107 protein-coding genes and 1 tRNA gene (2 of these 108 running past the window's edge) are annotated in these 110,625 nt (G+C 71.1%); 58 read left to right on the top strand and 50 right to left on the bottom strand.

Going from position 1 to position 110,625, the window contains the following annotated elements; genetic code table 11:
• The 3 genes in view from ABD169_RS15340 to ABD169_RS15330 are tightly spaced (at most 12 nt apart) and all read right to left on the bottom strand, a layout consistent with a single transcriptional unit that may run on beyond the window.
• On the bottom strand, positions 1–923 hold the 5' portion of the coding sequence (locus ABD169_RS15340; protein ID WP_344033491.1) for an ABC transporter substrate-binding protein. It extends 121 nt beyond the left edge of the window; the window shows 923 of its 1,044 coding nt (coding positions 1–923); the start codon lies at positions 921–923; the stop codon falls past the left edge of the window.
• Positions 924–935: 12 nt separating this feature from the next.
• Positions 936–1,736 (bottom strand): ABC transporter ATP-binding protein, encoded by an 801-nt coding sequence (locus ABD169_RS15335; protein WP_344033490.1) that lies wholly within the window; start codon positions 1,734–1,736, stop codon positions 936–938.
• Positions 1,733–2,803: a FecCD family ABC transporter permease gene (locus ABD169_RS15330; protein ID WP_344033489.1), complete on the bottom strand. Its 1,071-nt coding sequence runs from the start codon at positions 2,801–2,803 to the stop codon at positions 1,733–1,735. The genes ABD169_RS15335 and ABD169_RS15330 overlap by 4 nt, the downstream gene beginning before the upstream one ends.
• A 106-nt stretch (positions 2,804–2,909) precedes the next feature.
• Here ABD169_RS15330 and ABD169_RS15325 point away from each other — a divergent pair, with 106 nt between their 5' ends.
• Together ABD169_RS15325 and ABD169_RS15320 are read left to right on the top strand one after the other, a co-directional pair.
• Entirely contained in the window at positions 2,910–4,577 is a 1,668-nt protein-coding gene (locus ABD169_RS15325; protein ID WP_344033488.1) for an ABC transporter ATP-binding protein/permease, read from the top strand.
• The gene (locus ABD169_RS15320) at positions 4,574–6,301 is read left to right on the top strand and encodes an ATP-binding cassette domain-containing protein (protein WP_344033487.1); all 1,728 of its coding nucleotides are present in this window, start codon (positions 4,574–4,576) and stop codon (positions 6,299–6,301) included. The genes ABD169_RS15325 and ABD169_RS15320 overlap by 4 nt, the downstream gene beginning before the upstream one ends.
• Here ABD169_RS15320 and ABD169_RS15315 read toward each other — a convergent pair.
• Both ABD169_RS15315 and ABD169_RS15310 read right to left on the bottom strand, forming a co-directional pair.
• Complete coding sequence (locus ABD169_RS15315) at positions 6,298–6,969, bottom strand: putative antibiotic biosynthesis monooxygenase (RefSeq protein ID WP_344033486.1); 672 nt, start codon at positions 6,967–6,969, stop codon at positions 6,298–6,300. The two genes, ABD169_RS15320 and ABD169_RS15315, sit on opposite strands and share 4 nt — an antisense overlap.
• A gap of 125 nt (positions 6,970–7,094) precedes the next feature.
• Positions 7,095–7,859: an LPXTG cell wall anchor domain-containing protein gene (locus ABD169_RS15310; protein ID WP_344033485.1), complete on the bottom strand. Its 765-nt coding sequence runs from the start codon at positions 7,857–7,859 to the stop codon at positions 7,095–7,097.
• 450 nt (positions 7,860–8,309) lie between these two features.
• Here ABD169_RS15310 and ABD169_RS15305 point away from each other — a divergent pair, with 450 nt between their 5' ends.
• Positions 8,310–8,780, top strand: a complete 471-nt coding sequence (locus ABD169_RS15305) for a site-specific integrase (protein ID WP_425560981.1) — start codon at positions 8,310–8,312, stop codon at positions 8,778–8,780.
• Positions 8,781–9,645: 865 nt separating this feature from the next.
• Here ABD169_RS15305 and ABD169_RS15300 read toward each other — a convergent pair.
• Positions 9,646–9,721, bottom strand: a tRNA-Lys gene (locus tag ABD169_RS15300).
• A 102-nt stretch (positions 9,722–9,823) separates the two neighbouring features.
• Here ABD169_RS15300 and ABD169_RS15295 point away from each other — a divergent pair.
• The 3 genes from ABD169_RS15295 to ABD169_RS15285 all read left to right on the top strand — a co-directional run bounded on the left by ABD169_RS15295 (position 9,824) and on the right by ABD169_RS15285 (position 11,518).
• Entirely contained in the window at positions 9,824–10,285 is a 462-nt protein-coding gene (locus ABD169_RS15295; RefSeq protein ID WP_344033484.1) for a hypothetical protein, read from the top strand.
• A 134-nt stretch (positions 10,286–10,419) separates the two neighbouring features.
• Entirely contained in the window at positions 10,420–10,770 is a 351-nt protein-coding gene (locus ABD169_RS15290; RefSeq protein WP_344033483.1) for a hypothetical protein, read from the top strand.
• Positions 10,771–10,840: 70 nt separating this feature from the next.
• Positions 10,841–11,518, top strand: coding sequence for a DUF998 domain-containing protein (locus tag ABD169_RS15285; protein WP_344033482.1), 678 nt, complete (start codon positions 10,841–10,843; stop codon positions 11,516–11,518).
• Here ABD169_RS15285 and ABD169_RS15280 read toward each other — a convergent pair.
• On the bottom strand, positions 11,467–12,015 hold the full coding sequence (locus tag ABD169_RS15280; RefSeq protein ID WP_046456283.1) for a TetR/AcrR family transcriptional regulator: 549 nt from the start codon (positions 12,013–12,015) through the stop codon (positions 11,467–11,469). The two genes, ABD169_RS15285 and ABD169_RS15280, sit on opposite strands and share 52 nt — an antisense overlap.
• 52 nt (positions 12,016–12,067) lie before the next feature.
• On the opposite strand from ABD169_RS15280, the gene ABD169_RS15275 reads away from it, so the two are divergent.
• On the top strand, positions 12,068–12,544 hold the full coding sequence (locus tag ABD169_RS15275) for a DUF4188 domain-containing protein (protein ID WP_046456284.1): 477 nt from the start codon (positions 12,068–12,070) through the stop codon (positions 12,542–12,544).
• Between the two features lie 2 nt (positions 12,545–12,546).
• Here ABD169_RS15275 and ABD169_RS15270 read toward each other — a convergent pair whose 3' ends face one another.
• From ABD169_RS15270 to fdxA, 4 genes are all read right to left on the bottom strand, one after another.
• Positions 12,547–13,146: a superoxide dismutase gene (locus ABD169_RS15270; RefSeq protein ID WP_046456285.1), complete on the bottom strand. Its 600-nt coding sequence runs from the start codon at positions 13,144–13,146 to the stop codon at positions 12,547–12,549.
• Between the two features lie 68 nt (positions 13,147–13,214).
• Complete coding sequence (locus ABD169_RS15265; RefSeq protein ID WP_344033481.1) at positions 13,215–13,721, bottom strand: flavin reductase family protein; 507 nt, start codon at positions 13,719–13,721, stop codon at positions 13,215–13,217.
• Positions 13,718–15,169, bottom strand: a complete 1,452-nt coding sequence (locus ABD169_RS15260) for an FAD-dependent oxidoreductase (protein ID WP_344033480.1) — start codon at positions 15,167–15,169, stop codon at positions 13,718–13,720. Before ABD169_RS15260 ends, ABD169_RS15265 begins: the two co-directional genes overlap by 4 nt.
• Complete coding sequence (fdxA, locus tag ABD169_RS15255; protein ID WP_344033479.1) at positions 15,166–15,492, bottom strand: ferredoxin; 327 nt, start codon at positions 15,490–15,492, stop codon at positions 15,166–15,168. Before fdxA ends, ABD169_RS15260 begins: the two co-directional genes overlap by 4 nt.
• A 97-nt stretch (positions 15,493–15,589) precedes the next feature.
• Here fdxA and soxR point away from each other — a divergent pair, with 97 nt between their 5' ends.
• From soxR to ABD169_RS15240, 3 genes are all read left to right on the top strand, one after another.
• Complete coding sequence (gene soxR, locus ABD169_RS15250; RefSeq protein WP_046456289.1) at positions 15,590–16,048, top strand: redox-sensitive transcriptional activator SoxR; 459 nt, start codon at positions 15,590–15,592, stop codon at positions 16,046–16,048.
• Positions 16,049–16,074: 26 nt separating this feature from the next.
• A complete protein-coding gene (locus ABD169_RS15245) occupies positions 16,075–17,112 on the top strand; it encodes an NAD(P)/FAD-dependent oxidoreductase (protein ID WP_344033477.1) in 1,038 nt (345 codons plus the stop codon).
• A gap of 103 nt (positions 17,113–17,215) precedes the next feature.
• Positions 17,216–18,607 (top strand): thrombospondin type 3 repeat-containing protein, encoded by a 1,392-nt coding sequence (locus ABD169_RS15240; protein ID WP_344033476.1) that lies wholly within the window; start codon positions 17,216–17,218, stop codon positions 18,605–18,607.
• Here ABD169_RS15240 and ABD169_RS15235 read toward each other — a convergent pair.
• The 8 genes from ABD169_RS15235 to ABD169_RS15200 are packed head-to-tail and all read right to left on the bottom strand — an operon-like array spanning position 18,595 to position 27,826.
• Entirely contained in the window at positions 18,595–19,884 is a 1,290-nt protein-coding gene (locus ABD169_RS15235; RefSeq protein WP_344033475.1) for a YibE/F family protein, read from the bottom strand. The genes ABD169_RS15240 and ABD169_RS15235 overlap by 13 nt on opposite strands.
• A 46-nt stretch (positions 19,885–19,930) precedes the next feature.
• Positions 19,931–20,635: a response regulator gene (locus ABD169_RS15230; RefSeq protein WP_046456293.1), complete on the bottom strand. Its 705-nt coding sequence runs from the start codon at positions 20,633–20,635 to the stop codon at positions 19,931–19,933.
• Positions 20,632–23,133: a DUF4118 domain-containing protein gene (locus ABD169_RS15225; RefSeq protein WP_344033474.1), complete on the bottom strand. Its 2,502-nt coding sequence runs from the start codon at positions 23,131–23,133 to the stop codon at positions 20,632–20,634. The genes ABD169_RS15230 and ABD169_RS15225 overlap by 4 nt, the downstream gene beginning before the upstream one ends.
• Positions 23,134–23,137: 4 nt before the next feature.
• Positions 23,138–23,752: a potassium-transporting ATPase subunit KdpC gene (gene kdpC / locus ABD169_RS15220; protein ID WP_344033473.1), complete on the bottom strand. Its 615-nt coding sequence runs from the start codon at positions 23,750–23,752 to the stop codon at positions 23,138–23,140.
• A 30-nt stretch (positions 23,753–23,782) separates the two neighbouring features.
• Positions 23,783–25,930: a potassium-transporting ATPase subunit KdpB gene (kdpB, locus tag ABD169_RS15215; RefSeq protein ID WP_344033472.1), complete on the bottom strand. Its 2,148-nt coding sequence runs from the start codon at positions 25,928–25,930 to the stop codon at positions 23,783–23,785.
• 2 nt (positions 25,931–25,932) lie between these two features.
• Positions 25,933–27,606, bottom strand: a complete 1,674-nt coding sequence (gene kdpA, locus ABD169_RS15210; RefSeq protein WP_344033471.1) for a potassium-transporting ATPase subunit KdpA — start codon at positions 27,604–27,606, stop codon at positions 25,933–25,935.
• Positions 27,606–27,692, bottom strand: a complete 87-nt coding sequence (locus ABD169_RS15205; protein WP_046456298.1) for a potassium-transporting ATPase subunit F — start codon at positions 27,690–27,692, stop codon at positions 27,606–27,608. The genes kdpA and ABD169_RS15205 overlap by 1 nt, the downstream gene beginning before the upstream one ends.
• Positions 27,692–27,826, bottom strand: a complete 135-nt coding sequence (locus ABD169_RS15200; protein WP_255350871.1) for a hypothetical protein — start codon at positions 27,824–27,826, stop codon at positions 27,692–27,694. Before ABD169_RS15200 ends, ABD169_RS15205 begins: the two co-directional genes overlap by 1 nt.
• A gap of 188 nt (positions 27,827–28,014) precedes the next feature.
• On the opposite strand from ABD169_RS15200, the gene ABD169_RS15195 reads away from it, so the two are divergent.
• Both ABD169_RS15195 and ABD169_RS15190 read left to right on the top strand, forming a co-directional pair.
• Positions 28,015–28,668, top strand: coding sequence for a hypothetical protein (locus ABD169_RS15195; protein ID WP_344033470.1), 654 nt, complete (start codon positions 28,015–28,017; stop codon positions 28,666–28,668).
• 122 nt (positions 28,669–28,790) lie between these two features.
• The gene (locus tag ABD169_RS15190) at positions 28,791–29,420 is read left to right on the top strand and encodes a hypothetical protein (RefSeq protein WP_046456300.1); all 630 of its coding nucleotides are present in this window, start codon (positions 28,791–28,793) and stop codon (positions 29,418–29,420) included.
• A gap of 568 nt (positions 29,421–29,988) precedes the next feature.
• Here the strand turns inward: ABD169_RS15190 and pstB are convergent.
• The 4 genes from pstB to pstS all read right to left on the bottom strand — a co-directional run bounded on the left by pstB (position 29,989) and on the right by pstS (position 34,004).
• Entirely contained in the window at positions 29,989–30,768 is a 780-nt protein-coding gene (gene pstB / locus ABD169_RS15185) for a phosphate ABC transporter ATP-binding protein PstB (protein ID WP_046454024.1), read from the bottom strand.
• Positions 30,769–30,801: 33 nt separating this feature from the next.
• Entirely contained in the window at positions 30,802–31,884 is a 1,083-nt protein-coding gene (pstA, locus tag ABD169_RS15180) for a phosphate ABC transporter permease PstA (protein ID WP_344033469.1), read from the bottom strand.
• On the bottom strand, positions 31,884–32,822 hold the full coding sequence (gene pstC, locus ABD169_RS15175; RefSeq protein ID WP_344033468.1) for a phosphate ABC transporter permease subunit PstC: 939 nt from the start codon (positions 32,820–32,822) through the stop codon (positions 31,884–31,886). Before pstC ends, pstA begins: the two co-directional genes overlap by 1 nt.
• A gap of 78 nt (positions 32,823–32,900) precedes the next feature.
• Positions 32,901–34,004, bottom strand: a complete 1,104-nt coding sequence (pstS, locus tag ABD169_RS15170) for a phosphate ABC transporter substrate-binding protein PstS (RefSeq protein WP_344033467.1) — start codon at positions 34,002–34,004, stop codon at positions 32,901–32,903.
• Positions 34,005–34,478: 474 nt separating this feature from the next.
• Here pstS and ABD169_RS15165 point away from each other — a divergent pair, with 474 nt between their 5' ends.
• Positions 34,479–34,973, top strand: coding sequence for an FBP domain-containing protein (locus ABD169_RS15165; RefSeq protein ID WP_344033466.1), 495 nt, complete (start codon positions 34,479–34,481; stop codon positions 34,971–34,973).
• 25 nt (positions 34,974–34,998) lie between these two features.
• Here the strand turns inward: ABD169_RS15165 and ABD169_RS15160 are convergent, their stop codons facing one another.
• The 5 genes from ABD169_RS15160 to ABD169_RS15140 all read right to left on the bottom strand — a co-directional run bounded on the left by ABD169_RS15160 (position 34,999) and on the right by ABD169_RS15140 (position 40,802).
• Positions 34,999–35,955 carry a diacylglycerol/lipid kinase family protein gene (locus ABD169_RS15160; RefSeq protein ID WP_344033465.1) on the bottom strand — a complete coding sequence of 319 codons (957 nt, stop codon included), beginning with the start codon at positions 35,953–35,955 and terminating at the stop codon, positions 34,999–35,001.
• An 85-nt stretch (positions 35,956–36,040) separates the two neighbouring features.
• The gene (locus ABD169_RS15155) at positions 36,041–37,006 is read right to left on the bottom strand and encodes an NUDIX hydrolase (RefSeq protein WP_046454018.1); all 966 of its coding nucleotides are present in this window, start codon (positions 37,004–37,006) and stop codon (positions 36,041–36,043) included.
• Positions 37,003–39,144 carry an RNA degradosome polyphosphate kinase gene (locus ABD169_RS15150; protein WP_344033464.1) on the bottom strand — a complete coding sequence of 714 codons (2,142 nt, stop codon included), beginning with the start codon at positions 39,142–39,144 and terminating at the stop codon, positions 37,003–37,005. The genes ABD169_RS15155 and ABD169_RS15150 overlap by 4 nt, the downstream gene beginning before the upstream one ends.
• A gap of 42 nt (positions 39,145–39,186) precedes the next feature.
• The gene (mshD, locus tag ABD169_RS15145) at positions 39,187–40,128 is read right to left on the bottom strand and encodes a mycothiol synthase (RefSeq protein ID WP_344033463.1); all 942 of its coding nucleotides are present in this window, start codon (positions 40,126–40,128) and stop codon (positions 39,187–39,189) included.
• Positions 40,125–40,802, bottom strand: a complete 678-nt coding sequence (locus ABD169_RS15140; protein ID WP_046454015.1) for a winged helix-turn-helix domain-containing protein — start codon at positions 40,800–40,802, stop codon at positions 40,125–40,127. Before ABD169_RS15140 ends, mshD begins: the two co-directional genes overlap by 4 nt.
• 72 nt (positions 40,803–40,874) lie before the next feature.
• Between ABD169_RS15140 and ABD169_RS15135 the strand changes: the two genes are divergently transcribed.
• From ABD169_RS15135 to ABD169_RS15125, 3 genes are all read left to right on the top strand, one after another.
• Positions 40,875–41,156: a hypothetical protein gene (locus ABD169_RS15135; RefSeq protein ID WP_231580762.1), complete on the top strand. Its 282-nt coding sequence runs from the start codon at positions 40,875–40,877 to the stop codon at positions 41,154–41,156.
• A gap of 143 nt (positions 41,157–41,299) precedes the next feature.
• The gene (gene ygfZ, locus ABD169_RS15130) at positions 41,300–42,409 is read left to right on the top strand and encodes a CAF17-like 4Fe-4S cluster assembly/insertion protein YgfZ (protein ID WP_344033462.1); all 1,110 of its coding nucleotides are present in this window, start codon (positions 41,300–41,302) and stop codon (positions 42,407–42,409) included.
• A 31-nt stretch (positions 42,410–42,440) separates the two neighbouring features.
• Positions 42,441–43,181: a phosphoglyceromutase gene (locus ABD169_RS15125; RefSeq protein ID WP_046454012.1), complete on the top strand. Its 741-nt coding sequence runs from the start codon at positions 42,441–42,443 to the stop codon at positions 43,179–43,181.
• Positions 43,182–43,273: 92 nt separating this feature from the next.
• On the opposite strand, the gene ispF is transcribed toward ABD169_RS15125, so the two are convergent.
• The 3 genes from ispF to ABD169_RS15110 form a co-directional block, all read right to left on the bottom strand.
• Positions 43,274–43,741, bottom strand: a complete 468-nt coding sequence (gene ispF, locus ABD169_RS15120; protein WP_046454011.1) for a 2-C-methyl-D-erythritol 2,4-cyclodiphosphate synthase — start codon at positions 43,739–43,741, stop codon at positions 43,274–43,276.
• Positions 43,738–44,571, bottom strand: a complete 834-nt coding sequence (ispD, locus tag ABD169_RS15115) for a 2-C-methyl-D-erythritol 4-phosphate cytidylyltransferase (RefSeq protein ID WP_344033461.1) — start codon at positions 44,569–44,571, stop codon at positions 43,738–43,740. Before ispD ends, ispF begins: the two co-directional genes overlap by 4 nt.
• Positions 44,572–44,672: 101 nt before the next feature.
• Positions 44,673–45,158, bottom strand: coding sequence for a CarD family transcriptional regulator (locus ABD169_RS15110; RefSeq protein ID WP_046454009.1), 486 nt, complete (start codon positions 45,156–45,158; stop codon positions 44,673–44,675).
• Positions 45,159–45,317: 159 nt separating this feature from the next.
• On the opposite strand from ABD169_RS15110, the gene ABD169_RS15105 reads away from it, so the two are divergent.
• Positions 45,318–45,878: a DNA modification methylase gene (locus ABD169_RS15105; RefSeq protein ID WP_344033460.1), complete on the top strand. Its 561-nt coding sequence runs from the start codon at positions 45,318–45,320 to the stop codon at positions 45,876–45,878.
• A gap of 79 nt (positions 45,879–45,957) precedes the next feature.
• Here the strand turns inward: ABD169_RS15105 and ABD169_RS15100 are convergent, their stop codons facing one another.
• Positions 45,958–46,650, bottom strand: a complete 693-nt coding sequence (locus tag ABD169_RS15100; protein WP_046453870.1) for a response regulator transcription factor — start codon at positions 46,648–46,650, stop codon at positions 45,958–45,960.
• A complete protein-coding gene (locus ABD169_RS15095) occupies positions 46,647–47,873 on the bottom strand; it encodes a sensor histidine kinase (RefSeq protein WP_344033459.1) in 1,227 nt (408 codons plus the stop codon). The genes ABD169_RS15100 and ABD169_RS15095 overlap by 4 nt, the downstream gene beginning before the upstream one ends.
• A 158-nt stretch (positions 47,874–48,031) precedes the next feature.
• On the opposite strand from ABD169_RS15095, the gene phoU reads away from it, so the two are divergent.
• The 3 genes from phoU to rlmB are packed head-to-tail and all read left to right on the top strand — an operon-like array spanning position 48,032 to position 51,166.
• Positions 48,032–48,673, top strand: a complete 642-nt coding sequence (phoU, locus tag ABD169_RS15090) for a phosphate signaling complex protein PhoU (RefSeq protein WP_046453868.1) — start codon at positions 48,032–48,034, stop codon at positions 48,671–48,673.
• Between the two features lie 55 nt (positions 48,674–48,728).
• On the top strand, positions 48,729–50,159 hold the full coding sequence (gene cysS / locus ABD169_RS15085; RefSeq protein ID WP_344033458.1) for a cysteine--tRNA ligase: 1,431 nt from the start codon (positions 48,729–48,731) through the stop codon (positions 50,157–50,159).
• Positions 50,156–51,166 (top strand): 23S rRNA (guanosine(2251)-2'-O)-methyltransferase RlmB, encoded by a 1,011-nt coding sequence (rlmB, locus tag ABD169_RS15080; protein ID WP_344033457.1) that lies wholly within the window; start codon positions 50,156–50,158, stop codon positions 51,164–51,166. Before cysS ends, rlmB begins: the two co-directional genes overlap by 4 nt.
• Before the next feature lie 11 nt (positions 51,167–51,177).
• Here the strand turns inward: rlmB and ABD169_RS15075 are convergent, their stop codons facing one another.
• A complete protein-coding gene (locus tag ABD169_RS15075) occupies positions 51,178–51,639 on the bottom strand; it encodes an Rv3235 family protein (protein WP_344033456.1) in 462 nt (153 codons plus the stop codon).
• A 231-nt stretch (positions 51,640–51,870) separates the two neighbouring features.
• Here ABD169_RS15075 and ABD169_RS15070 point away from each other — a divergent pair, with 231 nt between their 5' ends.
• Complete coding sequence (locus tag ABD169_RS15070; protein ID WP_344033455.1) at positions 51,871–53,388, top strand: sensor histidine kinase; 1,518 nt, start codon at positions 51,871–51,873, stop codon at positions 53,386–53,388.
• Positions 53,389–53,457: 69 nt separating this feature from the next.
• Here the strand turns inward: ABD169_RS15070 and ABD169_RS15065 are convergent, their stop codons facing one another.
• Both ABD169_RS15065 and ABD169_RS15060 read right to left on the bottom strand, forming a co-directional pair.
• Positions 53,458–53,955: a hypothetical protein gene (locus tag ABD169_RS15065; RefSeq protein ID WP_344033454.1), complete on the bottom strand. Its 498-nt coding sequence runs from the start codon at positions 53,953–53,955 to the stop codon at positions 53,458–53,460.
• Positions 53,952–55,490 (bottom strand): PspC domain-containing protein, encoded by a 1,539-nt coding sequence (locus ABD169_RS15060; RefSeq protein ID WP_344033453.1) that lies wholly within the window; start codon positions 55,488–55,490, stop codon positions 53,952–53,954. The genes ABD169_RS15065 and ABD169_RS15060 overlap by 4 nt, the downstream gene beginning before the upstream one ends.
• 114 nt (positions 55,491–55,604) lie before the next feature.
• Between ABD169_RS15060 and ABD169_RS15055 the strand changes: the two genes are divergently transcribed.
• Positions 55,605–56,978: an ATP-binding protein gene (locus tag ABD169_RS15055; RefSeq protein WP_344033452.1), complete on the top strand. Its 1,374-nt coding sequence runs from the start codon at positions 55,605–55,607 to the stop codon at positions 56,976–56,978.
• Entirely contained in the window at positions 56,978–57,640 is a 663-nt protein-coding gene (locus ABD169_RS15050) for a LuxR C-terminal-related transcriptional regulator (protein WP_046453782.1), read from the top strand. The genes ABD169_RS15055 and ABD169_RS15050 overlap by 1 nt, the downstream gene beginning before the upstream one ends.
• Before the next feature lie 18 nt (positions 57,641–57,658).
• Here ABD169_RS15050 and ABD169_RS15045 read toward each other — a convergent pair whose 3' ends face one another.
• Positions 57,659–59,299, bottom strand: a complete 1,641-nt coding sequence (locus tag ABD169_RS15045) for a phospholipid carrier-dependent glycosyltransferase (RefSeq protein ID WP_344033451.1) — start codon at positions 59,297–59,299, stop codon at positions 57,659–57,661.
• Positions 59,300–59,353: 54 nt separating this feature from the next.
• Here ABD169_RS15045 and ABD169_RS15040 point away from each other — a divergent pair, with 54 nt between their 5' ends.
• The 4 genes from ABD169_RS15040 (at position 59,354) to infB (ending at position 65,559) form a co-directional block, all read left to right on the top strand.
• Positions 59,354–61,120: a proline--tRNA ligase gene (locus ABD169_RS15040; protein ID WP_344033450.1), complete on the top strand. Its 1,767-nt coding sequence runs from the start codon at positions 59,354–59,356 to the stop codon at positions 61,118–61,120.
• Between the two features lie 126 nt (positions 61,121–61,246).
• Positions 61,247–62,242 carry a transcription termination factor NusA gene (nusA, locus tag ABD169_RS15035; protein ID WP_046453787.1) on the top strand — a complete coding sequence of 332 codons (996 nt, stop codon included), beginning with the start codon at positions 61,247–61,249 and terminating at the stop codon, positions 62,240–62,242.
• A 267-nt stretch (positions 62,243–62,509) separates the two neighbouring features.
• A complete protein-coding gene (locus ABD169_RS15030; RefSeq protein WP_084820823.1) occupies positions 62,510–62,767 on the top strand; it encodes a YlxR family protein in 258 nt (85 codons plus the stop codon).
• Between the two features lie 74 nt (positions 62,768–62,841).
• Positions 62,842–65,559: a translation initiation factor IF-2 gene (gene infB / locus ABD169_RS15025; protein WP_344033448.1), complete on the top strand. Its 2,718-nt coding sequence runs from the start codon at positions 62,842–62,844 to the stop codon at positions 65,557–65,559.
• A gap of 67 nt (positions 65,560–65,626) precedes the next feature.
• On the opposite strand, the gene ABD169_RS15020 is transcribed toward infB, so the two are convergent.
• Entirely contained in the window at positions 65,627–66,229 is a 603-nt protein-coding gene (locus tag ABD169_RS15020; protein WP_344033447.1) for a DUF805 domain-containing protein, read from the bottom strand.
• Positions 66,230–66,275: 46 nt separating this feature from the next.
• Here ABD169_RS15020 and rbfA point away from each other — a divergent pair, with 46 nt between their 5' ends.
• Positions 66,276–66,845 (top strand): 30S ribosome-binding factor RbfA, encoded by a 570-nt coding sequence (gene rbfA / locus ABD169_RS15015; RefSeq protein WP_344033446.1) that lies wholly within the window; start codon positions 66,276–66,278, stop codon positions 66,843–66,845.
• A 7-nt stretch (positions 66,846–66,852) separates the two neighbouring features.
• Here the strand turns inward: rbfA and ABD169_RS15010 are convergent, their stop codons facing one another.
• Positions 66,853–67,290: a VOC family protein gene (locus tag ABD169_RS15010; RefSeq protein ID WP_344033445.1), complete on the bottom strand. Its 438-nt coding sequence runs from the start codon at positions 67,288–67,290 to the stop codon at positions 66,853–66,855.
• A 127-nt stretch (positions 67,291–67,417) separates the two neighbouring features.
• Positions 67,418–68,356 carry an HhH-GPD family protein gene (locus ABD169_RS15005; RefSeq protein WP_425560980.1) on the bottom strand — a complete coding sequence of 313 codons (939 nt, stop codon included), beginning with the start codon at positions 68,354–68,356 and terminating at the stop codon, positions 67,418–67,420.
• Positions 68,357–68,552: 196 nt separating this feature from the next.
• Here ABD169_RS15005 and ABD169_RS15000 point away from each other — a divergent pair, with 196 nt between their 5' ends.
• On the top strand, positions 68,553–71,165 hold the full coding sequence (locus ABD169_RS15000) for a hypothetical protein (RefSeq protein WP_344033444.1): 2,613 nt from the start codon (positions 68,553–68,555) through the stop codon (positions 71,163–71,165).
• 114 nt (positions 71,166–71,279) lie between these two features.
• On the opposite strand, the gene ABD169_RS14995 is transcribed toward ABD169_RS15000, so the two are convergent.
• The gene (locus tag ABD169_RS14995; protein WP_336653382.1) at positions 71,280–71,747 is read right to left on the bottom strand and encodes a DUF2871 domain-containing protein; all 468 of its coding nucleotides are present in this window, start codon (positions 71,745–71,747) and stop codon (positions 71,280–71,282) included.
• 112 nt (positions 71,748–71,859) lie between these two features.
• Between ABD169_RS14995 and ABD169_RS14990 the strand changes: the two genes are divergently transcribed.
• From ABD169_RS14990 to ABD169_RS14960, 7 genes are all read left to right on the top strand, one after another.
• Entirely contained in the window at positions 71,860–72,843 is a 984-nt protein-coding gene (locus ABD169_RS14990) for an alpha/beta fold hydrolase (RefSeq protein WP_344033443.1), read from the top strand.
• Between the two features lie 47 nt (positions 72,844–72,890).
• On the top strand, positions 72,891–73,862 hold the full coding sequence (gene truB, locus ABD169_RS14985) for a tRNA pseudouridine(55) synthase TruB (RefSeq protein ID WP_344033442.1): 972 nt from the start codon (positions 72,891–72,893) through the stop codon (positions 73,860–73,862).
• Entirely contained in the window at positions 73,859–74,215 is a 357-nt protein-coding gene (locus tag ABD169_RS14980; RefSeq protein WP_344033441.1) for a hypothetical protein, read from the top strand. Before truB ends, ABD169_RS14980 begins: the two co-directional genes overlap by 4 nt.
• Positions 74,216–74,260: 45 nt before the next feature.
• Positions 74,261–74,722: a hypothetical protein gene (locus tag ABD169_RS14975; protein ID WP_336653378.1), complete on the top strand. Its 462-nt coding sequence runs from the start codon at positions 74,261–74,263 to the stop codon at positions 74,720–74,722.
• Positions 74,709–75,662, top strand: a complete 954-nt coding sequence (locus ABD169_RS14970) for a bifunctional riboflavin kinase/FAD synthetase (RefSeq protein WP_336653377.1) — start codon at positions 74,709–74,711, stop codon at positions 75,660–75,662. The genes ABD169_RS14975 and ABD169_RS14970 overlap by 14 nt, the downstream gene beginning before the upstream one ends.
• A gap of 128 nt (positions 75,663–75,790) precedes the next feature.
• Positions 75,791–77,908 carry a DEAD/DEAH box helicase gene (locus ABD169_RS14965; protein WP_344033440.1) on the top strand — a complete coding sequence of 706 codons (2,118 nt, stop codon included), beginning with the start codon at positions 75,791–75,793 and terminating at the stop codon, positions 77,906–77,908.
• A 116-nt stretch (positions 77,909–78,024) separates the two neighbouring features.
• Entirely contained in the window at positions 78,025–79,050 is a 1,026-nt protein-coding gene (locus ABD169_RS14960; protein WP_336653375.1) for an ATP-dependent 6-phosphofructokinase, read from the top strand.
• 59 nt (positions 79,051–79,109) lie between these two features.
• Here the strand turns inward: ABD169_RS14960 and ABD169_RS14955 are convergent, their stop codons facing one another.
• Positions 79,110–79,385, bottom strand: a complete 276-nt coding sequence (locus ABD169_RS14955) for a mycoredoxin (protein ID WP_046455613.1) — start codon at positions 79,383–79,385, stop codon at positions 79,110–79,112.
• A gap of 283 nt (positions 79,386–79,668) precedes the next feature.
• Here ABD169_RS14955 and ABD169_RS14950 point away from each other — a divergent pair, with 283 nt between their 5' ends.
• Genes ABD169_RS14950 through ABD169_RS14940 form a run of 3 tightly spaced genes read left to right on the top strand, consistent with a single transcriptional unit; the run spans position 79,669 to position 82,784 of the window.
• On the top strand, positions 79,669–81,036 hold the full coding sequence (locus ABD169_RS14950) for an inorganic phosphate transporter (RefSeq protein WP_344033439.1): 1,368 nt from the start codon (positions 79,669–79,671) through the stop codon (positions 81,034–81,036).
• On the top strand, positions 81,033–81,329 hold the full coding sequence (locus ABD169_RS14945; protein ID WP_037441855.1) for a hypothetical protein: 297 nt from the start codon (positions 81,033–81,035) through the stop codon (positions 81,327–81,329). The genes ABD169_RS14950 and ABD169_RS14945 overlap by 4 nt, the downstream gene beginning before the upstream one ends.
• 48 nt (positions 81,330–81,377) lie before the next feature.
• Positions 81,378–82,784 carry an aldehyde dehydrogenase family protein gene (locus tag ABD169_RS14940; protein WP_344033438.1) on the top strand — a complete coding sequence of 469 codons (1,407 nt, stop codon included), beginning with the start codon at positions 81,378–81,380 and terminating at the stop codon, positions 82,782–82,784.
• A 10-nt stretch (positions 82,785–82,794) separates the two neighbouring features.
• On the opposite strand, the gene ABD169_RS14935 is transcribed toward ABD169_RS14940, so the two are convergent.
• Positions 82,795–83,991: a winged helix-turn-helix domain-containing protein gene (locus tag ABD169_RS14935; protein ID WP_344033437.1), complete on the bottom strand. Its 1,197-nt coding sequence runs from the start codon at positions 83,989–83,991 to the stop codon at positions 82,795–82,797.
• 59 nt (positions 83,992–84,050) lie between these two features.
• On the opposite strand from ABD169_RS14935, the gene ABD169_RS14930 reads away from it, so the two are divergent.
• Positions 84,051–85,265 (top strand): AI-2E family transporter, encoded by a 1,215-nt coding sequence (locus ABD169_RS14930; RefSeq protein WP_425560979.1) that lies wholly within the window; start codon positions 84,051–84,053, stop codon positions 85,263–85,265.
• On the top strand, positions 85,262–86,506 hold the full coding sequence (ilvA, locus tag ABD169_RS14925) for a threonine ammonia-lyase (RefSeq protein ID WP_046455608.1): 1,245 nt from the start codon (positions 85,262–85,264) through the stop codon (positions 86,504–86,506). The genes ABD169_RS14930 and ilvA overlap by 4 nt, the downstream gene beginning before the upstream one ends.
• A 216-nt stretch (positions 86,507–86,722) precedes the next feature.
• Here the strand turns inward: ilvA and ABD169_RS14920 are convergent, their stop codons facing one another.
• Both ABD169_RS14920 and ABD169_RS14915 read right to left on the bottom strand, forming a co-directional pair.
• Positions 86,723–87,811: a hypothetical protein gene (locus ABD169_RS14920; protein ID WP_344033435.1), complete on the bottom strand. Its 1,089-nt coding sequence runs from the start codon at positions 87,809–87,811 to the stop codon at positions 86,723–86,725.
• Positions 87,812–88,427: 616 nt separating this feature from the next.
• A complete protein-coding gene (locus tag ABD169_RS14915; RefSeq protein WP_344033434.1) occupies positions 88,428–89,030 on the bottom strand; it encodes a TetR/AcrR family transcriptional regulator in 603 nt (200 codons plus the stop codon).
• A 179-nt stretch (positions 89,031–89,209) separates the two neighbouring features.
• Between ABD169_RS14915 and ABD169_RS14910 the strand changes: the two genes are divergently transcribed.
• The 9 genes from ABD169_RS14910 (at position 89,210) to ABD169_RS14870 (ending at position 99,108) form a co-directional block, all read left to right on the top strand.
• A complete protein-coding gene (locus tag ABD169_RS14910) occupies positions 89,210–90,931 on the top strand; it encodes an amidohydrolase (RefSeq protein WP_344033433.1) in 1,722 nt (573 codons plus the stop codon).
• Between the two features lie 28 nt (positions 90,932–90,959).
• Complete coding sequence (locus tag ABD169_RS14905) at positions 90,960–92,372, top strand: APC family permease (protein ID WP_344033432.1); 1,413 nt, start codon at positions 90,960–90,962, stop codon at positions 92,370–92,372.
• A 98-nt stretch (positions 92,373–92,470) separates the two neighbouring features.
• On the top strand, positions 92,471–93,142 hold the full coding sequence (locus ABD169_RS14900) for a response regulator transcription factor (protein ID WP_344033431.1): 672 nt from the start codon (positions 92,471–92,473) through the stop codon (positions 93,140–93,142).
• Positions 93,143–93,145: 3 nt separating this feature from the next.
• A complete protein-coding gene (locus ABD169_RS14895) occupies positions 93,146–94,519 on the top strand; it encodes a sensor histidine kinase (RefSeq protein ID WP_344033430.1) in 1,374 nt (457 codons plus the stop codon).
• Positions 94,519–95,487 (top strand): TAXI family TRAP transporter solute-binding subunit, encoded by a 969-nt coding sequence (locus ABD169_RS14890; RefSeq protein ID WP_344033429.1) that lies wholly within the window; start codon positions 94,519–94,521, stop codon positions 95,485–95,487. Before ABD169_RS14895 ends, ABD169_RS14890 begins: the two co-directional genes overlap by 1 nt.
• 235 nt (positions 95,488–95,722) lie before the next feature.
• Complete coding sequence (locus ABD169_RS14885; RefSeq protein ID WP_046455602.1) at positions 95,723–96,469, top strand: amino acid ABC transporter ATP-binding protein; 747 nt, start codon at positions 95,723–95,725, stop codon at positions 96,467–96,469.
• A 90-nt stretch (positions 96,470–96,559) separates the two neighbouring features.
• A complete protein-coding gene (locus ABD169_RS14880) occupies positions 96,560–97,465 on the top strand; it encodes a glutamate ABC transporter substrate-binding protein (RefSeq protein ID WP_344033428.1) in 906 nt (301 codons plus the stop codon).
• Between the two features lie 69 nt (positions 97,466–97,534).
• Positions 97,535–98,191: an amino acid ABC transporter permease gene (locus tag ABD169_RS14875; RefSeq protein WP_344033427.1), complete on the top strand. Its 657-nt coding sequence runs from the start codon at positions 97,535–97,537 to the stop codon at positions 98,189–98,191.
• The gene (locus tag ABD169_RS14870; RefSeq protein WP_344033426.1) at positions 98,188–99,108 is read left to right on the top strand and encodes an amino acid ABC transporter permease; all 921 of its coding nucleotides are present in this window, start codon (positions 98,188–98,190) and stop codon (positions 99,106–99,108) included. The genes ABD169_RS14875 and ABD169_RS14870 overlap by 4 nt, the downstream gene beginning before the upstream one ends.
• Positions 99,109–99,180: 72 nt before the next feature.
• Here the strand turns inward: ABD169_RS14870 and greA are convergent, their stop codons facing one another.
• Positions 99,181–99,669, bottom strand: coding sequence for a transcription elongation factor GreA (gene greA / locus ABD169_RS14865; protein ID WP_046455598.1), 489 nt, complete (start codon positions 99,667–99,669; stop codon positions 99,181–99,183).
• 139 nt (positions 99,670–99,808) lie between these two features.
• Positions 99,809–100,225 carry a DUF4307 domain-containing protein gene (locus ABD169_RS14860; RefSeq protein WP_046455597.1) on the bottom strand — a complete coding sequence of 139 codons (417 nt, stop codon included), beginning with the start codon at positions 100,223–100,225 and terminating at the stop codon, positions 99,809–99,811.
• 85 nt (positions 100,226–100,310) lie between these two features.
• Between ABD169_RS14860 and mca the strand changes: the two genes are divergently transcribed.
• From mca to recQ, 3 genes are read left to right on the top strand one after another with little or no spacing between them, the layout of a single operon-like run.
• Complete coding sequence (gene mca, locus ABD169_RS14855) at positions 100,311–101,180, top strand: mycothiol conjugate amidase Mca (RefSeq protein WP_084821100.1); 870 nt, start codon at positions 100,311–100,313, stop codon at positions 101,178–101,180.
• The gene (locus ABD169_RS14850) at positions 101,177–101,515 is read left to right on the top strand and encodes a hypothetical protein (RefSeq protein ID WP_344033425.1); all 339 of its coding nucleotides are present in this window, start codon (positions 101,177–101,179) and stop codon (positions 101,513–101,515) included. The genes mca and ABD169_RS14850 overlap by 4 nt, the downstream gene beginning before the upstream one ends.
• Positions 101,512–103,338 carry a DNA helicase RecQ gene (gene recQ / locus ABD169_RS14845; protein WP_425560982.1) on the top strand — a complete coding sequence of 609 codons (1,827 nt, stop codon included), beginning with the start codon at positions 101,512–101,514 and terminating at the stop codon, positions 103,336–103,338. The genes ABD169_RS14850 and recQ overlap by 4 nt, the downstream gene beginning before the upstream one ends.
• A gap of 21 nt (positions 103,339–103,359) precedes the next feature.
• Here the strand turns inward: recQ and ABD169_RS14840 are convergent, their stop codons facing one another.
• The gene (locus tag ABD169_RS14840) at positions 103,360–104,022 is read right to left on the bottom strand and encodes a TetR/AcrR family transcriptional regulator (protein ID WP_344033423.1); all 663 of its coding nucleotides are present in this window, start codon (positions 104,020–104,022) and stop codon (positions 103,360–103,362) included.
• A gap of 115 nt (positions 104,023–104,137) precedes the next feature.
• Between ABD169_RS14840 and ABD169_RS14835 the strand changes: the two genes are divergently transcribed.
• Positions 104,138–105,586 carry an MFS transporter gene (locus tag ABD169_RS14835; protein WP_344033422.1) on the top strand — a complete coding sequence of 483 codons (1,449 nt, stop codon included), beginning with the start codon at positions 104,138–104,140 and terminating at the stop codon, positions 105,584–105,586.
• Positions 105,587–105,592: 6 nt separating this feature from the next.
• On the opposite strand, the gene trhA is transcribed toward ABD169_RS14835, so the two are convergent.
• Positions 105,593–106,342, bottom strand: coding sequence for a PAQR family membrane homeostasis protein TrhA (gene trhA / locus ABD169_RS14830; RefSeq protein WP_084821098.1), 750 nt, complete (start codon positions 106,340–106,342; stop codon positions 105,593–105,595).
• Between the two features lie 83 nt (positions 106,343–106,425).
• Between trhA and ABD169_RS14825 the strand changes: the two genes are divergently transcribed.
• From ABD169_RS14825 to ABD169_RS14810, 4 genes are all read left to right on the top strand, one after another.
• Positions 106,426–107,211 (top strand): isoprenyl transferase, encoded by a 786-nt coding sequence (locus tag ABD169_RS14825; protein WP_046455594.1) that lies wholly within the window; start codon positions 106,426–106,428, stop codon positions 107,209–107,211.
• Between the two features lie 91 nt (positions 107,212–107,302).
• On the top strand, positions 107,303–108,082 hold the full coding sequence (locus tag ABD169_RS14820) for an SDR family NAD(P)-dependent oxidoreductase (RefSeq protein ID WP_344033421.1): 780 nt from the start codon (positions 107,303–107,305) through the stop codon (positions 108,080–108,082).
• A 32-nt stretch (positions 108,083–108,114) separates the two neighbouring features.
• Positions 108,115–109,434: an amidohydrolase gene (locus ABD169_RS14815; RefSeq protein WP_344033420.1), complete on the top strand. Its 1,320-nt coding sequence runs from the start codon at positions 108,115–108,117 to the stop codon at positions 109,432–109,434.
• Between the two features lie 88 nt (positions 109,435–109,522).
• Positions 109,523–110,281, top strand: a complete 759-nt coding sequence (locus tag ABD169_RS14810) for a nucleoside phosphorylase (protein ID WP_084821097.1) — start codon at positions 109,523–109,525, stop codon at positions 110,279–110,281.
• A gap of 63 nt (positions 110,282–110,344) precedes the next feature.
• Here the strand turns inward: ABD169_RS14810 and ABD169_RS14805 are convergent, their stop codons facing one another.
• Positions 110,345–110,625, bottom strand: the final stretch of a protein-coding gene (locus ABD169_RS14805) for a sensor histidine kinase (protein WP_344033419.1). 1,540 nt of this gene lie beyond the right edge of the window; the window shows 281 of its 1,821 coding nt (coding positions 1,541–1,821); its start codon lies beyond the right edge, outside the window; its stop codon occupies positions 110,345–110,347.

Raw genomic sequence — 110,625 nt, 5'->3', positions numbered from 1 at the left:
ACCGCGGGCATGTCGGGGAAGGTCTTCCGTAGGTACTCCCGCGTCGCGCGTTCGTGCGCGTCGTCCGTCACCGCGAACACGAGCGCCTCCGGGCGTTTGGCCGCGAGCGCCTCCGGGGTGATCTGCGCGGCGAAGAAGTCGGCGAACGCCGGATCCTTCGGGTCGTAGAGATTCTCGGCCCCGGCGAGGCGCATGATGTCGTGCTCGACGCCGGCCCCGATCGCGGACAGCGAGGTTCCGTCGACGAAGACCTGGGCGGCCTTCGGCTTCCGTTCGCCATCGATGGTCCGCTGCACCTCGGCGAGATCCTGCTTCGCCCGGTCGGTGAGTCGGGCCGCCTCGTCCTCCGCCTGGAAGATCCGCCCCAGGTTCTGCAGGTCGACGAAGAGGTCGTCGACCGTGCCGGTCATGCGCCGGTCGAAGCAGCCGCCGGTGGCCACGTAGGCCGTGGCGCCCGCCGAAGCCAGCTGATCGATGCTGGCGAAGCCCTTCTCCGCGGTGAACTCGTAGGTGGTGGGCGAGTAGACGAAGTCCGGCGATACGGCGAGCAGATCCTCCCGGCTGGGCGGGGACGCTTCTCCGATCACGGGGATATCCGTCGCGAGCTTCGCGACGTCGTCGGGCAGCGCCAGCGAGGTGGTCTGGGCCTGGCCGACCATCCGATCCGCGACGCCGAGGCGGAGCAGCAGCTCGGTCTGCGACGGGTGGAGGCCGACCACGGCCTTCGGGGTGCTCGGCACGGTGAGGTCCCGGCCGCAGTTCTCGAGCACGATGGGGCCCGTGTTCGTCCGGGCCTGCGGCTTGTCGCTCGCCACGGCGGTGCCGCAGCCGACGAGTGCGAGCGCGAGCGCCGATGCCGAGACCGCGAGCGGGATCCGGGATCGTGCCACTCGTGATCGCGGGGTGGTGGTGCGCTGGTGCATGGTTCTCCTTGGTTATTCGTGCGCGGGAGCGCGGGTGGGCGCGGGTTCGGCGACCGGCCGGAACCTCAGGAAGCGGTGGCCGGAGGCGTCCTCCGTCGACGGGCGCGGATCGACCCCGAACACTTCTCGGACGAGCGGGGCGCACAGGATCTCGGACGGGGGCCCGAACGCGCGCAGCCTGCCCTCGTGGAGCACGGCGACGTCGTCGCAGAAGTCGGCGGCGAGCGCGAGGTCGTGCAGCGCTGCGACGACGGTGATGCCGAGTCCGCCGACGAGGCGCATGATCTCGAGCTGATGAGTGATGTCGAGGTGGTTGGTTGGTTCGTCGAGCACGAGGATCCGCCCGTCCTGCGCGAGCGCGCGAGCGAGCATCGCCCGCTGGCGTTGACCGCCGGACAGCTGCCGGAGCAGCCGCTCCGCGTGCTCCTGAAGGCCGACCGTTCGCAGGGCGCGGTCGACGGCGAGGCGGTCGACCGCCCGGTCGGGGGCGAACGCGGCCTGGTGCGGTGCCCGACCGACCATCACGGTCTCGCGCACGGTCAGGTCGAACTCGGACGGCGCGTCCTGGAGCATGACGGCGACCGTCCTCGCGAGCTGCCGGGGCGGGATCCTCACGACGTCGGCGCCGTCGATGGTGACGCGGCCCCGCGTGGGCCGGCGGGCGCCGAAGACGGTGCGCAGCAGCGTCGACTTCCCGCTGCCGTTCGGTCCGATCAGCGCGGTGACCCGGCCGGGCCGGATCCGCAGGTCGACGCCCGTCAGGACGGGGCGTCCGCCGAGGTCGACGCGGAGGCCGTGGAATTCGATGCTCATCGGTCGAACCCCGCTCGTTCGCCGCCGCGGCGCATCAGCCACAGGAAGAAGGGGGCGCCGACGAAGGCCGTGAGGACCCCGAGGGGGATCTCGGTCGGCACGGCGACGGTACGGGCGAGCAGGTCAGCGACCATCAGGAACAGTGCTCCGGCGAGCACGGTCACCGGCAGCATCCTGCGGTGGTCGGAACCGACGAGCATGCGCGCGGCATGGGGGACGACGAGCCCGACGAAGCCGATGCCGCCGCTCACCGCGACCACCACTCCGGTGAGCAGGGAGGCGATGACGAGCAGGAGCGCCCGGAGCCGGGTGGTGCGCACCCCGACGGCCAGCGCGGATTCGTCGCCCGAAAGCAGCGCGTTCATCGGTCGGGCGAGCGCCAGTGCCGCTGCGCAGGAGACCAGGAGGGCGACGGCGGGGATCGGCAACGACGACATGGTCGCGGCCGAGACGCTGCCGAGGAGGAAGAACATGATGCTCACGACGTTCTGCGCGTCCGTCGTGAGCGTGAGGTAGCTCGTGACGGCGCTGAGGAGGGACCCGAGCGCGACGCCGGCGAGGATCATCCGGGTGGGGGAGAGCTCGCCCCGACGGCGGGCGAGGAACACCACGAGGATCCCGGCCAGCATCGCGCCGAGGAAGGCGGCGCCGCTGAGCCCGAGCCCCGCGGCCGCGGCGCTTCCGCCGACGATGACGAGCACGGCGCCGACGCTCGCCCCGGAGGAGACGCCGAGGATGTAGGGCTCTGCGAGCGGGTTACGGACCACGACCTGCATGATCGCGCCGGCGAGTGCGAGGCCTGCTCCCGAGATGCCCGCGAGCAGGGCGCGGGGCAACCGGAACTGCCAGACCGCCTGATCCTGAAGCGGGGTCAGCGACCCGTCGGTCATCCACGGCATCCCCGGGATCAGGTGCCCGATCACGAGCCGTGCAGCGTCGGCGAGCCCGACCCGCACCATGCCGGTCGAACCCGAGACCACGAGGACGACGAGGATCCCGCAGGCGAGTGCGCTCAGCAGTGCGACCCGGCGGAACGCGCCGGTCCGGCGGAGTGATGAATGAGGCATGGCGGCGAGTCTAGTAGATATTGAGAATCGTTTTCATTTACGGTGTGATCGGTCGCCCGAATCCGCGTGCGATCGGCCTGCCCGCCCGCTCGAAGGAGTCCGACCGATGATGCTGGTCCCCGTTCTCTGGCGCGAGGCCCTGAGGTTCCCTCTGCCGTTCCTCCTGGCCGCGGCGCTCCAGCTCGCCGTCCTCGCCACGCACGTGCTGCAGGCGTTCGCCATCGCGTGGGCCCTGTCCGGATTCCTCCGTGGCGACGCCTCGCAACTGGTCGCCGGCGCCGTCGCGATCCTCCTCGGCGCCGCGCTCCGGATCCTGCTCGCGCGGGGCCAGGCGGCCGCGGCCGCCCGCCTCGGGGGGTGCGTCCGGAGCTCGCTGCGCCGCCGGGCGCTGATCGCGGTGCTGCGACCCGAACGGCTGCACGACGCGGCAGCGGGCGACGGTGCCGCTGCTGCCGCGATCGTCGACGGGGTGGAAGGGACTGACGCGTACGTGTCGAAGTACATTCCGGCGACCGTGCAGCTCGTGGTCGGCACCCCGATCGTGCTCCTGGTCCTCTGCTCCATCTCTCCGCTCGCGGCCGGATGTGTCGCCCTCGGAGTCCTCCTCGCGGTGCTCGGCCCGCTCGCGTGGAAGCGCGTGCTGGCGCGGCGAGGCGATGGGCAGTGGGGCGAATACGAAGCGCTGAGCGACGAGGTGCTCCACTCGCTGCGGGGCATGTCGACGCTCCGCCTGCTGGGCGACGTCGGTCGGACGCGCGAGCGCATCGCACGCCGGTCGGACGCGCTCCGGCGCACGACGGAACGAACCATGCGGGCGTCCCTCGCGGGCACGGCCGTGACCGACTTCGCGGTGCAGGGTGGGCTCGTCGCCGCCGCGTTCGTCGCCGTGGGCAGCGCGACCTCCGGCATCCCGGTACCGTTCAGGGTCTACGCCGTGCTCATGCTCTCGTCCGAAGCATTCCGACCGATCCGCGATCTGTCCCGGCACTGGCACGCCGGGTTCCTCGGCCTGACCGCCGTGCCCAGCCTGTGCGAGCTGGGCGCTTTCGGGCCCGGGCGCCCGGAGGTCGATCCGGATCCGGTGTTCCGCGTTCCCGAGACGTTGCCCGGTGGACCCCTGCGCGGAGCGGTCCTCCGGCTCGAACGCGTGTCGTACCGCTACCCCGCTGCGGATCAGGAGGTGCTGCAGGACGTGGACCTCGTCGTCGAAGGCGGCAGGCTGCACGCCATCGTCGGGCCCTCTGGCACCGGCAAGTCGACGCTGTTCGACCTGGTGCTCGGGTTCCTGACCCCCGATTCGGGTCGGATCGAACTCGACGGTCGCCCGCTCGCACCGGGCGATACCGCGGTGCTCTCCCAGCGCCCCGTGCTCTTCGCGGGCACGCTGCGCGAGAACCTCGACCCGCACGGCCGCGCATCGCAGGATGCGCTCGTCGACGCCTGCTCGCGTGCCGGGATCCTGTCCGAGATCAGCGCCCTGCCCGACGGATTCGAATCCGAAGTGACCGAGGCCGGCACGAGCCTCTCCGGCGGACAGCGCCAGCGGATCGCGCTCGCCCGGGCGCTGCTCTCCGATCGCCCCGTCCTGCTCGTCGACGAACCCACGAGCGCCCTCGATCCGGCGAGTGCGGAGACCGTGATGCGGTCGCTGCACGACGCCGCCCGGGAACGGATCGTGCTCATGACCACCCACCGGATCGAGACGCTCCACGGAATCTCGGACATCCATCTCGTCGAAGCCGGCCGGATCCGGTCGCAGGGAGGCGCCGCATGAAGACGTCGGAGGCCGTGCGCGCGTACACCCGGCTCCTGGTGGCGCTGCGATCCGAACGGGCCGGCATGATCCGGGGGTTCGCCACCGGCGCCGCGAGCGCCATCGGGCTCGCGGCGCTTTCGGCGCTCATCGCCGGAGGTGTCGGCGGCGCGCTGGTGACGCGCACCTGGCCGCCGGCCTGGTGGACCGTCGCGATCATCGTGCTGGTGCTCGTCCGCGCGTTCCTCACCTGGCACGAGATGGACGTCTCCCACGCCCTCGCGTATCGCGTGCTGGCCCGCCTCCGGGCGGCCCTGTTCGACTCCTCCGCGCGCAGCACACCGGCCCGCCGTCGGGAGCACTCGGCGCGGGGAGCCGCGGCCGTGCTGGGCGACATCGAGAAGCTCGAGTTCTTCTACGCGCACACCGTCGCGCAACTCGCGACCTCGGCGCTGGTGTTCGCGCTCTCCGCGATCGCGTCGGCGGTGCTGCTGCCCGCGGCGGCACTGGTCGTGCTGGTCGGTGGGGCGCTCGTGCTCGGATCGACCCTGCTCGGTGCGCGGGCGGCGCGTCGCCTCGGCTCCCGCGAGCAGCGGGAGCGGGAGCAACTGACGACGGGCATCGTCGACGCGCTGGGAGCGCTGCGGGAGGTGCTCGCGGCCGGGCTGGAACCCCGGGTGATCGCCGGAGCCCAGGCGACGACCCGGCGGTCGGCGCGGACCGCGGCCCGAACGGAGATGCTCGCGCAGACCGTCTCCGGGGTCCGCGAGCTCGTCGTCGCGATCGTCATCATCGGGGTGGTCCTCGCCGGAGCCGCGGCCGCGGGTCTCCTCGGCGGCGACCCGGTCTCGGCCGGGACGGCGGCGACCCTCCCCGCGCTGATCGCGATCGCAGTCGCCGGAGTCGCCGCGCTGAGCGATGCCACGGCGACCATCGGACAGCTCGGGCCCCTGGCCGCGAGCGCGCAGAACGTCGCCGCGGGATTCGACCGGCCGCGGGTCATCGGGTGGACGCGCGACGGAGAACCGCTTCCCGACGGCCCGCTCGGGATCCGGTTCAGCGCGGTGGGGTTCTCCTACGACGAGCGGACCGCCGCGATCTCCGACTGGTCCGCGACGGTCCGACCCGGCGCCCACGTCGGCCTCGCGGGCGCGTCCGGAGCCGGGAAGAGCACGCTGCTCGCCCTGGCCGGTCGTCTTTGGGATCCGGACTCGGGAGCGATCGAGCTCGTGGACGAGGCCGGGCGCGGGTATCCGCTCGATGCGATCGCCGACACGGAGCTCCGCGCCGCCGTCGGGTTCGTCGAGCAGGACGGGCACCTCTTCCCGGGGACGCTCCGCGACAATCTGCTCCGCGGGGCGGGCGCGGGCGGATGCAGCGACGCGGACCTGCGCAGCTCCCTCGCCGAGGTCGGCGCCGACGGATGGATCACGCTGGACGACGAGCTCGGCGAGCAGGGCGTCCGGCTATCCGGAGGGCAGCACGCCAGACTGCGGTTGGCGCGCGCCCTGCTCCGGCGCCCGCGGGTGCTGATCGTCGACGAGATCACCGCCAGCCTCGATCCCGATTCGGAGCGCGTGATCTCCGACGCCATCGCCCGGTTCCCCGGAACGGTGCTGGCCGCCTCCCACCGGGCGGAGACCCTGGAGCGGTTCGACGAGGTGCTCCGCCTCGATCCGACCCGCGTCGCCCGTGTCGCCCGCTCGGGCGAACCTGCGGGCGATCCTGAGGGCGATTCCGCCTAGCCTCGCTCGCGGCCGCGGGTCGATCCCGCACCGCCCAGGGAATCGAGCGCATCCTGCAGGATCCGTTCGCTCCTCGCAGCCGAGGGATCGCGCCTCAGCCAGGGCCGGAGGACGCGGGTCACCGCGGGCATCACGAGGAAGGTCATGAGGGGGACCAGCGAGGACACCAGGAGGAGGGAGCGCACGGCGATCGGCAGCTGCCCCCACCACGGCAGCTGCGTCGCGATGGAGGTCACCCCGATGTTCAGGGGGAGCATGCCGCACCAGATCGCCGTCGCCTGCTTCCAACGGGGCGGTGCCGAAGACGGAGCCGTCGCTCGCGGACGGCGCCGCTTCGAGCCGCGACCGGGCGCAGTCTGAGTCTCCGCGAACCACCCCTCCAGCCCGGTGCGCCGCTGCACATCCGCCACGCGGGCGAGGGGAGCCCCGTCCCGCGTCCACCCGTGCCACTGCTCGGAATGGTTCCACCGCTCGAGCGAGCGGCGGTCGGTGAAGGCGTACACCGTGTAGAGAACATTTTCGCGGGAGGCGTCGCGCAGCACCCCGCCTCCGAGATACCCGTCGAAGCCGCGGGCGAGCAGGAGGCCCTGATCCAGCCAGGCGAGGACCTCATCCACGCGCGTATCGACCGTTTCTCTGCGCACTGTGACGGTGACCGGAAGGCTCATGCGCACCAGTTGATCAGAGCAACGTTCGGGGGCGGTTTCGCGACGGTTTCGGGGAGGTTTCGATCTGGGCGGGCTCGGGTCCGCCCCGGCCCGAAGAGGCGCCCGTCGCAGAGCGCGTCTCCGTGTCAGGCGCCGACGAGCTCTGCGCTCCGGGTGTTGTTCGTCGCATCGACATCGCCCGGCAGATCCAAGATAGTGGAGGTGATGCTTCCGCTGTAGCTGGGATCGATGTCTGCGGCAATCGTCGCGGGGGTGTCGCCGGGCTTGAGCGCCTGGGTGGTCCGACAGGTCACCACGAGGGTCTCCGTGAAGGCTCCCCCCGTGTTCAGCGTCGTGGGCAGCGGCGACGGATCGCAGGTGAGACGGGGGTCCACCGTCCAGGTCGCGGTTCCCACGCCGCCCCCGTACACGTTGTTCTTGATCGTGAACTCGACGACCGACCCCGCAGGCACGGCGGCGGTCGAAGCAGCGCTCGGGCCGAATGATCCGGTGTAGGTGATCGACTGCACGCCGAGGTCGTCAACCGAATTGGTCAGGTCTGCCGTCACCTCGCCGTCGATGACGGTCGGCTTGGGCGTCGGAGTCGGCTCTGGGGTGGGCTGGGGCGTCGGAGTGGGGGTGGGCGTCGGCCCCGGTGTCGGCGCGGGCGTCGGTGCTGCTGTCTGAACCTTTGCCGGGGGACAGGGGGAAGCCGCAACCGCCGGCTGGGTGGCCAGGCCCGTCAAGGTCGCCGCGCCGACCAGAATCGCGGTCAGTGCGAGAGCTCCCTGAACGGCGCGCGGTGCCCGTCTGCGCAACACCAGTGCCGTGCCGAGCACGAGGGCTGCAGCCCCCGCGATCAGAAGAAAGAGATTCGGTTCGCTCCCCGTCTCCGCCAGTACACAGTCCATACGACACGCTCCTCCAGGAACAGATTTTCAAGAGAAAGAGTTGGTCGCATGCTGACGAGCATCATGCGACCCGCCGCAGGCAGCGGCAACCAGCAGAAGTACTCGTCGGAGCGACCTCTGGCAGGACCGACTTGTCGCACCGGGCGGTGGGTTCGTCCATTCTCCCCAGATGGATGACCCCGTCGCGCCTTGCGTTCGAGAGCAAGGAGCGCCTCATTATTTCATTCATCCTGGTCGACGGTGTCGCGCCGATCGCAACTCGACTTCGGCAGGGCGTTCATCGAACCGCGTGACGCGTTGGTCGATCGAATCGGCATCGCCGATGCAGCAGAAGACCCCCGCCGAAGCGGGGGTCTCTGGCCCTGGTGAGGAGTGGGCCCGGCGGGGCTCGAACCCGCGACCCGCGGATAAAAGGTCGGAGACGTAGGGCTGGCAGATAGGCGTGTTTTCGTGAGACAGACCGCGCAGCGAGTCAAGGGCCAGGGATGGGTGTTCGGCACTCCGAAGTCCGCCCGATCCACCCGCGAGGTTCCACTCCTAGACTTCAGTCTCCTCGCAGACCTCCAATCCCATTTGACGAGGCACCCCAAGCGGCACGACCCAGAGGCCCTGTTCTGGCCGGGACGTGCACCAGGGTCACGTGAGCCCGACTACGACCGAGTCCTCGACGGCTCCAGGTTCCTCCGCAACCACTTCGACCCCGCGGTGAAGCGGGCCGGGCTCCCCAAGATGCGGGTCCACGACCTCCGGCACACCGCGGCGAGTATCTGGCTCGCGGCAGGAATCACGCCCTACGAAGTGAGCCGCTGGATGGGGCACGCCAGCGTGACAACAACCGACAGCATCTACGGACACCTGTACCCGACCGACTACAACGAGCACTCGAAGAGGTTCCAGCTCTACAAAGCGCGGTCGGTCTAACAGAGACTGGGGTGGACGCCAACCATTGATGTCAGAGGTTGCTTCGTGGGCCAGATACAGCTCGAGACACGAGATCGCGGACGGGTTCCAGGAACGACACAGCGTTCGGCTTTGCATCAGAGTTGCAGGGTGTCTAGGAAGGGCCGGGCTTTGGCTGCAGGGCTCTTGGGGCGGGCCGCAGTAGGGCAGGTAGCGCGCCATACACAACTGCCAACATGGTGAGAAGCACTCCCGCGCCGAGCGGCAAGCCCAGTCCTAGGGGCTGGTCGAGGGCAGTCGCGGCCGCACTGATCCACACCGCAGCTGGCACCGCACTGAGACTTCCGCCCAAGGCGATGACCCATCTCGATGCGGCTACGCCGGGCCCAGGTATGAAGTAGCCGACAATAGCGACCAACACGCCTGTTCCCGAGATGAGTAGACAGCCATTCAGAAGAGCTTCTGTCGAAGTAGTCGAATCAGAAAGTCCACCGGCTCCCCAGTGGCTGGGAAGGGCACTGGGGAGCCGGGGTAGCCACACGGGCGCAATCCACAGCAACGCGCAGGCGGGGGCGAGGAAGGCTCCGAGACTCAGAGCCGTCCGTACTCTACGCGTCATGAGCAAGAACGCCAGCGACGGTCGAGGAAAGGCCAGAGATCCTCATGCCTTCACTCTAGTAAGACGAGCGTCGGGGTCGCCGTTCTCTGCCCTCCCAGAGCGATTTGCGGGCTGGCGTGTGAAGCGCAGGGCTTTGGTTATTGAGGGTCAGACTGAGTATCTGACTGCCGTGAGGATTGGAGCGTAATTCGAGCGCCCCGGGATGGGTTTTGGAGGGGATTGCAAGGCCCCAGCGCTGCGCTTGACGCGCTGGGGTCTTGCAATCATTGGTGGGCCCGGCGGGGCTCGAACCCGCGACCCGCGGATTAAAAGTCCGATGCTCTGCCAACTGAGCTACAGGCCCGGAACCAACTTACCCGGTCGGGGCCGCCGAGTCATATCGGGTGAGGGAGCGGCGGGACGCGGGTGATGCGGCCCTTCCCGGTCCACCCCTACACTCGGCAGCATGACCGACTCCATCGCCGTTCTGTCGCCCTGGGGTGACCTCATCCGCGCGTCGACGACGCTCACCACCGGCGAGGTGCTGCTGCACGACTGGGTCACCTCGATGCCGGATCCGAGCTCCGCGGATGGCGGATCGGGTGCGCCCGAGATCATGGTGCGCGCGACGGAGCCGGGGGCGGTCGCCGCGCTGGTTCCGCGGATCGCCGCGTTGCTGGGGCGCCCGGAGACCGTGCGGCGGGCGACGGACGCCGTCGCGACCGAGTTCAGCGAGGAGGTTCCCACCGCGGAGGAGCTCGCCGAGGCCGCCGAGGACCTCGTGCTGCAGACCGTCGAGGCGTGGCCGGACGGCGACGTGGTGCTGCACCTCGAGGATTCCTGCGAGGAGCACTTCGCCCCGGGCTACTGGCCGGCGGTCCGGTTCGACTCCGCCGACGCGATCGTGGAGGTCACGGTCGAGGCGTGACGGGCCCTCGGCGCGCCAGCGGCGGGGAGGCAGCCTCGAGATGTCATTTCCAGACCCCTGTCGGCATATGATCGACTGGCGCCCGACGCTCGCGGCGCACCCCCCCCCCATCATCGAACGAATTGGTATCCGCTATGTCGTATCCGCAGCAGCCCGTCGATCCGAGCCAGCCCCAGGCCCAGCAGCCGGCCCAGGCGCCGCTCCCGCAGCAGCCCTACCAGCCGCCGCAGGCTCCCCAGAAGAAGGCCATCACGGCGATGCGCCAGGGCGTCATCTCGATCATCACGGGCGGCGTCTCGCTCTTCCTCTTCCCGGCGATCCTCGGCACGATCGGCTTCATCGTCGGCATCTCGGCCATCGTGCTCTCGATCAAGGAGATGAACGCGGGGGCGAAGAATCCGGCGCCGCTGATCCTCGGGATCCTCGGCACCATCATGGGCGGGTTCGGAGTCGGAGCGGCGCTCCTGCTCCAGTTCGCCCGATAGGGCTCGCGGTGCCGGTGATCCGGTACTCGGGGCCGATCCGCGAGATCGGATTCGCCCCTAGCGTCGAAGGGTGACCGTGCAGATCCCGTCGACCCGAACGACCCGAGCGCGCCGAGCGCTGACCGCCGCCGCCGCGCTCGCCCTCGCCGCTGCGCTGGCGATCATCTGGGCGGGGCGGCTCCTCATCGAGCGACCCGTCTACGTCAGCGAGCTGGGGGCGGAGGAGCCGACCGCCCGGTGGTTCAAGTACGCCCTGCTGCTGATCGTGTTCGGGGGTCTGGTCGTCGCCTGGTCGGCGAGGGGCGTCCGCCTGCGGCGATGGGACGCGATGCTCCTGCGGCCGGCGGCGCTACTCGCGATATCCTCCGCCTGCTTCTTCGTCGCCTCCCAGGAGCCCTGCACTTCCGGGTGCCCGATCCCGTTCGCGGACGAGATCCGCTGGCAGGATCTCGTGCACACGTCCTCGGCGGTGGTCGCCTTCGGGGCTGCGGCGCTGGCGATGCTCGCCGTCGCGGGCAGCGACGCGGACCGGTCCCTGCGACACGGATCGCTGGCGGCCGCCGGCTCGGTGGCGGTGATCGCCGCGACCGGGGGGATCTTCTCGCTGCTGCGGTTCCGCACCGACATCGGCGGCCTTCTCGAGTTCGTCGCGACCTCGATCGGGGTGCTCTGGCTGCTGTGGTTCGGGCTGCGGGTTCAGTCGCGTTCCGGCCACAGGCGCTCGACCGCGTCGAGCACGTCGGCGTAGACGGCGTCGGGGTCCACTGCGGGCGGAGCGACGCAGGCGAACTCGAGGCTGACCGCTCCGTGCACGTGCGCCCACACCGTGAGGGCGGCGGCGAGCGGGTCCTCGGCTCCGCGCGCGGCGAGGGCGGCGATCAGCGGATCGAGCGCGTCCATCGCGCCCTCGCCCTCGTAGGAGGCGAGTGCGCCGCCGAACATTAGGCGGTAGAGCGAAGGGTGCTCGTGCGCCCAGGCGCGGTAGGCCAGGCCGAGCGCGTGCAGGCCGCCGGGTTCGGCCGCCCGCTGCGCGGACGCGAACGACGCGAAGCCGTCGGCGATGACCGCGCCCAGCAGCTCGTCCTTGCCGCCGAAGAGCGCGTACACCGCCGAGGTCGATGTGCCCGCGGTTCGCGCGACCTCGCGCAGCGAGACGCGATCCGGGCCGTCGGCGGCGACCGAATCGGCGGTGGCGGCCAGCAGTCGTGCGCGCGTGGCCTCGTCGTAACTGGTGGGTCTGGACATGGTCCGATCCTAGCGTTACATTGTTATATAACACCGTTACGGAGGGTCGATCATGAGCAACGCAGTCTTTCCCGGGCGCTACACCGCGGTCGTCGACGGCGAGACCGTCACCGTGTTCCTCATCGGCATGCGGGCCAACCGCTGGTGGCGGATCGGGCGGGTGCTGCGGGTCGCCCGCCGCATGCCGCCGATGCTGAGCCACCTGTCGACGCATCCCGACGCCGGGCTGCTCGGGTTCCAGCAGTGGCTCGGCCGCACCACGATCCTGGTGTCGTACTGGCGCAGCCCCGAGCACCTCCAGCGCTTCGCCGCCGATCGTGACGCGCCGCACCTGCAGCCCTGGCGGGACTTCCAGAAGAACTTCAGCGGCAGCGGCGACGTCGGCGTCTGGCACGAGACCTACCAGGTGCCGGCGCGCGACAGCGAGACCGTCTACAGCGACATGCCGCTCTTCGGGCTCGCCGCCGCGACCGCGCACGCCCCGGTCGGGCCGGGGACGAGTACGGCGCGGCAGCGGCTGGGGCGCTGAGACTACCCCTGCACCGCGGCGAAGCGGCGCTGCACGTCCTCCCAGTTGACGATGTTCCAGAACGCGTTCACGTAGTCGGCCCGCACGTTCGCGTAGTCGAGGTAGTAGGCGTGCTCCCAGACGTCGAGCTGCAGCAGCGGCGTGACGCCCATGGGGGCGTTGCCCTGCTGGTCGAAGAGCTGGAAGATCACCGGCCGCTTGCCGAGCTCGTCCCACGCGAGCACCGACCAGCCGGATCCCTGCACGCCGAGCGCGGTCGCCGTGAAATGGGCACGGAACCGCTCGATCGATCCGAAGTGCTCGCCGAGCGCCTCGGCGAGGGCGCCCTCGGGGTCGCCGCCGCCGTTCGGCGACAGGTTCTCCCAGAAGATGCTGTGGTTGAGGTGCCCGCCGAGGTTGAACGCGAGGTCCTTCTCGAGCTTGTTGACGTTCGCCAGGTCGCCGCTCTCGCGGGCGTCGGCGAGCTGCGCGAGCGCGGTGTTCGCGCCGGTCACGTAGGCCTGGTGGTGCTTGGAGTGGTGCAGTTCCATGATCCGCGCCGAGATGTGCGGCTCGAGGGCGCTGTAGTCGTAGGGCAGGTCGGGGAGGGTGTATTCGGGCATTGCGATTCCTTTTCTGTCGACCGCGACGGGTGGCCGCGGTGGGTCGGGGTGCGCGTCGGACGCGCGGGTCAGAGCTCCGATCCGGCGTTCCGGAAGGTGCGATCGAGGTAGATCATCGGCTCGGTCGTCGGTACCGGATCCCCGGTGAGGATCTCGACCACCTCCGCGACGACGAGCATCGAGGAACCGACCGGGACCTGCTGGAAGCTGCGGCTGCGGAGCGCGACCCGGGCGCTCCCGAGGTGGGGTTCGCCGGTGTCGAGCGTGCGCCAGCCCTGCGCGGCGGTGAAGCGCTCGCCGCCGGTCACCGCGAACTCCCGGGCGAGCGGCGCGTGCCGGGCGTCGAGGAGGTGGACCAGGAACGACTCCGCCGAGAGGATCCGCCCGGCGCTGCCGGTGGTGCGCGTGACCGAGAAGACGAGGGCCGCGGGATCGACGGCGACGGAGGCGACGCTGGAGGCGGTGAGCCCGACCGGCCCGTCCGGGGTCGCCGCGGTGATGAGGGCGATACCGGCCGGATGCTCGCGGAAGGCGGCCTTGAAGTCGGTCGCGAGGTCGGTTGCGGTGCGGGTCATCGGGCGTTCTCCAGTGCTGCTGCGGGGTCGGGGGTCGAGGGGGTCTCGTCGGGAGTCGGGCCGGACGCCGCCGCGCAACGGAGCAGCTCGGTCCGGTCGGCGATCTTGGTGCGCTCGCGTTCGCGGATCGCGCCCAGGGTCCGTTCGGCGGCGTCGACCCGCAGCCATCCCGCCCAATCGACTCGGGTGTCGACGCGCGAGAGGAGCGCCTCGCGTTCGGCCGCGAGCACACCTCCGACGCCGGGCACGGAGCGGGAACCGTCGGATTCGAGATCGGCGAACAGGCTCGCGACGGTCTCCGCGGCGTCCGACTTGGTCGATCCGATGAGGCCGACCGGCCCGCGGCGGATCCAGCCGGTGGCGTACAGCCCGGGGATCGGTGCGCCGCTCGGGTCCAGCACGCGTCCGTCGGCCTCGGGAATCCGCCCGAGTGCCTCGTCGAACGGCACGCCGGGGACGGGCGAGGAACGGTAGCCGATGGTGCGGTAGACCGCCCCGACCTCGTGACGGACGGTCTCGCCCGTGCCGGAGTACCGCCCGAGCGCATCGGGACGGGTGCGCTCCACCTCGACGGCGGTGACGCGATCCGGGCCAATGAGCCGCGCGGGCTGCTGCCCGAAGTGCAGGTGCACCCGCCGCGAGGCGGTGCGGTCGGCGGGATCGATCGCGGCCCACTCCCGCAGCGTCTCGACGATCAGGCGCCGCTGCGTGAACTGCGCGATCATGCGCTCGGTGTGCTCGTCGGGTCCGACCTCGGCGGGATCCACGATCACGTCGACGTCGTGCCGGGTGCCGAGCTCGCGCAGCTCCAGCGGCGAGAACCGCACGTCGGCGGGGCCGCGCCGGATCAGCAGGTGCAGATCGCGGAGCGGGTTCTGCGCGAAGGCGGTCTCGACGTGGTCGGGGATGTCGGTGTGCGCCAGGTGCTCGGCATGGGTGATGAGCATGCGGGCGACATCGAGCGCCACGTTGCCGGCACCGATCACCGCGACCGACTCGGCGTCGAGCGGCCACTCGGGCGCCGCGTCGGGATGGCCGTCGTACCAGGCGACGAAGTCGGCGCCGCCGAAGGATCCGGGCAGTTCGGCGCCGGGGATCCCGAGATCGGCGTCGCGGTCGGCGCCGGTGGCGAGCACGACCGCGTCGTACGCCTCGCGGAGCTCGTCGATCGTGAGGTCCGTGCCGATCTCGACGTTGCCGTGCAGCCGGATGCCGGGATGCTCGAGCACGCGATGCAGCGCGTCCTGGATCTTCTTGATCCGGGGATGGTCGGGCGAGACCCCGTAGCGCACGAGGCCGTAGGGGGCGGGGAGCTTCTCGAACAGGTCGATGCGCGCCCCGGGGTCGCGGGCGAGGATCAGGTCGGCGGCGTAGACGCCGGCCGGGCCGGCGCCGACGATGGCGACCGCGACGCCCCGTGCCGCCGGATCGGGGGAGATGCTCGTCATGCCAGGGCCTCCTGCGGGGGCAACGCGGCCACGATCGGGTGATCGCCCGGGATGGGGCCGGTGCGGGTCGCGCCGCCCGGTGCGCCGATCTCGTCGAAGAACTCGACGTTGGCCCGGTAGTAGTCGGCCCAGACCTCGGGCAGGTCGTCCTCGTAGTAGATCGCCTCGACGGGACAGACGGGCTCGCAGGCGCCGCAGTCGACGCACTCGTCGGGGTGGATGTACAGCATCCGGTCCCCCTCGTAGATGCAGTCGACGGGGCACTCGTCGACGCAGGCGCGGTCCTTGAGGTCCACGCACGGCAGCGCGATCACGTAGGTCACGCGCACCTCCTTCGTTCGGCATCGGGTCCCGGAACCGGCCCCGCTCCGGTAGGCTAAAACCTCAAGTCGGCTTGAGGTCAAATCGAAGGAGTGGGCGATGGTCGCGGAGCGCATGCACAGTCCCGAGGAACTGCTGAGCGTCGGCGAGATGAGCCGGCGCACCGGCGTGCCGGTCTCCTCTCTGCACTACTACGAGGGGCTCGGTCTGATCGCCTCGCAGCGCACCGCGGGCAACCAGCGCCGGTATCCGCGCCACATGCTGCGCCGCGTCGCGCTCATCTCGGTGGCGAAGCGGCTCGGGATCCCGCTCGACGACGTGCGCGACGCCTTCGCGGACGTGCCGCTCTCGACCATGCCGAGCCACGAGGACTGGCAGCGGGCCTCGCGCCAGTGGAAGAAGACGCTCGAGCAGCGTCGACGAGGGATCGAGCGGCTCGAACAGGAGCTGACCGGCTGCATCGGTTGCGGCTGCCTGTCGATGAAGGCCTGCAATCTGCTGAACCCCGACGACGAGCTCGGCGAGACCGGCACCGGCGCGCGACGGGTTCCGGTGTAGGTCGAGCCGCCGATACGATCGGGGGCATGGCACCGGAGCGGAGACGACAGTCGCGACCGATCATCGTCGTCGGAGCCGGGATCGTGGGCGCCGCGATCGCGAGCCACCTGGCCCGCGAGGACCGCCCCGTCGTCGTGCTCGACGGTGCTCGACCGGGCAGCGGCGCGACCCGCGACTCGTTCGCGTGGGTCGGGCTCGCGAAGAACCGCGCCGACGTCTTCGCGGATCCGCTGCGGCAGCTCGGGGCCGAGGAGTTCGAACGCCTCGTGCAGGACCTGCCTGAACCCGTCGGCCTGCGACGGTCGGGGGCGATCACCTGGGAGGACACGGTCGCGCAGACCCGAGCCTTCGTCGCGGCCCACCGCGCCCGCGGGCACGCCGTCGAGCTGCTGAGCGCCGCGGCCGCGCTCGAACGGGAACCCGCGCTGCGCTGGGCGCCGGACGTCGTGGCCTTCGCGCCGGACGACGGAGGGGTCGACCCCGTCGCCCTCACCCGGGCCATGCTCCGCGATGCCGAAGCGCACTGCGCGGAGATCCGGCTCGAGGAACCCGTCGGATCCGTGCTCGTCGAAGGAGGACGCGCGGTCGGCGTCGAAACTTCCGCCGGCGAGGTGCGCGGATCGACGGTCGTGCTGGCCGCCGGAACCGCGATCCCGGCGCTCGCCGCGACCGCCGGCGTGCGTGCCGAGGTCGAGCGCTCCCCGTGCGCGCTGATCCGGTTCCGGACTCCGGAGCCGCTGGTGCGCGGGATCCTCTCGACCCCGGACTTCGAGATCCGGCAGCTCGACGACACGACGCTGATCGCCGCCGAGGACGTGCCGCCCGGGTTCGACGGCGACCCGCGCGAACTCGTCGAGCCGACGCTGCGCGCGATCCGCGAGGAACTGCGCGGCGGGGACCGGGTCGAGCTGATCGATGCGGTCATCGCGGATCGACCGATCCCTGCGGGCGGTCGGCTGCTCGGTTTCGCCGACGGGATCGACGGGCTCTATCTGGCCGCGGTCCACCCGGCGATCATGCTCGCGGGCGCGATCGGTGCGCGCGCCGCGCGCGACCTCGCCTGAGCGCTCGGGGGAGCAGCGATTTCCTGACTTCAGTCAGGATCGTGTTAGCATCTCCCAACCCGCGCCCGCCAGAGGCGTACGCATCCCCCCTCGGAGCCCGCACATGAACTCGAACGACTGCGTTCTCGCCGCGACCGGAACAGGCCTCCCGCTCGGGCCGATCCTGCTGATCGCCGCACTCCTGCTCGTGGTGGGCGCCATCGTGCTGCTCGCGGTATCGAAGCGCACCCGCGCCGCGCTCGCGACGCTCGCGGTCGGCGCGCTCCTCGTCGGCGCCCTGGGAATGCCGGCCGAGCCCGCGCAGGCCGCGAGCGGTTCGGATTCCTGTGCGAAGCCGACGCCGACCACGCCGATCGACCCGGATCCCAAGCCGACGCCGCCCCCGACCCCGACCCCGACGAAGAAGTTCCCCGACCTCGCGGCCTCGACCGTGTTCCCCAAGGGGGAGCTGGCGGTCGGGTCCGAGGAGTCGATCGTCGCCACCGTGCGCAACGTGGGATCGACGGCCACCACCGCGCCCATCGAAGTCGACATCGCGCTCTCGCCGATGTCGTCGTTCGGGCTCGTGTTCGATCACGCGGCCACCAGTGTGACCATCGACGGGGCGATCATCTCGGTGAGCAACCCCGTGGTGTCGGTGAGTGGGACGGGAACGGCGACCGATCCCTTCGTCCTGCGCATCGACGCGGTGCTCGCCCCGGACGCAGCGATCTCGGTCGCGATCGGTGTGCGCGTGCCGCGAGCGGCGGCCGGAGCGGCGGGCTCCGTCGACATGCTCATCGAGAAGGGTACGGGCGGCGGAGAACGCCCGGCGACGAACAACCTCGCGACGGCGCTGCTGCGCGCGGCGGCCGTGGCGCCCGCCTGCACGGCGATCAACGACAAGTCCCCGACTCTCGACAGCGACGGTGACGGCGTCGTCGACGCCTGCGATCTCGACAGCGACAACGACGGAATCCTCGATACCGAGGAGGACGGTGACCGGAACGGCAAGTTCGAGGACGATGACGCGGAGGGCGACCTCCTGCTGACGCCGGTGCTCGGCGACGGGGTACCCGGATACCTGGACCTCGATTCCGACAACGACGGGATTCTCGACCTGATGGAGGGGCGCCCGTTCACGCGTGCGCAGGTCGCCGCGTTCGACGCGGACCGCAACGGCGTGTTCGATGCGGGCCAGGCGTTCGGTGCGAACGGACTGCTGGATGCGCTGGAGACCTCGCCCGATTCCGGTACGCTGCGGCCCGAGTTCGCTCCGGTGCGCAACACGGACGGCGATGACAAGCCCGACTTCCTCGACATCGCGAGCAACGGCACCGATTTGGATCTCTACGTCATCGGTCGAGCCGGTCTCGATACGATCGGCGGTGGATTCGTCTCGCCCGGTCTCGACGCGGACAGGGACGGGATCCAGGGCGAGACCCCGGGCGGGATCGATACCGATCTCGTGAACCGGGGCGCCCCGGGGTCGCCCTACTCGCCCTATTCGAGCTGAGCCGCTGTCTCGGTTCCGGTCTCGACCGGCGGCAGGAACGCCGCCGCGATCCAGGTGGTGATCGGCATCGCGAGCACGAGGCCGATGCTGCCGCAGAGGGTGCGGACGATCTCGGTCACCAGGTCGTCGCCGGTCAACGTCGAGAGCAGCGGCCGGTCGGTCAGTGCGAGCAGGATCAGGACCCCGAGGGATGCGCCGGCGTAGGCGAACACGATCGTGTAGACGGTCGAGGCGATGTGGTCGCGGCCGATGCGCATCGCCCGCTTCGCGATCTCGCCGCGTCCGAGATGCGGGGCCGCCGCGCGCAGCTCCCAGACCGCGGAGGCCTGGGTGATGGTGACGTCGTTCAGCACCCCGAGCCCCGCGATGATGATCGCGCAGGTCAGCATGCCCCGGAAATCGATGCTCCCGGCGACGCCCGAGAGGCGCGCTGCGGCCTCGTCGCCGAGCCCGCTGAGCCGCGTCGCCTGCACCGCGAGGGTCGAGATCCCCGCGGTGATGAGGATCCCGCACAGCGTCCCGATGAGCGCGGCCGTGGTGCGCAGGTTGGGGCCGTGCACCGGGTAGAGGATGATGAACACGATCGCGAAGGAGCCGACGATGCCCACCAGTGCACCGGGTGCACCGGTCACGATGGCGGGCAGGACGAAGGCGAGGATCACGCCCCCGCTGAGCGCGAGCGCCCCGAGGGCGAGCAGGCCGCGCAGGCGCCCGACGGCGAGCAGCACCACGAGGAACAGTGCTGCGAGCACGACGAGGGCGAGTCCGCGATGGATCCCCGAGATGCTGTAGCTGTAGCGCTCGGACGCTGCTCCGTCGGGGGCGCGCGGGTCACCCGCGGGCGGTTCCGCGCGCGGCGCCCCGAGCAGTTCGACGGTGTCGCGCGGTTGGAGTCCCGACGATGCGAGCGAGCCGCGGGCCGGGACGTCGATCACCCGGCCGGTGTCCGGCCCGGAGGTGATGCCGATCCCGAATGTGAGGCAGGAGCGGTCGGGATCGGCCCCGGGTGTCGCGGCACCGGTCCGCGGCTGCGTCCCGTCGCCGCAGCCGGTGTCGACGCTGACGACCTCGCCCTCGACGAAGATGGTGCCCGGCCCCGCGAACGGCACCCGCTCGATCACCTTGGCCGCTTCGCCCGCGTTCGGCCAGAGCAGCGCGAGTCCGAGGCCGGTGAGGAGCGCCACCGCGAGCAGCAGCGGGAGCGCGACCCGGACGGCGGTGCGGGAGTGCTCGAGACCCGTCGGCGGTCGTCCGTGGCCGTGCGCGTGCTTGTCCATAATGATTCTCATTATGGACTATTTCGGTGCTCCGACACGGACGCCCCTACGCGGCGGTGCCGCCCCCGTCGAGCCGCAGCCGGTACCCCATGCCGGCCTCGGTGAGCAGGTAGCGCGGACGGGCGGGATCCGGCTCGAGCTTCTTGCGCAGCTGCGAGAGGTAGAGCCGCAGATAGCCGGTGTCGGTGACGTGCTCCGAGCCCCAGATGCTCGTGAGCAGCAGGTGCCGGGTCACCAGACGGCCCTCGTTGCGCACGAGGAGCTCGAGCACCTGCCACTCGGTCGGGGTGAGCCGGACCGTCTGCGCCGCGCCGTCGACGGCACGGGTCACGGTGCGCGCGGCGAGGTCCACCGTCGTGTCGCCGAACGAGACCACCGGGGTCTGCTCGGGCTGCGCGCGGCGCCGGGTGAGCGCGCGCACCCGGGCGAGCAGCTCGTCGATCGAGAACGGTTTCGTCACGTAGTCGTCGGCCCCGGCGTCGAGCGCCTCGACCTTGTCGCCGGCGTCGGTGCGCCCCGAGACGACGAGGATCGGCACCTCCGACCAGCCGCGGATCGCCTGGATCACCTCGACCCCGTCGAGGTTCGGCATGCCGAGGTCGAGCAGCACGAGGTCGGGCCGGTGATCGACCGCGGCCCCGATCGCCTCCGCGCCGTCGGCGGCGACGGCGACGTCGTAGCCCTTGGCGGTCAGCGTGATCCGCAGCGCGCGGAGGATCTGCGGGTCGTCGTCGGCGATCAGGATCCTCATCGGGCCTCCTCGGTCGGCTGGTCGGTCAGGCGGGGCAGCGAGACCACCATGGTGAGTCCGCCGCCCGGGGTGTCCTCGGGTTCCAGCGTGCCGCCCATGCCCTCGGTGAACCCCTTGGACAGCGCGAGCCCGAGCCCGAGCCCCGTCGAGTTGTCGGTGTCGCCCAGGCGCTGGAACGGCACGAAGACGTCGTCGCGGCGCTCCTCCGGAATTCCGGGCCCCTGGTCGACGATCCGGATCTCCACCGTATCGGCGAAGCTGCTGGTGGTCACCCGCACCGGGGTGCGGGCGGGGGCGTAGCGCGCGGCGTTCGCGAGCAGATTCACGACGACGCGCTGCAGCAGCACGGGATCCGCGAGCACCTGCGGCGCGTCCTGGTCCAGGTCGAGCTCGACGTCCGACGGGCCGAGACCGAGCTCGTCGAGCGCGGGCGCGATCACGTCGACGGGGTCGACGGGGATCGGCGCGATGGCGAGCACCCCGGCCTGCAGCCGGCTGACGTCGAGCAGGTCGGTCACGAGCGCGGCGAGCGATCCGAGGCTCTCGTCGGCGGTCTCGAGCAGTTCGGCGCGATCCTCGGGGCTCAGCGCCGATCCCGCTGCACGGAGCCCGCCGACGGCGGCCGTCGCCGCCGCCAGCGGGCGGCGCAGATCGTGGCTGAGCGCCGAGAGCAGGGCTCCGCGAACGCGGTCGGACGCGGCGATCGGGACGATCTCGCTCGCGACCTCGGTGAGCTCGCGCACCTCGAGCGCGGCCTCGAGCTGCGCGGCGAGCACGGTCAGGAGCCGGTGCTCCGAGGCGGCGGGCTCGGGACCGTCGAGCTCGAAGCGCGCAGTCGGTCCGACGGGCAGGCTGACGGTCGCGGGGCCGGCGACCGGGATCCCGGAGGAGGCGATGAGCACGTCTCCGTCGCGCAGCTGCGCACCCGTTCGGGCGAATGCCTCGCGCGCGCGATCCACGATCGCCTGCACCGCGTCCTGCCCGCGGATCACGCTGCCCGCGACGGTCTGGATCAGCTCGGACTCGGCGGCGGATCGGCGCGCGGCACGACTGCGGCGGGCCGCGCGATCGACGACGATGCTGACGAGCACCGCGATGATCACGTAGAGCAGCAGGGCGAGCATGTGCAGCGGGTCGGCGATGGAGACCGTGTAGAGCGGCTGGATGAAGAAGTAGTCGAGCGTGAGCCCCGACAGCACGGCGGCGAACAGCGCCGGCCAGATGCCGCCGACGATCGCGACCACGACGACGAGCAGCTGGTAGCTGAGCACGTCGCTCGTGATCGACTCGGGGCTGCGGGTGAGGCTCAGCGCCCAGGTGAGCAGCGGTCCTCCGGTGAGCGCGACGACGAGGCCGGCGATCCGCCGTTTCGCGGTGAGCGCCCCGCCCCTGCGGGGGAGCGTGCGGCGGCGGCCCGCCGCGGAGTGCGTGACGATGTGCACGTCGATGTCGCCCGACTCGCGGATCACGGTCGCGCCGATGCCCGGCCCGGTGAGCGCTGCGGCGAGGCGGCCACGGCGGCTGACCCCGAGCACGAGCTGCGTCGCGTCGACCGAGCGGGCGAAGTCGACGAGCGCCGTCGGCACGTCGTCGCCGACGACCTGGTGGTAGGTACCGCCCAGCTGCTCGGCGAGGGCGCGCAGCTGCACGAGCTCACCCGGCTGCGACCCCGCGAGGCCGTCCTGCGCCGTGACGTGCACGGCGATCAGCTCGCCGCCCGAGGATCGCGCCGCGATCCGGGCGCCGCGCCGAAGCAGCGTCTCGCCTTCCGGCCCGCCGGTGAGCGTGACGACCACGCGCTCCCGGGTCTCCCAGGTGCGCTCGATCCCGTGCTGGGCGCGGTAGTCGCGCAGGGCCTGATCCACCTCGTCGGCGAGCCAGAGCAGCGCGAGCTCGCGCAGCGCGGTGAGGTTGCCGAGCCGGAAGTAGTTCGACAGCGCGGCATCGATGCGCTCGGCCGGGTACACGAGGCCGCCCGAGAGCCGGTCGCGCAGCGCCTGCGGGGCGAGGTCGACCACTTCGACCTGGTGGGCGCCGCGCAGGATCTCGTCGGGGATCGTCTCGCGCTGCGCCGCTCCGGTGATCTGCTCGACCACGTCGGTGAGGGAGGCGATGTGCTGGATGTTGACGGTCGAGATCACGTCGATGCCCGCGTCGAGCAGTTCGGCGACGTCCTCCCACCGCTTCGCGTTGCGGGACCCGGGGGCGTTCGTGTGCGCGAGCTCATCGACGAGCGCGACGTCGGGTCGACGCTCGATCACGGCGGCGAGGTCCATCTCGGACAGGGAGACCCCGCGGTGCTCGACCTGGCGCAGCGGTACGCGGGGCAGTCCCGCCGTCATGCGCGCCGTCGCCGCGCGCCCGTGGGTCTCGACCACGGCGATCACGACGTCGCGGCCCTCCGCCGAGAGCCTGACGCCCTCCTCGAGCATGGCGTACGTCTTGCCGACGCCGGGGGCGGCGCCGAGGAGCACGCGGAGCCGTCCCCGTCCGGTCATGCTGCTATCCCTTCGCCGAATCCAACGCTAGGTTCAGCGCGAGCACGTCGACCACAGGCTCGCCGATGAAGCCGAGCGCGCGGTCCTTGGTGTGCGCGGCCACGAGCGTGCGCACGCGCTCGGGAGAGAGACCGCGCTCGCGGGCGACGCGATCCACCTGGATCGCGGCGTACGCGGGGCTGATCTGCGGATCGAGGCCGGATGCGGAGGCCGTGACGGCATCGGCCGGCACCGCGCTCTCGGCGACCCCGTTGAACGCGGCGATCTGCGCCTTGCGCTCACGGATCGCGGTGACGAGGTCCGGGTTCGACGGGCCGAGGTTCGAACCCGACGACGCCCGGCCGTCGTAGCCGTCGCCCGCGGCCGAGGGGCGGGGCTGGAAGTACTGCGGCAGCGGCGCGCCCTTCGCGTCCGAGAAGGACTGCGCGACGAGCGCCGAGCCGACGACCCGGCCGCCGGCGTCGCGCACGAGCGAGCCGTTCGCCTGCGCGGGCAGCGCGATCTGGCCGATGCCGGTGACGACGAGCGGGTAGGCGATGCCGAGCACGATCGTGCAGACCAGCATGGCCCGGATCGCGACCCAGGCCGTGCGGCCCGTGGTGCGGGATGAGACGTTCATTCGATGGCTCCTAGGTCGAGGGGTCGGGGGTCAGAATCCGGGGATCAGGCGGACGACGAGGTCGATCAGCCAGATCCCGATGAAGGGCGCGACCACGCCGCCGAGGCCGTAGATCAGCAGGTTGCGGCCGAGCGTCTGCGAGGCGCTCAGCGGCCGGTAGCGCACGCCCCGGAGCGCGAGCGGCACGAGCAGCACGATCACGATCGCGTTGAACACGATCGCCGAGAGCACCGCCGAGGCGGGGGAGTGCAGGCCCATGATGTTCAGCGCGGAGAGACCCGGGAACACCCCCATGAACATCGCGGGCACGATCGCGAAGTACTTCGCGACGTCGTTGGCGATCGAGAAGGTGGTGAGCGCGCCGCGCGTGATGAGCAGCTGCTTGCCGATGCGGACGATGTCGATGAGCTTGGTCGGGTCGGAGTCGAGGTCGACCATGTTGCCGGCCTCCTTCGCGGCCGAGGTGCCCGAGTTCATCGCCACGCCCACGTCCGCCTGTGCGAGCGCGGGGGCGTCGTTGGTGCCGTCGCCCGTCATCGCCACCATGCGGCCGCCGGCCTGCTCCTTCCGGATGTACGCCAGCTTGTCCTCGGGGGTGGCCTCGGCGATGAAGTCGTCGACGCCGGCCTCGCGGGCGATGGCCGCGGCGGTGAGCGGGTTGTCGCCCGTCACCATGACCGTGCGGATGCCCATCGCGCGGAGCTCGCCGAAGCGCTCGGTGAGCCCCTCCTTCACCACGTCCTTCAGGTGGATCACGCCGAGCAGACGGCTGGCGCCGCCCGCGTCGCGCACCGCCACGACGAGCGGGGTGCCGCCGCTGCGGGAGATCCCCTCGACGATCCCGTCGAGCTCTGCACGCAGGTTGCCGGCCGCGGGCGACCCCTCGGCCTCGAGCCAGGCCGCGACCGCGCTGCCCGCGCCCTTCCGGATCATGCCGCCGTCGGGCAGGTCGAGCCCCGACATGCGCGTCTGCGCGGTGAACGGCACGACCTCGCCGACGCCGGCCGCGTCGGGCCGTTCGCCCGACCGCTCCGCGAGCTCGACGATCGACTGCCCCTCCGGGGTGGGATCCGCGAGCGACGACAGGGCTGCGGCCCGGACGAGCTCCCGCTCGTCGACACCGCTCAGCGGCACGAACGCCGACGCGCGACGGTTGCCGTACGTGATGGTGCCGGTCTTGTCGAGCAGCAGCGTCGTCACGTCGCCCGCGGCCTCGACGGCTCGGCCCGACATGGCGAGCACGTTGCGCTGCACCAGGCGGTCCATGCCCGCGATGCCGATCGCCGAGAGCAGTGCGCCGATGGTCGTCGGGATCAGGCAGACCAGCAGGGCGACGAGCACGGTCAGGCTCACGGGGCTCGCCGCGTAGGAGGCGATCGGGTTCAGCGTCAGCACGACCACCACGAAGATGATCGACAGCGCCGCGAGCAGGATCGACAGCGCGATCTCGTTGGGGGTGCGCTGCCGGGCGGCCCCCTCGACGAGCGCGATCATCCGGTCGACGAAGGTCTCCCCCGGCTTCGAGGTGACGCGCACCACGACCCGGTCGGAGAGCACCCGGGTGCCGCCCGTGACCGCGCTGCGATCGCCGCCGGACTCCCGGATCACGGGGGCCGACTCGCCGGTGATCGCCGACTCGTCGACCGACGCGATGCCGTGGATCACATCGCCGTCGCCCGGGATCAGCTCGCCCGCGGTCACGATCACCGCGTCGCCGAGCCGCAGCTCGGAGGAGGGGACCTCCGCCGTCGCCGCGCGCTCGGCGCCGGGATCGGCGTCGGCGTCGTACGACTCGACGCGGTGCGCGACCGTGCTGGTGCGCGTGCGGCGCAGGGTCTCGGCCTGGGCCTTGCCGCGGCCCTCGGCGATCGACTCGGCGAGGTTCGCGAACAGCACGGTCAGCCAGAGCCAGATCGCGATCGCCCAGGTGAACGGTGCGGGCACCGCGCTGCCGCCCGAGGCGGCGGGCCCGCCGAGGAACGGCTCGGCGATGGCGAGCACCGTGGTGAGCGCCGCCCCCAGCCAGACCACGAACATGACGGGATTGCGCCACTGCTGGCGCGGATCCAGCTTGCGCACCGCGCCGGGGAGCGCCGCGCGGAACTGCGCGGGCGAGAGCCCGGTGCGCGTGCGCCGGACGGCGACGGCTTCCGGAGCGTGCTGCGTGGAAACGGACATGGCTATCGAAGCCCTTCTGCCAGGGGACCCAGCGTGAGAACGGGGAAGAACGTGAGTGCCGTGACGAGCACGGTGACGGAGGCGAGCATGCCGACGAACAGCGGGCGGTGGGTCGGCAGCGTTCCTGCGGTGGCCGGGATCCGATCCTGCGCGGCGAAGGAGCCGGCGAGCGCGAGCACGAGCGCGATCGGGATGAACCGGCCGAGCAGGATCGCGGTGCCGAGCGCCCAGTCGAGCCACGGCGTGCTCGCGGTGAGCCCCGCGAACGCCGAGCCGTTGTTGTTCGCGGCGGACGTGAAGGCGTAGAGCACCTCGGACGTGCCGTGCACGCCGTGGTTCAGGATCGACGTGCCGGTGACGCTGTCGCGCACCCCGGGGATCGCGAAGCTGAGCGCGGTGCCCGCGAGCACGAGCGTCGGCGAGATGAGGATGTAGAGGCTCGCGAGCTTGATCTCGCGCGGTCCGATCTTCTTGCCGAGGTACTCGGGCGTGCGGCCGATCAGCAGACCGGCCACGAACACCGCGATGATCGCGAGCACCAGGATCCCGTAGAGCCCCGACCCGACGCCGCCCGGGGAGACCTCGCCGAGCATCATGTTCAGCATCGGCAGCATGCCGCCGAGCGCCGTGTACGAGTCGTGCATCGAGTTCACCGCGCCCGTCGAGGTGCCCGTGCTCGTCGTGGCGAACAGCGTGGACCCGATGATCCCGAAGCGCTGCTCCTTGCCCTCCATCGCGCCGCCCGCGAGCTGCGGGGCGGGGCCGTTGCCGCCGGCCTCGAGCATCAGCAGGATCGCGAAGGACGCCGTGAAGAGGAGCGCCATGACCGCGAGCACCGCGTTGCCCTGGCGGGTTTCGCCCACCATGCGGCCGAAGGTGCGGGTCAGCGCGAACGGGATCATCAGCATGAGCACGATCTCGAACAGGTTGGTCCACCCGGTCGGGTTCTCGAACGGGTGCGCCGAGTTCGCGTTGAAGAAGCCGCCGCCGTTGGTGCCGAGCAGCTTGATCGCCTCCTGCGACGCGACCGGACCGCCCGGGATGCTCTGCGTCGCACCGGCGAGCGTGCGCACCTCGGTGAAGCCCGCGAAGTTCTGGATCACGCCGCCGACGAGCAGCACGAGGGCCGCGACGAAGGCGATGGGCAGCAGCACGCGCACGAGGCCGCGCACCAGGTCGACCCAGAAGTTGCCGATCGTGCCGCTGCGGCGGGCCGCGAGGCCGCGCACCAGGGCGATCGCGACCGCCATGCCGACGGCCGCCGAGGTGAAGTTCTGCACGGCCAGGCCCGCCATCTGCACGGCGTAGCCGAGCGTGCTCTCGGGGGCGTACGACTGCCAGTTCGTGTTGCCCACGAACGAGGCCGCCGTGTTGAACGCCAGGTGCTCGGACGGCGCCGGCAGGCCGAGCGCCTGCGGGAGCAGCGGCTGCAGCCGCTGCATGCCGTAGAGCAGCAGCAGGCCGACGAGCGAGAACAGCAGCACGCTGCGCAGGTACGCCTGCCAGGTCTGCTCGGAACGGGAATCGACCCCGAGCAGCCGGTAGGCCCCGCGCTCGACGCGCCAGTCCTTCTTCGAGGTGTAGACCCAGGCGAGATAGTCGCCCAGGGGGCGCACGAGCGCGCCGACGACGAGCGCGACCGTGGCGAACGAGAGGAGCGCGAACCACCAGGCCATCAGAAACGCTCCGGCTTCACGAGCGCGACCACGAGCATCACGAGCACCGCGATGCCGAGGACCGCGCCGACGATCTCGAAGACCATCACAGCTTCTCCACCGCCTTCCCGATCAGACCGACGAGCGCGAAGATCGCGATCGCACCGAGCACGGTGACGACATCAAGCACGAGAGACTCCCAGTTGGTGAGGATCGCGGCCCCGGGGCGGGGTCCGCGCACCGGTCCGAGGCAGGAGGCCTGCGACCGGTGCGAAGCTCATGCAACACCCGTCGGTGGGCTCCGGCGGGCGTCCTCACGGAATCCATACGGGCCGGGGCGCGGCGTCTACGGTTTCCATACGGGGATGTGGAGTCCTCGCGGTTCCCGGGCCCGCGGGGTACCGTGGAGGCCACCGATCGGAGCGGATCATGGCCGGAGCAGCGGGTGCACGAGGCGCAGTGCGGCGGCGGAGCACGGGACCCGTGCGGTTCGCGGCGACCGGCCTCGCGGTGTTCGCGGTCCTCGCGGCGACCGGGTGCGCGCAGGCTTCGGAGGCGCCGGTGCGGTCGGCGTCCGCGGAACCGAGCCCGGATGCGCCGAGCCCCTCGGGAAGCGCGTCCGTCGGATGCGACGCCGCGCGGCCCGATCCCGAGCCGACCGGGATCGCCGACCTGATCATCGGCCCGCTGAGCTACGGCGCGGCCGCCGAGGGGATCCGCACCGCGGACGGGCGGCCCGCCACCCCCGGGCCCGACGGCATCGTGTTCTACAAGCTCGGCACCCGGCTCGCGCTCGGCGCGAGCGCCACCGTCGCGATCGGCGACCCGGCCCGCGCGTACGCCGGGATCCGCACCGAGCAGGGGAGCGACGGCGGATACTCCTCCGTCTCCTACGCGGCCTGCGCGCCCGGCGACCCGCGGATCACCGGGGACGACGCGCCAGCCCCGGTGGGCGTCTGGTGGGTCGGCGGCTTCCTGCTGTCGGGACGCGACTCCGCATGCCTGCCGCTCGAGATCACCGTCGGCGACGACCCGACCGTGCACCGCGTCGATCTCGCGCTGCCCGCCGGTGCGTGCGGCTGACCGTGCGGCCCGGGGCATGCGGCCCGCCCGGAATGCGATGCCCGGGCGACGCGTTGGAACCCGGCGTAGACTCTCCGCGTCGCGCACCCGTGCGCGACGGAATCCCGACCCAGAGGAGGCGCATGACGCGCGAATTCCAGAAGCCGATGCTGCAGCCGAGCGCCACGTTCGACTGGATCATCGGAGCCGACGACCCCGCGACCACGCACCGCCTCGCGCAGGAGACCTCGTGGGCCCTGCTCGATCGCGTGCGCAGCGTCGCCGACCCCGAGATCGTCGAGCGCGTCGTGCAGCTCGCGAACGGGCGCGGACTCGAGGACGTCGCCGAACTCTGGTCGCACGCGGGCTCCCACTCGCTCGCGGGCGTGCTCTGGCGCCTGTACCTGATCCGTCGCATCGCGGCCGGCGACCCCGAGGGCACCGCCGACCTGTTCCGGCGGGGTGCCGCGGCCGCCGTCACGATCGACCCCGTCGTCGCGGGCGCCGCCGAGCCGGTCACGCCAGAATCGATCGCGGCGCTGTGCGACACGATCCTGCGGGGCGTATTCGCCGGTGACCTCGCCGTCGCGCTCGACCGGGCCGCCGCCTACTGCCGGATCCTCTCGCTCGGCTCCGCCGACCTCGCCGACTCCCGCGACCCCCACGACGACGCCCACGCCGAGCACCTCACCAGGCGCTCGCTCCGCTACGCGACCCTCGCCGAAGAGCTGCACGCCGGCGCTCGCCGCTGGCGCGACGGCAGCCTCGACTGACCGAGCGCGCCCGGGCTGCGCAGCGACTCTTGCGCTCAGCGGTGCCGCGTTAGAATGTTCCTGCCGGGCCGCAGTAACCCCGGGCTCCAAATTCAGCCGCTTCGAGCGGCCTTCCGCCGAGAGGCGTTTCTGCGGTCCGGTTCTTTCATGCCCGGGGCCGATCCGCCCCGGGCCTTTTTCGTGCCCGGACGGTCGTGCTCGTGACCGGGCGTTCGCGCCCCTGCTCGGGCGGTCGTGTTCGCGAGCGAGCGACCCCGCCGCCGCACGAAGGCCTGCGTTCTCGGCGAGGATCGGGTCCGCTCTCGACGGTCGGTGCGACGGACGAGGAACGGTGGGCCTGACGAGGGCGGGAGGAACTCACGAGGACCGGGCCTACTGACGAAGACCGGGTCCGCTTGCGGTGTTCGGGGCCGGTCCTCGACATCTGAACCGGCTCTCGACAGCGAAGGGGGCTCTCGGCGCCCGCCGTCGGGCCTCGCACCGGAGGCTGTCCCCCCCCCCCTGAAAACACGGATGGGCCCCTCCGCGCGAAGCGGAGGGGCCCATCCGTGAGCGGGGGAGCGGCTGCTTACCCGAAGCGGCCCGAGACGTAGTCCTCGGTGGCCTGCACCTTGGGCGTCGAGAAGATCGTCTTGGTGTCGTCGAACTCGATGAGCTTGCCCGGCTTGCCGGTGCCCGCGATGTTGAAGAACGCGGTGCGGTCCGAGACGCGCGAGGCCTGCTGCATGTTGTGGGTCACGATCACGATCGTGTACTCCGACTTCAGCTCGTCGATCAGGTCCTCGATGGCGAGGGTCGAGATCGGGTCGAGCGCCGAGCAGGGCTCGTCCATGAGGAGCACGTCGGGCGACACCGCGATCGCGCGGGCGATGCAGAGGCGCTGCTGCTGGCCGCCCGAGAGGCCCGAACCGGGCTTGTCGAGGCGGTCCTTGACCTCCTTCCAGAGGTTCGCGCCCTGCAGCGAGCGCTCGACGAGCGCGTCGGCGTCGCTCGACGACATGCGGCGGTTGTTGAGCCGCACGCCGGCGAGGACGTTCTCGCGGATCGACATGGTGGGGAACGGGTTGGGGCGCTGGAACACCATACCGACCTGGCGGCGCACGAGCACCGGGTCGACGCCCGTGCCGTACAGGTCCTCGCCGTCGAGCAGCACCTCGCCCTCGACGCGCGCGCCGGGGATGACCTCGTGCATGCGGTTGAGCGTGCGGAGGAAGGTGGACTTGCCGCAACCCGAGGGGCCGATGAAGGCGGTGACGCTGCGGGGCTCGATGTTCATCGAGACGCCCTCGACGGCCAGGAAGTTCGAGTAGTAGACGTTGAGGTCGTTGACCTCGATGCGCTTCGACACTGGGTGTGTTTCCTTCGGTTCGTAAGGTTCGGGTTATCGGCCGGTCTTCGGCGAGAAGTACTTCGCGACGAGACGGGCGATGAGATTGAGCGCCATCACGATCAGGATGAGCACGAGGGCGGCGGCCCAGGCGCGATCGAGGAAGGCTTCGACCGGGTTGCCCTGGTTCGCGTACTGCGTGTACACGTACACGGGGAGCGACTGCATGCGGTCGGCGAACAGGTTGTAGTTCATCGATGCCGTGAAGCCGGCGGTGATGAGCAGCGGTGCGGTCTCGCCGATGACGCGGGCGATGGCGAGCACGACGCCCGTGGTGATGCCGGCGATCGAGGTGGGGAGCACGACCTTCACGATGGTGAGCCACTTCGGCACACCGAGCGCGTAGGAGGCCTCACGCAGCTCGTGCGGCACGAGCTTCAGCATCTCCTCGCTCGAGCGGACGACCACGGGGATCATCAGCACCGAGAGCGCGACGGCGCCGACGATGCCCATGCGCACGCCCGGTCCGAGGAACAGGGCGAACAGCGCGTAGGCGAAGAGGCCGGCGACGATCGACGGGATGCCGGTCATGACGTCGACGAGGAAGGTGATGGTCTTCGCGATGCGGCCGCGGCCGTACTCGACGAGGTAGATCGAGGTCATGAGGCCGAGGGGCACCGAGATGATCGTCGCGGCGAGCGTGATCAGCAGCGTGCCGATCATGGCGTGCAGCGCGCCGCCGCCCTCGCCGACGACGTTGCGCATCGACGAGGTGAAGAACGTCGCGTCCATGCGTGCGACGCCGTTCCCGATGACCGTGATCGCGACCGAGACGAGCGGCACCATGGCGAGCAGGAACGCGCTGGTGACGAGACCGGTGACCAGGCGGTCGGTGGCCTGGCGGCGGCCCTCGACGGCGGCGGTGATGCCGGTGGAGGCGACCAGGTAGAGGAGCGCTCCGACGAGCACGGCGCCGACGACGCTGAAGTCGCCGCCCGCGGCTGCGGCGAGCAGCGCGAAGAGGGCGAACGAGATGACCAGGCTGGCCCCGAGGATGATCCAGGGCGTGCTGCGCGGGAGCCGGTTGCCCGAGAGCGCGGAGCCGGCGGAGACGGGGCGGATGGTGACGGCGGCCATCAGTTGGCTCCAGAGAACTCGGCCCGGCGGCTCACGATCCAGCGGGCGATCGCGTTGACCAGGAAGGTGACGATGAAGAGGATGAGACCCGTGGCGATGAGGATGTTGATGTTCTCGCCGTACGCCTCGGGGAACGACAGCGCGATGTTCGCGGCGATCGTCGAGGGGTTCTCGGAGGTGAGGAGCTTGAGGCTCACGATGCCGGTCGCGGAGAGCACCATGGCGACGGCCATGGTCTCGCCGAGCGCGCGGCCGAGGCCGAGCATGGCGGCCGAGACGATGCCGGGGCGGCCGAAGGGCAGCACGGCCATCTTGATCATCTCCCAGCGGGTGGCGCCGAGCGCGAGCGCGGCCTCCTCGTGGAGCACGGGGGCCTGCAGGAAGATCTCGCGGCAGATGGCGGTCATGATCGGCAGCACCATGACCGCGAGCACGATGGCCGCGGTGAGGATGGTGCGGCCGGTGCCGCTGACGGTGCCGCCGAAGAGGGGGATCCAGCCGAGGTTGCTGTTGAGCCAGACGAAGACCGGCTGCACCGCGGGGGCGAGCACGCCGATGCCCCACAGGCCGAAGACGACGCTCGGCACGGCGGCGAGCAGGTCGACGACGTATCCGAGCACCTGTGCGAGCTTGCGGGGCGCGTAGTGCGAGATGAAGAGGGCGATGCCGATGGAGAGCGGCAGCGCGATGAGGAGGGCGAGGACGGCCGCCCACACGGTTCCGAAGATGAGCGGGCCGACGTAGGCCCAGAAGTTCGAGGTGAGGAGCGAGGCCGATTCCTTCGTCGCGACGAACGCGGGGAGGCTCCTCGTGATCAGGAAGATCGCCACCGCGGCCAGGGTGACGAGGATCATGCTGCCCGCGAAGATCGCGGAGCGGGAGAAGATGCGATCGCCGAGGCTCAAGACCGGCTTGGCTGCCGCGGTGGGTGCGGTCACGGGGACGGGGCTCCTTCGAATACTGGTGAGAACGGCGCGAAGGGCGGCCGGGATCGTGTCCCGGCCGCCCTCTGCACGTTACTTGATCGCGTCGACCGCGGTCTTGACCTTGGCGGCCAGGGTCGCGGGGAGCGGGGCGCTGCCCGATGCCTCGGCGGCGGCCTTCTGGCCCTCTTCGCCGGTGACGTAGCCGAAGTACGACTTCACGAGCTCGGCGTTCTTGGCGTCCGCGTACTGCTCGCAGCCGATGAGGTAGCTGATGAGTACGATCGGGTACACGCCCTCCTTGTCGGAGGTGCGGTCGATCTTGACGGCGAGGTCGTTCGCGGTGCGACCGGTCTCGAGCTCCGAGTGCTCGGCGATGGCCGAAGCCGCCTCGGGGCTGTACTTGACGTACTTGTCGCCGACCTTGATCTCGACGGTGCCGAGCTTGCCGGCCTTCGACGCGTCGGCGTAGCCGATGGTGCCGACGCCCTTGGTGACGGCCTGCACGACGCCCGAGGTGCCCGATGCGCCCTCGCCGCCGAGCTCCTTCGGCCACTCCTCGACCGAGCCGGCGGCCCAGTCGGCGCCGCCCGCGGCTGCGAGGTAGTCGGTGAAGTTGCCCGTGGTGCCCGACTTGTCGGAGCGGTGCACGGCGGTGATGTTGGTGTCGGGGAGCTTCGCGTCGGGGTTCTGCGAGGCGATCGCCTGATCGTTCCACTTGGTGATCTTGCCCGAGAAGATCTTCGCGACGGTCGACGCGTCGAGCTTGAGCGAATCGACGCCCTCGACGTTGAAGATGATCGCGATGGGCGAGATGTAGGCGGGGACCTCGACGATGCCGGTGCCGGTGGCGCAGCCCTTGAACGGGCCGGCCTTGATCTCGTCGACCTTGAACGCGCGGTCGGAACCGGCGAAGGCGCTGGCGCCCTGCTGGAAGGTCTCGCGGCCCGCACCCGAGCCGGAGGGCTCGTAGTTGATGGTGACCTTGTCGTTGGCCTTCTGGAACGCGGCGATCCAGGCCTGCTGCGCCGAATCCTGCGAGGACGCGCCGGCGCCGTTGAGCTCACCGGAGAGGTTCGACTTCGAGGCGCTCTCGGAGGGGCTGGTCCCGCCCGACTCGTTGGCAGCGCAGGAGGTCAGCGCGATCGCGGCGATGCCGCCGATCGCTGCGATCTTGATCGCGGGAGAGATCTTCACAGTCAGATCCTGTCCATTTCTTCTGATGAACCGGCGCCGGGGCGCCGCGGGCTGGATGCCTCGGTTCCCAAGGTAGGCAGCGCATGTGACGAGCGATCTGCCGTCGGGTGAACAGCAGGTGAACGCCCGTCGAGAGGCGCGTGATCCCGCGCGGTTTCCGGTGGTGCGGCGACCTGGACAACTTGCGGGGCGCACGTCCGCGGGAGCTGGGAACCGCGGACGGATCCTCGCCGGGCGAGCGGGGCCGCGGCTAGACTCGTGCCGTGATCATTCGGTTCGGCAGTGCCCTCGGGCGTACGGAGGTCCCCGTCGGCATCGCCGTCGGGGGCAGGTGAGGACCCCGCCCTCGCCGCCGTGCTCCGCGCGTGCGGCGATCTCGCCGAGCCAGAAAATCACTCGCCCCGCACGCGCGGGCGGCGCCGCTGACGCGCTGGTCGCCGCGACCGTGCCGGGCACGACCGAAAGCAGTCGATCATGCTTCCCCTGAACGAATCCACCATCCGCTCGTCGTTCGTCAACGCCTCCCGCAAGGAGACGAAGGACGCGGTGCTGCCCGACTTCCTCGACGCCGTCGCCTGGGACGCGCTCGATTTCCTCGGGTGGCGCGACCCGAAGTTCGCGAAGCGGGCCTACGTCGTGCTGCCGTCGCTCGACGGTGACCCGGTCGGGGTCGTGCTGCGCCAGGCCGATGCCGCGCCGCGGTCGCGCGCCATGTGCAGCTGGTGCCGCGACGTGCGCCTGCCGAACGACGTCGTCTTCTGGAGCGCCCGCCGGGTCGGCGAGGCCGGTCGTCGCGGTGCGACGGTGGGCACCCTCATCTGCCGCGACTTCGAGTGCTCGCACAACGTGCGCAACGATCCGCCGCCCGCCTACGAGGGCTACGACGTCGCCGCGGCGCGCGTGCAGCGCATCGACGAGCTGCGCCTCAAGGTCGCGGGTTTCGCCGACATGCTGGTGACCGGGCGCTGACGGCGGGGCCGCGGGGTCCCCGGAGTCAGGCGAGCAGTCGCAGGGCTCCGGGGGCGACCGAGACCTCGAAGGGGCCGACGCCGACCGGTTCCCCGTCGGCGTAGGCGATCTCGGACCCGGCCTCGATCCCGACCCGTTCGGCCCGCTCCATGCGCACCTCCGGCAGACGGGCGTGCCGACCGCGGGCCAGGACCCCGAGCACGCTCAGGAGCCGGACCGTGCTGCACGCGTCGACCATGAGCAGGTCGAGCGCGCCGTCGTCGGGTTCCGCCTGCGGCGTGAGCGGGATCCCGCCGCCGATCGCCCGGATGTTCATCACGGTCGCGAGGAGCCCCGTGAACGCGCGTCGGCCTGCCGGATCCTGGCCGGCGTCGGCGCTCCGGCTCCACCGCACCGAGAAGGCGCGGGGCGCGATGGCGAGCACCTCGACGATGAGCGCGAGGTGGTAGCGGAACGGGCCGAGGGGCAGTCGGATCGCGTTCGCGCGGCGGTTCACCGCCGCGTCGAAGCCGACGGACAGACCTCCGGCGAACCAGTGCTCGCGCTTCTGCCCGGGCCGTTCGGGGTCGGGCAGAAGCACCACGCCGAGGTCGACCGCTCGCGGCGCCGATTCCGCGGCGAGGATCCGCGCGACTGCGGCGACGGGGTCGTGCGGGAGCCCGAACTGCCGGGCGAAGTCGTTGCCGCTGCCCGCCGGTACGATCCCCAGCGGAAGCCGACGCGCCTCGGGGACCTGGAGGACGAGGCCGAGGATCCCGTCGCCGCCGACGAGCACGAGGCCGCGCAGTCCGGTGCCGGTCGCGGCGCGCAGCTGCTCCCGGCAGTGGGCAGCGTCGCGCCCCGAGATCGGGACCACCCGCACGCCTCGCGCGGCGAGCGCGCGCGCCGTGCGCACGGCGGCGCGCTTGCCCCGGCCGAGCGCCGAGAACGGGTTCACGACGAGCCCGAAGGGGAGGTCGTCATCGACGCCGTCGGTGTTCATCGCCCCAGAGTATTCGATGAAGCGCCTGTGGTGCGGCCGGATGCGCCCGAGTCGCAGGCGCACGAGGCGCCGGGCTCCGGTCCGCTCAGTGCCGAACCGGGTAGACCTCGACGCCGAGGATCCCGGCACCGGGGTGGGTGCGCGAGAAGTGGAAGACCGAGAAGCCGCCCGGGGGCAGCGCCGCGGCCTCCTGCAGGTAATCGCCGGGCAGGCTGCCGGTGGCCAGCGCGAGCTCGCGCGCGACATCGGGCAGCACGGGCCGGTGGGTGCAGATGATCGTGTTCTTGCCCTTGCGCACGACCTTGCCGACGATGCTGCGGAGCTCGTCGGTGCTGCCGGCGTCCCACGCCTCCTGGCTGAGGCCCTCGTGCACGCGGACCGTCTTGCGCAGGTGGTGCGCGAGCGGAGCGACCGTGCGCATGCAGCGCTCGGCGTTCGACGAGAGGATCCGCTTGGGTCCGAACGAGTCGAGCATGGCGATCAGGTTCTCGGCCTGGTCCTCGCCGGCGTCGGCGAGCGGGCGGGTGCGGTCCTCGGGGAACATCGCACTGCGGGGCTCGGCCTTCGCGTGCCGCAGCAGGATCACCGAGAAGGTCTCAGTGGCGTCGCGATCCGCGAAGCGCTGGAACACGTCGAGGATCTCGCGGTCGGCGGGGTAGCTCAGCCGCTTGCGCGCCTTGCTCAGCGGCACCCACTCGAGCGCCGCGACCTCCTTGTTGGGGCGGAACGTCGACGCCTGCACGGCCTGCTCGGTCACCTCGGCGGCCCAGTACTGCACGGTCTTCTCGCCGTTGCCGGGCATCCGGTAGTGGATCGTGCCCAGGTTCGCGCCGAGCCGCACGGTGAGGCCCGTCTCCTCGTGCGTCTCGCGCACCGCGGCCTGCGGCATGCTCTCGCCGGGATCCAGCTTGCCCTTGGGGAACGACACGTCGCGCTGCTTGGTGCGGTGGATGAGCAGCACCATGAGCTGCTCGCGGCCGTCGGAGCGCACGACCCGACGCCAGCACACCGTGCCCGCCGCGAGGATCGGGTTCGGCGCCGCAGCGCTCATCGGGCTCCCCGGCTCCGCGCCTCGGCGCGATCCACCATCACGAGGTCCTGCAGATCGGGCAGGGGCTCGCCCTCCTCGCTGACCACGCGGCGCGACCAGCTGCCGTCGGGCAGCATGCGCCACGACGAGACCTCGTCGCTGAACGCGAACGAGAAGAAGCGGTCGATGCGGGCGAGGTGCTCGCGGTCGAGCAGGCGCACGAGGACCTCGATGCGGCGGTCGAGGTTGCGGTGCATAAGGTCGGCGCTGCCGATGTAGACCTCGCGGTCGCCCGCGTTCTCGAACGCGTAGATGCGCGAGTGCTCGAGGTATCGGCCGAGCACCGAGCGCACCCGGATGTTCTCGGACAGCCCGGGGACCCCCGCGCGGATCGAGCAGATGCCGCGCACCCAGATCTCGATCGGTACACCGGCGCGACTGGCGCGGTAGAGCGCGTCGATGATCGACTCGTCGACCATCGAGTTGGCCTTGAGCTTGATGCCGCTCGGGCGCCCGGCGCGCGCGTGCTCGGCCTCGCGCTCGATGCGGTCGAGCAGGCCCTGGCGGAGCTGCAGCGGGGCGACGAGCAGCCGGTCGTACTGCGTCTCGATCGCGTAGCCCGAGAGCACGTTGAAGAGGCGGGTCACGTCGCGGCCGACCTCGTCGGAGGACGTGAACAGGCCGAAGTCCTCGTAGATGCGGCTGGTCTTCGGGTTGTAGTTGCCGGTGCCGATGTGGCAGTAGTGTCGCAGGCGGCCCTGCTCCTCGCGGATCACGTGCACGAGCTTGCAGTGGGTCTTGAGACCGACGAGGCCGTAGACCACGTGCACGCCCGCCTGCTCGAGCTTGCGGGCCCACGTGATGTTGGCCTCCTCGTCGAAGCGGGCCTTGATCTCGACGAGCGCGAGCACCTGCTTGCCGGCCTCGGCCGCCTTGATGAGCGAGGCGACGATGGGGCTGTCGCCCGAGGTGCGGTAGAGGGTCTGCTTGATGGCGAGCACGTCCGGGTCGGTCGCGGCCTGCTCGACGAACGCCTGCACGCTGGTCGCGAACGACTCGTAGGGGTGGTGCACGAGCACCTCGCGGCGCGCGATCGCCCGGAACACGTCGGGCTTGTCGCTCGGGGTGTTGGGGCGGAACTGCGGGTGGGTCACCGGGATGTGCGGGGTGAACTTGAGATCCGGGCGCTCGATCCGGGTCACGGCGAACAGACCGCCGAGGTCGAGCGGCGCGGGCAGCGTGTAGACCTGCTCCTCGTCGATGTCGAACTCGCGCACCAGCAGGTCGAGGGTTGCCTCGTCCATGTCGTCCGAGATCTCGAGGCGGATCGGCGGGCCGAAGCGGCGGCGCAGCAGCTCCTTCTCGAGCGCCTGGATCAGGTTCTCGGTCTCGTCCTCCTCGATCTCCACGTCCTCGTTGCGGGTCACGCGGAACACGTGGTGATCGATCACCTCCATGCCGGGGAAGAGGCCGTCGAGCTGATTCGCGATGAGCTCCTCGAGCGAGATGAAGCGCACGTCCTCGGCGGACTCGCGGCGATCGACGCGCACGTACCGGGGGATCATCTGCGGCACCTTGAGGCGCGCGAACTCGACCTTGTCGGTGCGCGGGTTGCGCACCCGGATCGACAGGTTGAGCGCGCGGCCCGAGATGTAGGGGAACGGGTGCGCCGGGTCGACCGCGAGCGGCATGAGCACGGGGTAGATGTGCTGCTCGTAGTACTCGGTGAGGATCGCGTGATCGGCGTCGTCGAGCGTGTCCCAGTCGACGATCTTGACCCCGGCCTCGGCGAGCCCGGGCTGCACCTGCTCGGCGAAGCAGCGCGCGTGGCGCAGCTGCAGCTCGTAAGCGGTCCGGTTGATCTCGGCGAGCACCTCGGTCGGCGCGCGGCCGACGTTGGTGGGGACCGCGAGGCCCGTGACGATGCGGCGCTTCAGGCCCGCGACGCGCACCATGAAGAACTCGTCGAGATTCGACGCGAAGATCGCGAGGAAGTTCGCCCGCTCGAGCAGCGGCACGGTCGGATCCTCGGCGAGCTCGAGCACGCGCTGGTTGAAGGCGAGCCAGCTGAGCTCGCGATCGAGATACCGGTCGGCCGGCAGGTCGTCGGTCTCGGCGTGCAGGATCGCGTCCGTCTGGTGGCGGGTGTCGTCGCTCATGCTCCCCATTCTGTCACTCGGGGTCGGCCGGGCACCCGCCGTTCACGAGGAGTTCTCCGCGGTGTCGCCCGGCGTCGCGCGGCGCAGCCACTGCCGGCTCTCGCGCTCGAGCGCGAAGCCGGCCCGTTCGTAGAGGCGGATCGCGCGCTCGTTGGTGCCGTCGACGTAGAGGGAGACCCGGTGCGGGCGGTGCGCGGCCATGCGCGCGAGGGTCGCGTCGAGCAGCGCGCGGCCGAGCCCGCGGCCGGCGTACGCCGGATCGACGCCGAGCACGTACAGCTCGCACTCGACCTCGCCGCCGCCGCGCACGGTCTTGACCCACGCGAAGCCTGCGAGGGGCGCTCCCGGAAGCGACGCGTCGGCGGCCAGCAGCACGTCGTCGGCCGCGAACCAGGGCTCGCGCGCGAGCAACGCGAAGTCGTCCGCGGTCATGGCGCCCTGCTCGGGGTGGTCGGCGAAGGCGCGGGCGTTGACGCGGACCCGCTCGGCGAGCTGGGCCGCGTCGGCGGGATCGGTCGCCGGGCTCGCGAACCCCGCGGCGCGGATCGGTGCGGCGGGGTCGGGGGAGTCCTGGGGAAGGCGCGCGGGATCGAGCGTCATCAGGTGGAGCGAGCGGACCGGCGCGAACCCGGCCGCGCCCAGCAGCGCCTCTGCCGCGGGGTTCGAGCCGTGCACCCAGGCGCGCAGCTCGCCGCTCGCTTCGGGCAGCTCCAGCAGTTCGGCGAGCGCCGCGGTCGCGACGCCGCGACCGCGCGCATCGGGGCGCACCACGAGGTCGAGCTCGCCGGCACCCACGATGCCGACCGCCTCCGGAGACGTCTCGGGATCCGCGCCGAACGCGAGCACCCGGCGATGCCCCTGCGCGGCACCGGCGACGGCCTGGTCCGAGACGGGGGCGGCGCCGTCGGCGCGCTCGGCCGCGTCGAGCAGTGCGCGCACCGCGGCCCAGCCGCCCGCGGATCCCGGATCGATCTCGGTGCTCATTCGCCGTCCTCCGTGTCCTGCGGTTCGCGCGCGAAGCCGTAGCCCACGCCCCGCACCGTGCCGATGAGCGAGTCGTGCTCGCCGAGCTTCGCGCGCAGCCGGCGCACGTGCACGTCGACCGTGCGCGTGCCGCCGAAGTAGTCGGTGCCCCAGACGTCGCTGAGCAGCTGCTCGCGCGTGAACACGCGCCCGGGGTGCGCGGCGAGGAAGTGCAGCAGCTCGAACTCCTTGTAGGTGAGATCGAGCGGTCGGTCGTGCAGGCGCGCGGTGAACGTCTCCTCATCGATGCGGAGGCCGGTGGCGCCCGTCTCGGCAGTGCCCGCCCCGCGCCGCTGCGCGCGCTCGCAGGCGAGGCGCAGGCGCAGGTCGATCTCGGCGGGGGAGGCGGTCGGCAGCAGTACGTCGTCGACGCCCCACTCGGTCGTGACGGCGGTGAGCGTGGACTCCGCGATGACGAGCAGCACCGGGGTCGCGGTGCTCGACGCGAGGGCCTGCCCGGCGCTGCGCGCGAGCCGCGGGTGCTGGGTGCCGTCGATGAGCACGGCGTCGGACCGTGACGCGAGGCTCGGGCTCGGCTCGATCGACAGCGGTGCCGCGCGCAGCTCGTGGGCCAGCAGCTCCACGCCCGGGAGCGCGTCGGCCGGGTCCTGGTCGGCGAGGCAGAGCAGCTGCATCGGTGCGCTCCCCTCTGCCGCGGCGATCGAGACCCCTCCATCCTAGGCGGAGCGCTGTGCCACAATGGCCGGGTGAGCGACACCGACGAAGTGCATTCCTGGCACCTGCCGAGGCTGATCATCGCCTGGGCCGTCGCCGCCGTCATCGGCGTGCTCGTGACCGTGCTGGAGCACGACGCCGAGCAGCGCTTCGCCTGGCTCGCGCTCGCCATCGGGGCGAGCACGCTCGTCACCTTCGCCCTGCAGCTCGGCACCGCTCAGCGCGAGGGGTTCATCACGCGCACCGCGTTCAGCGTCGCGGGCTCGGTGGTGGTCATCGCGGTGATCGACCTCATCGGCCTGCTCGTCGGCTGAGGGGCTCCTCCGCGCTGGTAGCATGGGGCCATGCTCGCTCTCGAACTCTTCTTCCTCGGACTGCTCGGCCTGGCTTCGCTCTCCATCGCGTGGGTGGCCGGCACCGTCGTCTACAAGCTGTTCAAGGGTCAGCGCTAGGCCGCGTGCCCAGCAGCTTCCTGCGACTTCCCGGCGCCGTCGAGGCGTCGGAATCCGGCGTCGCCGCGCACTACGGAGCCCCGCTCATCGAGCAGCGGGCGCTCGAGGCCGGTGACGCGATCGTCGATCTCGGCCATCACGAGGTCCTCACCGTCTCGGGTCCCGATCGCCTGAGCTGGGTGCACTCGTTCACGAGCCAGAGCCTCATCGGCCTGCGCCCGGGCGAGTCCGCCGAGACCCTGCTGCTCGATCCCAACGGGCGCATCGAGCAGCCCATCCGCGTCGTCGACGTCGGGGAGCGGCTCTGGCTGCTCGTCGATCCCGGTCGCGGCGCCGATCTGCTGGCCTTCCTGCTCCGCATGCGCTTCGCGCTGCGCGTCGAGATCGAGGATCGCAGCGCCGACTTCGCGACCGTGCTCGCCATGGGCGACGGCCCCGCGGCGTCCGCGATCGACGAGCTCGGCATCGCCGCGGCCGTGTGGCGCGATCCGTGGGGCGAGCTCGCGCACGGCGGCGCGCAGTACGCGGGTCGGCACCCCGGCGAGGGCTGGAACGCGATCCGCTTCGTCGTGCCGCGCGCCGAGCTCGAACGCGTCGCCGCGCTCATCGACGGCACCGCGATCCGCGCGGCCGGGCTCTCCGCGCTCGACGCGCTCGAGATCCGTGCGGCGCGTCCGTCCGCTGCGGAGCTCGACGAGCGGGCGATCCCGCACGAGTTCGACTGGCTGCGATCCGCCGTGCACCTGAACAAGGGCTGCTACCGCGGGCAGGAGACGGTGGCGAAGGTGCACAACCTCGGCCACCCGCCGCGGCGCCTCGTACTGCTGCACCTCGACGGTTCCGCCGGCGAACTGCCCGAGGGCGGCGCGCTCGTCTTCCGCGCGGGCGAGTCCGACGAAGCCGAGGCGCGACCGGTCGGCCGGGTGACCCGGGCGGGCCTGCACCACGAGTGGGGCGGGATCGCGCTCGCGCTGCTCAAGCGCTCGGTCCCCGAGGACGCGGCGCTCGAGGTCCGGATCGGCGAGGGGCCGGAATCGGTCGCGGCCGCGCAGGAGACGATCGTCCCCGCGGACGCCGGCGCGACGCGCGGCGTTCCCCGTCTGCCGCGCATCTGAATCCGGTCGCGCGCTCGCCTAGACTTGGGGCATGACGAACACGCTGATCCTGCTTCGCCACGGCCAGAGCGAATGGAACCAGAAGAACCTGTTCACCGGCTGGGTCGATGTGCGGCTCACCGAGCAGGGCCGCGGCGAAGCCGCGCGCGCCGGTGAACTGCTCGCCGAGGCGGGGCTGCTGCCCGACGTGCTGCACACCTCCGTGCTCAGCCGCGCGATCCAGACCGCGAACCTCGCGCTCGAGAGCGCCGACCGCATGTGGGTCCCGGTGCGTCGCTCCTGGCGCCTCAACGAGCGCCACTACGGCGCTCTGCAGGGGCTCGACAAGGCCGAGACGCTGCAGAAGTACGGCGAGGAGCAGTTCATGGAGTGGCGTCGCTCCTTCGACACCCCGCCGCCCGTGCTCGACGACGCGAGCGAGTGGTCGCAGGCGAACGATCCCCGCTACGACGGCATCGACGGCGAGAAGCCGCGCACCGAGTGCCTGAAGGACGTCATCGAGCGGATGGTCCCGTACTGGGAGAACGCGATCGTGCCCGATCTGAACGCGGGCAACACCGTGCTCGTCACGGCGCACGGCAACTCGCTGCGCGCGCTCGTCAAGCACCTCGAGGGCATCTCCGACGACGACATCGCGGGTCTCAACATCCCGACGGGCATGCCGCTCGTCTACGAGATCGACGACGCGGGCCGCCCGACCGGTCCCGGCCGCTACCTCGACCCCGAGGCCGCCGCCGCCGGCGCCGCCGCGGTCGCCAGCCAGGGCCGCTGACCGTACGCATCGACCGGGTCGCGGTCGCGCTCTCCGTCTGAGGAAGCGCGACCCCGGCCCGGTCCGCTGCGTTCCGGGCCTGTCGGCCCGAGTCAGTCGCGCTCGATGAGGGCGGTCGCGATCGCCGCGATCCCCTCGCCGCGACCGGTGAAGCCGAGGCCGTCGCTCGTCGTGGCGCCGAGGCTCACGGGTGCGCCGACGAGCGCGCTCATGCGCGCCTCGGCCTCGGCCCGCCGCGGCGCGAACTTGGGCCGGTTGCCGACGATCTGCACGGAGATGTTGACCGGGCGCCAGCCCTCGGCCCCGAGGCGATCGAGCGCGAGGCGCACGAAGCCGGTGCTGTCGGCGTTCTCGGTGCCGGGCAGATCCACGCCGACGAGGCCGCCGATGTCGCCGAGGCCTGCGGCCGAGAGCAGCGCGTCGACGACGGCGTGGCACGCGACGTCCCCGTCGCTGTGCCCCGAGAGCCCGGGTTCGCCCGGCCAGTCGAGGCCCGCGAGTCGCAGGGGCGCATCCGGAGCGTAGGCGTGCGCGTCGACGCCCGTGCCGACGCGGATCATCGCGCGCCCGCGGCGCCCGCGGCGTGTGCGGCGTGCGCGCCGTCTGCCGCGCCGTCGAGCGCGGCCAGCAGCGCCCCGAGGATCGCCCGATCCTCGGGGGTCGTGAGCTTGTGGGCGCGCTGCTCGCCGACGACCGTGCGCACGGTTCCGCCGGCGCGCTGCACGACCTCGGCGTCGTCGGTCGGCGGCGCCTCCTGTCGCGCCGGATCGCCGTCCTGCAGCTGCGCGGTCGCGTGCGCGGCGGCGAGCAGCTCGCGCGGGAAGCCCTGCGGCGTCTGCACCGCGACGAGGGCGGAGCGATCCACCGTCTCGCGCACGATGCCGTCGGCGCCGACCCGCTTCAGGGTGTCGGCGACGGGCAGCGCGGGCACCACCGCGGATCCGGTCCGCAGCACCTCGGCGGCGACGCGATCGAACAGCTCCGGGCTCGCGAACGGGCGGGCCGCATCGTGCACGAGCACCGTCGTCACCGAGTCGGGCAGCGCGTCGAGCCCGAACCGGACCGATTCGTGGCGCTCACGCCCGCCGGGGACGACCGCGGTCGACCAGGTGCAGTCGTCGGGGAGCGCGGCATCGAGCAGCTCGAGCGCCTCGGCGGCGCGGTCGGCCGGCACGACCACGGCGATGTGCCCGGCGTGGGGGAGCGCGGTCACCGCTCGGAGCGCGTGCTCGAGCAGGGTGCGTCCGCCGATCTCGACGAAGGCCTTGGGCACTCCCGCGCCGAGCCGGGTGCCGTTGCCGGCGCCGACGAGCACCACACCGAGACTGCCGATGGGGTGCGGGGTGCCGCCGGTCCCGGGGTGCTCGTTCGCGAGCGGTGAGCGTTCCATGGGGTCAGGGTACCGCGCGGGGGTCCTCCCGGGCTCGGGTCCGCCCGGAAACGCAGAACGCCCCGCTCGGAGCGGGGCGTTCTGCGTTCGACGGGGCGGACCTAGGAGGCCAGCACCTCGTCGAGCATCTCGGATGCCTTGTCCTCGTCGGTCTTCTCGGCGAGCGCGAGCTCGGAGACGAGGATCTGCCGGGCCTTGGCCAGCATGCGCTTCTCGCCGGCGGACAGCGAGCGGACCTCTTGGTCGCGGCGCCACAGGTCGCGCACGACCTCGGACACCTTGATGACGTCGCCCGAGGCGAGCTTCTCGAGGTTCGCCTTGTACCGGCGGGACCAGTTGGTGGGCTCCTCGGTGAACGGGGCGCGCAGGACCTCGAAGACCTGCTCGAGGCCCTCCTGGTCGATGACGTCGCGGACGCCGACCAGATCGCAGTTCTCTGCAGGCACCTCGATGGTCAGGTCGCCCTGGTTTACCTGGAGCTTGAGGAAGAGCTTCTCTTCGCCGCCCAGTTTGCGCGTCTTGACCTCGATGATCTTGGCCGCGCCGTGATGGGGATAGACGACAGTCTCTCCGACCTCAAATTGCATGGAGTGGCTCCTTCGTGTTCCAACCTCTAGAATACCACACCGACATACCGCTAGTAAGGGCAGCCTAAGCTGCATCGAGTTGCGAGCTGGCGGTAGGATGGTTCCAAACTGCTCGCGGAGCGGGCAGGGACTCGACCACCATCGCTTCGGAGGATCTCCTTGAAGATTCGGATCGCCTCATCCATCGCCCTCGCGGCGGCGCTCACCCTCGGCGCGACCGGCTGCAGCCTGATCGCGGCGCAGGACACGCTGATCCAGTACGCGCCGAGCGACGGGGTCGACGCCAACGTCAACGGCGTCGAGGTGCGCAACCTCATGCTGGTCGCCGACGAGAGCGGCGAGCAGCAGAACGTCGTCTTCACCGGCATCAACGCCGGCGAGAAGGCGCAGCAGCTGACCATCTCGTTCATGGCCGACGGCCAGCAGGTCGCCACCTCCGAGTTCGAGGTGCCCGCGGGCACCACCAAGTTCGGCGATCCCGAGGGCGAGCAGACCCCGGTGCTCGTGAAGATCCCCGAGGCGAAGGCCGGCACGCTCGTCGACGCCTACCTGTCGACCCCCGGCTCGGCCGAGGTGCAGCATCGGGTGCCCGTGCTCGACGGCTCGCTCAAGGAATACCGTCCCTACGTGCTGACGGCGGAGCAGATCGCGAAGTTCTCGGCCCCCGCCGAGAAGGCCGCCGACGCGAAGTCCGGCGCGGAGTCGACTCCCGCCAACTGACGCTCCCGCGCGAACGACGGAGGGCCCGCAGGCGATGCCTGCGGGCCCTCCGTCGTTCGCGGCCCGGGGCCGGGAACGCTCAGGCGAAGCGGTAGCCGACGCCGCGGACCGTCGTGACGATCGTGGGATCGGACGGCACCGGCTCGATCCGGGAACGGATCCGCTTGATGTGCACATCGAGCGTCTTGGTGTCGCCGTAGTAGTTGCTGCCCCACACGCGGTCGATGAGCTGGCCGCGGGTGAGTACCCGCCCGGAATGCCGCATGAGCAGTTCGAGCAGCTCGAACTCGCGCAGGGGCATCGAGATCTCCTCGCCCCGCACCGAGACGGTGTGGCGCTCGGTGTCGAGGCGCACCCCGAGCTCCTCGAGCACGCCCTCCTCGGCCTCTTCCTCCTCCGGCTCGCCGGCGTGGCCGCGGCGCAGGGCCGCGCGGACGCGGGCCAGCAGTTCGCGGGTCGAGTAGGGCTTCGTGATGTAGTCGTCGGCGCCGAGCTCGAGGCCCACGACGATATCGATCTCGCTGTCCTTCGCGGTCAGCATGATGATCGGCACCTGCGAGCGAGCGCGGATCGATCGGCAGACCTCGGTCCCGGGCAGGCCCGGCAGCATGAGATCGAGCAGCACCAGCTCGAACTGCTCCTCGGGGAAGACGCGGATCGCCTCCGAGCCGTCGGCGACGACCCGGACCCGGTAGCCCTCGCGTTCGAGCAGGAACGCGAGCGGTTGCGAGATCGATTCCTCGTCCTCGACCAGCAGGATGCGCTGACTCACGCCGTGACCTCTTTCTTCCGCGATGCGGAGGCTTGCTTCTGGATCTTCTTGGTCTTCGCCGAGCCTCGGGCCTTCTTCGCCTTCTTCGACTTCGGGTCCTCGCCGAGGTCGACGAGCGGGAAGGTCAGGCTGAAGCTGGATCCCACGCCCGGCTGCGACCAGACCTCGATGTCCCCGCCGTGCGAGCGCATGGTGTGCCGGGCGATGCTCAGGCCGAGGCCGGTGCCGCCGCCCGCGCGGCTGCGCGAAGCGTCCACCCGATAGAAGCGCTCGAAGATGCGGGGGAGGAGCTCGGCGGGGATGCCGTCCCCCTGGTCGGTGACGGTCACGACGCAGGCGCGTTCGGTGACCTCCATGCCGACGCCGACCCGACCCCCGTCGGGGGAGTGGCGGATGGCGTTGCTCAGCAGGTTGGCGATGGCGACGCCGAGCGACGCCTGCCGGCCGAGGGTGACGAGATCGCCGAGTTCGGCGGGGGGCTCGGTGACGACGAGCTCGACGCCGTGCTGCTCGGCGTAGGTGCGGTGGGCGTCCACCTCGGATCGCACGAGGCCCCGGAGCGGCACCGGCTCCCGGTCCTCGGGCTGCACGGTGCCCTGAGCCTCGGAGAGCTGGATGATGTCCCGCGAGAGGTTGCCGAGGCGCTGCGACTCCTTCATCAGGGTCTGCGCGAAGCCGCGCACCCGATCGGGCTCGTCCGCGGCCTCGTGCACGGCCTCCGAGAGCAGGCTGATCGCCGCGATGGGCGTCTTGAGCTCGTGGCTGACGTTCGCGATGAAGTCGCGGCGCATGGCGTTGACGCGCTGCTCCTCGCCGAGGTCCTCGGCGATCACCACGAGGAATCGGCGCTGGATCCGGAACAGGTGCACGCGCACGGTGTCCGCCGTGTCGTCCGCGGCCGGCTGCCGGGTCTCGGTCATGCCCGTCGACATCACGCGCCGGGCCTGGGTCAGGAAGTCCTGCTCGCGCAGCTGCTCGCCGGTGATCCGGGCGTCGTCGCGGGCGGCCGGGTTCGCGTACACGGGAGAGAGGGAGGAATCGAGGATCACTGCGAAGCTGTCATGCTCGTTCAGGATCTCGACCGCGACCTCGGGGAGCTCGGGGCGCAAAGCGGCGGCTCGTCGACGGCCGGCTGAGCGCGCGGCGGTGATCGTCGCCGTGACCAGGACTCCGATGAGGATCCCCAGGCCGATGGAGGCGAGCACGAGCAGAGTCGGGGTCATGGCACCCATGGTATTCGGCGGCGATCGACCGGAGCCCCGTGTTCAACTCCTGTTTACCTGAGGGCCGGGAGGCGTTCACGGCCGTGAGGAACACTGATGCCGTAACGTTGCGTGCGACGCGCCCTCTCGGCGCGCCGGAGGAAAGGGAACCGTTCGATATGCGTGAAGTCTTCCAGCAGGAGCTGCGCGAGGTGCAGGACCGCCTCGTGGAGATCGCTGAGCTCGTGAAGGACGCGATCCAGCAGGCGACCACCGCCTTCGGGAACTCCGACGTCGCTCTCGCGGAGCAGGTCATCGACAGCAGCGAGGCGGTCGAGGAGCAGGCGGGTGCGCTCGACGAGCTCACCATCGACATCCTCGCCCGGCAGCAGCCCGTCGCCTCCGACCTCCGCCTCATGGTGGGTGCGCTGCGCATGAGCGCCTCGCTCGAGCGCATGGCGGACCTCGCCCAGCACATCGCCCAGCTGGCGCGCTACCGCTACCCCGAGAGCGCGATCCCCAAGGGACTGAAGAAGACCTTCGTGCGCATGGGCGAGCTCGACGTGCTCATGGCCGAGAAGCTCGTCGAGCTGCTCCGCAACCAGGATCCGGCCACGATCGACGTGATCCGCGACCTGGACGACGACATCGACGAGCTGCACGCCAAGGTGTTCGAGAAGGTGCTCAGCGACAAGCTGCAGGCCGACCCGACCGGCGTCGTGGACGCGACCCTCGCGAGCCGCTACCACGAGCGCTTCGGCGATCACGCGGTGCACATCTCGAAGCAGATGAACTTCTTCCTGCGCGGAGAGCTCGAGTAGGCGGGATCGGCGTCACAGGGGGCGATCGCCCCTGACGAGGCCGTAGACTCGAAGGATGCAACAGCGGATCTACGACTCACGGACCCAGGACGTCGTCGACTTCGTCCCGCGTAATGCGGGCCGGGTCGGACTCTACGTCTGCGGGCCGACCGTGCAGTCCGCGCCGCACATCGGCCACTTGCGCAGTGCGCTCGTGTACGACCAGATGCGGCGGTGGTTCGAGGCGAGCGGCCTCGAGGTCTCGCTGATCCGCAACGTCACCGACATCGACGACAAGATCCTCGACAACGCCCGCATCGCGCGCGAGGCCGGCGGATCCGAGGAGTGGTGGGCGCTGGCCTACCGGGTCGAGCGCGACTTCACCGCCGCGTACGACGCGATCGGCGTGCTGCCGCCCACCTACGAGCCGCGCGCGACCGCGAACATCCGCGAGATGGTCGAGCTGATCGAGCTGCTGATCGAGCGCGGCCATGCCTACCGCGCGGCCGACGGCTCGGCGAGCGTCTACTTCGACACCGCGAGCTGGCCGGAGTACGGCGCGCTCACGCGGCAGCGCCGTGAGCAGATGGAGGACGCCGCGGACTCGGAGCCGGTGGGCAAGCGGGATCCCCGCGACTTCGCCCTCTGGAAGGCGTCGCGCGATTCGGAGCCGGCGACCGCTTCGTGGCCGTCCCCGTGGGGCGCCGGGCGCCCGGGCTGGCACATCGAGTGCTCGGCCATGGCGACCCGCTATCTCGGTACCGAGTTCGACATCCACGGTGGCGGGCTCGACCTGCGCTTCCCGCACCACGAGAACGAGCTGGCGCAGTCGTCGGCCGCGGGGCACGGCTTCGCGCGGCACTGGATCCACAACGGCCTTGTGAACACCGGCGGCCAGAAGATGTCGAAGTCGCTCGGTAACTCGCTCTTCGCCCATGATCTGCTCGCTCAGACGCGGCCGATCGTGCTGCGCTACTTCCTCGGCTCGGCCCACTACCGCTCGGTGCTCGAGTTCTCGGAGACCTCGCTGACCGAGGCCGCCGCGGCGTTCGAGCGGATCGAGGGCTTCGTGGCGCGCGCGACTGAGCGCTCGGGAGCCACGCCGGAGCCGGGTGCGCTGCCGCAGGCGTTCGTTGATGCGATGCTCGACGACTTCGCGGTGCCGCAGGCACTCGCGGCGCTGCACGAGGCCGTGCGCGCGGGCAACACCGCGATCGACGCCGGTGACGCCGAGGGGCTGCGCATGCGCGCGGGCGAAGTCGTCGCCATGCTGCGCGTGCTCGGACTCGACCCGGCCGACCCGGTCTGGCGCGCGGGCGCCGCAGCGGGTGCGGGCGCGGACGCCGAGGGCGTGCTCGACGCGCTCGTCGGCGCACTGATCGAGCAGCGCGCGGAGGCGCGCGCCAACAAGGACTTCGCTACGAGCGACGCGATCCGCGACCGGCTGCAGGCCGCGGGCATCGCACTCGAAGATCGTCAGAACGGAACGGGCTGGAGCCTCGCATGAGCAACAAGAGTGGGCGCGCAGGCGCCGTACGCAAGAAGAGCCGCGGCAAGGCCGTCGGATCGGGCGGTCAGGGCCGTCAGGCGTTGGAGGGTCGCAAGCCGACCCCCAAGGCGGAGGATCGCCCCTACCACCCGGCGGGCAAGGCCAAGGCCGCGCGCGAGCGCCTGAACGCGGCGCGCGACCGCCACGGCAACCGCGGCGGCGGCTCGGGCGAGCGCGCGCAGCGCTCGAACCGCAAGCCGGTCGACACCGAGCTCGTCACGGGCCGCAACGCGGTGCTCGAGGCGCTGCGCACCAAGACTCCGGCGACCGCGCTCTACGTCGCGGCCAAGGTCGAGATGGACGACCGCATGCGCGAGATCCTCGGCCTGGCCGTCGGGCGCGGGGTTCCCGTGCTCGAGGTGATGCGCGCCGAGCTCGACCGCATGACCATGCGCGACACGGTGCACCAGGGCGTGCTGCTCAAGGTGCCGCCCTACGAGTACGCGCACCCGCTCGAGGTGCTCGACCAGGTCGAGGAGCGCGGCGAGAACCCGCTGCTCGTCGCGCTCGACGGGGTCACGGACCCGCGCAACCTGGGCGCGATCATCCGCTCGGTCGCCGCGTTCGGCGGCCAGGGCGTCATCGTGCCGCAGCGTCGCTCGGTCGGCCTGAACGCCGCAGCGTGGAAAACCTCCGCGGGTGCCGCGGCGCGCGTGCCCGTGGCGATGGCCACGAACCTCACGCGCACCCTCAAGGACCTGAAGAAGCGCGGCGTCTTCGTGATCGGCCTCGACGGCGGCGGCGATGTCGAGCTGCCCGGTCTCGAGCTCGCGGATCGCCCCGTGGTGCTCGTGGTGGGCAGCGAGGGCGAGGGGCTGTCGCGACTCGTCACCGAGACCTGCGACGTGATCGTGTCGGTGCCGATCTCGGCCGCGACGGAGTCGCTCAACGCGGGCATCGCGGCGAGCGTCACCCTCTACGAGGTCTCGAAGCTCCGCGCCGCGCGCGCGGCCGTCTCCGAGTAGGCTCCGGCGGTTCACAGCACCGTCAGCGAGGTCGCGATCCAGCGTCTGCGCAGGTACTCGAGGCGCATCGGCACCGCGTAGGCGCGCACCGCCGTGTGCAGCGTGACGGACGCTTCCGCCACGTTCGGACGGGGTCTCGTGATGTGCGCGGGGCCGGCCTCGGGCACCGAGCGGCGCTGGTCGCCGAGCACGCGGCGTCGCTCCTCGTGCATCGCGCGGAGCCGTTCGAGGCGCCGCGCCACGAGCGGGGTGATCCACGGGCCCAGCTGCGCGGCGGTTCGCGTGCCGTCGATGATCTCGAACGCGCGGACCGCCAGGTTCCGCACCAGGCGGGGCGGCGGTTCCGGGATGTCGTCGGGTACCGGATCCTGCGGCTTCGGCCACTGCAGGTGGTGCTCGGAGTGCTGCGGTCGCCGATGACGGTGCGGGGGCGAGTGCTGATGGGTGCGCGAGCGCATGCGGGTGTCGGGCACGGGATCCTCTCGAAACTGGACGGACGTCCCCCACAGACCCCGGACCCGATCCGCATCGCCTGGCGGCGTGCGATCGGATGACTTCCACCCTAGAAAACCGGATCAATCGACGGTCAAGCGCGTTCGGGCAGCGGGTTCCGAAGCCTCCGGCATCTGCGCCCTGTTCTCGGCGTCGCCCGGCCGCCGTCGCCGGCGTTCCGGGGGCGCCGCGCGAAACGTTAGGCTGATCCCGTGTCGACGCTGCAGAACCTCGCCGAGAAGTACTCGAACCTCAGTCAGGAGGAGATCGAGTGGCTCGATCTGCTCGTGCTCGACTGGCCGTTGCTCGCCGACCTGGCGCTCGGCGACGTCGTGCTCTGGGCTCCGACCGACGCCGGCGAGTACCTCGCCGTCGCGCACAGCCGACCCGCCGGATCTGTCACCCTCTTCTACCGCGATGTGATCGGCGACTTCCTGCGCCCCGACTGGCGCGACCTCGTCGATGAGGCGATGACCACGCGCACGCCAGTGGTGTCGACCTCGCCGGCCTGGTACGAGGAGAACCCGATGAACCTCACCGCGTTCTCGGTGAGCCGACGGGACGAGCAGGGGCGGTTGCAGGGCCCCTTCGCGGTCGTCACGCTGCACACGAGCAGCGCCGACCAGCAGAGCGCCTCGCGCATCGGCGCTGCCTTCCGCGAGTGCGCCGAAGACCTCTTCGCGATGATCCAGCACGGGCTCTTCCCCTCGCCCGGCACCACCAAGGGCCGCGAGCGCGGCGCCCCCCGCGCTGCCGACGGCCTCGTGCGCATCGCGCCCGACGGCGAGGTCACCTTCGCGAGCCCCAACACCCAGACCACCCTGACGCTGCTCGGCTTCCGCGACGAGCTCGAAGGCGAGAAGCTGAGCGAGGTGCTCGCCGAGCTGCTCAAGGGCCAGTTCGATACGAACGAGTCCCTGCCGCTCATCCTGCAGGGCAAGATCGCGAAGCGCGCCGACATCGAGGCGCGCGGTCGTGTCGTCACGCTCCGGTCCATCCCGGTGATCCGCGACGGCGAGCGTGCCGGCGGCATCCTCCTGACCCGCGATGTGACCGACCTGCGCCAGCAGGAGCAGGAGCTCATCACCAAGGACGCGACGATCCGCGAGATCCACCACCGGGTCAAGAACAACCTGCAGACCGTGGCCTCGCTGCTGCGGGTGCAGGCCCGTCGCGCACGCAGCGAGGAGGCCAAGGAGGTGCTCGGCCAGGCCATGCGCCGCGTCGCCGCCATCGCGGTCGTGCACGACACGCTGTCGACGGGCCTCTCGCAGATCGTCGACTTCGACGTGGTCTTCGACCGAGTGCTCGGCCTGGCGGCCGAGGTCGCGAGCCTGCACGGCACCACGGTGCACCCGAGCAAGGAGGGCAAGTTCGGCGAGCTGCCCTCGGAGTACGCGACGCCGCTCGCGCTGGCCCTCACCGAGGTCGTCACCAACGCGGTCGAGCACGGCCTCGCGGGTCGCGAGGGCGAGGTCATCATCCGGGCCGACCGCACCGACGACCGGCTCGCGGTCGAGGTCATCGACACCGGATCCGGCCTGCCCGACGGACGTGTCGGCGACGGCCTCGGCACGCAGATCGTGCGCACCCTCATCGAGGGCGAGCTCGGCGGATCGATCTCGTGGGGTTCCGATGCCCGGGGCGGTACCCGGGTCGCGATCGAGGTGCCGCTGCACTGGATCCGCACCGACACTCGCGAGATCCCGCGGATCAGCACCACCGCGTAGGCGCCGTACGTCGAAATGCCCCGTGCCGCGGTCGTGGACCGCGGCACGGGGCATCTCCGTCTCGGGTGCTCAGCCCCTGCGTCGAGCGCGGGCGTTCCGGGCGAGGATCCCGGCGCTGACGCCGAGCAGCAGGACGCCGAGGCCGAGCACGGTGCCCGAGATCCACACGGCCGGATCGACGGTGCCCGGAGCGAGGGACATCTGGACCACGAAGGCGCAGAACGCGAGGATCAGCGATCCCCACACGATGGGGCCGGTGCGCACCCGGCGGCGCGGCTCGAACGACTGCGCCTGGGGGAACGGCCGGGTCTGCTGAGCCTGCTCGGCCTGCGGAGCGTGCGGCGCAGCCTGCTCTGCGGTCTGCGGGGGGATCGTCGAGTCCCGCGGCTCCGCGCCGGGCGCTGCCGACTCCGGCCCCGCCTCCGGCTGCGGAACGGTCGGCGCTGCTGCGGGATCGTCCGCGGTGGAAACCACCGGATCCTCGGAGCGAGCGGCACCGTCGCCGGTGTCGACGTTGACGTCTGCGTCCGCGGGGTCGATCGGTGCGGACGGGTCCTGGGCGTTCATCGGGTGCCTCTCTGGTTCGATGCCGACGAATCGACGACGGTGACGTTCCCGCCGAGCACGCGGACGGTCACGCGGGTGGTGGGGCCGGGCTCGCCGGCACCCGTCTCGATCGTGCGGGCCACCAGCGGGCCGGACTGCTTGAAGTCGATGCCGTCCCGCTGCTCGGTGATGTTGCCCGCCCCGACCTCGACGCGCACTCGCGCGGGTCGATCCGTGGGCGCCTGCACCTTGGCGTTGCCGGCGAGCACCCAGACCTCGTAGTCCTCGCCGGCCTGCCGCGAATCGAGCGCGCCGAGGTCGAGCACGGTGGTTCCCGCGAGCATGACCGTCGCGGGTGCCTCAGCACCGGCGTCGAGGTGCCCGAAGGGCTGGAACCGGCTGCCCCAGGGCAGCACCGCGGCGACCAGGACCGCGACGACGCCGCAGGCGGAGAGGAACCCGATCCAGCCGGTGCGGCGGCCGCGGATCCCGGCGACGACGAGCGAGAGTGCGAGGACGACGAGCGCCGCGACCATCGAGGCGAGCAGGGCGCCCGCGGTATCGCCCGGGATGTGCGAGGCGCCGAGCGCCTGCGTCTGCTGCGCCCACAGCGCCGTGGCGCCGGCGGCGAGCAGGGCGAGCGCGAGGGTGAGCACGGTGTGCACGGGGCCGAGGCGCGTGGCGCGCTGCTCGGCGCGGTGCTGAGCGGTCCAGGCCGCGGACCGTGCGTTGACGTCGGAGGTCCACTCGTCGGCGCGCTTGCCCGCGCGCTCGCCCCAGGCGTTCGCCCGCTCGCTGAACTGCTGGCCCCAGGCCTCGGCGCGTTCGCCGGTGCGCTGGCCCCAGGCCTCGGCACGGTCGGCGAAGTCCCGGGTCTGCTGACCGAAGGAGGCCGTCGGATCCTGCGGAGCTCCGGCGGCGCCGGGCTGCGCGGGGTCACCGGGCTGCGACGGCTGTCCGGGCGCGCCGGGCGTGCCCGGGGCGCGGCGGCCGCCGCCGAACGCTCGGCTCAGCCACACGATGCCGAGCACGATGATCGCGACCCAGCAGAGCCAGGCGATCGTGCCCGAGAGCCAACCCGGGATTCCGAGGGCGCCCCAGAGATCCCAATGCCAGATGCCGAGGTTCGGCACTCCGGCGACGGAGGGGACGAGGAGTCCGATGACGACCGGGATGAAGACGAGCGTCGCGAGGATGATCGTGACGGTCAGCATCCCGGCCGAGGCTCGCCCCCGGAAGACCTCCTCCAGGTGGATGCGGCCGAGGGAGTCGGGCAGCAGGAGCCAGCCGGCGAGGTAGAGCAGGATCCCCGGCCCGCCGAGCAGCGCGAGCACCACGAAGATGCCGCGCACGATCAGCGGGTCGATGCCGAAGCGTGCCGCGAGGCCCGAGGCGACGCCGGTGAACCAGCGGTCGTCGCTGCGCTGCACCCGGAGACCGCGGATCCAGTCGAAGAAGCCCGCACCGAAGGGGCGCCCGCCCGGGGCGCCTGCGGGGCCGGGGTTCGCGGGGCCGGAGCCGCCGGGAGCACCGGGAGGGGGAGTCGTTTCGTTCATGCTTCGAGTCTGGCTCCGGCCCGGGCGCCGCGGCTATGGGGGATCACCCTGAGCCGACCCCCATTCCGCACCCCGAGCACCCCGGTTCCCGGCTCCGGGTGCTTGGATGGAGGCATGGACCGCCCCGCTCTCACGAGACCCGACGACGGCCGCCTGCTCGCGGGCGTCTGCGCCGGGCTCGCGGCGCACCTCGGCGTCCCGGTCGCGGGCGTGCGGATCGTGTTCGCCGCCCTGCTGCTCGCGAGCGGCGCGGGCGGGATCCTCTACCTGTGGTTCTGGGCGACCGTGCCCCGGGTCGGATCCGACGAGGGGATCCTCCCGATGCGGCGCGTACTGACGCGTCCCGCCGCGCAACCGGCGGCAGGGTCGGGACCCTCCGCGCCGAACGCCGAGGCCGCGACTGCGTCCGTATCCGTGCCGGCGAAGGCCACCGTCCCGGCGCGGCCGACCGCCCGGGCGGCGGCCTCGGCTCCTGCCGCGGAACGCGAAACGTCGGCGCCCGCGCGCGAGCCGAGTGCGCGGCGGCCGATCGCCGAGATCGTGCTCGGCGCGAGCCTGCTGATCGCGGGCCTCGCGCTCGTGCTCACGCAGCTGGGAGTCGACCTGCGGCTCGAGGTGATCCTGCCGGGCCTCGCGGTGCTGGTCGGTGTCGGCCTCGCCTGGTGGCAGATCGCCGATCGGGATCGGCCCGAACGCAACCAGGTGCCGCGGGTGCTCGGCGCGCTCGCCCTGGTCGCCGTCGGCGTGCTCATGTTCTTCGTCACGGCCAAGCAGCCCAGCGCCTGGACCGTCATCGCCGCGGCGATCGCGGTGCTCATCGGCGTCGCGCTCGCCATCGCGCCGTGGGTGCTCCGGGTCAACCGCGAGCTGATCGCCGAGCGTTCCGGCCGCGCCCGCGAGGCCGAGCGCGCCGAGATCGCCGCCCACCTGCACGACTCCGTGCTGCAAACGCTGGCCCTGATCCAGCAGCGCTCGGAGCCGGGCAGCGAGGTCGCGCGCATCGCCCGAGGGCAGGAGCGCGAGCTGCGGGAGTGGCTGTTCCGCTCGGCCGACGGTGGCGGCCCCGACGAGCGCACCGAGATCGCGGCCTCGCTGCGCACGCACGCGACGGTGCTCGAAGCGGATCACCCCGTGCGATTCGAACTCGTCGTGGTCGGCTCCGGCGGCGTCGCACCGGACCCGATCGTGGCGGCGGCGAAGGAAGCGATGCTCAACGCGGCCAGGCACGCCGGAGGCGAGGCGACCGTCTACATCGAGACGGGGCAGGATCGGGTCTCGGTCGACGTGACCGACCGCGGTCCAGGCCTCGATCCCGACGCGCTGCCCGAGGGCCGCATGGGCGTGCGCGAATCGATCCTGGGACGTATGGAGCGCGCGGGCGGCGCCGCTCGGATCGTGCCGGGGCCGGGCGGCACCGGCACCTCCGTGCGACTCGCGATGCCGATGGCCGCCGCGCAGGACGACACGAACGAGAGGGCGGAACGCTGATGGACACGCAGGAGCAGGCGATCCGGGTGGTGATCGTCGACGACCACCAGATCTTCCGCACGGGACTCCGCGCCGAGCTCGGACCGGAGCTCGAGGTGATCGGGGAGGCCGCCGACGTCGATGCGGCGGTCGGGATCATCGAACGGGAGCGCCCCGAGGTGGTGCTGCTCGACGTGCACCTCCCGGGCGGCGCCGGCGGCGGAGGCGCCGAGGTGCTGCGGCGCACGGCCGGGATCTCGGGCGTGCGCTGCCTGGCGCTCAGCGTGTCGGACGCGGCCGACGACGTCGTCAGCGTGATCCGCGCCGGTGCGCGCGGCTACCTCACGAAGACGGCCTCGGGCGCGGAGGTGACCGCCGCTGTCGTGCGGGTCCGGGGCGGCGACGCGGTGTTCTCGCCGAGGCTCGCGGGTTTCGTGCTCGACGCCTTCGGCGCCGGGACGGGGGAGACGGCGCTGGCCGATGACGAGCTCGACCGGCTGTCGGCCCGCGAGCAGGAGGTCATGCGGATGATCGCGCGCGGCTACGCCTACAAGGAGGTCGCGGCCGAGCTGTTCCTCTCGGTCAAGACGGTCGAGACCCACGTGTCGAACGTGCTGCGCAAGCTGCAGCTGTCGAACCGGCACGAGCTCACCGCCTGGGCGCTCAGCCGCCGGCTGCTGTAGCGGTCGACCGCGCCCGCCTCAGTCCCAGCCGGGCAGCCAGCGGTGCGACTGCCAGAACCACTCCGTCATCGGGATCCCCGACCACACGGGGAAGAAGAACGCGGCGAGAGCGAGCGCGAACCCCAGCACGAGCGCGACGGTCAACCGGCGCCCGAGCAGCGACTCCCGGCTGCCGTCGAGCCGCATGCCGCGAGCCGACGTGCGCTCCGAGCGGATCGGGATCCCCCACAGCATGCCGAGCACCAGGGCGAGACCGATCGCCGAGAACGGGGTCAGTACGACGGCGTAGAACTCGAACACGGCGCTGCGTTTCACCGTGACCAGCCACGGCAGCCAGCCCGAGGCGTAGCCGACGAGCACGAAGGCGGCCGCCGGCATCAGCGGGCTCGCGACGAGCGAACGGGCGATGCGATGGCGCGGTGCCGGGGGCGCGAACGAGGGCTCCGCCGCGGGCCTGACGCGGGCCGCTCGGGCGGCGAGCCGCCCTGCGGCCCGGACCGGGCTGGCGACGCCGATCGCGGTGCGGAGCACGAGCCAGATCAGCACGAGCAGCGCGAGGACCCCGCCCCAGGTGACGATGATGTTCGGAAGCGGCGACACCACCGAGACGCATCCGCCGGCCCACGGGCAGGAGGCCCCCTGCGGGATCTGCTGCAGGTACATCGCCGTCGGCCGGAGGTCGAGCGGCCAGGTGATGGGGTGCGAGGCGTAGGGGTGCGGGGCTGAGAGCGATCCGTGCCAGGCGAGCATGTCGGAGTGGTACCGGAGCAGGTCCGCCCACCAGGATCCCTTCGGGGTGCGGTCCCAGCCGCCCGGCGTCACGATCCAGCCGATCCAGGTCGCGAGGTACGCGATGACGGCGGCGGGCAGCGCGATCAGCCCCGTGATGAAGGCCTGCGCGAGCGCGTCGAGCAGGGGGGTCCTCGCGCCCAGCCGGAGGCGGCGCAGCAGATCCTGCACGACCACGAGCACGAGGAACGCCGCGAGCGGGTAGAGCCCGGACCACTTGATCCCCGCGGCGGCCCCGAAGGCGAGCCCCGCCGCCAGCAGCCACGGTCGACGCCAGACCAGCGGGGCGAAGCGGGCACCGCTCAGCGCGGATTCGCGCAGCACGCGCCCCGTCTGCTCGTGGTCCCGCCACATGAACAGCGCGCCGAGCGCGATCGCGAGCGCCAGGAAACCGTCGAGCAGGCTGACCCGGCTGAGCACCACGTGCACGCCGTCGAGCGCGAGCAGCAGGCCCGCGATGCAGGCGATCGCGATGCTGCGGCTCATGCGCCAGGCCAGGCGCATCGTCACCCCGACCGTCGCCACGCCGGCGACCGCGGCCGAGATGCGCCAGCCCCAGCCGTTGTCGGGGCCGAACAGCAGCACGCCCAGTCCGATCAGCCACTTGCCGAGCGGCGGGTGCACGGCGTTCGACGCGGCATCGGTGAACGCGTGCGCGTTCGCCGAGGTGAGCGCGGGGTCGTCGTTCGGCCAGGTGGTCGGATATCCGTGCGCGAGCTGGCTGATCGCGTCGCGCACGTAGTAGAGCTCGTCGAAGACGAGGCTGCCGGGGCGGGCGAGCGCCCAGAGGCGCAGCGCCGCCGCGAGCAGCAGCACGAGCACGGGCGCCAGCCGGCGCAACCGGAAGAGAAGCCGCTCGGTGCTCGACATGGTTCCACCCTACGGTGCGCGCACCGGGGTGACCCCCGCGGGTAGCATGGTGGTGTGCTGACTCGTCTGTCCAATTACTTCCTGAAGACGCTCCGCGAGGACCCGGCCGACGCCGAGGTCGCGAGCCACAAGCTGCTGGTGCGCGCCGGCTACATCCGGCGCCAGTCGCCGGGCGTGTTCGCCTGGCTGCCGCTCGGCCTGCGGGTCAAGGGCCGCATCGAGCAGATCGTGCGCGAGGAGATGATCGCCGCGGGCGCCCACGAGGTGCACTTCCCGGCCATGCTGCCGCGCGAGGCCTACGAGGCGACGGGCCGCTGGGAGGAATACGGCGACAACATGTTCCGCCTGCAGGATCGGCACGGCGCCGACCACCTGCTCGCGCCCACGCACGAGGAGGCCTTCACCGTGATGGTGAAGGACATCATCGCCTCCTACAAGGATCTGCCGCTCATGCTGTTCCAGATCCAGGACAAGTACCGCGACGAGGCGCGCCCCCGCGCCGGCCTCCTGCGCGGCCGCGAGTTCACCATGAAGGACGCCTACTCCTTCGACGTGAGTGACGCGGGCCTGGACGCCAGCTACCAGAAGCAGCGCGACGCCTACGAGCGCATCTTCCAGCGGCTCGGCCTCGAGTACGTCATCGTCTCGGCCGACGCCGGGGCCATGGGCGGCTCGCGCAGCGAGGAGTTCCTGCTGCCGATCGGGATCGGCGAGGACACGTTCGTGCGTTCGGACGGCGGCTACGCCGCGAACGTCGAGGCGTACGTCACGCCCGCGCCCGAGGCGATCCCCTTCGACGGGCAGCCCGAAGCGCGCGTCTTCGATTCGCCCGACACCCCGACCATCGACACGCTCGTGGCGCACGCGAACGCGGTGCTCCCGCGAGAGGACGGACGCGCGTGGACCGCGGCCGACACGCTCAAGAACGTGGTGCTCGCCGTGACCTCGCCCGAGGGCGAGCGGTCGCTGGTGATCGTCGGTATTCCAGGTGACCGCGAGGCCGATCTGAAGCGCGCCGAGGTCGCCTTCGGCGGATTCGAGGTCGAGCCCGCCACCGCGGCCGACTTCGCGAAGCACCCGGGCCTCGTCAAGGGCTACATCGGTCCCGGCACGCTCGACGCGCCCGTGCTCGGAGAAGAGTCCGCCACGGGGATCCGCTACCTGCTCGACCCGCGCGTCGTGCCCGGCACCTCGTGGATCACGGGAGCCAACGCCGACGAGAAGCACGTCGCCTCCCTCGTCGCCGGCCGCGATTTCGCCGCGGACGGCACCGCCGAGGTCGCCGCAGTGCGCGACGGGGATCCCGCTCCCGACGGATCGGGGCCCATCTCGACCGCGCGCGGCATGGAGATCGGCCACGTGTTCCAGCTCGGACGCAAGTACGCCGAGGCGCTCGGCCTCAAGGTGCTCGACGAGAACGGCAAGCTCGTCACCGTGACCATGGGTTCCTACGGCATCGGCGTGACCCGCATCATGGCGATCCTCGCCGAGCTGCACCACGACGACCGCGGCCTGATCTGGCCCCGCGCCATCGCTCCGTTCGACGTGCACCTCGTCGCGACCGGTAAGGATCCCGAGGTGTTCGCCCTCGCCGAGAAGCTCGCCGCCGATCTCGATTCGGCGGGCGTCGAGGTGCTGTTCGACGACCGTCCCAAGGTGTCGCCCGGCGTGAAGTTCGGCGATGCCGAGCTCATCGGCGTGCCGCGCGTGGTCGTGGTCGGCCGCGACGCGACCGAGGGCTTCGCCGAGGTCTGGGATCGCGCCGCAGGCACCAAGGAGAAGGTCGCGCTGGCCGACGTGCCCGCGCTCTTCGGCGCCTGATCCTTCCGCGCTCTCCCGCAGGCGGGGGCCCCTCGGGGCCGCCGCCTGCGGCGTTTCGGGCGGATGCGGTATCCTAGGCGTTTGATCCGCGAGCTGCGGATCGTACAGCTGAATAAGGAGGCCACCGTGCAGATTCCACTTGTCACGCTTCGACAGATCGAGCGTGAGCGGGAGATCCCGTTCGACGAGCTGGTGGAGATCATCGAGCAGGCGGTGCAGTCCGCCTATCTGCGCCACGCCGAGAATCAGAACATCACCGTGCCCCGGGCTGAAGATGTGCGCGCGACCCTCGACCGGAAGACCGGCGACATCTCCGTGCTCGTCCCCGAGCTCGACGAGGACGGCCAGGTCATCGGCGAGGCCTACGTCACGACCGACGAGTTCGGCCGCATCGCCGCGAGCGCGGCCAAGCAGGTCATCGGCCAGCGCCTCCGCGATCTGTCGGACGACGCCGTGCTCCTCGCCTTCAAGGAGAAGGAGGGGCAGATCGTCTCCGGTGTCGTGCAGCAGGGCCCGAACCCGCGCATGATCCACGTGTCGCTCGGCGACGTCGAGGCGATCCTGCCTCCCGAGGAGCAGGCTCCCGGCGAGGAGTACCCGCACGGCGCCCGCATCCGCGTCTACGTCACGAGCGTCTCCAAGGGCCTCAAGGGCACCCAGGTCGTCGTGTCGCGCACCCACCCCGGGCTCGTCCGAAAGCTCTTCGAGCTGGAGGTCCCGGAACTGGCCTCCGGCCTGGTCGAGATCGTGTCGCTCGCTCGCGAGGCCGGGCACCGCACCAAGGTCGCGGTCCGCGCGATGCAGCCCGGCATCAACGCCAAGGGCACGTGCATCGGCGAGATGGGGCGCCGAGTGCGCGCCGTCATGAGCGAGCTCGGCGAGGAGAAGATCGACATCGTCGACTACTCGCCCGAGCTGCCCGCGTTCGTCGCGAACGCGCTGTCGCCGGCGAAGGTGACCGACGTGTTCATGCTGAACGAGTCGCTCAAGCAGGTGCGCGCGCTGGTGCCCGACTTCCAGCTGTCGCTCGCGATCGGCAAGGAGGGCCAGAACGCCCGTCTCGCCGCGAAGCTGACGGGCGCGAAGATCGACATCCAGCCCGATTCGATCATGAACGACTGAGTCGATCGGGGTGGGTGTCGATCTGAGCGCGTTCTGCGGAGCGGCGAAGCCCGACGCGGAACGTCCGGATCGCAGCGTCCAGCCCGATTCGATCATGAACGACTGAGCCGATTGATTCAACGCCCGTCATCCTGCGCGACGGAGGAGTCGCAGGATCTCGCTTCCGAGGCGAGACCCCGCGACTCGTTCTCGGCGCGGGATGGCGGGCGCTCCTCCGCTCCGGGGCGCAACGCGCCGGGGAAGACGTGCAAGAGGGAAGCTGGTAAGATGGTTGCGGTTCGGACCTGTGTTGCGTGCCGCCAGCGTGCGGAACGTGCAGAGTTGCTCCGAGTCGTGCTGCGCGGGGGTCGGCTCATGGTCGATGAGCGCGCGGTGCTTCCCGGGCGCGGTGCGTGGGTACATCCCACGCGCAGGTGTCTCGAACTCGCGGTGTCGCGCGGATCATTCGCGCGTGCACTCAGGGCATCGGGGAAACCCGATGCCAGCCCCTTAGAGAACAGGCTGAAAACACTCATGGACAACTAATGAGCGGCTCACGATGAGGCCCGTCCGATAATCATGGTTCTCGCCTGTCTGGCGTGAACCCAGACAGGAGAAAAGTGGCAAACCCACGCGTACACGAGATCGCTGCAGAGCTCGGTGTCGATAGCAAGGTCGTCCTGGCCAAGCTGAAGGATATGGGCGAGTTCGTCAAGGCGTCCTCGTCCAGTGTCGCGCCCCCGGTGGCGCGCAAGGTCAAGGCCGCCCTCGAGGCGGACGGCGTCGCCAAGCCCGGCGCCGAAGGTGCTGCTCCGGCCGCGGCGAAGCCCGCGCCGAAGAAGCCCGCTGCGGGTCCGCGTCCCGGCCCGGTGAAGCCCGCCGCGCCCGTGAAGCCCGAGCCGGCTCCGGCGGCACCCGCCGCTGCTGCGCCCGAGACCCCCGATGCGCCCTCGAAGCCCGCGGCTCCGGCCGCTCCGGCTGCCGAGAAGCCCGCCGATGCTCCCAAGCCCGGCGGCGCCAAGCCCGCCGCGGCTCCGAAGCCCGGCGCTCCCAAGCCCGCTGGTCCGCGTCCGGGGAACAACCCGTTCGCGAGCAGCCAGGGCATGGGCATTCCGCGTCCGCCGCGTCCGGGGAACAACCCGTTCGCGGCCAACCAGGGCATGGGTCGTAACCGTCCCAACCCCGGCAACATCCCCCGGCCCGCTCCGCGTCCCCAGGGCGGCGGTGCCGGCACCGGTCGTCCCGGCGGTCCCGGTCGCCCGGGCGGTCCCGGTCGTCCCGGCGGCGCCGGTGGCGGTTTCAACCGTCCCGGTGGCGGCGGTGCACCCGGTGCGGGCGGCGGTTTCGCCGGTCCGCGTCCCGGTGGCGGTTTCGCCGGTCGCGGCCGTGGTGGCCGTGGTGCCGGTACCGCTGGTGCGTTCGGTCGTGGCGGCTCCAAGAGCAAGGCACGGAAGTCGAAGCGGGCGAAGCGCGCTGAATTCGAGATGCGCGAAGCGCCCTCGATCGGCGGCGTCCAGGTTCCTCGCGGCAACGGCTCGACTCCGATCCGCCTGCGCCGCGGCGCATCGCTGAGCGATTTCGCGGACAAGATCAACACGAGCGCCTCGAACCTCGTCACCATCCTCTTCCACCTGGGCGAGATGGCGACGGCGACGGAGTCGCTCGACGAGGCGACGTTCGAGATCCTCGGCGACGAGCTGGGTTACAAGATCCAGATCGTCTCGCCGGAGGACGAGGACCGCGAACTGCTCGAGGGCTTCGATATCGACATCGAGGCGGAGCTCGAAGAAGAGGGCGACGACGTCCTGCAGGCTCGACCCCCCGTGGTCACCGTCATGGGTCACGTCGATCACGGCAAGACCCGACTGCTCGACGCGATCCGCAAGGCGAACGTGGGCGGCGGCGAGGCCGGCGGCATCACGCAGCACATCGGTGCGTACCAGGTGCACACCGAGCACGACGGCATCGACCGCGCGCTGACCTTCATCGATACCCCGGGTCACGAGGCGTTCACCGCCATGCGTGCCCGTGGTGCGCAGGTCACCGACATCGCGATCCTCGTGGTCGCGGCGGACGACGGGATCATGCCCCAGACGATCGAGGCGCTGAACCACGCGCAGTCGGCCGGCGTGCCGATCGTGGTCGCCGTCAACAAGGTCGACAAGGAGGGCGCGAACCCCGAGAAGGTGCGCCAGCAGCTCACCGAGTTCGGTCTGGTCTCCGAGGAGTGGGGCGGCGACGTCATGTTCCGCGACGTCTCGGCGAAGAACGGCACCGGCATCACCGAGCTGCTCGACGCGGTCCTGCTGACCGCCGACGCGGGTCTCGACCTGCGCGCGAACCCCGACAAGGACGCTCGAGGCGTCGCCATCGAGGCGAAGCTCGACAAGGGCCGCGGCTCGGTCGCGACCGTGCTCATCCAGTCGGGCACGCTGCGGGTCGGCGACGCGATCGTCGCGGGCACGGCCTACGGCCGCGTCCGTGCGATGCACGACGAGAACGGCGATGCCGTGCTCGAGGCGCTGCCGTCGCGTCCGGTGCAGGTGCAGGGTCTGTCCTCGGTGCCCCGCGCCGGCGACAACTTCATCGTCACCGGTGATGACCGCACCGCACGTCAGATCGCCGAGAAGCGCGAGGCCGTGGAGCGCAACGCCCAGCTGGCGAAGGCGCGCAAGCGCCTCAGCCTGGAGGAGTTCACCAAGGCCCTCGAGGATGGCAAGGTCGAGTCGCTCAACCTCATCATCAAGGGCGATGTCGCCGGTGCCGTCGAGGCACTGGAGGAGTCGCTCATGAAGATCGAGGTCGACGATTCGGTCCAGCTGCGCATCCTGCACCGCGGCGTGGGCGCCATCACGGCGTCCGACGTGGATCTGGCGACGATCGACAACGCGATCGTCATCGGCTTCAACGTGCGCCCCGACGTCAAGGCCCGCGAGCGCGCTGCGCGCGAGGGCATCGACATCCGGTTCTACAACGTCATCTACAACGCGCTCGACGACATCGAGGCCTCGCTCAAGGGCATGCTCAAGCCCGAGTACGAAGAGGTCCAGTCGGGTGTGGCGGAGATCCGCGAGGTGTTCCGCTCGTCGAAGTTCGGCAACATCGCCGGCGTCATCGTCCGCAGCGGCACCATCACGCGCAACGCCAAGGCGCGCGTGATCCGCGAGGGCGTCGTGCTCGCCGACGGCCTGGCCATCGAGTCGCTGCGTCGCTTCAAGGACGACGTGACCGAGGTCAAGACGGACTTCGAGGCCGGTATCGGTCTGGGTAAGTACAACGACATCCAGATCGGTGACGAGATCGAGACCACCGAGATGGTCGAGAAGCCGCGCGACTAGTCGAGCGGTGGAAACGGGTGCGGCCCGGGAGCTTCGGCTCCCGGGCCGCACCCGTTTCTGCGTGTTCTCAGGGTCCGATGCGGGGCCGATCGAAGCGGCGTCCGGGCGGCTTCGGCGGCAGGAGCGTGAGGATGAGCAGCACGAGGCCGCCGAACGGCACGAAGCCGAGGAACCAGAATCCGCCGGACAGGTTGGCGTCGTGCAGACGCCGCCAGGTGATCGAGAGCGTGGGGATGATCGCGGCGAGATTGGCGAGGCCGAACAGCACCAGGGCGGTCGCGAACAGCACCTGGCCGATCGGGTGCGCGTCGAAGTCGATCCTGCCGTTCGAGACCGACGTCGTGCCATCCGGGTGGGAGGTCACGGTCTGCGCGTCCCAGTCGGTGGCGATGATGAGTCCGGAGAAGAGCAGGACCAGGCACACGAGCGAGACGAGCGCGAGAAAGAGTCGGGAGTACCAGAACTCGCTGCGCGATGCCCGGCCCGAGAACTGGGCGTACCCGACGAAGAAGCGGCGGATCGCCTGCGGGAAGCTCGCTCCGTAGAGCGGCCTGATCGGATCGCGCGGGTCCGCGGTTCCGTCGAACGGTTCACCGGATCCGGGAGCGGGGAAGCCGTATCCCGGGGGCACGGGCGCGTGGGGGACGTCGGGGGCGGGGAAGTGGCTCATGCGGGCAGTCTATGAGTACTGGTTCCGCGCGCGGTAGGCTGGAGGCATGGCAAATCCCAGGGCTGGCAAGGTAGCGGAGCGGATCCAGCAGATCATCGCTCGACGTCTCGAGAAGGGGCTGCGCGACCCGCGGCTCGGCTTCGTGACGATCACCGATGTGCGCGTCACGGGCGACCTGCAGCACGCGAGCATCTTCTACACCGTGTACGGCAGCGAGGACGAGCAGAAGGACTCCGCGGCTGCGCTCAAGGCGGCCACGGGCATGCTGCGCAGCGAGGTCGGCCGTCAGCTCGGCACGCGTCTCACGCCGACGCTCGAGTTCATCCACGATGAACTGCCCGAGACCGCCGAGCATCTCTCGGTGCTGCTCGCCGAGGCGAAGCAGCGCGACGAGGCCGCGCAGGCGCTCGCGGCGAACGCTCAGTACGCCGGAGAGGCCGACCCGTACTCGAAGCCGCAGGTCGACGACGCCGACGACTCCGATGATTCCGATGACGAGGACGACGAGCTCGAAGCCCTCGACGAAGAGGTGGACGACGACTTCGACGACGAGGATCTCGACGACACCGACGAGGATCTCGACGACGAGCCCGAGGCGGCCCCCGCGTCCCGCTGATCCCGGGTCAGCTCTTGCGCAGATCCTCGGCGAGCATCACGATGATGCCGCTGGGGCCGCGCAGGTAGCTGAGTTTGTAGATGTTCTCGTAGTTCGCGACCCCGCGCAGCGGGACGCAGCCGTGCCTTGCGGCGATCGCGAGCGACGCCTCGATGTCGTCGACGGCGAACGCGATGCGGTGCATGCCGATCTCGTGGGGGAGCGTCGGGTCCGTCTCGATGGCGTCGGGGTGCAGGTATTCGAACAGTTCTATGCGGCCCTGCCCGTCGGGCGTCTGCAGCATCGCGATGCGCGCGTGGTTGCCGTCCAGGCCGACGGCGGTGTCGGCCCATTCGCCGCTGACCTCGTCGCGCCCCAGCACGGTGAGGCCGAGGTCGGTGAAGAAGGCGATGGTCGCCTCGAGGTCGCGTACGGCGATGCCGACGTTCTCCAGTCTGATGCTCATGCCGGGCATAGTAGTCGGACATTCCCGAGCCCTGCTGACCGTCGAGGTTGCAGTCGTCCACGGAATCCCGGCGTATTCCATGGACAACTGCAACCTCGGCGGCGGGCGCCGGGGTTGCGCGTGCGGCTCAGGGCAGCCGGATCCGGTCGCCCTCCGCGACGACGAGGCCATCGGCCAGGAGCGTCGCGAGCGCGCGCTCGGCCTGCTCCGCGGAACCCGGGCCGGCGCCGGCCCGGGTCGGCTCGGCCGCCCCTCCGCGGGCTGCGGCGAGGGCCGAGTCGCGGGGGATCGCGCCGTGCTCCGCGCGGAGCGCCGCGAGGACCCGGCCGCGGGCCTGGCGGTCGCTGCCCTCGAAGCGGGCCTGCTTCGGGCGCTTGCTCGGCGCGTTGTCGGGGTAGCCGGCGCCGCGCCACTCGCACCACCGGGCGATGGGGCACGCGTCGCATCGCGGTGCGCGCGCCGTGCAGACGATGGCGCCCAGCTCCATGGCCGCGGCGTTGAACGACTGCGCGGAGGCCTCGCCGGCGGGGAGCAGCCGCTCCATGTCGTCCAGATCCTGCGGTGACGGCATGCCCGCAGCGGCTCGTCCGTGCACCGCGCGGGCGAGCACCCGCCGGGTGTTGGTGTCGACGACCGGGTGCCGGTCCCCGAACGCGAAGGCCGCGACGGCGCGCGCCGTGTAGGGGCCGATCCCCGTGAGGGAGAGCAGCGTTTCGACGTCCCGCGGCACCTCTCCGCCGTGCTCGTCCGTGATCTGCTGCGCTGCGCGATGCAGCCAGAGCGCCCGTCGGGGGTAGCCGAGCCGATCCCAGGCCCGGAGCGCCTCGCCCGGTTCGGCGGAGGCGAGCGCGGCGGGGGTGGGCCACCGTTCCATCCACGCGAGGTATCGGGGCAGTACGCGGTCGACCTGGGTCTGCTGCAGCATGAACTCGGAGACGAGGACCGCCCAGGGAGACGCATCGGGATCGCGCCAGGGCAGCTCGCGCGCGGCGCCGGAGAACCAGTCGATCAGGGCCGGGGCGATGCCGTCGGCCGCGGGGGTGACGGGGTCGGAAGGAATCGGCACTCGAACAGTCTAGGAGCGCGTTGGAACAGGGCCGGATTCGGGGGCTCCGGGGCTCCGGATCGCGTGTCCCCTGTACGGGGGTCATTTTGCTGGAAAGCCGCCGTGCGGTGGCTGCGAACTGCTTGGGTACTGCGGGGGACCGCCCGCGGAATCGGCGTGCGCGGCCTCGACGACTCACTCAGGAACAGGGGAGAACATGGGGAATCGAACAGCCGGATCGGGCGTCCTGCCCGGGCGGGTGCGCAGCGGTGCCGCTCGCGGCGCGCTCGTGCTGACCGTCGGACTCGCGACCGTCGCCGCAGGGGCCGTGGTGCCCGTGTCCGCGGCGAATGCCGCGGCGGACACCATCACCGTCACGAGCCTCGGGCTCGGCGGCAACGCGGGTGCGGGGAACTGCGCGGCGACCGCCGGCGGAACCGACTGCACGCTGCGCGGCGCGCTCGAGATCGCCAACGCGTCGACCAACCCTGACGGCGTGAAGATCGACTTCGCCCCTTCGCTGGCCGGAACCGGCCAGATCTCCTTCCCGGGCGCGGTGAACGCCGGCAACAGCATGTCGACGACCGTGCTCAACCCGGGATCCGAGAACGTCGCGAACGGCGCCCGCTACGTCGTCGACGCGACGGTGCCGGTCTCGATCGACTTCACGAACCTGGACGGCATCGAGGACCAGGACGGGTCCCACCTCGCGGGCATCTACGTGAAGTCCGACGACGTTTCGCTGAGCAACCTCAAGAACATGCGCGCAGCGGAGTCCGGCATCGCCGTTCGCGGCGCGGGAACCGTCATCGACGGCGTTCACCTCGAGGACCCGACTTCTCCGGTGCAGGAGGTCGGTGTGCTGCTGCTCGACGGCGCCTCGGACACGAAGATCACCGACACCACGATCTACAGCCCCTACTGGGGCAGCGTCGTGGTCGACAACAAGGCCACCGTCACGAACACCGTGATCGACGGTCTCGTGAGCCGCGGCGTCGAGAACTGGGGCCACCTCATGTTCGAGGACGATTCGGTGGTGAACGGCTTCTCGGTCTCGAACAGCACGCTCGGCGCGCTCGAGGAGACCTCGCCCTCGCACGGCCTCTTCATCAACCCGGGCGTCGTCGCCACCGGAGTGAAGCTCATCGACTCGACCTTCCAGTCGCCCGGCAGGGAGGGCATCCACTTCTTCGGCTCCGGCCAGAAGCTCACCGGCACCGAGATCACCGGCACGAAGTTCGTCGGAACCGATGCGAAGAACCTGGGTCGCGTCGTGTCGGACAACACCGCGACGTTCGAGGGGCTCAACTTCTCGGACAACCGGATCGACTACGCCGGCGGCGCGGTCTTCCGCGGTTCGGTGTCCGAAGCGCGGATCTCGGGGAACACCGTGACCAACACCGTCGACGGGGGAGCCGCCGCGCTGCAGCTCGGCCGCTCGCTCGACAGCGTGCAGGTGAGCGGCAACCACTTCGAGCACATCTACGCGGTGGACACGATCCGGGTGGAGGGCACCTCGGCGAAGAACGTGTCGATCACGGGCAACACGCTCAAGAACCTGAACGCGGCGATCTCCCGCTCGGCGATCCGCATCGACGCTCCCGGCACTGGGAACCTCGTCTCCGACAACACGCTGACGCAGAAGAACGACGACCCGTTCATGCGTGCCGACTCGTTCAACCACTGGGCGATCTACAACTCCGCGAACGCCGCGTCGAACGACGCGAGCGTCGGTTGGGCCGTCACGGACAACGCGATCGACGGCTTCGGCTGGAACTACCTCGCGAACCGCGAGGGCGGCACGCAGGCCCCGATCGTGCACAACGCGCGCGGCAAGCTGCCCGTCACGGGCAACACTTTCGGCGAGCACACGCGCGGCAGCCTCACCACCGACGTGGAGCACAGCGGCTACTGGTTCCTCTGGAACGTGGGCGACACGGTGAGCAACAACACGGTGCAGACCTACCGCGCCGACCAGGTCTCGATCGACGGCGATGCCGACGAGGCGACCTTCACCGCGATGAAGCCGGCGCAGAACCTGATCGGGAACAACGACGCGACGGCACCCGTGACCCTGTACGTCTACTGGACCGCCGACAACCACGCCGAGGTATTCCTCGGAAAGGTCGAGAACGTCAGCCCGGGCGATCGCGTGACGCTCCCGGCGAAGGGCCACACGGGCGGCCACATCCGTCTGCAGACCGTCGACGCCAACGGCTTCACCTCGCAATACTCGTCGATCGACCCGAACGCCGAGAGCTCGATCCCGGCTGCTCCGAAGGTCACGGGGAAGGACGCCACTTCGGTGAGCGGCACCGGAACTCCCGGTGGAACCTTCACGGTGCGCGACGAGTCGGGCGCGGAGGTCGCGACCGGTCCCATCGACGACTCGGGCAACTGGTCGGCGACGGGGCTCAAGTGCGGCACCGAGTACACCGTCGTTCAGGCGGTCGACGGCATCGAGAGCCGCGAGACGACGTTCACGACGGCAGCCTGCCCGACCGGCAGCAACGCCTCGGCGAACGGTACCAGCTCGGCCGACGGCGCGGACGGGACCAGCAACGCCGGAGGCAGCAACGCCAACGGCACGAGCAACGCCAAGGGCGCGAACGGCACGAGCAACGCGAACGGCGCGAACGCGAACGCTGCCGCCGACGGCACCTCGGCGAACGGTACCGCCACTGGCACGGCCGGTCAGAGCGATGCTTCGGGCGACGGTTCGCTTCCGGTCACCGGCTCCGGTGATCTCGGTGGGCTCGCCCTCGGCGCGCTGGCTCTGCTGGTGGTCGGCGGCGGTGCGCTGCTGATCGCGCGACGACGCCGGGCATAGTCCGAGGCGCCATCGCGGCGACGCACGAATCGGGCGGCGGTCTCTTCCGAGAGGTCGCCGCCCGATTCGTGCGCGGGCTGCGAGCCCGTCGTGGCAGGATCCGGTATTCCGGCGCTACGGCAGCGCGGGAGCGGCGGCCGTGTCGGCGCCGTCCGCCGGTACGCGCCGGATCGCCGAGCGGATCAGGAAGAAGAGCACGACGATCGCGGCGGTCAGAGCGATGTGGCCGAGCCCCGCGATTCCCGAGATCATCGGCGAGGACGCGATCCCGAGCACGGTGAGCGTACCGTGCACGATCAGCATCCCGGCGGTGATCGCGATGCCCGCGTGGTAGAGCCAGAGGAACCAGCCGAAGAGCCGCGGCGCTGCCGAGAGCCGGAACACGCGCTCCAGGCCGAGCAGGATCAGGAACGGGAAGAAGCCGAGCGAGAACAGGTGCGTGTGGGCGAGGCCCAGCTGGGTGACGCCGTCCTCGGGGAACCCGTTCGCCTTGGTGAACTCGCGGAAGAAGAGCCCCGAGGCGAGCGCGAGGCCTCCGTAGACGAAGGCGGAGACGAACAGGTGGTGCAGTGGTTTCCTCATGCGTCCATGCTCCGCCGCACCGCCGGGGTCCCGCATCGTCCGAAATAGGGAATTCCGTGCGAAGCGGCCGAAGGGCCTGGCCCCGGGTCCGACGCGGTGCCACGATGTGGTCATGACGCACTCCGCAGAGGTGAGCTGGCAGCTCGACGGCATCGACATGTTCGGCACGTTCACGAGCCCTCCGGGTGGAGGACCGTTCCCCGCGGTCGCCATGGTCGCCGGCAGCGGGCCCACCGACCGCGATTGGAACTCGCCCGCGCTGCCGGGAACGAACGGCAGCGCGGCGCTGCTGGCCGAGGCGCTCGCCGGGGCGGGGATCGCGTCGATCCGCTACGACAAGCGGGCCTCCGGGCCGCACGTCGTGCAGAATCTCCCCGCGATCTCGGGTCGCCTGAGCATGCGCTCGCACCTCGACGAGCTGGTCGCCGCGGTCGATGCGCTCGCCGCGCGGCCCGAGGTCGACGCGAGCCGGATCGCCGGTCTGGGCAACAGCGAGGGCTGCCTGCACGTGCTGCACTACGCGACGAGCGCGCAAGCGGTGCCGTTCGCGGGGATCGTGCTCGCCGCGCCTCCGGGCCGGAGCATCGGCGAAGTGCTGCTCACCCAGCTGTCGATGCAGCTCGGCCTCGTGCCGGGCGGAGCCGAGCTGTTCCCGCTCGTCGAGGAAGCGGCGGCCCGCTACAGCGCGGGCGATCCGATGGATGCGGATCCTCGCCTGCCCGAGGGGGTGCGCATGGTGCTCGCGAGCTTCGAGACCCCGGTCAACCTGCCGTTCGCGCGCGAGCTCTGGAACGAGGACGCGACGGAGACCCTCGCGGAGGTCGAGCTGCCGACGCTCGTGCTCATCGGACGCAAGGACGTCCAGGTGGACGCGGTCGCCGACGGCGGTCCGCTGCAGCGCGCGGCGGCGGCGCTGCCGAACGTGACCTTCGCCTTCCCGCCGAACGCCAATCACGTGCTCAAGGAGGACCTGCGCTCCGACGAGGAGCGCGCGACGGCGCCGTCGGTCGGGTACAACGAGCCGGGCACCCGGTTGGATCCCGAGGCGCTGGGGGCGATCCTCGACTGGCTGCGCCCCGTGCTGCTGCCGCACTGAGCAGGCTCGCGGAGGGCGCGCCGGTCGGCCGGATAGGCTGTACGGCGATGCACGCCGAGAGCGCGGGGGCCGCCCCGCAGAAGACTGAAGCCCCCAACGGGATCCTGCTGGTCGACAAGGCCGAGACCTGGACGAGCCACGACGCGGTCGCGAAGACCCGACGCGCGCTCGGACTCAAGAAGGTCGGGCATGCGGGGACCCTCGACCCCATGGCGACGGGGCTGCTCGTGCTCGGCGCGGGCCCGGCGACCCGTCTGCTCACGCACCTGGTCGGGCTCGACAAGGTCTACGTCACCACGATCCGTCTCGGGATCGCGACCGTCACCGACGACCGCGAGAGCGAGGCGATCTCGACAGCCGACCCCGCCGCCATCGCGGCGCTCGCGCAGGATCCTGAGCGGATCCGCGCAGCCGCGGCCGAGCTCACCGGTGCGATCGAGCAGTCGCCCAGCGCGGTGAGCGCGATCAAGGTCGACGGCCGCCGCGCCTACGACCGGGTGCGCGCCGGTGAGACCGTCGAACTGAAGAAGCGTCCGGTCACCGTGCACCGCTTCGAGCTGGGGGAACCGCGCTCGGCCACGGGCCCGAACGGCGAACCCGTGATCGACGTCGATGCGGTGGTGGAGTGCTCGTCGGGCACCTACATCCGCGCGCTCGCCAGAGACCTCGGGGCGGCCCTCGGCGTCGGCGGCCACCTCACCGCGCTCCGCCGCACCGAGGTCGGTCCGTTCTCGGTCTCCGACGCGGTGAGCACCGAGCGGCTGGCGGCGGGGGATCCGGGCCCGCTGCTCACCCCGACCGAGGTCGCCGCGCGGCTCTTCCCGGTGCTCCGGCTCACGACCGAGCAGACCGTCGATCTCGGCAACGGCAAGCGGCTCGAGGTCGAGGCGCCCGACGCGAAGCTCGTCGCCGCCGTCGCTCCCGACGACCGCCTCGTCGGCCTCGTCGAGGTCAAGCGCGGACGTACCCGCGTCGTCACCAACTTCCCCGTGCCCGTCGACGGGAACGGCGCGGCATGATCCTCTGGTTCACGATCCTGCAGATGGTCGTCGCGTTCGCCGGCGCGGCGACCTGCCTCGTGGTGTTCCTGCGCAAGAGCGCGCCCAACGACTACGTGCTCGGCGCCACCCTGCTCGTCGGGGTGCTGCTGCTCGTGCAGATGATCGTCGCGATCATCGCGCCCGCGACGGGCAACGCGCCCGTCGGCGACCCGCTCGAGTTCTGGCTCTACCTGATCGTCGCCCTCGCGCTGCCGTTCGCGGCGGGCTTCTGGGCGCTCGTCGACCGCAGCCGCACCGCGAACCTGGTGCTCGCCGTCGTGCTCATCTCGGTCGCCGTGATGACCTACCGCATGCAGGTCATCTGGGGGTGACCTCCGCGGAGGAACCGCGTCCGACCGGCGGATACACTGGAAGCCGTGCCAGATTCGCAGACCCGTGACGCCCTCGCCCCAGCCGACTCCACCGAGAAGCTGCGCGGCGCGGGCCGCGTGCTCATCGCGGTGTACCTCGTGCTCGCGATCGCGGCGACGTTCCGATCGGTCTACCAGATCATCTCGAAGTTCGACGAGGCTCCCGTCGCCTACAGCCTCTCGGCCGTCGCCGGGATCGTCTACATCGTCGCCTCGATCGCCCTGATCAAGCGGCGCGGCGCCTGGCGCACCGTCGCCTGGATCGCCATCGGCTTCGAGCTGCTCGGCGTACTGGTCGTCGGCGTGCTCAGCTTCGCGGTGCCGCAGTGGTTCGCCCACCCCTCCGTGTGGTCGTGGTTCGGCGCCGGCTACCTCTTCATCCCGCTCGTGCTCCCCGTGCTCGGGCTCGTGTGGCTGTCGCGCTCGGCGCGCGCAGCCCAGGACGGAGCGCGGCATGCGGCGCATTGAATCGCTCGACGCCCTGCCCGAGGGCGGACTGCCCCGCGGGAGCACCGTCGCGATCGGCAAGTTCGACGGGGTCCACCTCGGGCACCAGGCGATCCTGCGCCGCCTCGCCGTCGCCGCGGAGGCCGACGGCAGCGAGTCCGTCGTCTTCACCTTCCGCAGCAACCCCCTGAGCCTCCTGAGGCCCGACGCCTGCCCGCAACCGGTGATGAGCGCGGAGCAGCGGCTCGAGGCCATCGCCGAGACCGGGGTCACGACCTGCGTGATGGTCGACTTCGACGGCGCGCTCGCCGCCGTGCCCGCCGAGGACTTTGTGCGGGACATCCTGGTCGATCGCCTCGGCGCGAGCCGCATCGTGGTCGGCGAGGACTTCCGCTTCGGCCACCGGGGGCTCGGTGACGTCGCGCTGCTGCGCGCGCTCGCCCCCGAACTGGGATTCACGGTGGAGCTCATGGGATCGATCGACGATCCCGAGCTCGGCCGCATCTCGTCGTCGCGCGTGCGCGAGGCCGTCACCGAGGGCGACGTCGAGCGCGCCGGCCGGCTGCTCGGGCGCCCCGTCGCGGTGCGCGGCGAGGTGGTGCACGGCGACGCGCGCGGCCGCGAGCTCGGATTCCCCACCGCGAACCTCGGCGGCACCGTCGAGGGCCTCGTGCCCGCCGACGGCGTGTACGCCGGCTGGGTGACCGTGAACGGCGAGACGCACCCGACCGCCATATCGGTCGGCAACAATCCGACGTTCACGCCGCACGCGCAGTCGCGCGTCGAGGCGTTCCTGCTCGACTTCTCGGGCGATCTCTACGGCGCGACGATCGAGGTGCGCTTCGTCGCGCGCATCCGCGGGATGGTCGCGTTCACCGGGATCGAGGCGCTGATCGAGCGGATGTGCGAGGACGTCGCCGAGACGCGCCGGATCCTGCACCTGGCCGACCCCGCCGCCTGATAGAATCGCAGCGAGACCGTCGATCCGGGTCGCGCCGCCGTGCCACGCACGACGTCAGGCCGACTCCCGAAGGCTCTCGCGCACCGGGCACCGGTTCCCGGCCGCGCACCCCGCCGACCAGGAGACCCATGGCATCCACGACTGCCACGCGCCCGGCCCAGACACGGTCCAACCGTAAGCGCCACACTCAGAACGAGGGCATCATCCCGCTGCTCGCCCGCGCCGTCCGCGAGGTCGAGGCCTCCGCGCAGCGCGGCAAGGCGACGCCGGCCAACCGCACCAAGTTCCACGTCATCGCGCTGCTCATGCGCGAGGAGCGCGCCCGGATCAAGACCGAGGAGGGCGTGGCCGAGAGCGAGCGCGCCGAGACGCTGAAGCGGCTCGACGGCATCGCCGGGATCCTCGCCAAGACCGCGGCACGCGACACGAGCCTCATCACCCTGCTCGAGCCCGCCGCACCCATCACCGAGGCGACCCGCGCGCTGAAGCGCAAGATGCTCATGCAGGCCGGCATCGAGCTCCCCGAGGAGGCGCCGGCGCCCGAGCCGCGCGCGGCGATCGTGCCGCCCGAGCTGGCCGAGCGCCAGGTGGAGCCGGCGGGCATCGAGGCCCGCATGCGCGCCAACCCCTTCCTCGCGCCCGACCTCGAGCCCGCCCAGGGCCCGACCCCCGTCGTGCGTCTCGCGAACTGGGAGCTCCTCAGCCCCCTGCTGAAGTCGTTCGAGCAGGGCGGCGGCGGTTCCGCGTGCATGGCGCTGCCCGAGCCTCCCGTGCCCGACCGGCTCGCGCCCCACGGCCTCGAGCTCATGCAGCACCAGGCCCGCCTGCTGGCCGGTGTCCGCGACGGTCACCGCAGCTTCCTGCTCGCCGACGAGCCGGGCCTCGGCAAGACCGCGCAGTCGGTGCTCGCAGCCTCGGTGGCGGGGGCCTACCCGCTGCTCGTCGTCGTGCCGAACGTCGTCAAGATGAACTGGGCCCGCGAGGCCCAGCGCTGGACCCCGCAGCGCCGCGTCACCGTGATCCACGGCGACGGTCAGGACATCGACGCGTTCGCCGACATCTTCGTCGTGAACTACGAGATCCTCGACCGCCACCTCAGCTGGATCTCGCGCTTCGGCTTCGAGGGCATGGTGGTCGACGAGGCGCACATGATCAAGAACGTGCAGTCGCAGCGCTCGCGCAACGTGCTCGCGATCGCCGATCGGATCCGCGAGCGGGTCGCGAATCCGCTGCTCATCGCGCTCACGGGCACCCCGCTCATCAACGACATCGACGACTTCCGCGCCATCTGGCGGTTCCTCGGATGGACCGACGCCGAGAAGCCGGGGCGCGAGCTCATGGCCTCGCTCGAGGCGAACGGCTACACGCCGGCCGACGCCGGCTTCTATCCGGCGGCGCGGCAGAGCGTCGTCGACCTCGGCATCGTGCGCCGCCGCAAGATCGACGTGGCCGCCGACCTGCCCGCGAAGCGCGTGGTCGACCTGCCGGTCGAGCTCGACGACGACCTCGGTCGCGGGATCCGCGAAGCCGAGCGCCAGCTCGCCGCCAAGTTGTACGAGCGCTTCTCGGCGATGAAGAACGGCAAGCTGGGCGAGAAGCTCTCGGACGAGGCGCTCGTGCGCATGGTCTGCGCCCAGGAGCTCGAGGAATCCAACGCATCGGCCGACGGCACGAACGTGTTCACCATGGTCCGCCAGATCGGCCAGGCCAAGGCCGGCCTCGCCGCCGATTACGCGGCGCAGCTCGCGCGCTCGGTCGGCAAGGTGGTGTTCTTCGCGAAGCACATCGACGTGATGGACCGCGCCGAGGCCGCGTTCGCCGAGCGCGGGCTCACCACGATCTCGATCCGCGGTGACCAGACCGCGACCGCGCGCCAGGAGCAGATCGACGCCTTCAACCAGGACCCCGATGTCGCCATCGCGGTCTGCTCGCTCACCGCGGCGGGCGTCGGCGTCAACCTGCAGGCCGCGTCCGACGTGGTGCTGGCCGAGCTCAGCTGGACCGATGCCGAGCAGACGCAGGCGATCGACCGCGTGCACCGTATCGGCCAGGAGGAGCCCGTCACCGCGTGGCGGATCGTGGCCGCGCAGACCATCGACGCCAAGATCGCCGAGCTCATCGACCGCAAGGCCGGTCTCGCCGCTCGCGCGCTCGACGGCGCCGAGGCGAAGCACGAGGACGAGGACTCGGTGCAGCTCGCCGCGCTCATGCAGGTGCTGAACGAGGCCATCGCCGCTCACGAGTAACCCCTTCCGCGCTAGCATCGGAACCAGGTTCGGGGATCCCGGCCCGATTCCGCGCACCGCTGCATCGAGCCGCCCGTACCCATGGGCAACTATCGGTGCAACAGTGAGGATGCGGCATGCGCATTGGAGTACTCGTCTCGGGCGGCGACTGCCCGGGACTCAACGCGGCGATCCGCGGAGCTGTGCTCCGCGGGGTCGACGTGCTCGGTTTCGAGATGATCGGCTTCATGGACGGCTGGCGGGGCGTCATCGAGGGGGAGTGGATCCCGCTCGACCGCGCCGCGGTGCGCGGGATCTCGCCGCTCGGCGGCACGATCCTCGGCACGAGCCGGGTGAGTCCGCTCACTCCGGAGGTCGGCGTCGAGGGGATCCGGGCGAAGCTCGCCGAGTACGGTGTCGACGGCCTGATCACGATCGGCGGCAACGGGACCCAGACGGTCGCGCGCATCCTCTCGGACGCGGGGATCCCGACCATCGGCCTGCCGAAGACCATCGACAACGACCTCGCCGGGACCGACTACACCTTCGGGTTCGATACCGCGGTCTCGATCGCGACCGAGGCGATCGACCGGCTGCGCACCACGGGCGAATCGCACCGGCGGTGCATGGTGCTCGAGGTCATGGGCCGCGACGCCGGCTGGATCGCGCTGCACGCGGGCATGGCCGGCGGCGCTCAGGTGATCCTGCTGCCCGAGTATTCCGAGTCGCTCGACCAGGTGTGCGCCTGGGTCGAGAGCGTGCGCGATCGCGACCGGGCGCCGCTCGTGGTCGTCGCCGAGGGCTTCAAGCTCGAGGGGATGGAGCACGAGGTGACCCGCGCCGGACTCGACGGCTTCGGGCGTCCGCGGCTCGGCGGCATCGGCGAGGTCCTGGCCCCGCTCATCGAGGAGCGCACCGGCATGGAGTCGCGAGCCACCGTGCTCGGACACGTCCAGCGCGGCGGTGTCCCGACCGCGTTCGACCGAGTGCTCGCCACTCGCGCCGGCATCGCGGCTGCGGACGCGGCGGCTGCGGGCGAATGGGGCACCATGGCGGCGCTGCACGGCACCCGCCTCGAGATGGTGCCGCTCGCGGAGGCGGTCGGGCGCCTCAACACGGTGCCCGAGGACCGCTACGAAGAGGTGCGCCGCCTGTTCGGCTAGGGCGTGCGTCGAAACGGCGGAGGGGACGAGCGAGCGCTCGTCCCCTCCGCCGTTTCGTGTCAGACCTGTGCTGCTGCCTCGAGGCGCTGCTGCACCTCGGGGAGCGACGGATTCGTCGCGGTGGTGCCGTCGGGGAAGACCACCGTGGGCACGACGGCGTTGCCGCCGTTGACCGCCTTGACGAGCTCCTCGGTGCCCGGGGTCTGCTCGATGTCGACGATCTCGTACCCGATGCCCGTGCGGTCGAGCATGGTCTTGAGCCGCTTGCAGTACCCGCACCACTCGGTCGAGAACATCGTGATCGTTCCCGCTTCGGGGACGAACTCCTGTTGCATGATTGCCTCCGTTCGGTGCAACGATACGCGGCCCGGCCGCATTCCGCGCGGATCCTGTCGCGGGCCCGGTCGCGGTCCCGCTGCGGGACGACGCCGGTGAACGGCCGGGGAACACGCGGCGAACGAGTGCGGAATCCGCGGAAAACCGCGCGTGACTTGACCCGCCGGAATCGAGGTGGAACGATGATTCACGCGCGCGCAAAGGCGGGGTGCGGGGCGCGATCCGCCTCCACCGAGAACTGCTCCGGGCGTAGACCGAATCCGCCTCGAACGAAAGACACCGGTGGAGATCACCCTCATCGTGTCGCTGGTCATCGTACTGGCGCTCTTCTTCGATTTCACCAACGGCTTCCACGACACCGCGAACGCGATGGCCACCCCCATCGCGACGGGTGCCCTCAAGCCCAAGGTCGCCGTGCTGCTGGCCGCGATCCTCAATCTGGTCGGGGCGTTCCTGTCGACCGAGGTTGCCAAGACCATCTCCGGCGGCATCATCAACGAGGGCGACGGCGGGGTGCTCATCACACCCGAGCTGATCTTCGCCGGCCTCATCGGCGCCATCGTGTGGAACCTGCTCACCTGGCTCTACGGCCTGCCCTCCAGCTCCTCGCACGCGCTCTTCGGCGGCCTCATCGGCGCCGCGCTCGTCGGGGCGGGCGTCGGAGCCATCAACTTCGGCGGCGTGCTCTCGAAGGTCATCATCCCCGCGCTGGCCGCTCCGCTCACCGCGGGCCTCGTCGCCTTCGTCGCCACCAAGATCGCCTACGCGATCACGCGCAGGCACGACGGCCGGAAGGACGGCCGCGGCCACTTCCGCTTCGCGCAGATCGCCTCCTCCTCGCTGATCGCCCTCGCGCACGGCACGAACGATGCGCAGAAGACGATGGGCGTCATCACGCTCACCCTCGTCGCGGCGGGCACCCAGGCGCCCGGCACGGGACCGCAGCTCTGGGTCATCGTCGCCTGCGCCCTCGCGATCGCGATCGGTACCTACTCGGGCGGCTGGCGCATCATCCGCACGCTCGGCGCGGGGCTCACCCAGGTGAAGCCGGCGCAGGGCTTCGCCGCCGAGACGAGCACCGCCGCCACGATCCTCGCGTCGAGCCACCTCGGCTTCGCGCTCTCGACCACCCAGGTCGCCTCCGGATCCGTCATCGGTTCGGGACTCGGCCGTCGCGGATCCAGCGTCCGCTGGCGCACCGTCGGCCGCATCGCGCTCGGCTGGCTCTTCACGCTGCCCTCGGCCGCGATCGTCGGCGCGCTCGCTGCGCTGCTCGCCCAGGGCCTCGGCACGACCGGCGTGATCATCGACGCCGTCCTCGGCCTCCTCTTCATCCTCTTCATCTTCTGGCGGTCGAGCCGCAACAAGGTCGACCACTCCAACGCGATCAACGTGCCCGACGTCGCCGAGTCCGGCTACGCAGTCCGCATCCGCAAGCGGGGCAAGGTCAAGCCGGTCCCGACCGAGACCGGCACGATCCCGCCGCTCACCCCGATCGCGAAGTCGGCGGTGCGCTCCGATCACGCGGCTCGCGCGGCGGAGCAGGCCGCGGACGACGCGGAACGGCAGATCCGGGCGGTCGAGCGCGCCGCGATCCGCACGAACGAACGCGCCGCTCGCGCCGCCGGTGACGAGGAGAACGACAAATGACCATCGACTGGATCGCATTCCTGCAGGTCTTCATCGCGGCGCTCGTCTCGGCGTGCGTGGTCGTCGGGCTCTACGCGCTCGGCATCCGCTTCCTCGCGATCCCGGCGCCCGCGCCGCTGCGCGAGGACGGAACCCGCGAACCGAACGGCCCGTCGCGCGACGACGAGGAGGACGACCTGGAAGGATCCGGGCGTCCCAGCTGGGCGCAGATCGCCGCGAACATCTGCTTCGGGCTCTCCGCGCTGTGCGTGCTGGCGGGCATCTACCTGATCATCCCGATCTTCCACAAGTAGGGCCCCGGGCCGCTCGCTCTTGCCAGCCGTCGACAGTAAGGTGAGCGCATGAGCGACGTCGCATCGATCCCCGCCATCACCGAGATCGTCGGAGGCCTGCGCTACGGTTTCGCGCAGGGGACCACCCGGCCCGAGGCCTGGCGGCGGCTGCAGCTCGAGGGGCTGCGCCGCATGCTCGTCGAGCGCGGCACGGACTTCGAGGCGGCGCTGCTCGCCGACCTGGGCAAGCCGGCCATCGAGTCGCAGCTCGCGGAGATCGGGTTCCTCGTGGCCGAGATCGACCATGCGCTCGGCGAGCTGGGCCGGTGGATGCGACCCCGCAGGGTCGGGGTCCCGCTCATGCTGCAGCCGGCGGCGGCCAAGGTCGTCGCCGAGCCGCTCGGCGTCGTGCTCATCATCGCGCCGTGGAACTACCCGCTGATGCTGGCGCTCTCGCCGCTGATCGGGGCCCTCGCCGCGGGCAACGCGGCCGTCGTGAAGCCGAGCGAGCTCGCCCCGGCGACCTCGAGCACGATCGCCCGTCTGCTGCCCGAGTACGTCGACCGCCGCGCGGTCGCGGTGGTCGAGGGCGGCGTGCCCGAGACCACGGCGCTGCTCGCCGAACACTTCGACCACATCTTCTACACCGGCAACGGGCGGGTCGGGCGGATCGTCGCGCACGCTGCGGCCGAGCACTTGACGCCCGTGACGCTCGAACTCGGCGGCAAGTCGCCCGTCTACGTCGACGACTCCGTCCCGCTGCTGGCCGCGGCGCGGCGCATCGTCTGGGCGAAGTACCTGAACGCCGGGCAGACCTGCGTCGCCCCCGACTACGTGCTCGGCACGGCGGACGTGCTGCGTCGGCTCGCTCCCGCGCTGTCCGATGCGATCCACGAGCTCTACGGCAGCGCGGTCGCGCAGAATCCCGACTACGGGCGCATCGTCAACGACGCGCAGTTCGAGCGGCTCGTCGGCTACCTGCGCGACGGTGAGGTCGTGGCCGGCGGGCGCAGCGATGCCGCAGATCGCTTCATCGAACCGACCGTGCTGCGCGGAGTCTCGCCCGAGTCGCCGGTCATGAGCGACGAGATCTTCGGGCCCATCCTGCCCCTCGTCGAGGTCTCGGGTCTCGATGCGGCGCTGGGCTTCGTGAACGGACGCGACAAACCGCTCAGCGCCTACGTGTTCACCGAGCGCGCCGATGTGCGCCGCCGGTGGGAGCAGGAGACGAGCTCGGGCGCGCTCACCTTCGGCGCCCCCGTGCTGCACCTCACGGTGCCCGAGCTGCCGTTCGGCGGGGTCGGGCCGAGCGGCATGGGCGCGTACCACGGGGAGCGCTCGTTCCGCGTGTTCAGCCACGAGAAGGCGGTGCTGTCGAAGCCGCTCGCGCCCGACACCCTCGCCGCGACGATCATGCCGCCGTTCACCGCGGGCAAGGACCAGCTGGTGCGGCGCTGGCTGGGCAAGCTGCGCTGAGGATCGGTGCTCAGGGTCTCGGGTCGAAGCTCCCGGGGAGCGGCAGATTGCCCACGCCCGTTGTCCGCACCGCTGAGAGGCCCTGCCAGGCCGCCGCCCGCGCGAGCAACTGCTGAGCGGCTTCCGCGGTGCGCGAGGGAGCTCCGGGCTCCTGCCAGGCGGCCTGCACGAGGAGTTCGCGCTCGGCGCGGTCGGCCTTGAGATCGATGCGTCCGGCCAACCGGCCGCCCACCATGAGGGGGAGGCAGTAGTAGCCGAACTGCCGTTGCTCCTTCGGCGTGTAGATCTCGATGCGGTAATGGAAGTCGAACATGCGCTCCGCGCGCGGACGGAACCAGCAGACCGGGTCGAAGGGGGTGAGCAGCGCGTCGGGAGCGAGCCTGCTCGGCACCCGCGCGTCGCGATGGATCCATGCGGGCAGCGGCTTGCCGTTCGAGCCGTTCCAGCCGTTCACGCGCACGGGGATCAGGATGCCCGCCTCTTCGAGGTCGGCGACCGCGGACTTCGCGGGACCCGACTTGAGTCGGTGGTAGTCGGCGAGGTCGGCGAGCGTGCCGACGCCGAGCGAGCGGGCGGCCTGTTCGATGAGCGCGCGCTGCGCCTCGGCGCGGGGGACTGCGCCGAGCGCGGACGCGGGCAGCACCTGCTCGGCCAGCGCGTAGCGGCGCTCGAAGCGTTCCCGCCCGGCGCTCACGACCTCGCCTGACGCGAAGAGGATCTCGACGGCGCGCTTCGTGTCGCTCCAGTCCCACCACGGGCCGCGGCGCTCGCGCGGCCCGGTCTCGAGATCGCGCACGAACTGCGGACCGCGGTCGGCCAGCGCGGAACGGACTGCGGAGATGGCGCCGGAGAGCGCCTCGCTGCGGCCGTCGGCGCGGTGCCGTTCGCGGTAGTCGTCCATGCGCCAGGAGAAGAGCGGACGGTCGTCGACGGGGATGAAGGCGGCCTCGTGCGCCCAGTACTCGGTGAACCCGCCGCCCTGCCAGAGGTGCCGGTCGAGGGCCTCGGAGTCGTAGGCGCCGTGGCGCGAGAAGACCGGGAGGTAGTGGCTGCGCGCGAATACGTTGACGGAGTCGATCTGCAGCACGTGCAGGCGCTCGAGCGCGGGATCGAACGGACGTCTGGAACGGAGCCGCGCGCTCGCCGAGAAGCCCTGCGCAGCGAGCGCGGTGCGTCGGGCTTCGGCCGGGGTGAGGGTCTCGGGCATGGCGGGAGCCTATCGGGCACCGCAGACATTCCGGTCGGCGCAGGCGCGGTCACTAGGATATGACCGTGGCAGACACCTCACCAGAAACCGGCGCTCCCGAAGCGGAGACGGGCCGGAACGCAGCGCAGGAGCTTCCGCTCGGCGTGCGCGTCGCGGCCGCCTGGTCGTGGCGTCTCATCGCGATCGGTCTTGCGTGCGCGGCCCTGCTCTGGCTCATCGCCCAGGTCCGCATCATCGTGATCCCGGTGCTCATCGCGATCCTGCTCACGGCGCTGCTCGAGCCGATCGTGCGGTGGTTCGAACGCCGTGGCATGCCGCGTTGGATGGGGGTGGTCGCGGCGCTGCTCGCGCTCATCGCCTCCGTGACCCTGCTCGTCTGGCTCATCGTGAGCCAGTTCCGCAACGGGTTCGACGACGTGGCGGCGAAGGCGGAGACCTCGCTGCAGGGCGCCCTCGCCTGGCTCGAATCCGGTCCGTTCGGCATCTCGGCGGACAAGATCCAGGGCTACCTCGACCAGGGGTTGAAGGCGATCCAGGATCACCAGTCCGAGATCTGGAGCGGAGCGCTCGGCATCGCGACGGGGGCCGGCCACTTCATCACGGGCAGCCTGCTGACCCTGTTTTCGCTGATCTTCCTGCTGTTCGACGGCAAGCGCATCTGGTTCTGGGTGCTCGGCTTCCTGCCGAAGAGCGCGCACGCTCCCGTGGACACCGCGGGCCGCGCGGGCTGGGTCTCGGTCGGGCAGTACGCCCGGGTGCAGATCCTCGTGGCGCTCGTCAACGCGATCGGCATCGGGGTCGGATCGGCCCTGCTGGGCGTCCCGCTCGCCGTGCCGATCGGGATCCTCGTCTTCCTCGGATCGTTCATCCCGTTCCTCGGTGCGATCAGCACGGGCGCGGTCGCGGTGTTCGTCGCGCTCGTCTACAACGGCCCGATCAATGCGCTGATCCTGCTCATCGTCGTGATCCTCGTGCATCAGCTCGAGAGCCACGTGCTGCAGCCCCTCATCATGGGGAACGCGGTGCAGGTGCACCCGCTCGGCGTCGTGCTCGCGGTCGCCACGGGCGCGCTGCTGGCGGGGATCCCCGGCGCACTCTTCGCGGTGCCGATCGCGGCGGCCGCCAATTCGGTGGTCAACGTGCTCGCCCACCGCAGGTGGGAATCCGGCAGGGATCCGGTGGACGACTTCCACATCAACGAGAAACGCACGCGGCTCGTCAAGCAGCGGGCCAGGCACGCGGCCCGACTCGGCCGCAGGAACGGAGCAGCATGACCGAGCAGTTCGTCGCCCCCGGGCTCGAGGAGTTCGAGGCGGCCCTCCCGATCGTGCACCGCGTCACGCAGCGCACCCCGCTGGAGACCTCGCGCTACCTCGCTGAGATCCTCGGCGTGCCGACCGTCTACCTGAAGTGCGAGAACCTCCAGCGCACGGGCGCGTACAAGCTCCGCGGCGCCTACAACCGGCTCTCGCAGCTCACCGAGGAGGAGCGGGCGCGCGGCGTCGTCGCGGCCTCGGCCGGAAACCACGCGCAGGGTGTCGCGTTCGCGGCGCGCGAGCTCGGCATCAAGGCCACGATCTTCACGCCCCTCGGCGTCGCGCTGCCGAAGCTGCAGGCGACGCGCAACTACGGCGCCGACGTCGTGCTCGAGGGCCAGATCTTCGACGAGACGAACGTCGCGGCGCAGGCCTTCGTGCGTGAGACCGGTGCGACCTTCATCCCGCCGTTCGATCACCCTGCGGTGATCGCTGGCCAGGGGACGGTCGCGCTCGAGATGCTCGAGGCCGCGCCCGACATCGAGACGATCGTGGTCCCGATCGGCGGAGGCGGGCTCATCTCGGGCGTCGCCGCCGCCGCGAAGCTTCGCGCCGAGCGCGAGGGGCGTCCGATGCGCATCATCGGCGTGCAGGCCGAGAACGCCTCTCCGTTCGTGCGGTCGATCGTGGCCGGGCACCCGGTGACCGTGAAGACGAAGCCGACCATCGCCGACGGCATCGCCGTCGCGCGCCCGGGCGACCTGACCTTCGAGATGGTCCGCGACTACGTCGATGAGATCGTGACCGTGAGCGACGACGACATCGCCCGGGCGATCGTCGTGCTGCTCGAGCGGGCGAAGCTCGTCGTGGAACCCGCGGGCGCGGCCGGTGTCGCGGCCATACTCGCCGGCAAGATCAACGCGAGCGGCCCCACGGCGACGATCCTCTCGGGCGGCAACATCGACCCGCTGCTGCTGCAGCGCGTGATCGGCCATGGCCTCGCGGCCTCGGCGCGCTACATGAAGCTCCGGATCCTGCTGCCCGATATCCCCGGCCAGCTGGTGCGCACGGCGTCGATCGTGGCGGAGGCCAACGCGAACGTCGTCGAGGTGATCCACACGCGTCACGCGACCGAGCTCCCCATCAGCGAGGTCGAACTGGAACTGCACATCGAGACCCGGGGGCACGAGCACGGCGAAGCGGTCGCGCAGGCGCTCCGCGATGCCGGCTACACGGTCCGCGTGGGCGAGAAGTACTGATCGGCCTGCCGGTGCGCGTCTGCTGATCGGCTTCTGCTGATCGGCGTGCGCTCACCGGCGGTCGATATCTCCGCAGCGCGGAGTGGAGCGGTTCAGCCCGGGGCGGTGGCGTCCGGAGCCGTGCCGCCCGGAGCGGTGCAGTCCTGAGCGGTGCCGCCCGGAGCCTGCTCTTGGATCCGGCTGCGGGCACGCGGGTCCGGTTGAGCGGGCGGGTATTCACTGCGGGAGCCGATTCAAGAAATCGGCGATGTCCCGCCCGTGTGCAAGGGTCGCCGTTCCGGGGACAGGGACGTGGAACCCGCGGAGCCTCGCTTCAAGCCGATGAGCAGTCGCCGCGTGCGGTGCGCCCCACCGGACTCCGCGCATGCCCGTTGTCCCACAGATCCAGTCGTGTCGAAGCTTCTCGGCGAAGACGATCTCGCCGGCGGTCCGTCCTCCTCTCAGATCCTCGTCCAGGTACTTCACGCGCCCATCGCATTCACCGAATATCTCGAGCCCGTTGAAGCGGAAGTCGAGGCGCAGTGTGCCGCCGTCCTCCGCCGGGACCGGATATTGCGGTTCCACGTCGATTCCGAGTTGCAGCAACCGGAGCCGGCTCACGCTCTCGAGCGGGGAGTCGGCCAGGGGGTGCGCGAGCTCGGCGAGCGCCCGGACTGCTCGGACCCCCGGTCCGCGCGGGAATTGCGCTGCGCGATCGAGCATGTCTCGGCGCCAGGCCTTCCACGCGGTGGTGTCAACGCGGTAGCCGGAACGAGACGACCTCCGGAGTGCGGAGTCTGCGCAGGCGAGGGCGATCGGAAACGGTTCGGTTCGAGCGAGATCGAACAGGGTTCGTTGCAGCGTGGTGCGGCGGATGCCTTGAACGACCTCGACATCGGAGCTCGCGAGGCGGACTCGATGACGTTTCGTCGAATGCCCTGCGTTGCCCCGTGAGGTGGGGGAGGCCGAGACCTGCACAAGTTCAGGAGGCGCGGACGGTGCGCCGGCTCGGATCCATCGGGACCAGATCGGGAGATCGTGCAGGGTTGCGGCCGAGCGATGGGAGATGGCCGGATCCCCGGAGGGCGCCCGTCGGCGTTGGTTCTCGGAAGCTCGGGTCGACGCCAGAATCGCGGCGACCTGACGGTCCCGATCCTCCGCCTGATTCCAGGTCGGGGTGTCGATGTACCAGCCGCGGCGGAGCCGGAGGAGTCCACCCGAGCTGATCGCGGCGGGAATCGCACGCTCGGGGATCCCCGAGCGGAGCAGGCCGGAGCGATCGAGGACCTGTGGGGCGAGTGCGGCGAATGCGGAGGTGACTGACATGGACCGAGTCTGGTCGAGCGGATTGGGCAGCGTCGCTCAAATCGACCGATTGTGGAGAGACCCGCGCGCGATGAAGCGAGGGCGCTCCTTGTGAGCGGCTGATCGTGCGAGTCGTCGGAGGGGGGAGCGCTCGGACCATTGGACGGCCTGGCGACGTGTGGACGGCGAGTCGCGCGGTGCTCGGGCATCCGAACGTCGGGAAGCCGTCCGATCGTCGTGAACGTCGGGAAGCCGTCCGGTCGTGGTGAGGGTCGGACGGAGCCGAGCCGCAGGGGACTGGCCGCGGACGGTGCGGAGCGTCGGGTACTCGGACGGACGGCGGATCCGGCCGACGAGTGGACGGCCTTGCGACGAGTGGATGCCTCCCCGACGAGTGGACGCTCTCCCGACGAGTGGACGGCGAGTCGCGCGACGATAAGGCATCCGAACGTCGGGAAGCCGTCCAACGGTGCCAAACGACAGACACCAACGCCGACCCGAACGGCAGACGGCTACCGCCAGCGCCTACGCCACCGCCGACCCTTACGCCGGCGTCCCTATGCCGAAACCGGCGTCCCTACGCCGAAGCCGGCGTCCCTATGCCGAAACCGGCGTCCCTACGTCGAAACCGGCGTCCCTACGTCGAAGCCGGCGTCGCCCCCGCCTGCGTCGCGGCGAGCCGGATCGCGCGCTGCGCGTCGGCGACGGTGATGCTGCCGCCGGCGACGATGTGCAGGCCGTACGCGTCCTCGAGCGCGACGAGGTTCATCGCGATGTCGTCGAGCGGCCCGGCGAGCGCGAACGCTCCCGAGGCGACGCCTGCGGCGAGGATCCCGCGGTACAGCTCGAGCTGTTCGCGGTAGAGCCGCTGCACGAGTTCGTCGTGCAGGGGCGACTTGCCGGCGAGCACGTCGAACTCGTAGAGCAGCCGCATGAGCGCGTCGTCGGGCCCGCTCGGCAGGCCCGCGTCGATCGCGATCGCGAGCTGCTCGGCCGGGTCCTGCACTGCGGCGACGAGCGCGGCGCGGTCGGCTCCGACGCGGTGCATGCCGGCGGCGTGCGCCTCGACGAGGATCGCGTCGAGGTCCTCGTAGTAGTAGAGCAGCGCGCCCCGGGTGACGCCGGCCTGGTTGGCGACGTCGGTGAGGGAGAGGTTGCGGAGGCCGTGCTCGGCGGCGGCGGCGAGCGCCGCATCGACGACTTCGATGCGGCGCTGCTTCTGCGTGCTGGGGCGTGCCATGCAGCCAGTATGCCAGCCGTCGCGGCGTGGATCGGGGCGCGCGCCGAGCCGCGAACCGAGTTTCTTGACATCTGAGTAAATTAATTTACTCTGGAGTAAAAGAACTCGCCGCGCCACCCCGAAACGTACGCGAAAGCGGACGAACAGGGGGTGCGGACCCCAACGCAGCAGGAGATGACATGGCCGTCGACACCCTCTACACCGGCGGACGCATCCGCACCTTCGACCCGGCGCAGCCGTGGGCCGAGGCGCTCGGCGTGACCGGCGACCGCATCAGCTACGTGGGATCCGCGGCCGATGCTCCGGCCGCCCGGCGCACGATCCAGCTCGAGGGCCGCCTCGTGACCCCGGGCGTCGCCGACACCCACAACCACCTGCTGCTCGGCTTCGACGACCTGGCCGTCAGCCTCGACCAGGTGCAGAGCCTCGACGTCGTGCGTCAGCGCATCGCCGAGTTCGCCGAGACCCACCCCGAGCTCGACTGGATCTGCGCCGAGAACGCGCTCTACTCCGTGGTCGAGGGCCGCCGTCCCAACGCCGACGACCTCGTCGGCACGACCGACAGGCCGGTCTTCATCACGACCTACGACCAGCACTCGGTGTGGCTGAACCGCCCGGCGATGGCGAAGCTCGGGATCCTGAACGGGGGCGACATCGCCTGGGGCAACCCCGAGATCGACCCGACCACGGGCGAGCCGACCGGCTGGGTCACCGACTTCTACACGAGCGCCATGACGATCGACGGTCTCGCCGAGCTGCAGCGCGACATCCCGATGTACTCGCCGGATCGCCGCTACAACAAGATCGTGAACAGCCTCGACATGGCGGCGAGGGTCGGCATCACGACCGTCGTCGAGCCGCAGGTGCCGCTCGCCGAGCTCGACCTGTTCGCCCGCGCCGAGCGCGAGGGCAAGCTCACCTCCCGCACGATCGCCGCGATCTACCACCCGGTCGGCGCCGACGGCGACTTCCGCTCGCGCATCACGGAGGCGATCCGCGAGACCCCGCAGCACGAGCGCTTCTCGCTCGGCCCGGTCAAGCTCTACGCCGATGACGTGATCGAGCCCCACACCGCCGCGATGCTCGAGGACTACGCGAACCGTCCGGGGCACCGCGGCCACACGAGCCTCGAACCCACCGAGTTCACCAAGCTCTTCGTCGAGCTCGATCGCCTCGGCTACCAGGTGCACACCCACGCGACCGGCGACTGGGGGATCCGCCTCACCCTCGATTCGATCGAGGCCGCGCAGCGGGCAGGTGGCGCGCGCGACGCCCGCCACGGGATCGTGCACGTCGAGTGCCTCGCCCCCGAGGATCTGCCGCGCTTCGCCGAGCTCGGCGTCGTCGCGGCCATGCAGCCCCGGCACTCGTCGCCCGACCTCGTCGCCGGCACCTGGATGGAGAACGTCGGCGAGGCCCGCTGGGATCGCGCGTGGCGCTACCGCTCGATGATCGAGTCGGGCGCGCGGGTGACTTTCTCGAGCGACTGGCAGGTCGGCGAGATGGATCCGCTCGTCGGCGTCTACGCGGCGATGACCCGCGCCCGCCTCGACGGCAGCGACGCGTGGACCCTGGGGGAGCGGCTCGACCTCGACCGCACGCTCGAGGCCTACACGAAGGGCGGGGCCGAGGCGTTCCACCGCGAGGACGCCGTCGGCATGCTCAAGACGGGCTACCTGGCGGACCTCGTCGTCTGGTCGGGCGACCTCTACGGCATGGAGCCCGCCGAGATCCTCGAGCAGAGCGCGGACCTCACCGTCGTGGGCGGATCCCCGATCCACGACGCGCGCGGCGAGCTCGACGGTTCCGCCGCGGCGGCCGGCGCGAAGGATCCCGGCGGGGCCGGGCAGAGCTGCGGCGAGCCCGTCGGCGACCACCACGGCCACTCCCACTCGCACTGACCCGACCGACCCGAACCGAGGACCCACGATGTCAACGCTGCCATCCCACTCCGCCGTCGCCGCCGGTGACGACCAGCTCGCTCATGCGATCACGCACCAGCCCGGTCAACTCAAGCGCACGCTGAAGCTCCGCCATCTGGTGTTCATCGGGCTCGCCTACCTGGCGCCGCTCGCGGTGTTCGACATGTTCGGGATCGTCTCGGAGGCGACCTCCGGCCACGTCCCGCTGGCCTACCTCGTGGTGATGATCGCGGTGCTGTTCACCGCGTTCAGCTACTCGCGCATGGTGCGGTTCTTCCCGATCGCGGGATCCGCCTACACCTACGTGAAGGAGGCGATCAACCCGCACCTGGGCTTCTTGGTCGGCTGGGCCGCGACGCTCGACTACCTGCTGCTGCCGCTGCTCAACGCGGTGCTGTCGGCGATCTACATGGGTGCGCTGCTGCCCGAGGTGCCGTTCTGGGTGTGGGTCGTGCTCACGGTCGGGATCAGCACCGCGCTGAACCTCGTCGGCGTGAAGCTGGCGGCGAGCATGAACATGATCCTGGTCGGGATCCAGCTGGTGGTGGCGCTCGCCTTCGTGATCTTCACGCTCGTCAACATCGCCAACGGCGAGAACGGGGCCGCCTTCTCGGCGACGCCGTTCTTCTCCGGCGACATCCAGCCCGCGGCGATCACCGCGGGGGCCGCGATCCTCGCAGTGTCGTTCCTCGGTTTCGACGCCGTCTCGACGCTGGCCGAGGAGGCCGAGCGGCCGACCCGGGACGTGCCCCGCGCGATCTTCATCATCGTGATCGCGGCCGGCGCCTTCTTCATGACCGTGACCTACGTGATGCAGACGCTGTTCCCCGACGTGACGGAGCTCGGCAACATCGTGGGCGCCTCGCCGACCATGGCGAAGTACATCGGCGGGGCCGCGTTCCAGGCCTTCTTCGTCGGCGGCTACATGATGTCGGTGCTCGGCTGCGGGCTCACGCAGCAGATGAGCGCGGCTCGCCTGCTCTACGCGATGGGTCGCGACGGCGCGCTGCCGAAGCGCCTCTTCGGCGGGGTCAACGCGCGCACCGGCGTGCCCGTCGCCAACGTGCTGCTGGTCGCTGTGATCGCGCTCGGCGCGCTGTTCATCGGTCTCGAGCAGGTGACCTCGATGGTCAACTTCGGCGCGTTCGTCGCGTTCGCCTTCGTGAACCTGTCGGTGATCTTCACCTTCTTCAAGTTCCTCAAGCGCCGCGGACCCGGCCCCTGGCTCGCGTTCGTCGTGGTGCCGGCCATCGGCGTCGCGATCAATGTCTGGCTGTGGTTCAGTCTCGACGGTCTCTCGATGATCGTCGGCGGCATCTGGGCCGCGATCGGCCTGGTCTATCTCGTGATCAAGACCCGGGGATTCAGGTCCCCGGCACCGGACCTGACGGGGCCCATCAACATCGGCATGTACGAGTAGCGGTCCGCCCCGGGGTTCTCCCCGGGGCCGGCTGATTCGCCGCCCTCTCCGCCCTGGATTAGTCTGGGGGTGCTCCCGAGCGGGCGGAGAAGACCGGCATGAAGATCCTGATCGTTGAAGACGACGAGCGCGTTGCGGACGCGCTGGGTGCGTTCCTGCGGCAGGCCGGGTTCGACATCGACCGGGTCGGCACCGGCGCCGCCGCGCTGGAAGCGCTCGGCGCGGACACCGATGCCGTGCTGCTCGACCTCGGCCTGCCCGATATGGACGGCCTCGACGTCTGCCGCCGCATCCGCGGCCTCTCCGGAGTGCCGATCATCGTGGCCACCGCGCGGAGCCACGTCGAGGAGCGGATCAAGGGTTTCCACGCGGGCGCCGACGACTTCGTCGTGAAGCCCTACGACGTCCGAGAGCTCGTGGCGCGCATCGAGGCGGTGACCCGACGCTCGCGCACGCTGCCGGCGGACGCCGAGCACAGCTCGGGGTTCTCCATCGACGGGGTGTACATCGACCTCGCGAACCGCCTGGTGCTGGTCGACGGGGCTCCGATCGATCTGACGCCGAAGGAGTTCGACATCATCGCGGTCCTCGTCCGGTACCCGGGGGTCGTCGTTCCCCGCGACCGGATCATCCGAGAGGTCTGGGGCAGCGACTGGAACGGCTTCAGCCGTTCGCTCGAAGTGCACGTCGGATCGGTCCGACGCAAGCTCGAACGCCCCTCGCTCATCGCGACGGTCCGCGGGGTCGGCTATCGGCTGACGGGCGTCTGACCCGTGCGGCAACGGCTCATCCTCGTCCTCCTGATCCCGATGACCGTGGTCCTGCTCGTCCTCGCGGGCGCGTACGCGTGGAGCGTGGCCCGCGCGGTCCAGGAGGAGGTGTCGGGCCAGCAGCTCGGCGATCTCAGCTACTTCCAGAGCGGCGTGCGCCAGGCGCTGCGCGCGGGCAGCCCCGATGTCGTCGCGGGCGAGATGACCCGCTACAGCGAGCTCTACGGCACGAGCATCGCGGTCTTCGACCGCTCCGGTGCGCTGTGGGCCTCCGGCGGGGGCCGGTTCGACGACCTCGGCGGCGATCTCCGAGGGCAGATCGAACTCGCGCTCTCCGGGCGGCGGAGCGATCCCGGACCGCCGGTGCTGCCCTGGTCGATGGGCGAGCTGGTCGCGGTCGAGCCGGTGTTCGACGACGGCAACGTGATCGGGGCCCTCTTCATCTCGGCGAACGCCGACCGGGTCCGGGCCGAGATCCTCACGCACTGGAGTGTGCTCGCCGCGGCGTGCGCCCTCACCATCCTCCTGCTCCTGTTCGCCGTGGTCCGCCTCGCGAACTGGGTGCTGCGCCCCATGCTGCGGGTCGACCGCGCGATGGCGGCGGTCGAGCGGGGGGAGCGCGACGCGCGCGTCTCCGACGACACGGGCCCGCCCGAGATGCGGCGGATGATCCGTATGTTCAACCAGATGGCCGAGGAGATCGAGCGGGTGATCCAGCGGCAGGAGGCGTTCGCGATGAACGCCTCGCACGAGCTGCGCAACCCGCTCGGCGCCCTGCTCATGCGGGTCGAATACCTCGCGACGGGCCTCGACGATTCGTGGGAGGAGGACGTCGAGAAGACCCGGGCCGAGGGACGCCGCCTGACGCAGATCCTCGATGCGCTGCTCGGGATGGCCCGATCCGGGCGGCAGGATTCGTCGTTCGCCGCGGTCGACCTCGTCGACCTCGTCGCCAGCCGGATCGCAGCCTGGGCGCCCGTCTCGGCCGACCGCGGGGTCTCGGTGGAGCTCCGCGGAGGCGCGCGGGTGCTGAGCCTCACGGATCGGACCTCCGTCGAGAGCGCGTTCGACGCGGTGCTCGACAACGCGCTGAAGTTCGCCCCGGCGGGCTCCGCGGTCGAGGTGACGGTGGAGCGCGATGCGGCGGGCTGCGGCATCGCGGTCCGGGATCACGGGCCCGGCCTCGAACCGGACGAGCTGGAACTGGTGACGAGCCGGTTCTGGCGCAGTCCCCGCGATCAGAACGTACCCGGATCGGGGCTCGGCCTCGCCATCGCATCCGATCTGCTGGGCGATCTGAACGGCGGCGTGCAGGTGCAGTCGCCCGAGGGCGGGGGCCTGCGGGTCGTGCTGCGCCTGCCCGGAGAGGAGCGCTGATGCGGAACGGGTCACCGCGCGCGCGGATCCTCGGGCTGCTGCTCGCGGCGTTCGCCGTGCTGCTCGGCGCGACCGGGTGCGCCGGCCCCGGCTACGACCGGACGCAGCAGTACTTCATCGCGGGCGGCGGCATCGCCGGCATCTACTTCAACTACGGGGATCAGTACGCGCAGGCGCTGCACCGGGAGCTCGGGATCAGCGTCTCGGTCTCCGAGACGAACGGATCGGTCGACAACCTGCAGCGGGTGGCCTCGGGGCGGGCGCTCCTCGGCTTCGCGCAGGCGGACACGGCGGCCGACGCGATCACCGGGACCGGTAGTTTCGACACCCCGCTCCCGCTGCGCGCCGTCGCCCGGGTCTACGACGAGTCGGTGCAGGTCGTCGTCCCCGCGGACTCCGACGTGCGCGAGATCTCGGATCTCGCGGGACGCACCGTCTCGCTGGGGTCCGCCACCTCGGGGGTGCAGGTGATCGCGTCCCGGGTGCTCGCCGCCTCGGGGGTCGCGCCGGACCGGATCGAGAATCCGGCGCTCGGCCTCGATGAGTCCATCGCGGCCCTGCGTCGCGGCGAGATCGCGGCGTTCTTCTGGGTGGGCGGGTTCCCGACCCCGTCCATCGAACGGCTGGCTCGGACGCAGCGGATCCGCCTGCTGCCCATCGACGCGGCGACGGTCTCGCGGGTCAACGCCCGGCACTCGGGGGTCTACCGGCTCACCGAGTTCCCGGTCGGCACCTACGGATCCGAGACGCCGACGACGACCATGACGGTGCCGAACTACCTGGTCGCCGCCGAGGACGCCCCGGAAGCGCTGATCACCGATGCGACGCGGACGCTCTTCGCGTCGCGCGCGACCATCGCGCGCAAAGTGCCCGCCGCCGAGCTGCTGGATCGGCGCGATGCGATCTTCACCGCCCCGCTCGAGCTCCACCCCGGCGCGGCGAAGTACTACGTCGACGCGCGAAGCTGATCCCGCTTCCGGGGGCCGAACCTCAAGAAGCGCTCAAGCGGATGCTCAAGAAGCGCTCAAGAGCGCTGCCCCCGGGCCGTCGCCGCACCTAGCTTGAGTGGCCAAGCGGTTCGACGGCGAACGCGCTTGCCGCACTCCGTCTCGGGGCGGCAACGCACCCCGGATCGTTCAGACAGGCAGCAGGCCCGGGCCGCGAGATTCGCGGAGCGGGTCGCGATCCAGAGACGGAGACGAGATGAGTGCGAGCGAACCGCTGGTGGTCGTGGAGAACGTGCAGAAGCACTACGGCGAGTTCCAGGCCCTGACCGATATCGATCTCTCGATCGACGCGGGCGAGGTCGTCGTGATCATCGGCCCGTCGGGCTCCGGCAAGTCGACGCTGTGCCGATCGATCAACCGGCTGGAGACGATCACGAGCGGATCGATCCGCGTCGACGGCAGGGAGCTGCCGGCCGAGGGGAAGGCGCTCGCGAAGCTGCGGGCCGAGGTCGGCATGGTGTTCCAGTCGTTCAACCTGTTCGCCCACCTCACCATCCTCGAGAACGTGACGCTCGGCCCGATCAAGGTGCACGGTGTGGGACGCGAGCAGGCCGAGCGTGAGGCGATGGAGCTGCTCGCACGGGTCGGCGTCGACAAGCAGGCCGCGAAGCTCCCCGCCCAGCTCTCCGGCGGGCAGCAGCAGCGCGTGGCGATCGCCCGATCGCTCGCGATGCACCCCAAGGTGATGCTGTTCGACGAGCCGACGAGCGCCCTCGACCCCGAGATGATCAACGAGGTACTCGACGTGATGGTCGGCCTGGCCAAGGAGGGCATGACCATGATCGTCGTCACCCACGAGATGGGATTCGCGCGCCGCGCGGCCGACCGGGTGGTGTTCATGGCCGACGGGCAGATCGTCGAGCAGGCGACGCCCGAGGAGTTCTTCACGAATCCGCAGAGCACCCGCGCCAAGGACTTCCTCTCGAAGCTCATCACCAACTGACCCCTCGGGTCGTCCCGACTCGGCTCCACCTTCCCGCGGCGCCGAGGCTTCGGCGCACCCGGATCACCGACCTATCGAAAGGAATCCACCATGCGAACCCACAAGCTCCTCGTGACCGGCGCGCTGATCGCCGCCGCGGCGCTGACGCTCACCGGCTGCAACAGCGGCAGCCCCGCCGACCCCTCGGGCGGCGGCGGGAGCGGTACCGAATCCGTGATCCCGAAGCCCGCCGAGAACGTGAAGATCGACGGCAGCCCGACCTTCGAGAAGATCCAGAAGCGCGGCAAGGTCGTCATCGGCGTCAAGGAGGACCAGCCGGGACTCGGGTACCTCGACAACGTGACGAAGGAGCGCAGCGGTTTCGACGTCGACATCGCGCGCTGGATCGCCGCCTCGCTCGGCTACGGCGAGGACAAGATCGAGTACAAGGCGATCGCGTCGGCCAACCGCGAGCAGGCGATCGTGAACGGCGACATCGACTACTACGTCGGCACCTACTCGATCAACGACAAGCGCAAGAAGGACATCGACTTCGCGGGGCCCTACTTCATCACGGGCCAGGGCCTCCTCGTCAAGAAGGGCGGGACCGACTACCAGTCGCTCGAGCAGCTCGACGGCAAGACCGTGTGCTCGGCGACCGGCTCGACGCCGATCCAGAACATCAAGGACAACTTCCCGAAGATCAAGACCCAGGAGTTCGATCTGTACTCGGCCTGCGTCGAGAGCCTGGTCAACGGCCAGGTCGACGCGGTGACGACCGACCAGGCGATCCTGATCGGCTACGCCGCACAGGACCCCGACAACCTGATGGTGACGACGGGCCCGCTGCTCACCGAGGAGAAGTACGGCGTCGGACTCGCGAAGGGCGATGACGCGCTCCGCGCGCACATCAACACCCTCTTCACCGACGGCGGCGCGACCTGGAAGAAGATCTTCGACAAGAATCTCGGCAACTCGGGGATCAAGGTCGATCAGCCCAAGGTGGACGCCTACTAACCGCTGAGGCGCTCGGGGCGGGCGCGGTGCCCGCACCCGCCCCGAGCCGCCCGCACGAGAGGAAGACGGATGGACGTCATCTTCGGGAACCTCGATCTCTGGGGGACCGCTATCACAAACACCCTGCTGGTGTTCCTCGGGGGAGGGGTGCTCGCCCTGGTGCTCGGCGTACTCGTCGGGGCCATGCGGGTGTCGCCCGTCCCGATCGCGCGGGGCGTCGGGACGCTCTACGTGAACCTCATCCGCAATACGCCGCTGACGCTCGTGTTCTTCTTCTTCGTGCTCGGCTACCCGGCGCTCGGGCTGCCGAAGATGAGCACGCTGCTGCTCGGCATCCTCGCCATCGGCATCTACACCGCGACCTACGTCGCCGAGGTCCTGCGGGCCGGCATCAACACCGTGCCCGTCGGCCAGGCCGAGGCGGCCCGGGCGATCGGCCTGCCGTTCGCTCAGGTCATGAGCCTCGTCGTGCTCCCGCAGGCCTTCCGTTCGGTGGTACCGCCGATGATGAGCGTGTTCATCGCGCTGCTGAAGAACACCACCGTCGCGGCCGGCTTCTCGGTCGCCGAGCTCGCCGCGCTGCGGGCCACCATCAACGACGCCGCGGGACGTCCCGGCAGCCCGATGGAGGTGCTGCTCTGGGTCGCCTTCGTGTTCGTGGTGCTCGTGCTGCTCCTGAGCCTCGTGCAAAACCGTCTCGAGAAGAAATGGAGGATCGTGCGATGACCTCTGTGCTGTACGACGTCCCCGGCCCCCGGGCGATCGCGCGCAACCGCGTGCTCGCGGTCGTGACCGTGGTGGGCGTCGGGGCGCTCATCGCCTTCATCGTGTACCGGTTCGCCCTCTCGGGGCAGTTCTCGGCGACGAAGTGGGGGCTGTTCACCTACGCGACGATCTGGGAGCAGATCCTCGCCGCGCTCGGCAAGACCCTCGCGGCCTTCGGGCTCGCCGCGGTGCTGAGCGTCGCCCTCGGGTTCCTGCTCGCGATCGGTCGACTGTCCGATCACCGCTGGGTACGGATCCCGATCAGGACCATCACGGAGCTCTTCCGTGCGGTCCCCGTGCTCGTCATGATGATGCTGCTCTACTACGGCCTGCCCTCGACCGGGATCAGCATGGAACCCTACGCGGCCGTCGTGATCGCGCTCGTCGCCTACAACGGATCGGTGCTCGCCGAGGCGCTCCGGGCCGGGATCGAGTCGCTGCCGCGCGGTCAGAAGGAGGCCGGATACTCGATCGGTCTGCGCAAGAGCGGTGTGATGCGGCTGATCCTGCTGCCGCAGGCGGTGCGGGCCATGCTGCCCGTGATCGTCTCGCAGCTCGTGGTCACCATGAAGGACACCGCGCTCGGGTTCATCATCACCTACCCCGAGCTGCTCTACCTCGCGAAGCAGCTCAGCAGCAACGTCCAGTTCGGGCGCCCCCTGCTGCAATCGGCGTTCGTGATCGGCGGCATCTACATCGTGATGTGCCTGATCCTGTCGGCCGTTGCGAAGTGGCTCGAGGGGCGGACCCGCCGGACCCCGAAGCGTCCCGGTGGCCCCGCCGCGACGACGGCGACGATCCCGGTGCAGCCCGACGACCCCCGCCTGCATCGCGACGGCACCGTCACTGAGGTGATCTCCGTGCAGGGCGAGCGCTGACCGGAGCGGGAACGCGAACGGGGGCCGGGATCGAATCGATCCCGGCCCCCGTCGTACGTTCGCGCGGTGCGGTCAGCCCGCGTAGGTGTCGACGGCCAGCACCTTGACCTCGATCTGCTTGCCGTTGGGGGCGGCGTAGCTGGTGGTGTCGCCGACCGAGAGGCCGAGGATCGCCGCGCCCAGGGGGCTCTCGGCGCTGTAGACGTCGAGGTCGGAGCCGTCGGCGAGCTCGCGATTGCCGAGCAGGAAGCGCTCTTCGTCGCCCCAGATCTCCGCGGTGATGATGGTGCCGATCTCGACGACGCCGCTGGCCTTCGGGGCCTCGCCGACGACGGCGTGCTTCAGCAGCTCTTCGAGGTCGCGGATGCGCGCCTCCATCTTGCCCTGCTCGTCCTTCGCAGCGTGGTAGCCGCCGTTCTCCTTGAGATCGCCCTCTTCACGAGCCGCCTCGATGCGGGACGCGATCTCCTTCCGGCGGGGGCCGGTCAGCTCGTCGAGTTCGCCCTTGAGACGGTCGAACGCCTCCTGGGTCAGCCAGGTCTGCGTGGTCGCTGCGGCCATGCGTGATCCTCTTCTCTGGATGCGCGGGCCCGACTCGGCCCACGAGTGCGCACGGAACTCCCGCGCGGGTTCTGAGCAGCCTAGCAGCCGGGTCCGACACTGCCCAGGAGCCGCACGGAGGGACGCCGAGCCGGTGCGATCAGGCCGCGTCGAGGACCCAGCACTCCTTCACCTGGCCGGCGGTCGCCGCGTAGGTGGTGGCGAGCTCCTCGCTGAACCGGCGGGTGCGCTCCTGGGACACGGGCAGTTCGACGACCTTCCAGCCGACGGTCGCGAACGAGGGCGAGAGCGCCTCGACCGCGCAGGCGACACGGGCGCCGGGGGGCGCGGTGACCTCGAATCGGACGGTGACGGTGCTGCCGCCCTTGTGCGGTGCGCCGATGTCGCGGTACTCGACCTGCGAGCCGGACTGCCAACCGCTGAAGAGGAGCACGCCGAGCCCCGCGAGCAGCAGCACACCGGCGATGATCCACGCGAAGCGACGGTCGAACCGGCGCTGGGTGCCGCGACCGTAGCGATCTTCGAGCGTCTGCGCGCTCGCTGCCGCCTCGGACACGGATCCTCCTCATCTCGGGCAACTAGACTGTGTGCCCGATGCAAGCGTACCGGGGCTCCCTCGGACGCAGATGCGAAAGGACGCCATGACGCTCAGGTTGATCGCGGTACACGCGCACCCCGACGACGAATCGAGCAAGGGCGCCGCGACGTACGCGCACTACCTCGACCGCGGCGTCGAGGTGCTGATCGTCAGCTGCACGGGCGGCGAGCGCGGCGACGTGCTCAACGAGCTGGTGCAGCGCGATCCCAAGAGCCGTCGCGATCTCGCGGGCCTGCGCCGCGACGAGATGGCGCGCGCGCAGGGGATCATCGGTTTCGAGCACCGCTGGCTCGGCTATCAGGACTCGGGGCTGCCCGACGAGGGCGATCCGATCCCGGCGGGGTCCTTCGCCGACATCCCGGTCGAGGTCTCGGCCGAGGCGCTCGTCCGCGTGGTTCGCGAGTTCCGTCCGCACGTGATGATCACCTACAACGAGCAGGGCGGATACCCGCACCCCGACCACATCCGCTGCCACGAGATCAGCAAGCGCGCGTGGGAGCTCTCGGGCGACGCCGAGTCGTACCCCGAGGCCGGGGCGCCGTGGGCGATCCGCAAGCTGTACTACGAGGAGATCTTCAACGCCGACCGGGTGCGCGCCGTCTACGAGACGCTGCTCGAGCGCGAGCCGGGGTCCGAGCTCGCGACGCAGTTCGCCGAGATGACCGAGTGGATGGCGAAGCGCCCCTACAACGGCACGGCCAAGGTCGATGTCGGTGCCTTCTTCGAGCAGCGCGACGCAGCGCTGCGCGCGCACGCCAGTCAGGTCCCGCCCGACAGCCCGTTCTTCTTCTGGCCGAACGAGCTGCAGCGCGAGGCCTGGCCGTACGAGGACTACCGTCTCGCCGCCTCGCGCGTCGCGACGAGCGAGTTCGAGGCCGATCTGTTCCAGGGCGTCGAAGAGGAGACCGCATGACCACGCTCGCCACCGTTCTCACGGCAGCGATCACCCTTGCCGAGAAGGAGAAGGAGTTCGATCCGAACACCGCGTCTCCCGGAGTCGCGGGATTCATCGCGGTCGCGGTGCTCGCGGTCGCGGTGATCCTGCTGCTGCTCGATCTGAACCGCCGACTGCGCCGCAGTCGGATCCGCGGCGAGGTGCAGGCGCAGCTGGCCGCCGAGGCGGCCGAGGCCGAGGAGGCCGCCGGGGCGACGGGCGGATCGGGCGCCGCGAACGAGGCCGCCGGAACCGACGCGGGCGACGGGTCCGAGGCCGGGTCCGCTCCGCAGGATCCCGAGCCCCGGAGCTGAACCGGGTGACGCAGCGCGATCCGCGGGCCGTCCTCTCCGAGGTCTTCGGCTACGAGTCGTTCCGCGGCGACCAGGAGGAGATCATCCGCCACGTCGCCGCGGGCGGCGACGCCGTCGTGCTCATGCCGACGGGCGGCGGCAAGTCGCTGTGCTACCAGATCCCCGCGATCTGCCGTGAGGGCACGGGCATCGTGCTCTCCCCGCTCGTCGCGCTCATGCACGACCAGGTGGCCGCGCTGCGGCTGGCGGGGGTGCGCGCGGGTGCGCTCAATTCGGCGATGGATCCCGAGGAGCGCCGCGAGGTCGAACGCGCCTACCGCGAGGGCGAGCTCGAGCTGCTCTACCTGGCGCCCGAGCGCCTGAGCGCGCCCGGCACCGTCGAGCTGCTGCGACAGGGCCGCATCGCGCTCTTCGCCATCGACGAGGCCCACTGCGTCTCGCAGTGGGGCCACGACTTCCGGCCCGACTACCTGCGCCTCGGCGCGCTCGCCGAGCTCTGGCCCGACGTGCCCCGCATCGCGCTGACGGCGACCGCGACCCCGGCCACCCACCGCGAGCTCACCGAGCGCCTGCACCTCGACCGGGCCCGCCACTTCGTGTCGAGCTTCGACCGGCCCAACATCCGCTACCGGATCGAGCCGAAGGCGCAGGTGCGCCAGCAGCTCGTGCGGTTCATCCGCGAGGAGCACGCGGGCGAGGCCGGGATCGTCTACGCGCTGAGCCGCAAGCGGGTCGAGCAGACGGCGGCCCAGCTGCGCGAAGCCGGGATCGACGCGGTGCCGTACCACGCGGGACTGCCGGCCGAGGAGCGCTTCGCCGCGCAGACCCGGTTCCTGCGTGAGGACGGCGTGGTCGTCGTCGCCACGATCGCCTTCGGCATGGGGATCGACAAGCCCGACGTGCGGTTCGTCGCCCACATCGACCTGCCGAAGTCGGTCGAGGGGTACTACCAGGAGACGGGCCGCGCGGGGCGCGACGGCCTGCCCTCGGAGACCTGGATGGCCTACGGCCTCGCCGACGTCGTGCAGCAGCGCCAGTTCATCGAGTCGTCGGACGGCGACGCGGCGGCGCAGCGCAACCAGATCGAGCACCTGAACCACATGCTCGCCCTGTGCGAGACGACCGACTGCCGTCGGGTCTACCTGCTGCGCTACTTCGGCGAGGAGGCGGGGCAGCCGTGCGGCAACTGCGACGTCTGCCTCGACCCGCCGAAGCTCTGGGACGCGACGATCCCCGCGCAGAAGCTGCTCTCGACCATCGTGCGCATCTCGAAGGAGCGCGGCCGCACCTATGCCGCCGGGCAGCACATCGACGTGCTCCGCGGAGTCGGTTCGGAACGGGCCAGCCAGATGCGGCTCGACGAGCTCTCGACCTGGGGCATCGGGCAGGACCTCTCGGTCGCCCAGTGGCGCGGCGTCGTACGGCACCTCATCGCCACCGGGCTCCTCGAGAGCCGCGGCGAGTGGGGCGTGCTCGCGCCGACGGAGGCCAGCCGGGGCGTGCTCTACGGCGGCGAGAAGGTCGAGATGCGCGAGGAGGTGCTCGCGCGGAAGGCGGGCGGTTCCGGCGGTGCGAAGGCGAAGGCCGCGCAGGACCTCGAGCCCGAGCAGCTCGACCGCTTCGAACGGCTGCGCGCCTGGCGCAGCGCCGAGGCAAAGGAGCAGGGGGTTCCCGGCTACATCGTGTTCGGCGACGCGACCCTGCGGGCGCTCGCGGTGCACACGCCGAGCAGCCGCGACGCGCTGCTCGGCATCAGCGGGATCGGCCAGGCCAAGCTCGATCGCTACGGCGACGCCGTGCTCGAGGTGCTGTCGGCGGAGTGATCCCGCTCGCGCCGCTCCGGGTCAGGCGGGCCCGGCCTCCAGCGCGTCCTCGTCGACGGCGTTGAAGGCGAGCCACTCCTCCCAGGTGGCGCCCGTGCCGCTGACGCGTTCGGGGTGATCGATCGCCGCTGCGAGCCCGAGCAGGTAGTAGTCGAGGTGCCGCAGGTGGATCTCGGTGGTCCGCTCGCGGCTCGTCGGCAGGTTCGGGCGCAGGTGGGTCACGCCGAGCATGAGGTCGGCGGCCGTGTACCCCCGAGGTATGAGCCCCGCGGCGAGATCCTGCGCGATGAGCGCGTCCAGCGCGGCGCGGAGCTCCTCGGCGAGCTCGTCGATCTCGTGCGAGGTGCGCACGTGCCGTCCGAAGGTGATCATGAGCGGTGTCGCAGCCTCGCGGATATGGCGGCGGAGGAATCGCGCGACACTGGATCCGGGGCCTTCGAGGCTCTCGTCCGCGATGCGGATGACGTCGCCGAGCGCCATGATCCGCAGCTGGAGCACGAGCTCCTCCTTGCTGGGGTAGCGCCGGTAGATGCTCGCGATGCCGATGCCCGCGTGCTCGGCGATGGCCGACATGGGGGCCTGCCAGCCGCGCTGCACGAACACCTCGCGCGCCGCCTGCAGCAGGATGCGGTCGTTGTCGCGCGCCTCCCGTTCGCGGCCGCGCAGGCGCTCCTCACCGGTCATGGGTTCCATCGTAGCGATCGGGCTGTTAGCATCTTGAACGGAACGAAGCATTCCGTTCCGAATGATCGCCAGTGCCGATCCCCTGCAGAGCCATCGATCCGACCCGAGGAGCCGCGTGACCGTCCAGACCCAGGCCTCCGGGCCCGACACCGCGTCCGTCCCCGTCGCACGCACGACGATTCCCACCGCGCCCGCCGGGTTCACCGCCGCGCTCGCCTCGGCCGTCCTCGCCTTCTCGATGATGCAGACGCTGCTCGTCCCGGCCCTCCCGGTGCTCTCGACCGAACTCGGGCTCGACGGCGCGACCGCCGGGTGGATCCTCACCGCGTACCTGCTCAGCGGTGCGGTGGCGGCCCCCGCGATCGGTGCGCTGGGCGACCGGCACGGGCACCGACGGGTGCTCATGATCGCGATGCTGGTGTTCGTCCTGGGAGGAGCGGTCGCGGGCCTCGCGGGCTCCCTGCCCGTGATGCTCGCGGGGCGCGTGCTCCAGGGCGCGGCCACCGCCTCGTTCCCGCTCGCCGTCGCGATCGTGCGCGATCGGCTGGTCGGCCGGCAGCAGGCCGTCGCCATCGGTTGGCTCTCGGGCACCATGGGGCTCGGCGCCGGCCTCGCGCTCGTCGTCGGCGGTGCGGTCACCGACCTGCTCAGCTGGCCGTGGCTCTTCGCGCTCGGCGCCGGGCTCGGTCTCCTGTCGGTGCTGCTGATCGCGTGGCGCGTGCCCGCGGGCGAGCGGGGGAGTGCGGCGCCGCAGGACTGGGCGGGCGTCGGCCTGCTGGTCCTCACGCTGCTCCCGCTGCTGCTCGTCATCTCGCAGGGCACGCGCTGGGGCTGGACCTCGCCAGCGGTGCTGGCGCTCGCCGGTCTCGCCCTGCTCGGTCTCATCGGCCTGGTGCTCGTCGAGCGCCGACTCGCGCACCCGCTGATCGACCCCGTGCTCGTGACCGATCGAGCGCTCGCCGCGACGAACGCGCTCACCCTCTTCCTCGGATTCGTGCCCTACGCCTTCTACGTCGGCCTCCCCGTGCTGCTGCAGTCGCCCGCGAGCGGCACCGGTGCCGTCGGGCAGGGCCTCGGGGTCACCGCGACCGGCGCGGCGTTGCTGCCGGGCGCCGTGCTCGTCTTCCTCGGCGGTCGCTTCACGCCCTGGCTGCTCGGCCGACTGAGCGGTCGCGCCGTCGCCGCGATCGCGCTCGGCGCGATGTGCGCGGGCGGCATCGGCATCGCGCTGCGGCCCGGATCGCTGCTCGCCGTGATCCTGTTCTTCGCCCTCGTCGGCCTCGGCAACGGCATCGGCTTCGCGGTCGTCGCGGAGCTCATCGCCGGCCACGTGGATCGGGCGGGGCTCGGCGCCGCGCTCGGCGTCAACGGGGTGCTCCGCACGGTCGGGTCCGCGTTCGGGACCCCCGTCGCGACGCTGATCCTGACCTCGATCGGGATCGCCGCGGGCGGCGCTCCCGGGGAGGAGACGTTCCGAGTGCTCTTCCTGATCGCGGCGGGAGTCTCGGCGGCGGGAGTCGCCCTCGCGTTCGCGATCCCGGCGCGGAGGCGCGTCGAGCCGTAGCCGCCGCTAGCGCAGGTAGACGGGGTCGAGCGAGACGAGCAGCGCTCCCGCCCAGTGGCAGAGGAAGGCGAGCACCGTGAGCGTGTGGAAGATCTCGTGGAATCCGAAGACCCCGGGCACGGGGTTCGGCCGCTTGAGGCCGTAGACGACCGATCCGACCGTGTAGAGCAGGCCGCCCACGACGACGAGGACCATGGTCGCCGGGTTCGCCTGCCAGATGTCGCCGAGGTAGACGACGGCCGCCCAGCCGAGCGCCACGTAGAGGGGGACGTAGAGCCAGCGCGGGGCCGAGATCCAGAACACGCGGAACCCGATCCCGAGCAGCGCGCCCGCCCACACGAGGACGAGCAGCAGGATCCCCTTGTCGAGCGGCATCGCGGTCAGCGCGAGCGGCGTGTAGGTCCCGGCGATCAGCAGGAAGATGTTGGCGTGGTCGAGACGGCGGAAGACCTGCTTGGTCTCCGGCTTCCAGTTGAAGCGGTGGTAGAGGGCCGACACCCCGAACAGCAGCGCGCTCGTCAGCAGGTAGACCGCGGCGGCCCATTTGGCCACGGGGCCTTTCGCGAGGCAGATGAGCACGATCCCCGCGGCCACCGCCACGGGGAACGTCCCGGCGTGGATCCAGCCGCGCCACGTGGGCTTCGCCTCGGCCGGAAGCGGGTGCTCGAGGGCGTCCTCGAGCAGCGGCAGCGAGAGGCGATCCGGATCGGGCAGACGACGCTCGCGACCGGACGAGGAATTGGCTCGCTGGCTCATGCTCCGAGTGTACGGAGCCGACAGCGCGGAAGCTGCATATATGTCGACCACCTGCAAAGCCGAGCCGCAGATAGAATCGACGAGTGACGCCCGAACGAACCGCTCCGCGACCCGGGCCCCTCTATCGGCTCTACCAGCGACGGTTGCGCCGCGAGATCGATCCCGAGCGCTCGCCCCACCACATCGCGGTGATCGTCGACGGCAATCGGCGCTGGGCCAAGCAGCGCCTGCAGGAGCGCGTCGCATTCGGGCACCGCGCCGGAGCACGCAAGATCCCCGAGTTCCTCCGCTGGTGCGAGCACGCCGGCATCCGCGTCGTCACCCTCTACCTGCTCTCGAGCGACAACCTGAAGGGTCGGCAGGAGCAGGAGCTCACCGACCTGTTCGAGATCATCGGCGACCTCGCCAGGCACCTCGGATCCCACGGCGACTGGAAGGTGAAGCACGTCGGCAGCTGCGACGGGCTCCCGCCGGAGCTGGCCGGAGCGCTGCACGAGGCGGAGGTGCGCACCCAGGACCACACCGGGCTGCACGTGAACCTCGCCGTCGGATACGGCGGACGCAGCGAGATCACGGCGGCCATGCACAGCGTGATCGACGAGCACCGGGCCGCGGGCGGCACGCTCGACACCCTGGCCGAACGGCTCACGCCCGAGACCATCGGCGAGCACCTCTGGACGCGGGGGCAGGCCGATCCCGACCTCGTCATCCGCACCTCGGGGGAGCAGCGGCTCAGCGATTTCATGATCTGGCAGTCCGCGCACTCCGAGTTCTACTTCGTCGAGGCGCTGTACCCCGACCTGCGCGAGGTCGATCTGCTGCGCGCGCTGCGCGACTACTCGCGCCGTCAGCGCCGCCTCGGCAAATAGCGGAGCGCTCCGCCGGTCCATCCGGCTCCGCCCCCATCCGCCTCCGCCGGATCGCGGGCGGATGTCGGCGGTCGCCGATACGATTGCGGGCATGAACGAGACGCATCACGCCGCACGCCTGCCGTCGCTCCAGGGCTGCCGGGTGCTCGTCACCGGCGCTACGGGCGGGGTCGGAAGCGGCATCGCGCGCAGCTTCGCAGAGGCGGGTGCGGCGGTCGCCGTCCACTACCGTTCGAATGCCGCCGTCGCCGAGCAGCTGGTGGCCGAGATCGAGTCGATCGGGGGCCGGGCGGTCGCGGTCGGCGCCGACCTGTCGCTGCCCGGTGCCGCACAGGACCTCGTGGCGCGCAGCGCGGTCGAGCTCGGCGGGCTCGACGCCCTGGTCAACAACGCCGGCATCCAGCCGGTCGAGCCGCTCTCCGAACTCGGTCGCGAGTCGTGGGACGCGATGTTCGCCACCAACGTCGGCGTGGTGTTCTCGCTGAGCCAGGCGGCGGCGCAGGTGTTCGAGGGCGGCGGATCGATCACGCACATCGCCTCGGTCGAAGCGCACCGGCCGGCGGCCGGGCACGCGCACTACGCCAGCGCCAAGGCCGCGCTGCTCATGCACGCGCGAGCGGCCGCGCTCGAGCTCGGTCCCGCGGGCATCCGGGTCAACACGGTGTCGCCGGGCCTCGTCGAGGTGCCGGGCCTGGCCGAGAACTGGCCCGAGGGCGTGGCCAGCTGGCTCGCGCACGCGCCGCTCGGGCGCCTCGCGACACCGCGAGACGTCGGCGACGCCTGCGTGCTGCTCGCATCCGACGCGGCCGCGTTCATCACCGGGCAGGACCTGGCGGTCGACGGCGGCATGCTCGCCACCCCCGGCTGGTAGCCGACACCCGACACCTGAGCGAGAGGACTCCGATGAGCAACCCGATCGAGGCCGCGATCCTGCGCGCCGACGCCCTGCTGAGCCCCGAGGGCGCCGTCGGCGGCGAGCCCGGCAGCGTCGAGCTCGAGTTCGACGCCGACGGCCGCATCGCCTACGTCGGTCCGGCACGGCCGGACTCGACCCCCACGCACGACCTGAGCGGCCACGTGCTCATGCCCGGCCTCGTCAACGGCCACACGCACTCCGCCATGACCCTGCTGCGCGGCGCCTCCGACGACGACGGCTTCATGCCCTGGCTCGCAGCGGTGCAGGGGCTCGAGCAGCACCTCGTCCACGCCGACGTCGCCGCGGGCCTCGAGCTCGCCATGGTCGAGATGATCGAGAGCGGCACCACGACCTTCGCCGACATGTACCACTGGGACGAAGAGCTGCTGCGACTGGTGCAGGCCAGCGGCATGCGGGTGCTCGCGGCTCCGGCCGCGTTCACGGCCGAGGCCGTCGGGTTCCCGGGCGTCGCCCCGTGGACGGGCGCCGAGGCGCTCGACCAGACGGAGCACCTCGCCGAGGTGTTCGCGGGCGACCCCCAGATCCGGCTCGCCTACGGCCCGCACGCGCCGTACACCTCGCCGCCCGAGTTCCTCCGCGAGATCTCCGAGCGCGCGCAGCGCACCGGGCTGCCGATCCACATCCACGTCTCCGAATCGCCGGCCGAGGTCGAGCAGATCCGCGAGCAGTACGGGGCGACCCCGGGCGACCACCTCGACGCGCTCGGCCTTTTCGAGGCCTCCGTGCTCGCCGCACACTGCGTGCACCTCACCGACCGCGAGATCGAGCGCTTCGCCGAGGCCGGGGTGGCGGTGAGCCACAATCCCGTGTCGAACCTCAAGCTCGGCAACGGCGTCGCCCGCCTGCCCGAGATGCTCGAGGCCGGGGTCCGGCTCTCGCTCGGCACCGACTCCGTCGCGAGCAACAACACCCTCGACCTCTTCGAAGAGATCAAGACCGGCACGATCGTGCACCGAGGGGTCCGGCACGACGCGGCGGCGGTGCGCGCCTCCACCGTGCTCGACATCGCCACCCGACGCGGCGCCGAGGCGGTCGGGTTCCCCGAGACCGGGGCGCTCGAAGCCGGACGCCTGGCCGACGTCATCGCGCTCGACGTGCGCGGCGCCTCCGCGATCCCGCACGCGTCGCTCACCTCGCACCTCGGCTTCTCCGCCCGGGGCACCGACGTGCGCCACGTCTTCATCGGCGGGCGCCACGTCTACGCCGACGGCGAGCACCTCACCCTCGACGCCGCGGGCATCCGCGACCGGGCCGCCGCCGCGGCCGCCCGGTTGCGGGCGTCCTGAGCCGCGTTCCGCCCCTACGATTGAAGGATCGGGCCGGGTGCGCAACGCACCGGGCCGACCTCCGCTTCCGAACCGAAAGGTGACCGCAATGGCGCCCGTCCGTCTCCCCGCCGATGCCGAACTCCCGCTGCTCCGAGCCCGCGTCGCCGACCTCTCCGACCGCGCGCTCGTCGTGGGCGATCCGGGACGCGCGGCGCGCGTCGCCGAGCGCCTCGACGACGTGCAGCAGCTCACCGCGAACCGCGAGTATCACGTGTACTCGGGCACGCACCGCGGAGTGCCGGTCACCGTCGCCTCGCACGGCGTGGGCGCGGCCGGCGCGGCCGTCTGCTTCGAGGAGCTGGCCCGCGGCGGCGTCACCCGCATCATCCGCTCCGGCACCGCCGGCGGCATCCAGCCCGAGGTCGTCGACGGCGCGATCGTCGTCGCGACCGGCGCCGTGCGCGCGGACGGCGTGAGCCACCAGCTCGTGCCCACCGAGTTCCCCGCGATCGCGACCCCCGAGCTCGCGGTCGCGCTCAAGGCCGCCGCGGCCAAGACCGGTCTCGAGGTGCACTCGGGCATCGTGCTCACGGGCGACATGTTCTACCCGAGCGACGTGATCACCGGGATCGACCACCGCATGTGGCAGCGCGCCGGTATCGTCGCGGTCGAGATGGAGGCTTCCGCCCTCTTCGTGATCGCCTCGCTGCACGGCATCGAGGCCGGCGCGGTCTTCGCCATCGACGGCAACCCGCTGGCCGCGAAGGACGACGCGATGGACGGCTACGACCCCTACCGGGAGATCGTCACCCGCGCGGTCGACGGCGCGCTCGACACCGCGCTCGACGTGCTCATCGCCGACTAGCCGTCGGCTCTCCACCCGCTGCGGCGCGTCCGGGATCCGTCCGGGACGCGCCGTTTCGCGTCCCTAGGAGCGGGATCGGACCCGAGCGTCTGGGCGCTCCCCGCGGCCGGCGCGGATCCGCACCTTCGGCACCGCCTCGGTGGGCGGCGCCATCGGCAGGGTCATGCGGAATTCGGTCCCCTCGCCCTCGCGGCTCGCGACCTCCATGCGCCCGCCGTGCGCGATCACGATCGCGCGAGTGATGCTCAACCCGAGGCCGATTCCGGGGACCGCGTTGCGGGTCGCCGTCGACGCCCGGAAGAACCGGGTGAAGAGCATGCCCTGCTCGTCCTCGGGGATCCCGA

The organism is Leucobacter iarius, assembly GCF_039530105.1.
GTDB classification, from domain to species: Bacteria; Actinomycetota; Actinomycetes; order Actinomycetales; family Microbacteriaceae; genus Leucobacter; species Leucobacter iarius.
Note: the sequence above shows the minus strand (reverse complement) of the source record. Positions and strands in the feature narration are given on the sequence as shown.

What these genes read in the sequence shown, in the direction of transcription:
- ABD169_RS15335 (WP_344033490.1), bottom strand. Translation starts at nt 1,736, where the DNA reads ATGAGCATCGAATTCCACGGCCTCCGCGTCGACCTCGGCGGACGCCCC.
- ABD169_RS15330 (WP_344033489.1), bottom strand. Translation starts at nt 2,803, where the DNA reads ATGCCTCATTCATCACTCCGCCGGACCGGCGCGTTCCGCCGGGTCGCA.
- ABD169_RS15325 (WP_344033488.1), top strand. Translation starts at nt 2,910, where the DNA reads ATGATGCTGGTCCCCGTTCTCTGGCGCGAGGCCCTGAGGTTCCCTCTG.
- ABD169_RS15320 (WP_344033487.1), top strand. Translation starts at nt 4,574, where the DNA reads ATGAAGACGTCGGAGGCCGTGCGCGCGTACACCCGGCTCCTGGTGGCG.
- ABD169_RS15315 (WP_344033486.1), bottom strand. Translation starts at nt 6,969, where the DNA reads ATGAGCCTTCCGGTCACCGTCACAGTGCGCAGAGAAACGGTCGATACG.
- ABD169_RS15310 (WP_344033485.1), bottom strand. Translation starts at nt 7,859, where the DNA reads ATGGACTGTGTACTGGCGGAGACGGGGAGCGAACCGAATCTCTTTCTT.
- ABD169_RS15295 (WP_344033484.1), top strand. Translation starts at nt 9,824, where the DNA reads ATGACCGACTCCATCGCCGTTCTGTCGCCCTGGGGTGACCTCATCCGC.
- ABD169_RS15290 (WP_344033483.1), top strand. Translation starts at nt 10,420, where the DNA reads ATGTCGTATCCGCAGCAGCCCGTCGATCCGAGCCAGCCCCAGGCCCAG.
- ABD169_RS15280 (WP_046456283.1), bottom strand. Translation starts at nt 12,015, where the DNA reads ATGTCCAGACCCACCAGTTACGACGAGGCCACGCGCGCACGACTGCTG.
- ABD169_RS15275 (WP_046456284.1), top strand. Translation starts at nt 12,068, where the DNA reads ATGAGCAACGCAGTCTTTCCCGGGCGCTACACCGCGGTCGTCGACGGC.
- ABD169_RS15270 (WP_046456285.1), bottom strand. Translation starts at nt 13,146, where the DNA reads ATGCCCGAATACACCCTCCCCGACCTGCCCTACGACTACAGCGCCCTC.
- ABD169_RS15265 (WP_344033481.1), bottom strand. Translation starts at nt 13,721, where the DNA reads ATGACCCGCACCGCAACCGACCTCGCGACCGACTTCAAGGCCGCCTTC.
- ABD169_RS15260 (WP_344033480.1), bottom strand. Translation starts at nt 15,169, where the DNA reads ATGACGAGCATCTCCCCCGATCCGGCGGCACGGGGCGTCGCGGTCGCC.
- soxR (WP_046456289.1), top strand. Translation starts at nt 15,590, where the DNA reads ATGGTCGCGGAGCGCATGCACAGTCCCGAGGAACTGCTGAGCGTCGGC.
- ABD169_RS15245 (WP_344033477.1), top strand. Translation starts at nt 16,075, where the DNA reads ATGGCACCGGAGCGGAGACGACAGTCGCGACCGATCATCGTCGTCGGA.
- ABD169_RS15240 (WP_344033476.1), top strand. Translation starts at nt 17,216, where the DNA reads ATGAACTCGAACGACTGCGTTCTCGCCGCGACCGGAACAGGCCTCCCG.
- ABD169_RS15235 (WP_344033475.1), bottom strand. Translation starts at nt 19,884, where the DNA reads ATGGACAAGCACGCGCACGGCCACGGACGACCGCCGACGGGTCTCGAG.
- ABD169_RS15230 (WP_046456293.1), bottom strand. Translation starts at nt 20,635, where the DNA reads ATGAGGATCCTGATCGCCGACGACGACCCGCAGATCCTCCGCGCGCTG.
- ABD169_RS15225 (WP_344033474.1), bottom strand. Translation starts at nt 23,133, where the DNA reads ATGACCGGACGGGGACGGCTCCGCGTGCTCCTCGGCGCCGCCCCCGGC.
- kdpC (WP_344033473.1), bottom strand. Translation starts at nt 23,752, where the DNA reads ATGAACGTCTCATCCCGCACCACGGGCCGCACGGCCTGGGTCGCGATC.
- kdpB (WP_344033472.1), bottom strand. Translation starts at nt 25,930, where the DNA reads ATGTCCGTTTCCACGCAGCACGCTCCGGAAGCCGTCGCCGTCCGGCGC.
- kdpA (WP_344033471.1), bottom strand. Translation starts at nt 27,606, where the DNA reads ATGGCCTGGTGGTTCGCGCTCCTCTCGTTCGCCACGGTCGCGCTCGTC.
- ABD169_RS15205 (WP_046456298.1), bottom strand. Translation starts at nt 27,692, where the DNA reads ATGGTCTTCGAGATCGTCGGCGCGGTCCTCGGCATCGCGGTGCTCGTG.
- ABD169_RS15195 (WP_344033470.1), top strand. Translation starts at nt 28,015, where the DNA reads ATGGCCGGAGCAGCGGGTGCACGAGGCGCAGTGCGGCGGCGGAGCACG.
- ABD169_RS15190 (WP_046456300.1), top strand. Translation starts at nt 28,791, where the DNA reads ATGACGCGCGAATTCCAGAAGCCGATGCTGCAGCCGAGCGCCACGTTC.
- pstA (WP_344033469.1), bottom strand. Translation starts at nt 31,884, where the DNA reads ATGGCCGCCGTCACCATCCGCCCCGTCTCCGCCGGCTCCGCGCTCTCG.
- ABD169_RS15165 (WP_344033466.1), top strand. Translation starts at nt 34,479, where the DNA reads ATGCTTCCCCTGAACGAATCCACCATCCGCTCGTCGTTCGTCAACGCC.
- ABD169_RS15160 (WP_344033465.1), bottom strand. Translation starts at nt 35,955, where the DNA reads ATGAACACCGACGGCGTCGATGACGACCTCCCCTTCGGGCTCGTCGTG.
- ABD169_RS15155 (WP_046454018.1), bottom strand. Translation starts at nt 37,006, where the DNA reads ATGAGCGCTGCGGCGCCGAACCCGATCCTCGCGGCGGGCACGGTGTGC.
- ABD169_RS15150 (WP_344033464.1), bottom strand. Translation starts at nt 39,144, where the DNA reads ATGAGCGACGACACCCGCCACCAGACGGACGCGATCCTGCACGCCGAG.
- mshD (WP_344033463.1), bottom strand. Translation starts at nt 40,128, where the DNA reads ATGAGCACCGAGATCGATCCGGGATCCGCGGGCGGCTGGGCCGCGGTG.
- ABD169_RS15140 (WP_046454015.1), bottom strand. Translation starts at nt 40,802, where the DNA reads ATGCAGCTGCTCTGCCTCGCCGACCAGGACCCGGCCGACGCGCTCCCG.
- ABD169_RS15125 (WP_046454012.1), top strand. Translation starts at nt 42,441, where the DNA reads ATGACGAACACGCTGATCCTGCTTCGCCACGGCCAGAGCGAATGGAAC.
- ispF (WP_046454011.1), bottom strand. Translation starts at nt 43,741, where the DNA reads ATGATCCGCGTCGGCACGGGCGTCGACGCGCACGCCTACGCTCCGGAT.
- ispD (WP_344033461.1), bottom strand. Translation starts at nt 44,571, where the DNA reads ATGGAACGCTCACCGCTCGCGAACGAGCACCCCGGGACCGGCGGCACC.
- ABD169_RS15110 (WP_046454009.1), bottom strand. Translation starts at nt 45,158, where the DNA reads ATGCAATTTGAGGTCGGAGAGACTGTCGTCTATCCCCATCACGGCGCG.
- ABD169_RS15095 (WP_344033459.1), bottom strand. Translation starts at nt 47,873, where the DNA reads ATGACCCCGACTCTGCTCGTGCTCGCCTCCATCGGCCTGGGGATCCTC.
- phoU (WP_046453868.1), top strand. Translation starts at nt 48,032, where the DNA reads ATGCGTGAAGTCTTCCAGCAGGAGCTGCGCGAGGTGCAGGACCGCCTC.
- cysS (WP_344033458.1), top strand. Translation starts at nt 48,729, where the DNA reads ATGCAACAGCGGATCTACGACTCACGGACCCAGGACGTCGTCGACTTC.
- rlmB (WP_344033457.1), top strand. Translation starts at nt 50,156, where the DNA reads ATGAGCAACAAGAGTGGGCGCGCAGGCGCCGTACGCAAGAAGAGCCGC.
- ABD169_RS15065 (WP_344033454.1), bottom strand. Translation starts at nt 53,955, where the DNA reads ATGAACGCCCAGGACCCGTCCGCACCGATCGACCCCGCGGACGCAGAC.
- ABD169_RS15060 (WP_344033453.1), bottom strand. Translation starts at nt 55,490, where the DNA reads ATGAACGAAACGACTCCCCCTCCCGGTGCTCCCGGCGGCTCCGGCCCC.
- ABD169_RS15055 (WP_344033452.1), top strand. Translation starts at nt 55,605, where the DNA reads ATGGACCGCCCCGCTCTCACGAGACCCGACGACGGCCGCCTGCTCGCG.
- ABD169_RS15050 (WP_046453782.1), top strand. Translation starts at nt 56,978, where the DNA reads ATGGACACGCAGGAGCAGGCGATCCGGGTGGTGATCGTCGACGACCAC.
- ABD169_RS15045 (WP_344033451.1), bottom strand. Translation starts at nt 59,299, where the DNA reads ATGTCGAGCACCGAGCGGCTTCTCTTCCGGTTGCGCCGGCTGGCGCCC.
- ABD169_RS15030 (WP_084820823.1), top strand. Translation starts at nt 62,510, where the DNA reads ATGGTTGCGGTTCGGACCTGTGTTGCGTGCCGCCAGCGTGCGGAACGT.
- ABD169_RS15020 (WP_344033447.1), bottom strand. Translation starts at nt 66,229, where the DNA reads ATGAGCCACTTCCCCGCCCCCGACGTCCCCCACGCGCCCGTGCCCCCG.
- rbfA (WP_344033446.1), top strand. Translation starts at nt 66,276, where the DNA reads ATGGCAAATCCCAGGGCTGGCAAGGTAGCGGAGCGGATCCAGCAGATC.
- ABD169_RS15010 (WP_344033445.1), bottom strand. Translation starts at nt 67,290, where the DNA reads ATGAGCATCAGACTGGAGAACGTCGGCATCGCCGTACGCGACCTCGAG.
- ABD169_RS15000 (WP_344033444.1), top strand. Translation starts at nt 68,553, where the DNA reads ATGGGGAATCGAACAGCCGGATCGGGCGTCCTGCCCGGGCGGGTGCGC.
- ABD169_RS14995 (WP_336653382.1), bottom strand. Translation starts at nt 71,747, where the DNA reads ATGAGGAAACCACTGCACCACCTGTTCGTCTCCGCCTTCGTCTACGGA.
- ABD169_RS14990 (WP_344033443.1), top strand. Translation starts at nt 71,860, where the DNA reads ATGACGCACTCCGCAGAGGTGAGCTGGCAGCTCGACGGCATCGACATG.
- truB (WP_344033442.1), top strand. Translation starts at nt 72,891, where the DNA reads ATGCACGCCGAGAGCGCGGGGGCCGCCCCGCAGAAGACTGAAGCCCCC.
- ABD169_RS14980 (WP_344033441.1), top strand. Translation starts at nt 73,859, where the DNA reads ATGATCCTCTGGTTCACGATCCTGCAGATGGTCGTCGCGTTCGCCGGC.
- ABD169_RS14970 (WP_336653377.1), top strand. Translation starts at nt 74,709, where the DNA reads ATGCGGCGCATTGAATCGCTCGACGCCCTGCCCGAGGGCGGACTGCCC.
- ABD169_RS14965 (WP_344033440.1), top strand. Translation starts at nt 75,791, where the DNA reads ATGGCATCCACGACTGCCACGCGCCCGGCCCAGACACGGTCCAACCGT.
- ABD169_RS14960 (WP_336653375.1), top strand. Translation starts at nt 78,025, where the DNA reads ATGCGCATTGGAGTACTCGTCTCGGGCGGCGACTGCCCGGGACTCAAC.
- ABD169_RS14955 (WP_046455613.1), bottom strand. Translation starts at nt 79,385, where the DNA reads ATGCAACAGGAGTTCGTCCCCGAAGCGGGAACGATCACGATGTTCTCG.
- ABD169_RS14945 (WP_037441855.1), top strand. Translation starts at nt 81,033, where the DNA reads ATGACCATCGACTGGATCGCATTCCTGCAGGTCTTCATCGCGGCGCTC.
- ABD169_RS14940 (WP_344033438.1), top strand. Translation starts at nt 81,378, where the DNA reads ATGAGCGACGTCGCATCGATCCCCGCCATCACCGAGATCGTCGGAGGC.
- ABD169_RS14935 (WP_344033437.1), bottom strand. Translation starts at nt 83,991, where the DNA reads ATGCCCGAGACCCTCACCCCGGCCGAAGCCCGACGCACCGCGCTCGCT.
- ABD169_RS14930 (WP_425560979.1), top strand. Translation starts at nt 84,051, where the DNA reads ATGACCGTGGCAGACACCTCACCAGAAACCGGCGCTCCCGAAGCGGAG.
- ilvA (WP_046455608.1), top strand. Translation starts at nt 85,262, where the DNA reads ATGACCGAGCAGTTCGTCGCCCCCGGGCTCGAGGAGTTCGAGGCGGCC.
- ABD169_RS14920 (WP_344033435.1), bottom strand. Translation starts at nt 87,811, where the DNA reads ATGTCAGTCACCTCCGCATTCGCCGCACTCGCCCCACAGGTCCTCGAT.
- ABD169_RS14915 (WP_344033434.1), bottom strand. Translation starts at nt 89,030, where the DNA reads ATGGCACGCCCCAGCACGCAGAAGCAGCGCCGCATCGAAGTCGTCGAT.
- ABD169_RS14910 (WP_344033433.1), top strand. Translation starts at nt 89,210, where the DNA reads ATGGCCGTCGACACCCTCTACACCGGCGGACGCATCCGCACCTTCGAC.
- ABD169_RS14905 (WP_344033432.1), top strand. Translation starts at nt 90,960, where the DNA reads ATGTCAACGCTGCCATCCCACTCCGCCGTCGCCGCCGGTGACGACCAG.
- ABD169_RS14900 (WP_344033431.1), top strand. Translation starts at nt 92,471, where the DNA reads ATGAAGATCCTGATCGTTGAAGACGACGAGCGCGTTGCGGACGCGCTG.
- ABD169_RS14890 (WP_344033429.1), top strand. Translation starts at nt 94,519, where the DNA reads ATGCGGAACGGGTCACCGCGCGCGCGGATCCTCGGGCTGCTGCTCGCG.
- ABD169_RS14885 (WP_046455602.1), top strand. Translation starts at nt 95,723, where the DNA reads ATGAGTGCGAGCGAACCGCTGGTGGTCGTGGAGAACGTGCAGAAGCAC.
- ABD169_RS14880 (WP_344033428.1), top strand. Translation starts at nt 96,560, where the DNA reads ATGCGAACCCACAAGCTCCTCGTGACCGGCGCGCTGATCGCCGCCGCG.
- ABD169_RS14875 (WP_344033427.1), top strand. Translation starts at nt 97,535, where the DNA reads ATGGACGTCATCTTCGGGAACCTCGATCTCTGGGGGACCGCTATCACA.
- ABD169_RS14870 (WP_344033426.1), top strand. Translation starts at nt 98,188, where the DNA reads ATGACCTCTGTGCTGTACGACGTCCCCGGCCCCCGGGCGATCGCGCGC.
- greA (WP_046455598.1), bottom strand. Translation starts at nt 99,669, where the DNA reads ATGGCCGCAGCGACCACGCAGACCTGGCTGACCCAGGAGGCGTTCGAC.
- mca (WP_084821100.1), top strand. Translation starts at nt 100,311, where the DNA reads ATGACGCTCAGGTTGATCGCGGTACACGCGCACCCCGACGACGAATCG.
- ABD169_RS14850 (WP_344033425.1), top strand. Translation starts at nt 101,177, where the DNA reads ATGACCACGCTCGCCACCGTTCTCACGGCAGCGATCACCCTTGCCGAG.
- ABD169_RS14840 (WP_344033423.1), bottom strand. Translation starts at nt 104,022, where the DNA reads ATGACCGGTGAGGAGCGCCTGCGCGGCCGCGAACGGGAGGCGCGCGAC.
- trhA (WP_084821098.1), bottom strand. Translation starts at nt 106,342, where the DNA reads ATGAGCCAGCGAGCCAATTCCTCGTCCGGTCGCGAGCGTCGTCTGCCC.
- ABD169_RS14820 (WP_344033421.1), top strand. Translation starts at nt 107,303, where the DNA reads ATGAACGAGACGCATCACGCCGCACGCCTGCCGTCGCTCCAGGGCTGC.
- ABD169_RS14815 (WP_344033420.1), top strand. Translation starts at nt 108,115, where the DNA reads ATGAGCAACCCGATCGAGGCCGCGATCCTGCGCGCCGACGCCCTGCTG.
- ABD169_RS14810 (WP_084821097.1), top strand. Translation starts at nt 109,523, where the DNA reads ATGGCGCCCGTCCGTCTCCCCGCCGATGCCGAACTCCCGCTGCTCCGA.